This window comes from Bradyrhizobium sp. cf659 (assembly GCF_900113725.1).
Lineage (GTDB): Bacteria > Pseudomonadota > Alphaproteobacteria > Rhizobiales > Xanthobacteraceae > Bradyrhizobium.
The window spans coordinates 57,672-173,014 of record NZ_FOQJ01000014.1 but is presented as its reverse complement, the minus strand read 5'-3'; the positions used below and the strand labels follow the sequence as shown (position 1 = coordinate 173,014).

General features: G+C 64.0%; 97 protein-coding genes, 1 tRNA gene and 1 pseudogene (2 of these 99 cut by a window edge). 52 read left to right on the top strand and 47 right to left on the bottom strand.

Annotation, left to right across the window (positions count from 1 at the left end; all coding sequences use genetic code 11):
* Together BM118_RS36085 and BM118_RS36080 are read right to left on the bottom strand one after the other, a co-directional pair.
* A protein-coding gene (locus BM118_RS36085) for an amidase (protein WP_092192228.1) crosses the window boundary here: on the bottom strand, positions 1-1,497 show its 5' portion. 18 nt of this gene lie to the left of the window's left edge; 1,497 of the gene's 1,515 nt are visible here — the first part of the coding sequence; its start codon is at positions 1,495-1,497; the stop codon falls past the left edge of the window.
* Between the two features lie 164 nt (positions 1,498-1,661).
* Positions 1,662-2,846, bottom strand: a complete 1,185-nt coding sequence (locus tag BM118_RS36080; protein ID WP_177235003.1) for a substrate-binding domain-containing protein — start codon at positions 2,844-2,846, stop codon at positions 1,662-1,664.
* 179 nt (positions 2,847-3,025) lie between these two features.
* On the opposite strand from BM118_RS36080, the gene BM118_RS36075 reads away from it, so the two are divergent.
* Complete coding sequence (locus BM118_RS36075) at positions 3,026-3,469, top strand: MarR family winged helix-turn-helix transcriptional regulator (protein ID WP_025576502.1); 444 nt, start codon at positions 3,026-3,028, stop codon at positions 3,467-3,469.
* 558 nt (positions 3,470-4,027) lie between these two features.
* On the opposite strand, the gene secA is transcribed toward BM118_RS36075, so the two are convergent.
* Positions 4,028-6,868 carry a preprotein translocase subunit SecA gene (gene secA, locus BM118_RS36070; RefSeq protein ID WP_092192224.1) on the bottom strand — a complete coding sequence of 947 codons (2,841 nt, stop codon included), beginning with the start codon at positions 6,866-6,868 and terminating at the stop codon, positions 4,028-4,030.
* A gap of 354 nt (positions 6,869-7,222) precedes the next feature.
* Between secA and BM118_RS36065 the strand changes: the two genes are divergently transcribed.
* From BM118_RS36065 to BM118_RS36055, 3 genes are all read left to right on the top strand, one after another.
* Entirely contained in the window at positions 7,223-8,122 is a 900-nt protein-coding gene (locus BM118_RS36065) for a peptidylprolyl isomerase (RefSeq protein WP_092192222.1), read from the top strand.
* Between the two features lie 102 nt (positions 8,123-8,224).
* The gene (gene argJ / locus BM118_RS36060) at positions 8,225-9,466 is read left to right on the top strand and encodes a bifunctional glutamate N-acetyltransferase/amino-acid acetyltransferase ArgJ (protein WP_092192309.1); all 1,242 of its coding nucleotides are present in this window, start codon (positions 8,225-8,227) and stop codon (positions 9,464-9,466) included.
* 5 nt (positions 9,467-9,471) lie between these two features.
* Positions 9,472-9,882: a (deoxy)nucleoside triphosphate pyrophosphohydrolase gene (locus tag BM118_RS36055; RefSeq protein WP_092192220.1), complete on the top strand. Its 411-nt coding sequence runs from the start codon at positions 9,472-9,474 to the stop codon at positions 9,880-9,882.
* Between the two features lie 212 nt (positions 9,883-10,094).
* Here the strand turns inward: BM118_RS36055 and BM118_RS36050 are convergent, their stop codons facing one another.
* The gene (locus BM118_RS36050; RefSeq protein ID WP_092192218.1) at positions 10,095-10,973 is read right to left on the bottom strand and encodes a methyltransferase domain-containing protein; all 879 of its coding nucleotides are present in this window, start codon (positions 10,971-10,973) and stop codon (positions 10,095-10,097) included.
* A 202-nt stretch (positions 10,974-11,175) separates the two neighbouring features.
* Between BM118_RS36050 and BM118_RS36045 the strand changes: the two genes are divergently transcribed.
* The 4 genes from BM118_RS36045 to BM118_RS36030 are packed head-to-tail and all read left to right on the top strand — an operon-like array spanning position 11,176 to position 13,653.
* Entirely contained in the window at positions 11,176-11,973 is a 798-nt protein-coding gene (locus BM118_RS36045; RefSeq protein ID WP_092192216.1) for a ComF family protein, read from the top strand.
* A gap of 47 nt (positions 11,974-12,020) precedes the next feature.
* Entirely contained in the window at positions 12,021-12,296 is a 276-nt protein-coding gene (grxC, locus tag BM118_RS36040) for a glutaredoxin 3 (protein ID WP_092192214.1), read from the top strand.
* Entirely contained in the window at positions 12,293-13,171 is an 879-nt protein-coding gene (locus BM118_RS36035; RefSeq protein WP_092192212.1) for a carbon-nitrogen hydrolase family protein, read from the top strand. The genes grxC and BM118_RS36035 overlap by 4 nt, the downstream gene beginning before the upstream one ends.
* Positions 13,168-13,653 carry a DUF1178 family protein gene (locus BM118_RS36030; protein WP_092192210.1) on the top strand — a complete coding sequence of 162 codons (486 nt, stop codon included), beginning with the start codon at positions 13,168-13,170 and terminating at the stop codon, positions 13,651-13,653. The genes BM118_RS36035 and BM118_RS36030 overlap by 4 nt, the downstream gene beginning before the upstream one ends.
* A gap of 105 nt (positions 13,654-13,758) precedes the next feature.
* Here the strand turns inward: BM118_RS36030 and BM118_RS36025 are convergent, their stop codons facing one another.
* The 4 genes from BM118_RS36025 to BM118_RS36010 all read right to left on the bottom strand — a co-directional run bounded on the left by BM118_RS36025 (position 13,759) and on the right by BM118_RS36010 (position 16,572).
* Positions 13,759-14,658: an EamA family transporter gene (locus tag BM118_RS36025; protein ID WP_092192208.1), complete on the bottom strand. Its 900-nt coding sequence runs from the start codon at positions 14,656-14,658 to the stop codon at positions 13,759-13,761.
* Positions 14,659-14,921: 263 nt separating this feature from the next.
* On the bottom strand, positions 14,922-15,203 hold the full coding sequence (locus BM118_RS36020; protein WP_092192206.1) for a GIY-YIG nuclease family protein: 282 nt from the start codon (positions 15,201-15,203) through the stop codon (positions 14,922-14,924).
* A gap of 113 nt (positions 15,204-15,316) precedes the next feature.
* Entirely contained in the window at positions 15,317-16,090 is a 774-nt protein-coding gene (ubiG, locus tag BM118_RS36015) for a bifunctional 2-polyprenyl-6-hydroxyphenol methylase/3-demethylubiquinol 3-O-methyltransferase UbiG (protein ID WP_177235002.1), read from the bottom strand.
* A 14-nt stretch (positions 16,091-16,104) separates the two neighbouring features.
* Positions 16,105-16,572, bottom strand: coding sequence for a PH domain-containing protein (locus tag BM118_RS36010; protein WP_092192204.1), 468 nt, complete (start codon positions 16,570-16,572; stop codon positions 16,105-16,107).
* Positions 16,573-16,735: 163 nt separating this feature from the next.
* Here BM118_RS36010 and BM118_RS36005 point away from each other — a divergent pair, with 163 nt between their 5' ends.
* The 5 genes from BM118_RS36005 (at position 16,736) to BM118_RS35985 (ending at position 23,829) form a co-directional block, all read left to right on the top strand.
* Positions 16,736-17,992 (top strand): aspartate kinase, encoded by a 1,257-nt coding sequence (locus BM118_RS36005; RefSeq protein WP_092192202.1) that lies wholly within the window; start codon positions 16,736-16,738, stop codon positions 17,990-17,992.
* Between the two features lie 289 nt (positions 17,993-18,281).
* Positions 18,282-20,549, top strand: coding sequence for a phosphoenolpyruvate--protein phosphotransferase (gene ptsP / locus BM118_RS36000; protein ID WP_092192200.1), 2,268 nt, complete (start codon positions 18,282-18,284; stop codon positions 20,547-20,549).
* Between the two features lie 58 nt (positions 20,550-20,607).
* Positions 20,608-21,693 (top strand): peptide chain release factor 1, encoded by a 1,086-nt coding sequence (gene prfA, locus BM118_RS35995; protein ID WP_092192198.1) that lies wholly within the window; start codon positions 20,608-20,610, stop codon positions 21,691-21,693.
* Positions 21,690-22,583, top strand: coding sequence for a peptide chain release factor N(5)-glutamine methyltransferase (prmC, locus tag BM118_RS35990; RefSeq protein WP_092192196.1), 894 nt, complete (start codon positions 21,690-21,692; stop codon positions 22,581-22,583). The genes prfA and prmC overlap by 4 nt, the downstream gene beginning before the upstream one ends.
* Before the next feature lie 463 nt (positions 22,584-23,046).
* Positions 23,047-23,829 carry a DUF4167 domain-containing protein gene (locus BM118_RS35985; protein ID WP_092192194.1) on the top strand — a complete coding sequence of 261 codons (783 nt, stop codon included), beginning with the start codon at positions 23,047-23,049 and terminating at the stop codon, positions 23,827-23,829.
* Positions 23,830-23,886: 57 nt separating this feature from the next.
* Here BM118_RS35985 and BM118_RS35980 read toward each other — a convergent pair whose 3' ends face one another.
* Positions 23,887-24,627, bottom strand: a complete 741-nt coding sequence (locus tag BM118_RS35980) for a methyltransferase domain-containing protein (RefSeq protein WP_011083053.1) — start codon at positions 24,625-24,627, stop codon at positions 23,887-23,889.
* Between the two features lie 108 nt (positions 24,628-24,735).
* On the opposite strand from BM118_RS35980, the gene gloB reads away from it, so the two are divergent.
* Positions 24,736-25,503 carry a hydroxyacylglutathione hydrolase gene (gloB, locus tag BM118_RS35975; RefSeq protein ID WP_092192192.1) on the top strand — a complete coding sequence of 256 codons (768 nt, stop codon included), beginning with the start codon at positions 24,736-24,738 and terminating at the stop codon, positions 25,501-25,503.
* Between the two features lie 37 nt (positions 25,504-25,540).
* Positions 25,541-25,963: a cupin domain-containing protein gene (locus tag BM118_RS35970; RefSeq protein ID WP_011083055.1), complete on the top strand. Its 423-nt coding sequence runs from the start codon at positions 25,541-25,543 to the stop codon at positions 25,961-25,963.
* Positions 25,964-26,078: 115 nt separating this feature from the next.
* Here BM118_RS35970 and yddG read toward each other — a convergent pair whose 3' ends face one another.
* From yddG to BM118_RS35955, 3 genes are all read right to left on the bottom strand, one after another.
* Positions 26,079-26,948, bottom strand: coding sequence for an aromatic amino acid exporter YddG (yddG, locus tag BM118_RS35965; protein ID WP_092192190.1), 870 nt, complete (start codon positions 26,946-26,948; stop codon positions 26,079-26,081).
* 173 nt (positions 26,949-27,121) lie between these two features.
* Positions 27,122-27,847: an acetoacetyl-CoA reductase gene (gene phbB / locus BM118_RS35960; RefSeq protein WP_091893769.1), complete on the bottom strand. Its 726-nt coding sequence runs from the start codon at positions 27,845-27,847 to the stop codon at positions 27,122-27,124.
* 250 nt (positions 27,848-28,097) lie between these two features.
* Positions 28,098-29,276 carry an acetyl-CoA C-acetyltransferase gene (locus BM118_RS35955; RefSeq protein WP_092192188.1) on the bottom strand — a complete coding sequence of 393 codons (1,179 nt, stop codon included), beginning with the start codon at positions 29,274-29,276 and terminating at the stop codon, positions 28,098-28,100.
* A 305-nt stretch (positions 29,277-29,581) separates the two neighbouring features.
* Between BM118_RS35955 and phaR the strand changes: the two genes are divergently transcribed.
* Complete coding sequence (phaR, locus tag BM118_RS35950) at positions 29,582-30,178, top strand: polyhydroxyalkanoate synthesis repressor PhaR (protein WP_092192186.1); 597 nt, start codon at positions 29,582-29,584, stop codon at positions 30,176-30,178.
* A 176-nt stretch (positions 30,179-30,354) separates the two neighbouring features.
* On the opposite strand, the gene BM118_RS35945 is transcribed toward phaR, so the two are convergent.
* The gene (locus BM118_RS35945) at positions 30,355-31,242 is read right to left on the bottom strand and encodes a branched-chain amino acid aminotransferase (protein ID WP_092192184.1); all 888 of its coding nucleotides are present in this window, start codon (positions 31,240-31,242) and stop codon (positions 30,355-30,357) included.
* 160 nt (positions 31,243-31,402) lie between these two features.
* On the opposite strand from BM118_RS35945, the gene BM118_RS35940 reads away from it, so the two are divergent.
* Entirely contained in the window at positions 31,403-32,338 is a 936-nt protein-coding gene (locus tag BM118_RS35940) for an alpha/beta hydrolase (protein WP_092192182.1), read from the top strand.
* A gap of 179 nt (positions 32,339-32,517) precedes the next feature.
* Here BM118_RS35940 and BM118_RS35935 read toward each other — a convergent pair whose 3' ends face one another.
* From BM118_RS35935 to BM118_RS35920, 4 genes are all read right to left on the bottom strand, one after another.
* The gene (locus tag BM118_RS35935) at positions 32,518-32,766 is read right to left on the bottom strand and encodes a hypothetical protein (protein WP_092192305.1); all 249 of its coding nucleotides are present in this window, start codon (positions 32,764-32,766) and stop codon (positions 32,518-32,520) included.
* A gap of 111 nt (positions 32,767-32,877) precedes the next feature.
* Positions 32,878-33,438 carry a carboxymuconolactone decarboxylase family protein gene (locus BM118_RS35930; protein ID WP_092192180.1) on the bottom strand — a complete coding sequence of 187 codons (561 nt, stop codon included), beginning with the start codon at positions 33,436-33,438 and terminating at the stop codon, positions 32,878-32,880.
* A gap of 109 nt (positions 33,439-33,547) precedes the next feature.
* Complete coding sequence (locus BM118_RS35925; protein ID WP_092192178.1) at positions 33,548-34,711, bottom strand: PLP-dependent cysteine synthase family protein; 1,164 nt, start codon at positions 34,709-34,711, stop codon at positions 33,548-33,550.
* A 45-nt stretch (positions 34,712-34,756) separates the two neighbouring features.
* Positions 34,757-35,221: an Lrp/AsnC family transcriptional regulator gene (locus tag BM118_RS35920; protein ID WP_092192175.1), complete on the bottom strand. Its 465-nt coding sequence runs from the start codon at positions 35,219-35,221 to the stop codon at positions 34,757-34,759.
* Positions 35,222-35,384: 163 nt separating this feature from the next.
* Here BM118_RS35920 and BM118_RS35915 point away from each other — a divergent pair, with 163 nt between their 5' ends.
* Positions 35,385-36,398: a 1-aminocyclopropane-1-carboxylate deaminase gene (locus BM118_RS35915; protein WP_092192173.1), complete on the top strand. Its 1,014-nt coding sequence runs from the start codon at positions 35,385-35,387 to the stop codon at positions 36,396-36,398.
* Between the two features lie 189 nt (positions 36,399-36,587).
* Here BM118_RS35915 and recQ read toward each other — a convergent pair whose 3' ends face one another.
* The 5 genes from recQ to BM118_RS35890 form a co-directional block, all read right to left on the bottom strand.
* Positions 36,588-38,453, bottom strand: coding sequence for a DNA helicase RecQ (gene recQ / locus BM118_RS35910; RefSeq protein ID WP_092192171.1), 1,866 nt, complete (start codon positions 38,451-38,453; stop codon positions 36,588-36,590).
* A gap of 247 nt (positions 38,454-38,700) precedes the next feature.
* A complete protein-coding gene (locus BM118_RS35905; protein ID WP_092192169.1) occupies positions 38,701-39,444 on the bottom strand; it encodes a polysaccharide deacetylase family protein in 744 nt (247 codons plus the stop codon).
* A gap of 105 nt (positions 39,445-39,549) precedes the next feature.
* A complete protein-coding gene (gene metA, locus BM118_RS35900) occupies positions 39,550-40,551 on the bottom strand; it encodes a homoserine O-succinyltransferase MetA (RefSeq protein WP_092192167.1) in 1,002 nt (333 codons plus the stop codon).
* A 12-nt stretch (positions 40,552-40,563) separates the two neighbouring features.
* A complete protein-coding gene (locus BM118_RS35895) occupies positions 40,564-41,865 on the bottom strand; it encodes an O-acetylhomoserine aminocarboxypropyltransferase/cysteine synthase family protein (protein WP_092192165.1) in 1,302 nt (433 codons plus the stop codon).
* Positions 41,866-42,189: 324 nt separating this feature from the next.
* Entirely contained in the window at positions 42,190-43,764 is a 1,575-nt protein-coding gene (locus BM118_RS35890; protein WP_092192163.1) for an amidase family protein, read from the bottom strand.
* Positions 43,765-44,016: 252 nt separating this feature from the next.
* Between BM118_RS35890 and BM118_RS35885 the strand changes: the two genes are divergently transcribed.
* Positions 44,017-44,835 carry a uracil-DNA glycosylase family protein gene (locus BM118_RS35885; RefSeq protein ID WP_092192161.1) on the top strand — a complete coding sequence of 273 codons (819 nt, stop codon included), beginning with the start codon at positions 44,017-44,019 and terminating at the stop codon, positions 44,833-44,835.
* Positions 44,832-46,442: an amidohydrolase family protein gene (locus BM118_RS35880; protein ID WP_092192159.1), complete on the top strand. Its 1,611-nt coding sequence runs from the start codon at positions 44,832-44,834 to the stop codon at positions 46,440-46,442. The genes BM118_RS35885 and BM118_RS35880 overlap by 4 nt, the downstream gene beginning before the upstream one ends.
* A 7-nt stretch (positions 46,443-46,449) precedes the next feature.
* Here the strand turns inward: BM118_RS35880 and BM118_RS35875 are convergent, their stop codons facing one another.
* A complete protein-coding gene (locus BM118_RS35875; RefSeq protein WP_092192157.1) occupies positions 46,450-47,484 on the bottom strand; it encodes an aldo/keto reductase in 1,035 nt (344 codons plus the stop codon).
* An 11-nt stretch (positions 47,485-47,495) separates the two neighbouring features.
* Positions 47,496-48,677, bottom strand: coding sequence for an MFS transporter (locus BM118_RS35870; RefSeq protein ID WP_177235001.1), 1,182 nt, complete (start codon positions 48,675-48,677; stop codon positions 47,496-47,498).
* Positions 48,678-48,775: 98 nt separating this feature from the next.
* Between BM118_RS35870 and BM118_RS35865 the strand changes: the two genes are divergently transcribed.
* The gene (locus BM118_RS35865) at positions 48,776-49,729 is read left to right on the top strand and encodes a LysR family transcriptional regulator (protein WP_092192153.1); all 954 of its coding nucleotides are present in this window, start codon (positions 48,776-48,778) and stop codon (positions 49,727-49,729) included.
* Positions 49,730-49,849: 120 nt separating this feature from the next.
* Here BM118_RS35865 and BM118_RS35860 read toward each other — a convergent pair whose 3' ends face one another.
* Positions 49,850-50,854, bottom strand: coding sequence for a ferritin family protein (locus BM118_RS35860; protein WP_349529817.1), 1,005 nt, complete (start codon positions 50,852-50,854; stop codon positions 49,850-49,852).
* Positions 50,855-50,921: 67 nt separating this feature from the next.
* Between BM118_RS35860 and BM118_RS35855 the strand changes: the two genes are divergently transcribed.
* The 10 genes from BM118_RS35855 (at position 50,922) to BM118_RS35810 (ending at position 64,110) form a co-directional block, all read left to right on the top strand.
* Positions 50,922-53,219, top strand: a complete 2,298-nt coding sequence (locus tag BM118_RS35855; protein WP_092192151.1) for a NosR/NirI family protein — start codon at positions 50,922-50,924, stop codon at positions 53,217-53,219.
* Between the two features lie 24 nt (positions 53,220-53,243).
* Complete coding sequence (nosZ, locus tag BM118_RS35850; protein ID WP_092192149.1) at positions 53,244-55,196, top strand: TAT-dependent nitrous-oxide reductase; 1,953 nt, start codon at positions 53,244-53,246, stop codon at positions 55,194-55,196.
* Positions 55,197-55,210: 14 nt separating this feature from the next.
* Positions 55,211-56,572, top strand: coding sequence for a nitrous oxide reductase family maturation protein NosD (locus BM118_RS35845; protein ID WP_092192147.1), 1,362 nt, complete (start codon positions 55,211-55,213; stop codon positions 56,570-56,572).
* Positions 56,569-57,477: an ABC transporter ATP-binding protein gene (locus BM118_RS35840; RefSeq protein ID WP_092192145.1), complete on the top strand. Its 909-nt coding sequence runs from the start codon at positions 56,569-56,571 to the stop codon at positions 57,475-57,477. Before BM118_RS35845 ends, BM118_RS35840 begins: the two co-directional genes overlap by 4 nt.
* Entirely contained in the window at positions 57,474-58,301 is an 828-nt protein-coding gene (locus BM118_RS35835) for an ABC transporter permease subunit (protein ID WP_092192143.1), read from the top strand. The genes BM118_RS35840 and BM118_RS35835 overlap by 4 nt, the downstream gene beginning before the upstream one ends.
* Positions 58,298-58,846: a nitrous oxide reductase accessory protein NosL gene (locus BM118_RS35830; protein ID WP_092192141.1), complete on the top strand. Its 549-nt coding sequence runs from the start codon at positions 58,298-58,300 to the stop codon at positions 58,844-58,846. Before BM118_RS35835 ends, BM118_RS35830 begins: the two co-directional genes overlap by 4 nt.
* Positions 58,847-58,857: 11 nt before the next feature.
* Positions 58,858-59,856: an FAD:protein FMN transferase gene (locus BM118_RS35825; protein ID WP_092192139.1), complete on the top strand. Its 999-nt coding sequence runs from the start codon at positions 58,858-58,860 to the stop codon at positions 59,854-59,856.
* A 517-nt stretch (positions 59,857-60,373) separates the two neighbouring features.
* Complete coding sequence (locus BM118_RS35820; protein ID WP_092192137.1) at positions 60,374-62,125, top strand: hypothetical protein; 1,752 nt, start codon at positions 60,374-60,376, stop codon at positions 62,123-62,125.
* 206 nt (positions 62,126-62,331) lie between these two features.
* Positions 62,332-63,189 (top strand): hypothetical protein, encoded by an 858-nt coding sequence (locus BM118_RS35815; RefSeq protein WP_143099577.1) that lies wholly within the window; start codon positions 62,332-62,334, stop codon positions 63,187-63,189.
* A 66-nt stretch (positions 63,190-63,255) separates the two neighbouring features.
* The gene (locus BM118_RS35810; protein WP_092192133.1) at positions 63,256-64,110 is read left to right on the top strand and encodes a CHAP domain-containing protein; all 855 of its coding nucleotides are present in this window, start codon (positions 63,256-63,258) and stop codon (positions 64,108-64,110) included.
* Between the two features lie 39 nt (positions 64,111-64,149).
* On the opposite strand, the gene BM118_RS35805 is transcribed toward BM118_RS35810, so the two are convergent.
* Positions 64,150-65,151, bottom strand: coding sequence for a hypothetical protein (locus BM118_RS35805; protein WP_143099576.1), 1,002 nt, complete (start codon positions 65,149-65,151; stop codon positions 64,150-64,152).
* Positions 65,152-65,294: 143 nt separating this feature from the next.
* On the opposite strand from BM118_RS35805, the gene BM118_RS35800 reads away from it, so the two are divergent.
* The 4 genes from BM118_RS35800 to BM118_RS35790 all read left to right on the top strand — a co-directional run bounded on the left by BM118_RS35800 (position 65,295) and on the right by BM118_RS35790 (position 73,030).
* A complete protein-coding gene (locus BM118_RS35800; protein ID WP_092192129.1) occupies positions 65,295-66,275 on the top strand; it encodes a trypsin-like serine peptidase in 981 nt (326 codons plus the stop codon).
* A 633-nt stretch (positions 66,276-66,908) separates the two neighbouring features.
* The gene (locus BM118_RS40920; RefSeq protein ID WP_143099575.1) at positions 66,909-67,247 is read left to right on the top strand and encodes a hypothetical protein; all 339 of its coding nucleotides are present in this window, start codon (positions 66,909-66,911) and stop codon (positions 67,245-67,247) included.
* Positions 67,248-67,621: 374 nt separating this feature from the next.
* Entirely contained in the window at positions 67,622-71,041 is a 3,420-nt protein-coding gene (locus tag BM118_RS35795) for a caspase family protein (protein ID WP_092192127.1), read from the top strand.
* A gap of 9 nt (positions 71,042-71,050) precedes the next feature.
* Positions 71,051-73,030, top strand: coding sequence for a caspase family protein (locus BM118_RS35790; protein WP_092192125.1), 1,980 nt, complete (start codon positions 71,051-71,053; stop codon positions 73,028-73,030).
* Positions 73,031-73,194: 164 nt separating this feature from the next.
* On the opposite strand, the gene BM118_RS35785 is transcribed toward BM118_RS35790, so the two are convergent.
* Positions 73,195-73,284: transfer RNA gene (locus BM118_RS35785), tRNA-Ser, on the bottom strand.
* A 196-nt stretch (positions 73,285-73,480) separates the two neighbouring features.
* Between BM118_RS35785 and BM118_RS35780 the strand changes: the two genes are divergently transcribed.
* On the top strand, positions 73,481-73,822 hold the full coding sequence (locus BM118_RS35780) for a hypothetical protein (RefSeq protein ID WP_177235000.1): 342 nt from the start codon (positions 73,481-73,483) through the stop codon (positions 73,820-73,822).
* 209 nt (positions 73,823-74,031) lie between these two features.
* On the opposite strand, the gene BM118_RS35775 is transcribed toward BM118_RS35780, so the two are convergent.
* The 3 genes from BM118_RS35775 to BM118_RS35765 form a co-directional block, all read right to left on the bottom strand.
* The gene (locus BM118_RS35775; protein ID WP_177234999.1) at positions 74,032-75,495 is read right to left on the bottom strand and encodes a trehalose-6-phosphate synthase; all 1,464 of its coding nucleotides are present in this window, start codon (positions 75,493-75,495) and stop codon (positions 74,032-74,034) included.
* Positions 75,496-75,728: 233 nt separating this feature from the next.
* Positions 75,729-76,550 carry a trehalose-phosphatase gene (otsB, locus tag BM118_RS35770; RefSeq protein WP_092192119.1) on the bottom strand — a complete coding sequence of 274 codons (822 nt, stop codon included), beginning with the start codon at positions 76,548-76,550 and terminating at the stop codon, positions 75,729-75,731.
* 3 nt (positions 76,551-76,553) lie between these two features.
* Positions 76,554-78,038 (bottom strand): MFS transporter, encoded by a 1,485-nt coding sequence (locus BM118_RS35765; protein WP_092192117.1) that lies wholly within the window; start codon positions 78,036-78,038, stop codon positions 76,554-76,556.
* A gap of 181 nt (positions 78,039-78,219) precedes the next feature.
* Here BM118_RS35765 and BM118_RS35760 point away from each other — a divergent pair, with 181 nt between their 5' ends.
* The gene (locus BM118_RS35760) at positions 78,220-78,576 is read left to right on the top strand and encodes a DUF3175 domain-containing protein (RefSeq protein ID WP_092192115.1); all 357 of its coding nucleotides are present in this window, start codon (positions 78,220-78,222) and stop codon (positions 78,574-78,576) included.
* Positions 78,577-78,949: 373 nt separating this feature from the next.
* On the opposite strand, the gene BM118_RS35755 is transcribed toward BM118_RS35760, so the two are convergent.
* Positions 78,950-80,983 (bottom strand): methyl-accepting chemotaxis protein, encoded by a 2,034-nt coding sequence (locus tag BM118_RS35755; RefSeq protein ID WP_177234998.1) that lies wholly within the window; start codon positions 80,981-80,983, stop codon positions 78,950-78,952.
* 496 nt (positions 80,984-81,479) lie between these two features.
* Positions 81,480-83,519 (bottom strand): methyl-accepting chemotaxis protein, encoded by a 2,040-nt coding sequence (locus BM118_RS35750; protein ID WP_092192111.1) that lies wholly within the window; start codon positions 83,517-83,519, stop codon positions 81,480-81,482.
* Between the two features lie 281 nt (positions 83,520-83,800).
* On the opposite strand from BM118_RS35750, the gene BM118_RS35745 reads away from it, so the two are divergent.
* Positions 83,801-84,967, top strand: coding sequence for an FIST N-terminal domain-containing protein (locus BM118_RS35745; protein WP_092192109.1), 1,167 nt, complete (start codon positions 83,801-83,803; stop codon positions 84,965-84,967).
* Positions 84,968-84,972: 5 nt separating this feature from the next.
* Positions 84,973-86,322, top strand: a complete 1,350-nt coding sequence (locus BM118_RS35740; protein ID WP_177235009.1) for a hybrid sensor histidine kinase/response regulator — start codon at positions 84,973-84,975, stop codon at positions 86,320-86,322.
* Between the two features lie 185 nt (positions 86,323-86,507).
* Here BM118_RS35740 and BM118_RS35735 read toward each other — a convergent pair whose 3' ends face one another.
* The 6 genes from BM118_RS35735 to BM118_RS35715 all read right to left on the bottom strand — a co-directional run bounded on the left by BM118_RS35735 (position 86,508) and on the right by BM118_RS35715 (position 91,936).
* Positions 86,508-87,203 (bottom strand): response regulator, encoded by a 696-nt coding sequence (locus BM118_RS35735; RefSeq protein WP_177234997.1) that lies wholly within the window; start codon positions 87,201-87,203, stop codon positions 86,508-86,510.
* Positions 87,203-87,355 (bottom strand): hypothetical protein, encoded by a 153-nt coding sequence (locus BM118_RS41945; protein ID WP_177234996.1) that lies wholly within the window; start codon positions 87,353-87,355, stop codon positions 87,203-87,205. Before BM118_RS41945 ends, BM118_RS35735 begins: the two co-directional genes overlap by 1 nt.
* Complete coding sequence (locus BM118_RS35730; protein WP_092192103.1) at positions 87,352-88,038, bottom strand: response regulator transcription factor; 687 nt, start codon at positions 88,036-88,038, stop codon at positions 87,352-87,354. The genes BM118_RS41945 and BM118_RS35730 overlap by 4 nt, the downstream gene beginning before the upstream one ends.
* Positions 88,039-88,170: 132 nt before the next feature.
* A complete protein-coding gene (locus BM118_RS35725) occupies positions 88,171-89,349 on the bottom strand; it encodes a c-type cytochrome (RefSeq protein WP_177234995.1) in 1,179 nt (392 codons plus the stop codon).
* A gap of 138 nt (positions 89,350-89,487) precedes the next feature.
* The gene (locus BM118_RS35720) at positions 89,488-91,203 is read right to left on the bottom strand and encodes a PQQ-dependent methanol/ethanol family dehydrogenase (protein WP_244550313.1); all 1,716 of its coding nucleotides are present in this window, start codon (positions 91,201-91,203) and stop codon (positions 89,488-89,490) included.
* 283 nt (positions 91,204-91,486) lie between these two features.
* The gene (locus BM118_RS35715) at positions 91,487-91,936 is read right to left on the bottom strand and encodes an SRPBCC family protein (protein WP_092192099.1); all 450 of its coding nucleotides are present in this window, start codon (positions 91,934-91,936) and stop codon (positions 91,487-91,489) included.
* Positions 91,937-92,576: 640 nt separating this feature from the next.
* Here BM118_RS35715 and BM118_RS35710 point away from each other — a divergent pair.
* The 4 genes from BM118_RS35710 to BM118_RS35695 all read left to right on the top strand — a co-directional run bounded on the left by BM118_RS35710 (position 92,577) and on the right by BM118_RS35695 (position 97,730).
* Positions 92,577-93,062, top strand: coding sequence for a (2Fe-2S)-binding protein (locus tag BM118_RS35710; RefSeq protein WP_092192097.1), 486 nt, complete (start codon positions 92,577-92,579; stop codon positions 93,060-93,062).
* Positions 93,063-93,145: 83 nt separating this feature from the next.
* Positions 93,146-95,488 carry a xanthine dehydrogenase family protein molybdopterin-binding subunit gene (locus tag BM118_RS35705; RefSeq protein WP_092192095.1) on the top strand — a complete coding sequence of 781 codons (2,343 nt, stop codon included), beginning with the start codon at positions 93,146-93,148 and terminating at the stop codon, positions 95,486-95,488.
* A 134-nt stretch (positions 95,489-95,622) separates the two neighbouring features.
* Positions 95,623-96,423, top strand: coding sequence for an FAD binding domain-containing protein (locus tag BM118_RS35700; protein WP_092192093.1), 801 nt, complete (start codon positions 95,623-95,625; stop codon positions 96,421-96,423).
* 197 nt (positions 96,424-96,620) lie between these two features.
* Complete coding sequence (locus tag BM118_RS35695) at positions 96,621-97,730, top strand: CaiB/BaiF CoA transferase family protein (RefSeq protein WP_092192091.1); 1,110 nt, start codon at positions 96,621-96,623, stop codon at positions 97,728-97,730.
* Positions 97,731-97,927: 197 nt separating this feature from the next.
* On the opposite strand, the gene hppD is transcribed toward BM118_RS35695, so the two are convergent.
* Positions 97,928-99,046, bottom strand: coding sequence for a 4-hydroxyphenylpyruvate dioxygenase (gene hppD, locus BM118_RS35690; protein ID WP_092192089.1), 1,119 nt, complete (start codon positions 99,044-99,046; stop codon positions 97,928-97,930).
* 121 nt (positions 99,047-99,167) lie between these two features.
* On the opposite strand from hppD, the gene BM118_RS35685 reads away from it, so the two are divergent.
* Both BM118_RS35685 and BM118_RS35680 read left to right on the top strand, forming a co-directional pair.
* Complete coding sequence (locus BM118_RS35685) at positions 99,168-99,647, top strand: Lrp/AsnC family transcriptional regulator (protein ID WP_177234994.1); 480 nt, start codon at positions 99,168-99,170, stop codon at positions 99,645-99,647.
* A gap of 71 nt (positions 99,648-99,718) precedes the next feature.
* The gene (locus BM118_RS35680; RefSeq protein ID WP_027546752.1) at positions 99,719-100,030 is read left to right on the top strand and encodes a DUF1272 domain-containing protein; all 312 of its coding nucleotides are present in this window, start codon (positions 99,719-99,721) and stop codon (positions 100,028-100,030) included.
* 120 nt (positions 100,031-100,150) lie between these two features.
* On the opposite strand, the gene fahA is transcribed toward BM118_RS35680, so the two are convergent.
* From fahA to BM118_RS35655, 5 genes are all read right to left on the bottom strand, one after another.
* The gene (gene fahA / locus BM118_RS35675) at positions 100,151-101,425 is read right to left on the bottom strand and encodes a fumarylacetoacetase (RefSeq protein WP_092192085.1); all 1,275 of its coding nucleotides are present in this window, start codon (positions 101,423-101,425) and stop codon (positions 100,151-100,153) included.
* A 229-nt stretch (positions 101,426-101,654) separates the two neighbouring features.
* Positions 101,655-103,001 carry a homogentisate 1,2-dioxygenase gene (gene hmgA, locus BM118_RS35670; RefSeq protein ID WP_177234993.1) on the bottom strand — a complete coding sequence of 449 codons (1,347 nt, stop codon included), beginning with the start codon at positions 102,999-103,001 and terminating at the stop codon, positions 101,655-101,657.
* Between the two features lie 2 nt (positions 103,002-103,003).
* Positions 103,004-103,960 carry an MBL fold metallo-hydrolase gene (locus BM118_RS35665; RefSeq protein WP_092192081.1) on the bottom strand — a complete coding sequence of 319 codons (957 nt, stop codon included), beginning with the start codon at positions 103,958-103,960 and terminating at the stop codon, positions 103,004-103,006.
* Positions 103,961-103,983: 23 nt separating this feature from the next.
* Positions 103,984-104,208 carry a DUF2783 domain-containing protein gene (locus BM118_RS35660; RefSeq protein WP_092192079.1) on the bottom strand — a complete coding sequence of 75 codons (225 nt, stop codon included), beginning with the start codon at positions 104,206-104,208 and terminating at the stop codon, positions 103,984-103,986.
* Between the two features lie 21 nt (positions 104,209-104,229).
* Positions 104,230-105,888, bottom strand: a complete 1,659-nt coding sequence (locus BM118_RS35655) for an FAD-dependent oxidoreductase (RefSeq protein ID WP_092192077.1) — start codon at positions 105,886-105,888, stop codon at positions 104,230-104,232.
* A 110-nt stretch (positions 105,889-105,998) separates the two neighbouring features.
* On the opposite strand from BM118_RS35655, the gene BM118_RS35650 reads away from it, so the two are divergent.
* Positions 105,999-106,541 (top strand): MarR family winged helix-turn-helix transcriptional regulator, encoded by a 543-nt coding sequence (locus BM118_RS35650; protein WP_027546758.1) that lies wholly within the window; start codon positions 105,999-106,001, stop codon positions 106,539-106,541.
* A gap of 52 nt (positions 106,542-106,593) precedes the next feature.
* Here BM118_RS35650 and BM118_RS42800 read toward each other — a convergent pair.
* Positions 106,594-106,680: pseudogene (locus tag BM118_RS42800) on the bottom strand (N-acyl homoserine lactonase family protein); the annotation flags it as partial.
* A 206-nt stretch (positions 106,681-106,886) separates the two neighbouring features.
* Positions 106,887-107,186, bottom strand: coding sequence for a hypothetical protein (locus BM118_RS35645; protein ID WP_092192076.1), 300 nt, complete (start codon positions 107,184-107,186; stop codon positions 106,887-106,889).
* 647 nt (positions 107,187-107,833) lie between these two features.
* Here BM118_RS35645 and BM118_RS35640 point away from each other — a divergent pair.
* Positions 107,834-108,190 carry a hypothetical protein gene (locus tag BM118_RS35640; RefSeq protein ID WP_244550312.1) on the top strand — a complete coding sequence of 119 codons (357 nt, stop codon included), beginning with the start codon at positions 107,834-107,836 and terminating at the stop codon, positions 108,188-108,190.
* Positions 108,191-108,219: 29 nt separating this feature from the next.
* Complete coding sequence (locus tag BM118_RS35635; RefSeq protein ID WP_092192072.1) at positions 108,220-108,681, top strand: MaoC/PaaZ C-terminal domain-containing protein; 462 nt, start codon at positions 108,220-108,222, stop codon at positions 108,679-108,681.
* A 377-nt stretch (positions 108,682-109,058) separates the two neighbouring features.
* On the opposite strand, the gene BM118_RS35630 is transcribed toward BM118_RS35635, so the two are convergent.
* On the bottom strand, positions 109,059-109,865 hold the full coding sequence (locus BM118_RS35630; RefSeq protein WP_177234992.1) for an N-acyl homoserine lactonase family protein: 807 nt from the start codon (positions 109,863-109,865) through the stop codon (positions 109,059-109,061).
* 423 nt (positions 109,866-110,288) lie between these two features.
* Between BM118_RS35630 and BM118_RS35625 the strand changes: the two genes are divergently transcribed.
* The 4 genes from BM118_RS35625 to BM118_RS35610 form a co-directional block, all read left to right on the top strand.
* Positions 110,289-111,824, top strand: coding sequence for a caspase family protein (locus tag BM118_RS35625; RefSeq protein WP_092192068.1), 1,536 nt, complete (start codon positions 110,289-110,291; stop codon positions 111,822-111,824).
* 146 nt (positions 111,825-111,970) lie between these two features.
* Positions 111,971-112,642, top strand: a complete 672-nt coding sequence (locus BM118_RS35620) for an OmpA family protein (RefSeq protein WP_092192066.1) — start codon at positions 111,971-111,973, stop codon at positions 112,640-112,642.
* A gap of 158 nt (positions 112,643-112,800) precedes the next feature.
* Positions 112,801-113,730 carry an efflux RND transporter periplasmic adaptor subunit gene (locus BM118_RS35615; RefSeq protein WP_092192064.1) on the top strand — a complete coding sequence of 310 codons (930 nt, stop codon included), beginning with the start codon at positions 112,801-112,803 and terminating at the stop codon, positions 113,728-113,730.
* Positions 113,730-115,343, top strand: the 5' portion of a protein-coding gene (locus tag BM118_RS35610) for an efflux RND transporter permease subunit (RefSeq protein WP_092192062.1). Its footprint extends 1,530 nt past the window's final position; the window shows 1,614 of its 3,144 coding nt (coding positions 1-1,614); the start codon lies at positions 113,730-113,732; the stop codon falls past the right edge of the window. The genes BM118_RS35615 and BM118_RS35610 overlap by 1 nt, the downstream gene beginning before the upstream one ends.

Genomic DNA, 115,343 nt, shown 5'->3' with positions numbered 1-115,343 from the left:
GCCGATCTGCTCGTAAGCGTGCGCGGCGCGATAAATCGTGGATTCCTCGAACATGCGGCCGACCAGCATCAGGCCGACGGGCAGGCCGTCGACCATGCCGCAGGGCAGCGACATCGCGGGATGATGGGTGATGTCGAACGGCGCGGTGTTGCCGATCATCTCCAGCGCACGGGCGACGTAATCCTCGCGGCTGGCGGTGGGCTCCGGCAGCTTGGTCGCCTTCATCGGCGTGGTCGGCAGCAGCAGGAGATCGTAATCCCTGAGAGCCTTGTCGTAGGCTGCGGTGAGGCGACGCGAGATGTTCAGCGCCTTGCCGTAATAGCGCGGACCGAAATTGTTGTTGATGTAGGTCCCGAGCAGCAGGAACAGCTTTGTCGTCTCCGACAGCGAGTCCGCCTGCCGGCGCCAGCCGCGATGGAAATCCATCAGCGAGGTCGAATAGAGGTCGCCGCGGCTGAGCCCATAGCCGTCGCCATACATCATGGTCTGGGTCATGCCCTCGGTGCCGATCGGCGTCCAGATCGCGGGGCCGACGAGGTGCATCGGGATCGAGACGGTCTCGACGGTGGCGCCGAGATCCTTGAAACGCTTGGCCGCCTCGCGCACGCTTTCGTTCACCGCGGCTTCCGCGGTCGGCTGCTCAAAGCCTTCCTTGAGGATGCCGATCTTCATGCCTTTCACACCCTGGCCGAGCGCCTTGGTGTAGTCCTCGACCTTGGGCGCCTTGATGCGCGGGTCGTAGCCGTCGTCGCCGGCGAGCACCTCGAGCAGCAGCGCGTTGTCGGCCACGGTCGCCGTCATCGGGCCGGTGTGATCGACAAAAATCTCGATCGGCATGATGCCGGTGTAGGGCACGAGGCCCCAGGTCGGCTTCATGCCGTAGGTGCCGCAGAACGAGGACGGCATGCGGATCGAGCCGCCCTGGTCACCGCCCATCGCCATGTCGGCCTCGCCGAGCGCGACGACGACGCCGCTGCCCGAGGACGAGCCCCCGGCCGAATAGCCCATCTTGTAGGGATTATGCACCGGCCCCACCGCCCCGGTGTGGCTGCCGCCGGACATGCAGAAGGATTCACAGTGTGTCTTGCCGAGGATTTCCCCGCCGGCATCCAGTATGCGCGTGACGACGGTGGCATCGAAATCGGGGACGTAGCCTTCCAGCGTCGCCGAGCCGTTCATCATGGGAACGCCGGCGAGCATGATGTTGTCTTTCAGCGCGACCGTCTTGCCCTTGAGCTTGCCGCTGGCGGCGCCCTTCACCGTCGACTTGCGATACCAGGCGTTGCGCGGGTTCTCCTCGGGGGAAGGCCGATAGCCCGGCGTGCGCGGATATTTCACCTCCGGCACCTCGTCCGGCATCGCGCCGACCAGATTGTAGGCTTCGATCGAGCCCTGCATCAGGCCGCGGAACGAGGCGACATCGTCATCGGTCAGCGCGAGGCCGCACTGCTCGGCGACGCTGCGAAGTTGGGCGGGCGTTGGAAGGACAACTGTCACGGCGCTCTCCTTGAGGCTTCTTGATCCCTGGCTTTGGATGGAGGCCGCTCGCTCGCGCTTGCACAGCGCGGGCCAATCGGCTTCGCCTCGATATTACAGACGGAAATATTTTCCTTTTCAAGTATTATTTCGAAGATCCGCCGCGACAGATGAGCGGCCGGATCTCAGAGCGTCTTGATGAGCTTGAAGTCGAGACCGTCCGCTTCGGCGAGATACATCGGCATCTCGGCGCGGCCATCGCGGATGGTGACGGGGCCGCGGCCCGCCGAATAGACGGTGTTGCGCGCCGCCTTCAGCAGCGGATGCAAGGCCAGGGAGCCGGCACGGTTGGCCACGGACTCCAGGAACCGCAGCCCCTCGTAATTCGACTGGCCGACGGAACCGACAGGCGGCGCGTGCGGGCCGAACATGGCCTGATAGCCACCGAGGAACTCGTCATTGGCGCGCGAGGCCATGCAGTTGAAATAGCCGGAGGCGCAGAACAAATTCTCGGTGTTGTCGGCACCGATGCCGAGAAGCACGGTCTCGTCCATCGCACCCGCCAGCCGCAGCGTCGAGGTGGCGAGGCCAGCCTCGGCGAAGGCGCGGTTGAAGGTGATGCTGTCGGTGCCGATCAGCGAGATCAGCACCACGTCAGGCTTGGCGGCGCGGATGCGCGCCAGATGCGGCTCGTGATTGTCCTCGCCGACGGGAACGAATTCCTCGCCGACGACCTGGCCGCCGGCTTCCTTGATGTAGCGCTTGACCGCGCGATGCGACTGCCAGGGCCAGACGTAATCGCTGCCGATCAGGTACCAGCTCGTCGCCTTCTTGACGTCAGCCAGCCAGTGGATCGACGGCCGGCTCTGCCAGCGCGGTGTCTCGCCGATTGCCATCACGCCCGGCGTGCGCTCGCCGCCCTCGTAGACCGGGGTGTAGATGTAGGGGATGCGATTACCGGTGACCTTGCGCAGCGCGACGCGGACGGCGCTGATATGCGAGCCCATGATCAGGTCGACCTCGTCGAAGGCGATCGCCTGCTCGGCGCGCCGCACCACCTCGTCGATCGGGCCGCCGGAATCGTAGATCGACAGCTCCAGCTCGCGGCCCAAAATGCCGCCGCGCTTGTTGATCTCGGCGACCGCCAGCATCGCGCTGTTGGTGGAGGTCGGGCCCCAGATCCCGGGCGAGCCGGTGAAGGTGAGGAAGTTGCCGATGCGCAGCTTGTTGCGCGCGCCGCGGCGCTTCATGAAATGCGCGTCAACCGGAGACAGGTCGAAGTCGGCCGCCGATGACGACAGATTCCTGAACAGCAAAGACGGCGGCAACGCCGGGCCGCCGTGAGCCGGGAAGTTTACCGTCGCGCGCACGCTAACTCCTGTCTGGCACCAGACCTGAAAGCACATTGAGCAGGCGGCCGCGGCTTCCGCCCTTTTGTTGGGCAATGATCCTATTTTGAAAATATTGAATATTCAAGAATTGAAGTGCATATAGATGCAGCATTGATTGCAAGACATTCACTCATTTGGGTCAAGACGAAGTCTTAGCCGTGGCAAAACCGTCGAAAGAAAACTCCCCGATCACCGAACACCTCGCCTATCTGCTCGCGCAAGCCAACCGGGAGATCAACCGGCAGCTGGAACTGCGGTTGAGCAAGGAAGGTGTTCCCGTCGAGCAATGGCGCATCCTGAAGGTCCTGTCGGACGGCAACGGCCATTCGATGGGCGAGCTTGCGGACGCCGTGCTGCTCAACCATCCGACGCTGACCAAGATGATCGACCGCATGGTCTCCGACACACTGGTCTATCGCGTGCAGGACCCGAACGACCGCCGCAAGGTCCTGATGTTCATCTCCGATCGCGGCAAGGTGCTGTGCAAGAAGCTCAACTCGCTCGCGGTCGACCAGGAGGAGCACATCCTGGAGAGCTACGGCGACAAGTCGACGAGCGAATTGAAGCGGCTCTTGGAGAGCTTGATCGACAGCTCGAATTGAGTCGGCGCGCAATTCAACTCCATCGTCGTCCTGGACAAGCGCAGCTCCCGACAACGCGCAGCGTTGTCTTGAGCGGAGCGCTGATCCAGGACCCATTACCCGAGGATTGAGTTTGACGAAGACTCGTGGTTGCCAGCTCTGCGCGGCAACTTCTCTCTGGGGTAATGGGTCCCGGCCTTCGCCAGGACGACGACGGAGTGAGTTGGAATGCAATCGACCCAACAAACACTGTCGTCCCGGCGAAGGCCGGGACCCATAACCACAAAATTGGGTTTGGTGAAGACTGCTAATTGCTCTTCGCGTGGGACTAAGACCGCACGCTATGGATAGATTCCGCGGTATGGGTCCCGGCCTTCGCCGGGACGACGATGCGGAGAGATGCGCGCCACGCACTCAACCGTCATCGCCCGCGCAGGCGGGCGATCCAGTATTCCAGAGAAGGCTTTGATTGAACCGAGAAGCTGCGGCGCACTTGGTCGCCCGGTCAAGCCGGGCGACGACAGTGGAGAATGAGGCGGGAATGTCGCGCCTCACGCGCGCATGACAGCGAGCTAGCGGTTACGCGTACCGCCCGTGGCAGTGCTTGTACTTCTTGCCGCTACCGCACGGGCAGTCCTCGTTGCGGCCGATCTTGCCCCAGGAGGCTGGGTTCTTCGGATCGCGCTGGGCGGCGTCGGAGGCCGGCGCACCGAGCGTGACGCTGGCGAGCGCCATCTCGTCCTCGCCGGTGTTGGGGTCGAACTTGTGCGCCTCCATCGGCGGCAGCACAGGCGCTTCCTGCTCCGGCGGGACGATCTCGACCCGCATCAGCTGCGCCGTGACGGCCTCGCGCAGGTGCGCGCTCATCTCCTGGAAGAGATTGAAGGCCTCGGTCTTGTACTCCTGGAGCGGATCGCGCTGGCCGTAGCCGCGCAGGCCGATGACCTGGCGCAGATGGTCGAGCATGATCAGATGCTCGCGCCAGAGATGGTCGAGCGTCTGGAGCAAGATGGTCTTCTCGACGTAACGCATCACGTCGGGGCCCCATTGCGCGACCTTGGCGGCCATGTGCTCGTCGGCGCGGGTCTCGATGCGGTTGAGCAGCTCCTCGTCGGCGATGCCCTCTTCCCTGGCCCATTCGTCGACCGGCAGGTCGAGATCGAGCACGCGCTTCAGCTCTTCCTTCAGGCCGGCAACGTCCCACTGCTCGGCATAGGCATGCTCGGGCACGTGCTTGGCGACGAGGTCGTCGATGAAGGCATGGCGCATGTCGGTAATGGTCTCGGCGACGCTGTCGTCCTTCATCAGGTCGACGCGCTGGTCGAAGATCACCTTGCGCTGGTCGTTCTGGACGTTGTCGAACTTGAGCAGGTTTTTGCGGATGTCGAAGTTGCGGGCCTCGACCTTCTGCTGCGCCTTCTCCAGGGCCTTGTTGATCCAGGGATGGATGATGGCCTCGCCCTCTTGCAGGCCGAGACGCTGGAGCATGCTGTCGAGGCGATCCGAGCCGAAGATGCGCATCAGATCGTCTTCCAGCGACAGGAAGAACTTCGAGCGGCCGGGGTCGCCCTGACGGCCGGAACGGCCGCGCAGCTGGTTGTCGATGCGGCGGGATTCGTGACGCTCGGAGCCCATGATGTAGAGGCCACCCGGCTTCTTCACGGTCTTGGCGGGCTTGTTGCCCTTTGCCGGCTCGATCTCGACGGTCTCCTCGGCCTTCAGCACGATCTCGCGGAAGCGCTCGACGTCGGCCTTGATCTGCTCGATCTTCCTGGCCTTCTCGGCCTCGTCCTCGATGCCCGCGGTCTCCTTCGGGATGCGCATATCGAGCGAGCCGCCGAGCTTGATGTCGGTGCCGCGGCCGGCCATGTTGGTCGCGATCGTGATCGCGCCGGGAACGCCGGCTTCGGCGACGATATAGGCTTCCTGCTCGTGGAAGCGCGCGTTCAGCACCGCGAACAGCTTTGCCGGCTTGCCCGCGCGGGCCGCTGCGTAAAGCTTGTCGAGCGCGTTCTCCTTGCCGAAATCGATCTGCTTGTAGCCGTTCTTCTTGAGGAACTCGGCGAGCACTTCCGACTTCTCGATCGACGCCGTGCCGACCAGCACCGGCTGCAGCCGCGAATTGGCGCGCTCGATCTCGGCGAGGATGGCCGAATATTTTTCCTGGTGGGTGCGATAGACCTCGTCGTCCTCATCCAGGCGGCCGACCGGCACGTTGGTCGGGATCTCGACGACTTCGAGCTTGTAGATGTCGAAGAGTTCGTCGGCTTCGGTCAACGCCGTACCGGTCATGCCCGCAAGCTTCTCGTACATGCGGAAGTAATTCTGGAACGTGATCGAGGCCAGCGTCTGGTTCTCGGGCTGAACCTGGACGTGCTCCTTGGCTTCCAGCGCCTGATGCAGGCCTTCCGAATAGCGCCGGCCGGCCATCATGCGGCCGGTGAACTCGTCGATGATGATGACCTCGTCGTCGCGGACGATGTAGTCCTTGTCGCGGGTGAACAGCGTGTGGGCGCGCAGCGCCTGGTTGATGTGATGCACGACGGAGACGTTCTCGACGTCGTAGAGCGACTCGCCCTTGAGCTGGCCGGCGTCGCGCAGCAGCGTCTCGATCTTCTCCATGCCGGCTTCGGTCAGCGTCACCGTGCGCTGCTTCTCGTCGACGTCGTAGTCGGTCTTGTCGAGCTTGGGCAGGAACCCATCGATGGTGTTGTAGAAGTCGGAGCGGTCGTCGAGCGGACCGGAGATGATCAGCGGCGTGCGCGCCTCGTCGATCAGGATGGAGTCGACCTCATCGACGATCGCGTAGAAGTGCGGTCGCTGGACCATGTCCTCGAGCCGGTACTTCATGTTGTCGCGCAGATAGTCGAAGCCGTATTCGTTGTTGGTGCCGTAGGTGATGTCGCAGGCATAGGCCGCCTTGCGCTCGGCATCGTCGAGGCCATGGACGATCACGCCGGTGGTCATGCCGAGGAAGCTGTAGATCTGGCCCATCCAGCCGGAGTCGCGGCGGGCGAGATAGTCGTTGACCGTGACGACGTGGATGCCCTTGCCGGCGAGCGCGTTGAGATAGACCGCCAGCGTCGCCACCAGCGTCTTGCCTTCACCGGTCTTCATCTCGGCGATGTCGCCCTCGTGCAGCACCATGCCGCCGATCAGCTGGACGTCGAAATGGCGCTGGCCGAGCGTGCGCTTGGCGGCCTCGCGCACGGTGGCGAAGGCGGGCACCAGCAGGTCGTCCAAGGTCTTGCCCTCGGCGAGCTGCTTTCTGAAGTCGGCGGTCCGGGCCTTGAGCTCCTCGTCGGAGAGTTTGATGAGCTCGGGCTCCAGCGCGTTGATCGCGTTGACGCGGGATTGATATCCCTTCACCCGCCGGTCGTTGGCGGAGCCGAAAAACTTGCGGGCGAGCGCGCCGATCATGCCTAGTTCCTGTGTTCGCGATTTAACCGCGTTGCAGCCAAGAAGTTGTCACCCGCCTGCCTATCAACTCACCGTGACGCCTGATGGCGCCAGAGCCCGGACTGCGGGGGGTCATCCGCCATATGGGTGGGAATTGGGCAAGTCTGGGTTCAACGGCCAAAAACGCAGCAAAATAAACGCCATCGCCATGGTCGCGACCGGGCAGAGATATGGCCCGGTCAGGGCCTTGTCAACGGCGGGCGCATTGCGGCTAATTCATCATTTTGACAGACTTTTCGCGTTGCCAAGCCCCCCTGAATTGGGCGAGTGTCCGCCCCGCTCGAGCAGCCCCCTGCTTCAACATAAGGATTTTCCATGACCACCTCGTTCCCGGTAATCAAAACCGGCCTGCGCTTCGGGCTCGCCACGGCCCTCGTGGGCTGCCTTGCACTGGCGCTGATCGCGGGTCCCGGCCGGGCTGCCGACGATCCGGTCCTGGCGAAGGTCAATGGCGCGGAAATCAAGAAGAGCGACGTGGCCATGGCCGAGGAGGAACTCGGGCCGAGCCTCGCCCAGATGGACCCGGCGACCAAGGACGAGAACGTCCTGTCCTTCCTGATCGACATGAAAATCGTCAGCAAGGCTGCCGAAGACAAGAAGGTCGCCGACAGCGAGGAGTTCAAGAAGCGCCTGGCGTTCGCCCGCAACCGCCTCCTGATGGACAGCCTGCTCGCCAACGAGGGCAAGGCCGCCACCACCCCCGACGCCATGAAGAAGGTCTATGAGGAGGCCTCCAAGCAGATCACCGGCGAGCAGGAGGTGCGCGCCCGCCACATCCTGGTCGAGACCGAGGACGAGGCCAAGGCGGTGAAGGCCGAGCTCGACAAGGGCGCCGATTTCGCCGAGCTCGCCAAGAAGAAGTCCAAGGATCCGGGCTCCGCCGACGGCGGCGACCTCGGCTTCTTCACCAAGGAGCAGATGGTGCCGGAATTCTCGACGGTGGCCTTCGCGCTGGAGCCGGGCAAGATCTCCGACCCCGTGAAGTCGCAGTTCGGCTGGCACATCATCAAGGTCGAGGAAAAGCGCAGCCGCAAGGCGCCGGACTTCGAGCAGGTCAAGGCCCAGATCGAGCAGTACGTCACCCGCAAGGCCCAGGCCGACTACGTCGCCAAGCTGCGCACGGAAGCCAAGGTCGAGCGGCTGGACCAGCCGGCGGCGCCGGCCGACGCGGCGAAGCCCTCCGACAGCAAGATGGCGCCCCCTGCGAAGAAGTAAGAATTCGCTGTCACTTCGCGGACGCCAATAGTATCTAACGTCGCAATGGCCGGGCAAATGCCCGGCCATCTGCATATCCAGACCTCACCAAGGCGCCCCGCGATGTCCTCCTCCGTCTCTCCCCTCGCCCCGAAACACGTTCCCGACATGCCCGTGATCGCGGGCGTCCGCCTTGCGACGGCCGAGGCCGGCATCCGCTACAAGAACCGCACCGACGTGCTGCTGGCGGTGATGGACAAGGGCACCGCGGTGGCCGGCGTCTTCACCAGGTCGAAATGCCCGTCCGCGCCGGTGGAATGGTGCCGCGCCAAGCTGAAGGGCGGCAAGGCGCGTGCCCTCGTGGTGAATTCCGGCAATGCCAACGCCTTCACCGGCAAGACCGGCCGCAGCTCCACCGCGCTGACCGCCAAGATCGCGGCCAAAGCCGTCGGATGCAGCGAGAGCGAGATCTTCCTGGCCTCGACCGGCGTGATCGGCGAGCCGCTGGACGCGACCAAGTTCGACGGCGTGCTGGGCCGGCTGGCCGAGACCGCCGAGCCCGGCGACTATCTCGCCGCGGCCAAGGCGATCATGACCACCGACACCTTCCCCAAGGTCGCGACCGCGACCGTCAAGCTCGGCAAGGCCAAGGTCACCATCAACGGCATGGCCAAGGGCGCCGGCATGATCGCGCCCGACATGGCGACGATGCTGTCGTTCGTCTTCACCGACGCGCCGATCGCGCCGGCCGCGCTGCAAGCGCTGCTCAAGAGCGGCGTCGAGGACACCTTCAACGCGGTGACGATCGACGGCGACACCTCGACCTCGGACACGCTGCTGGCGTTCGCGACGGGCGCCGCCGCCGAGCACGGTGCGCCCAAAATCAGCCGCGCCAGCGATCCCAGGCTGAAGGCCTTCGTCAAGGCCTTCAACCAGGTGCTCGCCAACCTCGCCGAGCAGGTCGCCCGCGACGGCGAAGGCGCGCGCAAGCTGGTCGAGATCACCGTCGAAGGCGCCAAGACCAAGGCGTCGGCGCGCAAGATCGCGATGTCGATCGCGAACTCGCCGCTGGTGAAGACCGCGATCGCCGGCGAGGACGCCAACTGGGGCCGCGTGGTGATGGCCGTCGGCAAGGCCGGCGAGCCGGCCGACCGCGACAAGCTCTCGATCTCCTTCAACGGCATCCGCGTCGCCAAGAGCGGCGCGCGCGATCCTGACTACGACGAAGCGCAGGTGTCGGAGGCGATGAAGGCGCCGGAGATCGCGATCAAGGTCTCGCTCGGCCTCGGCAAGGGCCGCGACCGCGTCATGACCTGCGACCTCACCAAGGAGTATGTCGCGATCAACGGGGATTACAGGTCATAGTCTCCATGACCACTCTCAAGCTCACACTGGTGGTGGCCTGCGCGCTTGTCGACGCCGACAAGCGCGTCCTGATCGCGCAGCGCCCCGAAGGCAAGGCGCTGGCCGGCCTCTGGGAATTTCCCGGCGGCAAACTCGAGCCCGGCGAGCGGCCAGAGCAGAGCCTGATCCGCGAGCTGCACGAAGAGCTCGGCATTACCGTCGCCGAGCCCTGCCTGGCGCCGCTGACCTTCGCGAGCTACGGCTACGAGACCTTCCACCTGTTGATGCCGCTCTATATCTGCCGGCGCTGGGAAGGGATCGTCACCGCACGCGAGGGCCAGACCCTCGCCTGGGTCCGTGCCAACAAGCTGCGTGACTACCCGATGCCGCCCGCGGACATTCCGCTGATCCCGCATTTGATTGATCTGCTGATGTGAAGCCAAGGCGCGCGGCGCGTCACTCCATCGTCGTCCCGGACAAGCGCGCCCAAAGCGCGCGCAGATCCGGGCCCCATAACCACAGGGTCATCCTGTAGAGGAAGTGGTCACTCCGAGTCGTGACAACAACCACTTCCTGTGGTTATGGGTCCCGGCCTTCGCCGGGACGACATCGAATTCTTGGGCGGCGATCTCGGCCATGACGGAGGAGCCTACGTCTCCCCCGCCTTCTTCACCGCCTCCGCAAGACTCGCTTTCGCCGACCCCGGCTTGAGCGGCTGCTGCTGGCTCGCATGCGGGGCCCAGCCGGAGAGCCAGATGATGTCGAACGTCGCGCGGATGCGGCCGTCGGCGTCGGCAAAGCGTTCGGCATAGATCTCGGCCATCCGCAGCAGCGTCGCGCGCCGGCTCGGCGTGCGGCGGCGTTCGATCAGCACATTGGCCGCGCCCATGCGCCTGATATCCTGCATCAGTGCAAAGGCATTGGCATAGCGCACTACGACACGGTCGACGTCGGTGACCGGCAGCGCAAAGCCCGCACGCTGCAACAGCGCGCCGATGTCGCGCAGATCGGCGAACGGCGCGACGCGCGGCGACACCCCGCCCTCGCATTCGGCTTCGGCGGCCGCAAAAGCCTGGCGCAGCTCGGTCAGGCTGTCGCCGCCGATCATCGCGGCCAGCAGCAAGCCATCCGGCTTCAGCGCGCGACGGACCTGCGCCAGCACGCCCGGCAGGTCGTTGACGAATTGCAGCGCCAGCGCCGAGACGACGAGATCGAGGCTTTCAGGCGTGAAGGGCAGCTTCTCCTCGCCGGTTTCGCCAAGTGCAATCCGTTGAAGTGACGGCAGCCGCGCGCGCAAGGCCGCGAGGCCCTCACCGGGCGTCCAGAGATCGGCCGGGGCGTGAAACTCCCGCATCACCGCGGCGAGCCGGTCGGACATGTCCTCGGCGACCCGATCGAGCAGGAAGCTCACGGCGCCTTGCGCCTGCGCACGGCGTTGCCGCGCGTGCAGCAAGGCACGATCGAACAAGGCGGGCGGGGTTTGCGGGGTCTGAGCCATGCCGCTGGTTACGCCGATCACGCGGGCCATTGCAATCTCCTCTCTCGTGTCCCGGACGCGCTGCAGCGCTCTTTGCGCTGCTGCGCAGGTCGGGACCCAGAAGACAACACCATGCGATGCGGTGAGATGGGCCCCGGCTCAGCAGCGCACTGCTTCGCGTTGCGCTGCGTCCGGGGCACGAGACCGAAGCTCGCGACTTGAGCCCACGCCGACGTGACGCTAGCCTTCCCCCATGGAAGCCGACGCCGCCCCCTCCCGCTCCATCGCCGCGCCGCTACGTGCCGCATGGACGGCCGGCCGCCACGCGCTGGCGCGCGCGGCAAGGCTCGCGCTCGACATCGCGCTGCCGACCTTGTGCGTGTCCTGCCGCGAGCCGGTCGATGGCGAGGGCGTGTGCGCGGCCTGCTGGGCGCGACTGTCGTTCATCGAGCGGCCCTATTGCCCGCGGCTCGGCATTCCCTTCGTCTACGACCCCGGCCCCGACATGCTGTCGATGGAGGCGATTGCGAGCCCGCCGGCCTACATGCGGGCGCGCGCGGCGGTGCGCTATGACGACGTCGCGCGCACGCTGGTGCACGCACTGAAATACCAGGATCGCACCGATCTGGCGCCCGCCATGGGCCGCTGGATGGCGCGCGCGGGCGGCGAGCTGCTCACAGGGGCCGACATGCTGATTCCCGTGCCCTTGCATTGGCGAAGGGCCTGGCGGCGACGCTACAACCAGTCCGGAGCGCTCGCGCGCAGCATCGAGCGGCAGAGCGGCGTCAAGGTACGCGGCGAGGTGCTGCGCCGGGTGCGCGCCACCGAGCAGCAGATCGGCCTGTCGCGGGCCCAGCGCGCCACTAATGTGCAGGGCGCATTCCAGGTATCTCCCGACCGTCAGGCCGAGGTGCAGGGCCGCCGTATCATCCTGATCGACGACGTCCTGACGTCGGGGGCGACGCTGGATGCCTGCGCCCGTGCCTTGCTGCGCGCCAAAGCGGCCCAGGTCGACGTGCTGGTCTTTGCCCGGGTTGTGGAGACCCGGTGAAGTCCCATATAATTCAATGAATTCATGACATGAGAGCGCCAGACGACATGACCGCTGCTGTCGAGATCTACACCAGGCCGGGCTGCGGCTATTGTTCCGCGGCCAAATCGTTGCTGACCCGCAAGAAGGCGACCTTCACGGAGTTCGACGTCGCCAAGAACCCGTCCTGGCGCGACGAGATGTACGGTCGCGCCGGCGAGGGCTCGACCTTCCCGCAGATCTGGATCGGCGGCAGCCATGTCGGCGGTTGCGACGACCTCTACGCGCTCGATCGCGAGGGCAAGCTCGAGGGCATGCTCGAAAGTGTGAAGGCTGAATCATGAGCGACAACAGGACCTTCACCGCCGCGATGGTGCAGATGCGCACCGGCCTGATGCCCGAGCCCAGCCTCGCGCAGGCCACCAGGCTGATCCGGCAGGCCGCGGCCAACGGCGCCGACTACGTGCAGACGCCCGAAGTCAGCAACATGATGCAGCTCAACCGCAAGGCGCTGTTCGAGCAGCTCCAGAGCGAAGAGAACGACGCCTCGCTGAAGGCTTACCGCGCGCTCGCGGCTGAACTGAAGATCCACATCCATGTCGGCTCGCTGGCATTGCGTTTCTCCGACGAAAAAGCGGTCAACCGCTCGTTCCTGATCGGGCCCGAGGGCGATGTGCTCGCGAGCTACGACAAGATCCACATGTTCGACATCAAGCTGCCGGACGGCGAGAGCTATCGCGAATCCGCCAATTACCAGCCGGGCGAGACCGCCGTGATCTCCGACCTGCCCTGGGGCCGGGTCGGGCTGACGATCTGCTACGACGTGCGCTTCCCCGCGCTCTACCGCGCGCTGGCCGAAAGCGGCGCGTACTTCATCACCGTGCCCTCGGCCTTCACCCGCAAGACCGGCGAGGCGCATTGGCACGTGCTGCTGCGTTCGCGCGCGATCGAGACCGGCTGCTTCATCTTCGCCGCCGCACAGGCCGGCCTGCACGAGAACAAGCGCGAGACCTATGGCCACTCGCTGATCATCGACCCCTGGGGCGAGATCCTCGCCGAGGGCGATGTCGAACCCGGTATCATCATGGCAAAAATCGATCCGGCCAAGGTCGAGACCGCCCGCCGGGCGATCCCGTCGCTCCAGCACGGCCGCCGCTTCGGCGTCGCCGATCCCAAGGCCGGGCCGGATCATCTGCATCTGGTACGGGGATCGGCATGATCCGCTACGCGCTTCACTGCGACCGCAACCACGCATTCGAAAGCTGGTTCCAGAGTTCGTCGGCCTACGATTCGCAGGTGAAGCGCAAGCTCGTGACCTGCCCGATCTGCGGCTCGGCCAAGGTCGAGAAGGCGATCATGGCCCCGCGCATCGTCGGCAAGAAAGGCCGCGGGCCCGCCACGCCGCCGCCGGAGCCCACCGCCGCAACCACCGCGCCCGAGGCTGCACCGTCAGGACCGACCTCGCTGCTGATGGCGCAGGAGCGCGAGCTGCGCGCCAAGCTCAAGGAGCTGCGCGATCACATCGTCAAGAACGCCGACAATGTCGGCGAGCGCTTCCCCAACGAAGCCCGCGCGATGCATTACGGCGACAAGGAGCACCGCCCGATCTACGGCGAGGCCTCGCCCGAAGAGGCGAAGTCGCTGATCGACGAAGGTATCGAGGTCTCCCCGCTGCCGACGCTGCCGGAAGACCGGAATTAGGCCCGTCGTTCCGGGGCGCGCAAAGCGCGAACCCGGAACCTCGAGATTCTCAGGTGCGCAATTGCGCACCATAGTTCGATGCTGCGCATCGCCCCGGAATGACGACTACACCCCCACCAACACCGCCACGCCCACAACGATCAGCGCGATGCCGAAAATCTCGCGCGGCGCGATCGGCTGCTTGAACGAGTAGTAGGCGACACCTTGCGCGAACAGCACCTCGATCAGCGCGAGCGTGCGGACATTGGCGGCGGCCGTCAGCGCGAACGCCAGAAACCAGAATTGCGAGGCGAAGGCGCCCATGAAGCCGGCGAGCAGCGACGGCTTCCATAGCCCCAGGATCGACTGAAGCACCTTTGGCGCGCGCCAGAGCAGATAGATCGTCAGGATCAGGGTCTGCACGAACAGGCCGAGCACCAGCGTGAACGACGCTGCCGTCACGAACGACACGCCCGGCACGTTGATGATCGCGCCGCGGAAACCGACCGCGGAGAGTGCGAACGCCGCGGCCGCGACGAGGCCGGTGATGGTCGGCTTCAGCTCGGCAAAGCTCTTCTCGCCACCCGGCCGCAGCGCCGTGACGACGACACCGACGGTCGCGATCACGATCGCCAGCACTTTCAGCCAGGTCAGGTGATCGCCGAGGAAGACGAAGCCGAAGATCGCGGTCTGGATCGCTTCGGTCTTGAGGTAAGCCGTCGTCACCACGAAGGAGCGGTCGTTCATGGCGAGCAGCATCAGGCCGGTCGCGACGATCTGGCTGAGCGCCCCGAGCAGCAGCCAGGGCCAGAACACCGACGGCGGCATGCCGAGATGATCGCCGGTCGCGGCCAGCACCACGCCGAGAAACAGCAGCGAGAACGGGAAGCCGAACAGGAAGCGGATATTGGTCGCGCCCCACGTCCCCAGCGGCTTCGTCAGCGAGCGCTGCATCGCATTGCGCGCGACCTGCCCGAGCGCGGCAATGACGGTGAAGGGAATCCAGAGGCTGGCGATGGTGAGCATGGGGGGGCGGATTGGTTGGAAAGGTAGGGTGATTAGCGTGACGGGAACAGACTCACTGGTCAACCACATGGGCGTCATGGGTGCGATGCTCGCGCAACAAGCACACTGTCGTCCCTGCGAACGCAGGGACCCATAACCCCAGGGAGCAGTTTTACGAAAGCTGCCAGCCCGCACATCCACCACCGTCCGCCGCCGATAGATTCCGCGGTATGGGTCCCTGCGTTCGCAGGGACGACAGGTGGGGGTTTGGCGCGGCCGGCGTGTTAAACTAACAGATCGCTCAGATCACGCCACTCCGGATTCTCCCGCTCGATCAGCTCGATCTTCCAGTCGCGCTTCCAGCGCTTCAGTTGCTTTTCACGGGCGATCGCGTCTTCCGCTCGCTCGAAGGCCTCGGTGTAAACGAGCCGATACACTCCGTATCGCTTGACGAACTCCGAGCCCTTGCCGTTCCGATGCTCTTCCAGCCGTTTCTGGAGTGAGTTGGTGATGCCGATGTAGAGCGTTCCGTGATGGCGGCTGGCGAGGATGTAGACGTAGTACATGCTCGGAGCGCCTGTCTCGGCTAACGACTGTCGCCTGGGGTTATGGGTCCCTGCGTTCGCAGGGACGACGCCTTTGGTGGTGAAGCAGCGGAGCCCTACAAGCTGTGCCCCCCTCACACCATCCCTTCCGCCACCACCATGTAATTCACGTCCATGTCGGAGGAGAGGGTCCATTTGTCGGCGAAGGGGCTGTAGACGACGCCGGTCTGCTCGGTGATGACGAGGCGGTTGTCGAGGAGGTATTTCGTCAGCTCGTCGGGCGTGACGAACTTGTTCCATTCGTGGGTGCCGCGCGGCAGCCAGCGCAGGACGTATTCGGCGCCGACGATGGCGAGCGCGAAGCTCTTCCAGTTCCGGTTCAGCGTCGAGACCACCATCAGCCCGTTCGGCTTCAGCATCGCGGCGCAGCGCTTGAGGAAAACGCCGACATCGACGACGTGCTCGACCACCTCCATCGCCAGCACAATGTCGAAGCGCTCGCGCGGGTCGATCTCCTCCACCGTGGTGCAGCGGTAGTCGATCGCAAGATGGCTCTTGTCGGCGTGCAGTTTTGCGGCCGCAATATTGCTCTGCGAGGGATCGACGCCGATGACCTGGGCCCCTAGCCGTGACAGCGGCTCACAGAGCAGGCCGGCGCCGCAGCCGATGTCGAGCACGCGCAGGCCGCCGAGGCAATTGAGGCTGCGCACGTTGCGCTCGAACTTGCGGCAGGCGGCGTCGCGGATGTAGCCGAGCCGCAGCGGGTTGATCCGGTGCAGCGGCGCCATCTTGCCGTTGGGGTCCCACCACTCCGCGGAGAGTTTTGAGAATTTCGCGATCTCGGCGGCGTCGACGGTCGAGCCCGGCTGGGCCGTTGCGGATGCGGAAGTATTTTGCTGCATGCTCATGGTTACGCGCGGTCCTACCGCGTGGTGATCGAACTACGGAAGGCGAGCGGCGAAGCGATGGTCCTGATCGTCTCGATCCCCTCGCCGACACCGCGAATGGTCACGTCGCCGTAGTTGAGAATACGTCCAAGAATCGTCTGATCGACGTCGACGCTCTCGACCTTGTCCAGCGCCATCTCGAAGGTGCGGCGCTTGATGAACCCGGTCTTGTGCACAACCCTGAGGTTGGTGACGTCGGTCTCGGTGGTGAAGCGATGGAACCAGCCCTTCACGGTCCAGTACAGGGCGGCCAGCGCCACCAGGCCGGAGCCGAACAGGGACAGGATCATCACACTGTAGATGCCGCTCTGCCGGGACAGGGCGAACAGGGCCAGGGCGACGATCCAGGCCACGATCGCCGGGAAATAGAAGATCCAGTGCGCATTGGTCGAATACAGCACCCGCTCGCCCGGTTGCAGGATCTCGTCGATGTAACGCGCCATGATCTCGGTTAACCTATTGCCCCCAAGCCAGACCTCGAGCCTGCCCCCGCAGGAACCCGCTTGCCCCCGGCCCCGCCGCTATGTATACGCGCGGTCGGTGTCCGCGAGGCCCGTCCAGTGCGGGCCACCATACTGATCCTTATGAGGGAATGCACGCGTCGTCATGAGCCGCCTCGTGATGAAATTCGGCGGCACATCCGTCGCCAACATCGAACGCATCCGCAACGTCGCACGCCATGTGAAGCGTGAGGTCGACGCCGGCCACGAAGTGGCCGTGGTCGTCTCGGCGATGTCGGGCAAAACCAACGAGCTGGTGGCCTGGTGCACCGAGGCCTCGCCGATGCACGATGCGCGCGAATACGACGCCGTCGTCGCCTCCGGCGAACAGGTGACGTCCGGCCTTCTTGCCATCGTGCTCCAGAGCATGGGCATCCAGGCCCGCTCCTGGCAGGGCTGGCAGATCCCGATCAAGACCAGCGACGCCCATGCCTCGGCCCGGATCGAGGACATCGACGGCAGCGAGATCATCAAGCGCTTTAGGGATCGCAAGGAAGTCGCGGTCATCGCCGGCTTCCAGGGCATCAACCCCGAGACGAACCGGATCACCACGCTCGGCCGTGGCGGCTCCGACACCTCGGCCGTGGCGATCGCCGCCGCCGTCAAGGCCGACCGCTGCGACATCTACACCGACGTCGACGGCGTCTACACCACCGACCCGCGAATCGTGCCGAAGGCCAAGAGGCTCGACAAGATCGCGTTCGAAGACATGCTGGAACTGGCCTCGCAGGGCGCTAAAGTGCTCCAGGTCCGCTCGGTGGAACTCGGCATGGTCCACAACATGCCGATCTTCGTCCGCTCGAGCTTCGACAAGCCCGAGGATATCGACCCGCATGCCAACCAGCCGCCCGGCACGCTGATCTGCAGCGAGGAGGAGATCATGGAAAGCCACGTCGTCACCGGCATCGCCTTTTCGAAGGACGAAGCCCAGATTTCGGTGCGCCAGATCGAGGACAAGCCGGGCGTCGCCGCGTCGATCTTCGGCCCGCTGGCGGATGCCAACATCAACGTCGACATGATCGTGCAGGGCGTCTCCGAGGACGGCAAGACCACCGACCTCACCTTCACCGTGCCGGCCGCCGACTACACCCGCGCCAAGGACACGATTACCGCCGCCAAGGGCAAGATCGGCTACGCCCGGCTCGATACCGCCACCGACGTCGCCAAGATATCGGTAATCGGCAGCGGCATGCGCAGCCATGCCGGCGTCGCCGCCCAGGCATTCTCGGCCCTCGCCGGACGGAATATCAACATCCGGGCCATTACAACCTCCGAGATCAAATTCTCGGTATTGATCGACACCGCCTATACCGAGCTTGCGGTGCGGACCCTGCACACGCTCTACGGCCTCGATCAGGCTTAGGCTAATTTTCTCTTAGCGGTCGCAGCAAACGCGAAGGTGTACACACCTTCGCGTCTGGCAGGCGTTTTGCTTGGCAAAACAAGCCCCAATTCGCTATACGGCGAACAGGGTGGGCTGCCACATACTGTGCCCCAGTTGAGGCGGTGCTGATTCGGCTCAGGCGCCAAGTCTGAAGAAGATTTGGGCCCGGGCCGGCGCCGGATGAGCAAATTCGTTGTTTTTCTGGATTTTCGGGCGAGCCGCCGGAGCCCCCCTTTCGGGCCCGGCTGACGGAGGAGACTGAGGCTACATGCGGAGCGCGTCGGGAGGTCCCCGCGTCTTGTTGAGACGGCTCCGCGAAACCATGGCGGAGCAGGTCTCGGCCCAGGAGCGGCTGGACAAGATCGTGGTGCTGATCGCCGCCAACATGGTGGCCGAGGTGTGCTCGGTCTATGTGCTGCGCGTCGACAACACACTCGAGCTCTACGCCACCGAAGGTCTCAACCGCGAGGCAGTGCACCACACCGTGCTCAGTGCCCATGAGGGCCTGGTCGGCCTCGTCGCCAGCGAGGCGACGCCGCTCAATCTGAACGACGCGCAGAGCCATCCGGCCTTCTCGTTCCGCCCGGAGACCGGCGAAGAAATCTACCACTCCTTCCTCGGCGTGCCGATCCTGCGCGCCGGCAACACGCTCGGCGTGCTGGTGGTGCAGAACCGCGCCAAGCGCACTTATGTCGAGGAGGAGCTCGAGGCGCTGCAGACCACCGCGATGGTGCTGGCCGAGCTGATCGCCTCCGGCGAATTGTCGGCGCTGGCCCAGCCGGGCCTCGAGCCGGCCGCGCGCCACTCCATGCAGAAGGTCGGCGCGATCCTGTCGGAAGGCATCGCTCTCGGCCATGTCGTGCTGCACGAGCCGCGCGTCGTCATCAAGGACTACATCGCCGAGGACCTGCCGAAGGAAATCAAGCGGCTCGACACCGCGCTCACCAAGCTGCGCGCCGATCTCGACCGCATGCTGGAGCGCGGCGACGTCGCCGAGGGCGGCGAGCACCGCGATGTGCTGGAAGCCTACCGCATGTTCGCCAACGACCAGGGCTGGTCGCACAAGCTGCACGAGGCGGTCGCGACCGGCCTCACGGCGGAAGCCGCCGTCGAGCGCGTGCAGTCCGACACCCGCGCGCGCATGCTGCGCTCGACCGATCCCTATTTGCGCGACCGGCTGCATGACCTCGAGGATCTCGGCTACCGCCTGATGCGGCAGCTGGTCGGCCAGGACCACGCGCCGTCACGCGAACAATTGCCCGACAATGCCATCGTCATCGCCCGCGCGATGGGCCCGGCGGCGCTGCTCGACTACGACCGCAAGCGCCTGCGCGGCATCGTGCTGGAGGAAGGCACCGCCAACTCGCACGTCTCGATCGTGGCGCGCGCGCTCGGAATCCCTGCGGTCGGCGAGGTGCCGAACGCGCCTGGAATCGCCGACCCCGGCGATGCCATCATCGTCGACGGCACGTCGGGCTCGATCTATGTGCGCCCGTCGCAGGAGATCGAGGCGGCCTTCGCCGAGCGCGTGCGCTTCCGCGCCCGCCGCCAGGCGCAGTACCTCGCGTTGCGCGACCGGCCCTGCGTCACCAAGGACGGCCAGAAGGTCGAGCTGATGATCAACGCAGGTCTCGCCATCGACCTGCCGCATATCGAGGACACCGGCAGCGCCGGCATCGGCCTGTTCCGCACCGAGCTGCAATTCATGGTCGGCCAGAGCCTGCCGCGCACCAGCGACCAGCTCGCGCTCTACCGCACCGTGCTGGATGCGGCGGGCACCAAGCCCGTCACCTTCCGCACCCTCGACATCGGCGGCGACAAGGCGCTGCCCTATATGGAAGCGGTGATCGAGGAAAATCCGGCGCTCGGCTGGCGCGCGATCCGGCTCGGGCTCGATCGTCCCGGCCTGCTGCGCGGCCAGATCCGCGCGCTGCTGCGCGCCGGCGGCGGCCGCGCGCTGCGCATCATGTTCCCGATGATCTCGGAGGTCGCCGAATTCGATTCGGCGAAGGCGCTGGTCGAGCGCGAGCTCACCTATCTGCGCCAGCATGGCCACACGCTGCCCGAGCGCATCGACATCGGCACCATGGTCGAGGTGCCGGCGCTGCTGTATCAGCTCGACGAGCTGCTGAAGAAGGTCGATTTCATCTCGGTCGGCTCCAACGATCTGTTCCAGTTCCTGTTCGCGGTCGACCGCGGCAATGCCAAGGTCTCCGAGCGCTTCGACACCATGTCGGCGCCGATCCTGCGCGCGCTGCGCGACATTGCCCGCAAATCCAATGCGGCGAAGAAGTCGCTGTCGCTCTGCGGCGAGATGGCCTCCAAGCCGATCGGCGCGCTGGCGCTGATCGCGATGGGCTATCGCTCGCTGTCGCTGTCGGCGACCGCGCTCGGCCCGGTCAAGGCGATGGTGATCGATCTCGATGCCAAGAAAGCCGAGGCGATGCTCGGCCCGTTGCTGGATGCGCCAAGCGGCAGCGTCTCGATCCGGCAGAAGCTGACGGAATTTGCCGAGGCCGAAGGCCTGGCCTTGTAGCGGGCCTGTCGCCCGCGTCCCGCCGCCTCGCCGCCTTCCGCCATTTGAGACTTACCCGATGTCGTCACTCCCTGAAGCCAAACTGGACGTCCTGCTCGCGCATCACGCTTCGCTCGAGGCCGAATCGCTCGGACAGCTCGCCTCCGAGCGCTACGTGCAGATCACGCGCGAGCTCGCCGAGATCACGCCGCTGATCGAGGCGGTGAAGGCCTATCGTGCCGCGGTCAAGGAGCTCGCCGACACCGAGGCGCTGATCGCCGATCCCGCGACGGATGCGGAGATGCGCGGCATGGCGGAAGCCGAGCGCGACGAGCTGGCTCCAAGGATCGAGGATCTCGTCCAGAAGATCCGCGTCGCGCTGCTGCCCAAGGACGCCATGGACGACCGCAACGTGGTGCTGGAAATCCGCGCCGGCACCGGCGGCGACGAGGCCTCGCTGTTCGCCGGCGACCTGTTCCGGATGTACGAGCGCTTCGCGAGCCTGCAGGGCTGGAAGGTCGAGGTGATCTCGGCGAGCGAAGGCACCGTCGGCGGCTACAAGGAAATCATCGCGGAGGTGCAGGGCCGCGGCGCATTCTCGAAGCTGAAGTTCGAATCCGGCGTGCACCGCGTGCAGCGCGTGCCCGACACCGAGACGCAAGGGCGCATCCACACCTCGGCCGCCACCGTCGCGGTGCTGCCCGAGGTCGAGGACGTCGACGTCGACGTCAAGAACGACGATCTGCGCATCGAGACCATGCGCGCGCAGGGCGCCGGCGGCCAGCACGTCAACAAGACGGAATCGGCGATCCGCATCACCCACATCCCGACCGGCATCGTGGTGATGATGCAGGACAGCCGCTCGCAGCACAAGAACCGCGCCTCGGCCATGAACATCCTGCGCTCGCGCATCTACGACGCCGAGCGGCAACGCGTCGATGCGGCGCGCTCGGCCGAGCGCAAGGAAAAGGTCGGCTCCGGCGACCGCAGCGAGCGCATCCGCACCTATAATTTCCCGCAGGGGCGCGTCACCGACCACCGCATCAACCTGACGCTCTACAAGCTGCCGCAGGTGATCGCGGGCGAAGCGCTGGGCGAATTGATCGACGCACTGACCACCGAGCACCAGGCCGCACAGCTCGCCGCGCAAGGCGCGGCGGCGTGACGCCCCGCGTGAGCGATCCCTTCACCGGACAATCGATCGAGAGCGCACGGCGCGCACTGTCAGCGCAACTGCGGTCGGCGCAGCTCGACGAAGCCGAGCTCGACGCCCGCATCCTGCTTGGTGCTGCGCTCGGCCTCGATCTCACCGGCCTGATCGCGCAGGGCGCCCGGCTCCTCACGGAAGCGGAGGCCTCGCGGCTCGCGCAGCATGCGCAACGCCGGATCGCGGGCGAGCCGGTGGCGCGCATTCTCGGCACGCGCGAATTCTGGGGCCTGCCGTTCCGCCTGTCGGAAGCAACCCTGGTCCCACGTCCCGACACCGAAACGGTGGTCGAGCGTGCGCTCGAGCTTTTCCGCGAGCAGAAGGCAATCCACCCGCCGCGCATCGCCGACATCGGCACCGGGTCCGGCGCGATCCTGCTGGCGCTGTTGCACGATATTCCCGGCGCCTACGGCGTCGGCACCGATCTCAGCCTGAACGCGCTCGAGACCGCCAGGGGCAATGCCGCAGCCCTCGGCCTTGCCGACCGCTCCGCCTTCGTCGCCTGCTCCTATCTGGCGGCGCTCAGTGGCCCGTTCGATCTCATCGTGTCGAATCCGCCCTATATCCCCTCCGCCGAAATTCCGAAATTGAGCATCGAGGTGCGCGCGCACGATCCGCATGTGGCGCTCGACGGCGGCAATGACGGATATGACGCCTACCGCGCCCTGATCCCGCAGGCGGCTGAGCGTCTCGCTCCGGGCGGAGCGCTGATCGTCGAGGCCGGACAGGGCCAGGCCCGAAATATTGAAACCCTAATGACGGCTGCGGCGTTAGTGGTGGACAGGCCGGCCAAGGCCGATTTGGCGGGTATCCCGCGGGCCGTTTCGGCCCGAAAAATGCCCCCATAAAAGCCGGATTGGCCTGCAAAAACCTCTTGGAATATCCCTTGGGAACGACTACCTTCTGCTCAACACATCGGTGTCGGCCCCGTAGACTTACGGGCGAAAGCCGGGCTCTTGAGCGAGAGCTTCACTGATTTTAGGTTCCAAGCCGCAGGTCCTGTTAAGCGCGATGGCCCATTGAGGTGCGCTGCTTTCCGACCGCAAAGTGAACGAAAGCCTGATATTGCGCGCGAAGACTAACGCAAGAAACCAGGGCTTGTTTTGGCAGGCAAAATGAATGGGTTCGCTGGCGATGAATGCTGGCGGGTGGGGAACGCGTCTTTGTTGAACGCGACGGTCGACGAACATTGGCAGGGTTCAAGCCGCTTCTCGTGTGCGGTGCGCGCGAGCGATGTGAACCGCTGTCATCAGGTCACTCTCAGCAATCAGTAATGCGTGCAACCTTTAGGGCTGGAATTAAAGGCAGGACATGAGAAACGGTCAGAACAAGCAGCGGATGCGCAACCGCAACAACAACAATAACAACAACCGGCGCGGCCAGAACCCGATGACCCGGGTCTACGAGTCCAACGGACCCGATATCAAGATCCGCGGCACGGCTTCGCATATTGCTGAAAAATATCTCCAGCTCGCGCGCGACGCGCGCTCCTCGGGCGATCCCGTTGCAGCGGAGAACTACTACCAGCACGCCGAGCATTATTTCCGCCTGATCGCGGCCGCCCAGGAGCAGTTTCGCCAGAACCAGCAGCCGCGCGGCGACGAGCCCATCAGCAGCAATAGCGACGACGGCGAAGACGACGGCGAGAATTTCTCTAATTTCGGCCAGGAGCCGGGCTTCGTCCCGCAGCCGCCGCAGCAGCAGCCCTTCATGCGCGACCGCGACGGCCAGCGCGATCATCATCAGCGTGATCACCAGCAGCGCGACAACCAGCCGTCGTACCAGCGCGACAACCAGCAGCCGCGCGAGCACCGCGAACGCGACCATCGTCAGCAGCCGCCGCAATATCAGCCGCAGCCAATGCCGCCGAACCAGCCGCAGCCCGTCATCGCCGATGCCGGCAGCGTCGATCGCCTGCCCTCCTTCATCACCGGCGCGCAGCCGCAAGTGAATGTTGGCGGTCAGGCCGGCTTCGAGGGTGGTGGTGGTGGCGGCGAGCGCTTTCCGCGCCGGCGGCGCCGGCCGCATGGCCCGCGCCCCGAGCGCGAAGCCGCTCCGGCCGCGTCCAGCGACGATCTGGCGCCCGGCGAATAAGCTTCTTCTGATTTTCTGATCTGCATCGTCCCGGCCTCGCGCCGGGACGATTTGTTTTCAGCTGCGCGTCACCGTCGAGGACGGCACCAGCACCGGCTTCAACGAAGGAATCAGCCGCGCCCGCTCGCGCTTGGCGGGGATCGCGCGATAGACCTGCTTGGTGGCCTCGACGATATGCACGCCGGCAAACGGCAGCGACAGCGCCGCGCCGGCACGCTCCCACATCTGCGCCGATTTCAGCACCCAGCCACCGGCATAGGGCGGCATGAACAGCGCCTCGCCCCAGGCCGTCGGCGTGAACCAGGTCTGGCGCAACAGATCGGTGATCTGCGAGCGCGAATAGGGTCGGCCGTGGCCGAACGGCGTATTATCGCTGCGCGTCCATACGCCGCGCCGGTTCGGGATCACCGCAATGACGCGGCCGGACGGCGACAGCACGCGCCACACCTCGCGCAGCAGCGCAGCCGGATCGTCCGACATCTCCAGCGCGTGGACCAGCAGGATGCGGTCGACCGCGGAATCGGGCAGCGGCAGCGAGAATTCATCCACCAGCGAGGCCAGCGCCGGCCGCCCCGTAGGCCATTTCAGGACGCCCTGGGCCGCCGGCATGAAGGCGAGGCAGCGCTCGGCGTCCTCGCGGAACAGCCCGAGATAGGGCGTGGGATAGCCGATGCCGAGCACGCGCTGGCCCTCGGCGCGCGGCCAGCGCTCCCTGATGCCGCGATTGATCATTTGCCGCGCCACAATCCCGAGGCGACGGGAATAGAACTCGCGGAGGTCGACGACGTCGATGCTCATGACGGCAATGTAACATGCGCCAGGCCGCGGCTGCGCGCTGAATATTGCATTGCCTGCGCAACGTTAACGCCATATTTGTCTGCCGGGGCTGAGCCCGAAGGAGACGTCATGGCTGCCGAAATTCGTACTTTCAGCTGTTTAAACGACAATTTCGGTTACCTGATCCACGATGTGGAAACCAAGGCGACGGCATCGATCGACGCGCCGGAGGCCGGCCCCATCCTGAAGGCGCTGGAGCGCGAGGGCTGGCAGCTCACCGACATCCTGATCACCCATCATCACGGCGATCATGTCGGCGGGGTCGCCGAACTCAAGCAGAAATATAACTGCCGCGTCGTCGCGCCGCACGACAAGACGACAAAAATCGCCAACGTCGACCTGCGCGTCGCCAATGCCGACGTGGTCAAGATCGGCAACCTGCTGGCGCGCGTCGTGGAGACGCCCGGCCACACGCTCGACCACATCTCCTACGTGTTCGACAACGAGAAGACCGTGTTCGCCGCCGACACGCTGTTTTCGATCGGCTGCGGCCGCGTCTTCGAGGGTACCTACCCGATGATGTGGGATTCGCTGTTGAAGCTGCGGGCCCTGCCCGACGATTTCAAGCTCTATTGCGGCCACGAATACACCGCCTCCAACGTCAAGTTCGCGCTCACCGTCGATCCCGACAATGCGGCGCTTCAGGCGCGCGCGGCGGAGGTGGCCAGGCTCCGCGCCGAGAACAAGCCCACGATCCCCTCACTGCTTGGTGACGAGAAGCGAGCAAACGTGTTTCTGCGCGCCGATGACCCCGCGGTCGCAGCCAGGCTACACATGAAGGGTGCGGATGCCGCCACGGTGTTCGGCGAGCTGCGCGAGCGCAAAAACAAATCTTGAAGAACATGTCCTGAAGAGCAAACCCTGACGGGGATCGATGCCGACCGCAGCCGAGATCATCGCGCGCCTTGAACTCCGACCGCATCCCGAAGGCGGGCACTATCGCGAGACGTTTCGCGACCAGACCACGGACGCCAACGGGCGTTCGCGCTCGACCCTCATTTACTTCCTGCTCGCGCGCGGCGAACGCTCGCACTGGCACCGCATCGATGCGGTCGAGATCTGGCATTACTATGCCGGCAGTCCGCTGATGTTGCGCATCGCGCATGAGGGCTGCTCCCAGCACGAGGTCCGCCTCGGCACGGATCTCGTGAGCGGCGAACGACCGCAGGCGATCGTGCCGGCCGATGCATGGCAGATGGCCGAGACAACCGGTGAATGGACACTGGTCGGCTGCACCGTCGCGCCGGCCTTCGAGTTCGCGAAGTTCGAGCTCGCGCCGAAGGGCTGGGAGCCGTAGCTCCACAGCGTCATTCCGGGGCGCCTCGCAAGCGGCGAACCCGGAATCTATCTCGCCACCATTGACGCGGATAAATGGATTCCGGGTTCGCACTTCGTGCGCCCCGGAATGACAATCACCGCTTCCTGAGCACCATGTCCTTCGCCGCGATCAGGCCGCCGCCGGCGATCAGGACTGCGGCGATGGCGATGTTGGCACTGGCCTTGGCGAAGCCGGCGGCGATGAGGAAGCCGGTCGAGAGCAGCGGCGTCGCGTAGGATGCGGCGCCGAGCACGCGGATGTCGCCGCGCTTCATGCCGATGTCCCAGGCGTAGAACGCAGCACCGACGGGGCCGATGCCGAGCGCGATGACCGAGAGCCATTGCAGCGTGGTCTCCGGCCACACGGTGGTTTCGAGCGCACCGTGCATCAGTGCGGCGAGCACCGATGTGGCGAGGCAGAAGCCCGCGACCGCGTCGGTCGGCACCGCCTTCAATCGGCGCGACAGCACCGAATAGGTTGCCCACACGAAGGCGGCGATGAAGGCCGCGATCAATCCCGGCACCGCCCCCGGCGCGAAGCCGGAGGTGTTGCCGGCGAACAGCAGCACGGTGCCGACGAGGCCGAGCACGGCGCCGACGATGTGATGCACGGCCAGCCGCTCGCCCGGCAGGAACGACGAGAACAGCACGATCAGCAGCGGCCAGAGATAGTTGAGCAGACCGGCTTCAGCCGGCGGCGCGAAGCGCAGCGCGAGGAAATACAGCGCGTGATAGCCGAACAGGCCGCCGACGCCGACCACCCACACGGCCAATGGCTGGCGCAGGCTTTTCGCCGCCTCGCCGCGGCCGATCCAGGTGAGGAGGCCGACGAGGCCGCCGATCGCGAAGGTCATCGCGGCGAGCTGGAACGCCGGGATCTTTCCGGTCGCCACCGTCATCACTGACAGCAGCGACCACATCAGGATCGCGGTCAATCCGATCAGCGTCGCGGTGCGGGGAGTCATTTAATAAATCGCCTCGTCATTCCGGGGCGGCTCGAAGAGCCGAACCCGGAATCTCGAGATTCCGGGTTCGCCGCTATCGCGGCGCCCCGGAATGACAGTGCATGGACAAATGCCCGGGACAAGCCCGGGCATGACGAGACGATGGCTTTACGATCGCACGTGATGCGATCGCATCACACCATGTACTGGCCGCCGTTGACCGTCAGCGTCGAGCCGGTGATGGCGCCGGCCTCGTCGGCGGCGAGGAACACGACCGCGCGCGCGATCTCCTCGGGCTCGCCAAGGCGGCCGATCGGGATCAGCGGCAGGATGGCCTTTTCCAGTACGTCCTTCGGCACGGCCTGCACCATTTCGGTGTTGATGTAGCCGGGGCAGATCGCGTTCACGGTGACGCCGCCCTTGGCGTTCTCCAGCGCCAAGGCCTTGGTGAAGCCGATCTCGCCGGCCTTCGCCGCGGAATAGTTCACCTGGCCGAACTGGCCCTTCTGGCCGTTGATCGAGGAGATGTTGATGATGCGGCCGAACTTGCGGCCGCGCATGCCTTCGATCACCTGGCGCGACATGTTGAACAGCGAGCCGAGATTGGTGCCGATCACGGCGTTCCATTGCTCGAGACTCATCTTGTGGAAGGCGCCGTCCTTGGTGATGCCGGCATTGTTGACGAGCACGTCGATCGGGCCGACCTCGGCCTCGACCTTCTTCACGCCCTCGGCGCAGGCGTCGAAACTGCTGACGTCCCATTTGTAGACTGCGATGCCGGTCTCGGCCTTGAACTTCTCCGCCGCCGCATCGTTGCCGGCATAGCTCGCCGCGACCTTGTAGCCAGCCGCCTTCAGCGCCTTGCTGATCGCAGCTCCGATGCCCCGCGTACCACCCGTCACCAATGCAACACGTGCCATATCGTATTCCTTCCCTTGGACTCTTCGGACGTTTCTGAGTGATCGTTTTTAGATGCGGATTATGCGGGACGTTTGACGGACATCAAGAACAAAACGCCCGGCGTGAGCCGGGCGTTTCTATTTAGTCGAGGCAGATGCGGCTGCGAAGAATATTTGATTTGCAATCGCTGCCTTTTTAGTCGCGTGCAACGCACTCACTTATGTGTGCAGCGCACGCGCAAGATCCATGTAAGCGGCGCGGCAGCTATCCTCAGTCGCGCGCCAGACACATCGCGATACCCATGCCGCCGCCGATGCACAGCGTGGCAAGGCCCTTCTTGGAATCGCGCTTCTGCATCTCGTGCAGCAGCGTCACCAGCACGCGCGCGCCGGAGGCGCCGACCGGATGGCCGATCGCGATCGCGCCGCCGTTGACGTTGACCTTGGAGGTGTCCCAGCCGAGGTCCTTGTTGACGGCGCAGGCCTGCGCCGCGAAGGCCTCGTTGGCCTCGATCAGGTCGAGGTCGCCGACGTTCCAGCCGGCCTTCTTCAGCGCGGCGCGCGAGGCCGGGATCGGGCCCGAGCCCATGATCTTCGGATCGACACCGGCCTGAGCCCAGGACACGATGCGCGCGAGCGGCTTCTTGCCTTCCTTGGCCGCCTGCTTGGCGGTCATCAGCACCACGGCGGCGGCGCCGTCATTGATGCCCGAGGCCGAGCCTGCGGTGACTGTGCCGTCCTTCTCGAAGGCCGGGCGAAGCTTCGCCATCGCGTCGATGGTTGCGCCATGACGCGGATATTCATCGGCGCTGACGACGACGTCGCCCTTGCGGGTCTTGATGGTGACGGGAACGATCTCGTCGTTGAACTTGCCGGCCTTCTGCGCGGCCTCGGCCTTCTGCTGCGAGGCGACCGCGAATTCGTCCTGCTGGGCGCGGGTGATCTGCCACTGCCGCGCGACGTTCTCGGCGGTGTTGCCCATGTGGTAGCCGTTGAAGGCGTCCCACAGACCGTCCTTGATCATGGTGTCGATGAACTCGACCGCGCCCATCTTGACGCCGCCGCGCAGGTACTGGGCGTGCGGGGCCATGCTCATGGATTCCTGGCCGCCGGCAACCACGATCTCGGAATCGCCGTTGAGCAGCGCCTGGTAGCCGAGCGCGACCGTGCGCAGGCCCGAACCGCAAAGCTGGTTCACGCCCCAAGCGGGGCTCTCGACCGGAATGCCGGCGGCGATCGACGCCTGGCGGGCCGGGTTCTGGCCCTGAGCGGCGGTCAGGATCTGGCCCATGATGACTTCCGAAACCCGGCCGGGCTCGATGCCACCACGCTCCAGCGCGGCCTTGATAGCGATAGCGCCGAGATCGTGGGCGGGAAGGGTCGCGAACGCTCCGTTGAAGCTTCCGACCGGGGTGCGGGCGGCGCTGACGATGACGACATCGTCTGACATGGGCATCTCCTGGGGTTGAATGGGGGCAGACGGGGCTGGGGAAACGGCTCGCCAGTCTCGGACGGCATCCTGTTAACGTCATTGCGGCATGTCAATCGGCGGGTGGCCGAATTCATGCCGCAACGCATTCAAAATAGCGTTCTTGGCGCTTTCGCAAGCACGTTTTTGCTGCCCGATTAACCGTGGCGCACAAAACGGTAGCGTGACCCCTTTGAAAATGCTTATTTTGTTGCGTTGCGTACTCTTCCCGCCCTGCGGCATTGGCCGCCGGGTTCCCGTTCTCAGCGTCTTGCAAGTGAGAGCCCATGGCGAAATCAGACCAACCCACCACCATCAAGAAATACGCGAACCGCCGGCTCTATAACACCGGAACGAGCACCTATGTGACGCTGGAAGACCTCGCCGCCATGGTCAAGGATGGCGAAGATTTCCTGGTCTACGACGCCAAGTCCGGCGACGACATCACCCGCTCCGTGCTGGCCCAGATCATCTTCGAGCAGGAGAACAAGGCCGGCCAGAACCTGCTGCCGACCACCTTCCTGCGCCAGCTCATTCGCTTCTACGGCGACAGCATGCAGATGGTGGTGCCGAAATATCTGGAACAGTCGATCGCGACGCTGACCCAGGAGCAGGAGAAGTTCCGCAAGCAGATCGCCAACACGCTGTCCGGCACGCCCTTCGCGCCCCTGGAGGAACAGGTCCGCCGCAACATGGAGCTGTTCCAGCAGACCTTCTCGATGTTCAAGCCGTTCGCGCCTGGCGCGGTCCGCCCGGCGTCTGCGCCAGAGCCTGAGCCCGATGCGAGCGCCGAGCCGACCAAGGACAGCAACATCGACGATCTGCGCCAGCAGATGAAGGAAATGCAGGAACGCCTCGAGCGGATGTCGAAGAAGGAAGAGTAGGGCTTTTCGGCGCGCCAAAGCGCGCTTCCTGCTCCGACCAAGTCGTCCTGGCGAAAGCCAGGACCCATACCGCGTGATCTATCGGTCGCGTTCGAGAGCAGTCCCGGACGAGGAGTCTTCGCCAAACTACCCCTTGGGGTAATGGGTCCTGGCTTTCGCCAGGACGACGTTTGGCCCTACGCCGCCAGCTTCACCGCATGCGCAAAGTCCCAATAGAGCTTGCGCGCCTTGGTGTAGAGCGGGCCCGGCTTCAGCTCGCGCTCGTCGATCCGAATCACGGGCGCGACCTTGGCGAAATTGCCGGTTGAAAAGATCTCGTCGGCGGCGAGGAAGTCGGCATAGCGCAGCGTCTTCTCGACTACGGTGACGCCGTCGGCGCGAAGCAGGCCGATGACGCGCTGGCGCGTGATACCGTTGAGGAAGGTGCCGTTCGGCACCGGCGTGAACACCACGCCATCCCTGGCCATGAACACGTTGGAATTGCCGAACTCGGCGACATTGCCGAGCATGTCGAGCATCAACGCGTTCTGGAAGCCGCGCGCAGCGGCCTCCGCCAGCGCGCGCGAATTGTTGGGATAGAGGCAAGCTGCCTTGGCCTCGACCGGCGCGCACTCGGCCGTCGGCCTGCGGAACGGCGACAGCGTGATGGCGTTGCCGACGGGTTTGGGCATCGGCGCCTCGTAGATGCACAGGCACCAGTTGGTGGTCTCGGGGTCGAACAGCACGCCGCCGCCCGCCCCGTTCTGCGCCCAATACATCGGACGAATGTAAAGCTCGGCATTCGCCGCGAAACGCGCGATGCCTTCGTTTGCGAGCGTGAGCCAGGTGCCGGCATCGACCACCGGCTTCAGGCCAAAGTTGACCGCGGATTGATTGGCACGGGCGACGTGACGGTCGAGATCGGGTGCGACGCCTTCGAACGCGCGCGCGCCGTCGAACACGACCGAGCCGAGCCAGGCCGCATGCGTGCGCGGGCCCATGATCGGCACATTGCCGTCGTGCCATTTGCCCTCGAAGAAGGTCCAGCTCGGCGAATATTCGATGGGTTTCTTGATCTCGGCCATGACCGGCCTCCCTTGAAAATATCCGGGCACTATTATCCCAATTTCTAAATGATTCCCTGCGGGAAATGACCACCCTCCCCCTCCTCGGGGGTAAGCATCGAGGCGAAATAACATTGAGGAGCAAACCGGATATAATGCCGGCCACGTTACGGAGTCCTCCATGCCGCTCGATCCGCTCGCGAAGCGTTTGTTGACCATGATGGCTGCGGCGGGGCCGCAGGCGCGAAGCCGGCCGAGCGTCGAGGCGCGGCGGCAGTCGCTGGCCAAGCTGATGCAGTTTGCGCGCGCCGACGCGCCTGACGTGACTGCGTCCGACGGCACGCTGCCCGGCCCCGGCGGAGAGCTTCCCTATCGGCTGTATTCGCCCGCAAGCGCCAGCGAGCGCGCGCCGGGCTTCGTGTTCTTTCACGGCGGCGGCCTGGTCGCCGGCAGCATCGCCACGCACGACCGCATCGCGGCCGCGCTTGCGCATGCCACCGGCTGCCGCCTGGTCTCGGTCGACTACCGCCTTGCGCCGGAGCACAAATTCCCCGCCGCGGTGGACGACGCGATCGGCGCCACCGAATGGGTCGCGCGCGAAGCGTCGTCCCTTGGCATCGACGCCGAACGCCTCGTGGTCGGCGGCGATTCCGCCGGCGCTACGCTTGCCGCGATCGTGTGCCAGGAGGCGCTGCAGAACGCCGGCCTCTCCATCGTCGCGCAATGCCTGATCTGCCCGGTGCTGGATTTCGAGGAGACCTCGCCTTCGCGCGAGGCGTTCGCCGAGGGCCATCTGATCGATCGCATCACGATCGAAGCCGATCTCGCCGACTATCTGCCCGGCGACATCGATGCCGCCGATCCCCGCATCTCACCGCTGCGCGCGACCCGCCTTGCGGGGCTGCCGACCGCGATCATCCATACCGCCGAGTTCGACCCGATGCGCGACGAAGGCAATGCCTATGCGCGCAAGCTGCTCGCCGCAGGCGTCACCGTCGAGCACGTCTGCCATGACGGCATGGTCCACAATTTCCACGCCATGGGTGCGATCCTGCCGCAGGCACAACTCGTGCTGTCGCAGATCGGCGAACAGGTGCGGCGGGCGGTGGAGAAGTGAGGCGCTTAGCGGCGAGACGGGTGAGGGGTCTCTCGCCGCGCGAATCTCTCGCGTCTGAATTCTCGGATAGAACCCCTCAACCGGCGCCATGGCCGAAGCCTCGCTTCGGCGTTCTCTGGGAGCGGCGGCCGTAGGCCGCCTATGCCACCTTCTCCCACGAGGAGAGAAGGAAGCAAGGGTCACGCCCGTGCGTCGAGCACAGCGCGTGCCGCCACGACGTATTCCGGCCAATGCGCGTCCGCGTAACGTTCGGCCTGGCGCGCGCAAGTGACATCGGGCGCGTGCGCTGCTGCGATCATCCGCGCGAAGCGCTCCTCGGCCACCGTCGTGTCGTCGGTCACGGGCGTCGGCGCCGCCGTGGCCATTGCGTTCGGAACGACGGCGAGCCCTGCGATTCCAGCGAGCAAGATGCGACGTGACGTCTTCATGGCTTTCATTCCCTATTATCTTGCACTTCGATCGTGAACGACGAATGCGTCGCCATGGCGGCAGGGTAGCCTCGCGGGCCCGTCCGGTCCAGAACCGGCGGATACGTCCGGCTATTCCGGCACCGGCACGTCGAAGGTGTTAAGGGTGACCGAGACCATGCAATAGACGCCGACGAGATAGGACAGCTCGGCCGCGCCATGCTCGCCGAATTCCTTGACCGCGGCGCGCCAGGTCAGTTCCGGCAGCACGCCGCCGCCGACCAGCGCCGATGCGACGTCGTAGGCGACCGCCTCCTGCCTAGTGAGATCCACCGGCCGCTGCCCGGCGACGATGGTCGCGAGCTTCTCGTCGGAGAGGCCGCGCTGCTCGGCCACCAGCACATGGGCATAGAGCTCGTAGCCGGAACGGAAATGCGAGCCGGTGACGAGGATCGCGACCTCGCGCACCGGCGCCGGCAGCAGCGGGTTCGACGCGATCACCTTGACCAGCTCCCATACCGGCTTGCCGAAGCGCGGCTCGCGGATCCAGGGATTCCAGGGCCCGAGCAGCGCGCCGTCGTCGCGCATGTTCACAAAGCCTTTAAAATGGTCCTTGATGCCGGCCCGCATGTCATCATAGAGCGGCTTCTGTTCGTCGGTCAGATCTTTCGGATCGAGAATGGGAAGGCGCACGGCAGGATCTCCTCGTTGAGAAGCGGTGACGGTCGCCCGCGTGCGCAGGCATGGCAAGTGAAGTTGCCGTGACGACCGTGCAATTTTGCAAATGCCAGGGAGACGCCGGTTATGAGGCCTCGGAGCTTCGTGCGCCCTGCGGATTGACGACGTCGTCGACCGCGAGTGCCAATGGCTGCCCGGTGTCGAGGAACGACGACAGGGCTGCCTCGAACGGCGCCGGATCGAGGCCGCGCGCCTTCAGCCATGCGGGCTCATAATAGGTCTGCCGGTAGCGCTCACCGGAATCGCAGATCAGCGTCACCAGCGACCCTGTTACGTTCGCGTTGCGCATTTCCGAGGCGAGCCGGCACAGCGCCAGGAAATTGGTGCCGGTGGAGCCGCCGACCGCGCGGCGCAGCCGGCGCGACAGCACGTTCATCGCCGCGATCGTTGCCGCATCCGGGATCTTCATCATGCGATCGACCACGCCCGGCACGAAGGACGGCTCGCAGCGCGGCCGGCCGACGCCCTCGATCAGTGACGGGCGGTCGCAAACATGGGAACGGTCCTGCGTGCGGAAGCAATCGAAGAAGGCTGAATGCTCGACGTCGGCGACGCACAGCCGTGTCGGATACTGGCGGTAGCGCAAGTATCGTCCGATGGTGGCCGAGGTGCCGCCGGTGCCCGCCCCCATCACGATCCAGTCCGGCAGCGGTCGCGGCTCGCCCTGCAATTGCGTGAAGATCGATTCGGCGATGTTGTTGTTGCCGCGCCAATCGGTGGCCCGCTCGGCGAAGGTGAACTGGTCCATGTAGTGGCCGTTCAGGCGGGTGGCAAGCGCGGCGGCCTGCGCATACAGCGCGCGGCCGTCGTCGATCAGATGGCAGTTGCCGCCATAATGCTCGATCGCGGCGATCTTCTCCGCCGAGGTCGTGCGCGGCATCACGGCGTAGAAGGGCACGCCGATCATCTGCGCGAAATAGGCTTCCGACACCGCGGTCGACCCCGACGAGGCCTCGACGACGGGCGTGCCTTCGCGGATGTGGCCGTTGCAGAGCGCGTAGAGGAACAGCGAGCGCGCCAGCCGGTGTTTCAGGCTGCCGGTCGGGTGCGTGGATTCATCCTTCAGATAGATGTCGATGCCTGATAGCGCCGGCACGATCAGCCGGATCAGATGCGTGTCGGCGGTGCGGCACTGGTCGGCCTCGATCGCGGCCACGGCTTCGTCCACCCAGCCGCGCCGATAGGCCGGTGCGACAGGATTTTGCTGACGGAAGGGAGGTGATTGCATCGAAGGAATCTCTCATGATGCGCAGCGCGCATCAATAGCTCCCGCTCAAAACTCCAGCGGCGCGTTGTCGACGACTTCCTTCATCACGAAGAAGGTGCGGGTCTGGCGCACGCCGGGCAGCGCGATGAGCTGCTCGCCATGGATGCGGTTGAAGTCCTCCATGTCGCCGACGCGGATCTTGAGGAAATAGTCGAAGTCGCCGGCGACGAGGTGGCAGTCGAGCACGAATTTCAGCTTTGCGATCGCCTGCTCGAAGATGGCAAAGCTTTCCGGCGTCGAGCGGTCCAGCACGACGCCGACCATGACCAGGGTCCCCTTTGCCACCTTCTTGGGGGCAACCATGGCGCGGACGGCGGCGATGAAGCCGTCCTCGAACAGGCGCTGGGTGCGGCGATGGCAGGTGGCGGGGCTGATCGCGACGGCTTCGGCCAGCTCGGCATTGCTGAACCGGCCGTTATTTTGCAGCAATCTCAAGATCTTAAGGTCAACGCGATCTAGCCGGGACGACATGGAAGAAGCTTCCAATCTTTGATAAGTTTTCGGAAGAAATGATAGCAAAAGCTCCAATATTCGCAAGAAAACATGCGATATTGGCGCAGCATTCGAGAGCACATTCCTTACCGCCTATGCTAGTCGCTGCGGCCAGCTCAACACCCACGGGGATGACCTGACCATGCTGGAAAAATTCGCGCGCTATCCGCTGACCTTCGGCCCGACGCCCATCGAGAAGCTGGAGCGACTGTCGAAGCATCTCGGCGGCAATGTCGAGATCTATGCCAAGCGCGAGGACTGCAATTCCGGCCTCGCCTATGGCGGCAACAAGCTGCGCAAGCTCGAATACATCATCCCGGACGCGATCGCCTCGAACGCAGACACGCTGGTCTCGATCGGCGGCGTGCAGTCCAACCACACCCGCATGATCGCAGCCGTCGCCGCCAAGATCGGCATGAAGTGCCGCCTGGTGCAGGAAGCCTGGGTGCCGCACGAGGACGCCGTCTATGACCGCGTCGGCAACATCATGCTCTCGCGCATCATGGGCGCCGACGTGCGCCTGGTCGACGACGGCTTCGACATCGGCATCCGCAAGAGCTGGGAGCAGGCGATCGAGGAGGTGAAGGCCGCGGGCGGCAAGCCTTACGCGATTCCCGCCGGCGCCTCCGTGCACAAATATGGCGGGCTCGGCTACGTCGGCTTCGCCGAGGAAGTGCGCAAGCAGGAAGCCGAGCTCGGCTTCAAGTTCGACTACATCGTGGTCTGCACCGTCACCGGCTCCACCCATGCCGGCATGCTGGTCGGCTTCGCCGCCGACGGCCGCGCGCGAAAGGTGATCGGCATCGACGCCTCGTTCACGCCGGCGCAGACCAAGGCGCAAGTGCTTTCGATCGCGCAGAACACGGCCAAGCTCGTCGAGCTTGGCAAGGACGTCGTTGCAGACGACGTCGTGCTGATCGAGGACTACGCCTATCCCGCCTATGGCGTGCCGTCGGAAGAGACCAAGGAAGCGATCCGCCTCACCGCGCGTCTCGAAGCCATGATCACCGACCCCGTCTACGAGGGCAAGTCGATGCAGGGTCTGATCGACATGACGCAGAAGGGCTATTTCGAGAAGGGCGCGAAGATCCTCTACGCCCATCTCGGCGGCGCGCCCGCGCTCAACGGCTACGGCTACGCGTTCAGGAACGGCTGAGGTTGCCCGCCTCGCGCCTCATTTACCGCTGTCGTCCCGGCGAAGGCCGGGACCCATAACCCCAGGGAGCAGTTTGGCGAAGAACGTCGTCGCGCCTGCCCCAAGACAAATCACGCGGTATGGATCCCGGATCTGCGCCCCGCTTCGCTGCGCTTGTCCGGGATGACGACGTGGAGGGATGGTCGCGCCCTACCGCGCCCTGATCAGCCGCAGCAGCTCGTCGCCGTAATGCTCGAGCTTCTTGTCGCCGATGCCGGGCACGTTGCGGAGCTCGTCCAGCGTAGTCGGCCAGGCCCGCACGATGCCGTCGATGGTGGCATCGTGCAGCACGACATAGGCCGGCACGCCGCGTTCACGCGCAACATCCGAGCGCCAGGAGCGCAGCCGCGCGCGCAGCTCGGGATCGACGTCGCCTTGCGGGGCGCTTGCGGCAGGCGCGAGATCGCCGCGGCGGGATTTGGCGCGGCTGGAACGGATGCGGGTGCCGGGCGCCTCCTCGCGCAGCCACACCTCGGTCTCGCCGCGTAGCACGCCGCGTGCGGAGTCCGTCAGCTTCAGCGCGCCATAGGCTTCACTGTCGCTCTGCAAATGGCCCATCGCCACGAGCTGCCGCAGCACCGTGCGCCACTGCTTTTCGTTGAGCTCGCACCCGATGCCGAATACCGACAGCTTGTCGTGGCCGAACTGCGTGACCTTCTCGGTCAGGCGGCCGATCAGCACGTCGATCAGGTGCATTGCGCCGAAACGCTGGCCGGTGCGATAGACGCAGGAGAGCAGTTTTTGCGCCAGCACCTTGCCGTCGCGCATCTTCGGCGGCGTCAGGCAATTGTCGCAATTGCCGCAGGTTTCGCCGTGAACGATCTCGCCGAAATAGGCGAGCAGCCGCCTGCGCCGGCACTGGGCGGTCTCGGCGAGCCCGACCAGCGCGTCGAGCTTGCCGATCGACACGCGCTTGAAATCGTCGGAGCCACTGGACTCGTCGATCATGCGGCGCTGCTGCACGATGTCGGAGAGGCCATAGGCCATCCATGCCGCGGACGGCTTGCCATCGCGGCCGGCACGTCCCGTCTCCTGGTAATAGGCCTCGATGCTCTTGGGCAGATCGAGATGCGCGACGAAGCGCACGTCGGGCTTGTCGATGCCCATGCCGAAGGCGATGGTCGCCACGATGACGATGCCGTCCTCGTTGAGGAAGCGGTCCTGGTTGCGCGAGCGCACGCTGCTGTCGAGCCCGGCGTGATAGGGCAGCGCGGCAATGCCGGCATCGTCGAGCGCGGCGGCGACCTCCTCGACCCGGTTGCGCGACAGGCAGTAGACCACGCCGGCGTCGCCCGCATGGCGCTCCCGGATGAACTCCTTGAGCTGCGACACCGCATTGCGCTTGTCGACGATCTCGTAGCGGATGTTGGGGCGGTCGAAGCTGGAGACGAATTGCGGACTGCCCCCAAGCTGGAGCCGTTCGACAATCTCCTTCCGCGTCAGCTCGTCTGCGGTTGCGGTCAGCGCGATGCGCGGCACCTCGGGGAACCGCTCGGCGATGATGGAGAGGCCGACATATTCGGGCCGGAAGTCGTGGCCCCATTGCGAGACGCAGTGTGCCTCGTCGATGGCGAACAGCGCGACCTTGGCCTGCGCCAGCATCGACAGGCAGCGCGGCGTCACCAGCCGTTCCGGCGCGACATAGAGCAGGTCGAGATCGCCTGCGATCAGGCGCCGCTCGATGTCGGAGGCCTCCTGCGGCGTCAGCGACGAGTTGAGCGCGGCGGCGTTGACCCCGGCCTCGAGCAGGCCGGCGACCTGGTCGCGCATCAGCGCAATCAAGGGCGAGACCACGATGCCGCAGCCTTCGCGCAGCAACGACGGCAGCTGGTAGCACAGCGACTTGCCGCCGCCGGTCGGCATCAGCACCAGGCAATTGCCGCCATCGGTGACGTGCCGGATGATCTCGCCCTGCGCGCCGCGGAACCCTGGCAGGCCGAACACCGAATGCAGCACCGACAGCGCGTCGCGGCCGTTGGCCGGCGCGGGCAGCGGAGCGGTGGAAGGGACGTTCATGGGTGTGTCGGAGGCCGTGGGATTCGTCACAAGGCCAGTCGCATGCTGGCGCGGGCGTGGCAAGACTGTTTGCGCGGCAAGGCCGAGTCTTCCCCTCTCCCCCTGTGGGAGAGGGTGGCTCGCCGCGTAGCGGCGAGACGGGTGAGGGGTTCTCTCCACGGATTCGATAGAGGTTGATTCGCTGAAACAGACCCCTCATCCGGCGCTTTGCGCCACCTTCTCCCACAAGGGGAGAAGGAAGAAAGAGCTACGCCCCGATCCTTCGCAGCGCCTCCGCGACGGTCACGATCGGCATGCCGCGCTTGCCGGCCGCGTCCAACGCGTGGCGCATCAGGCGCGGCGTGCAGCCATAGGGACTCGGCGCGTTCGCGACGTCATGGCCGTAGAAGATGAGCCATCCGCCGCTCTCGACCGCCTCGTCGAAATAACGATCGACGCCCGCCGTATCGATCTCGCAATCGACCAGCGGCGAGGCCCGCAGGAACTGGAGGTCGATGACGTCGCGATTGACGCCGGGCAGAATGCCGCGTGCCGAGCGGAAGGCTCTTGCGAGCTGCGGCTTGCGCCAGATCGAGGCGAGGCCGTACGGATAGGCGAAATTCTCCAGCGTGATCGAGGAATCGATGGCGCGGAGATGGCTGCGGTTCCGTTCGATCTCGCGGGTCATGGCGGCCTCGTCGAGATTGACCGCGCACTGGTGCGAAAAGGTGTGGCAGGCGATCTCGTGGCCGGCACGGTGAAGCCGCACGATCGCGTCGTTCGACAGCCCATGCCAGTGATCCGACGGCCGATCGATCAGGCTGCCGGCGATGTAGTAGGTGCCGCGGCCGCCATGCGCTTCGAGGAGCGAGGCGCCCTCGCCGGCGGCACTATCGGGGGCATCGTCGAAGGTGAAGCTCACCATCGGCGCATGGGCGGGCAGCCGGTGCGGCGCGGCACGGAAGTGCCGGGCGAGCCGATTGCTCACGCGTCCCTGGAGTGCCGACCACACGACTGCGTTTCCTGTGATTCTGTATTTCTCTACTGAAACATTCGCGCGCCGGTTGAGGCAAGCTTAACGCTTGGGTAATCCTAACGCGGAACCAACGCCCTTGGGCTAGCGCGCAAGGACCGCGGCCTCGGCTTCCGCACCGAGATATTGCAGCCAATTGCGGAATAGTGCCGCCGCCGCGCTGCCTGCGGCGATATCAGCGCGCAAGTTCAGCGCCGGCAGGTCGTTGGTCAGCGCCGGATGGCGCTGGTGTCTCGCCAGCTTCTCGAAGCGCACCAGCTTCTCTTCCGTCGCTGCGTCAAAATAGCTCACGGGCAAATGCGGATAATTCTCGCGCTCACGCGCGAGGTAACGGCCGATGTCGCGCAGATATTCGCGCTGAAGCGACAATGCGTCATATTCGGGGTGGCCCTGGAAGAACACGAAGCGGCTGGCATATTGGCGGACAAAGACGTCGACGCCGGCCAGCGCCGACCGTGTCAGCACCCGATAACCGGCCTGATCGAGGTCGCTCTCGACAATCTCGTTCAGGCGCGAATGCGAAACCTTGAGCGGCGCAGGCACGGCATGCGTCAGCGGATCGCTCGTGACGGCCTCGCAGTCGAAGATGCCGTGACACTTGGCCGGCAACCGTCGCCGCGCGATGCCGTCGAGGTGCAGGACCGCGGCATGCGCGGCAAGGCATGACCAGATCGTCGAGCGCGTGTTGGTCTTGGCCCAGTCGACCAGATCGGTGAGGTCGCGCCAGTACGGCTCCTGGTCGAGCTCGGGCGCGACCGGCTCGGCGCCGGTCACGATCAGCCCGTCGAATCGCTGACGCTTGAGATCCGCGAGATCGGAATATTCGCTCTCGACGTGCCACTTCGCTTCGGGCGAGCGCCTGACCGAGGGCAGCGAGAAGCAGTGGAAGCGGATGCGGCGCGGGCCCGCGGCTGCCTGGAGCAGCTTCATGAACTGCCGCTCGGTCGCCTTCAGCGCCGGATCAGGCATGTTGTTGATCAGCCCGATGGTGAGCTCGGCGCCGGCATGATCGCGCGCCGGATCGCCCTCGGCCGGCACCAGCGCCGGGCTCGATATACCATGATCCCTGTCGATCAGGATCGTCATCGGGGCCGTCGCCTACTCCGCGGCCTGGAGGCGCGACGACGGACAGGCTTTTTCCAACGCCTGGTCGATGTCCTCGATGATATCGGCGGCATGCTCGATGCCGATGGACAGGCGGATCGTCTCCGGCAGCACGCCGGCGACGCGCTGCTGCTCCGCCGACATCTGCCGGTGCGTGGTCGAGGCCGGATGGCAGGCCAGCGACTTGGCGTCGCCGATATTGACGAGGCGCGTGATCAGCTTCAGCGCATCGTAGAAGGCCTTGCCGGCTTCCATGCCGCCCTTGATGCCGAAGGTGAACAGCGAGGAGGCGTTGCCGTCGAGATATTTCTGGACCAGCGGATAATAGGGGCTATCCGGGAAGCCCGTGTAGTTGACCCAGGCGACGCGCGGGTCGGTGCGGAGGAATTCGGCGACCTTGCGCGCATTCTCGACGTGGCGCTCCATGCGCAGCGCCACGGTCTCGATGCCCTGGAGCAGCAGGAAGGCGTTGAAGGGCGAGAGCACCGAGCCCATGGTGCGCTGATAGACGCTGCGCGCGCGCTCGATATAGGCGGTCCTGCCGAAGCGCTCGGCATAGACGAGGCCGTGATAGGAAGCGTCCGGCTTGTTATAGGCGGGGAAGCGGTCGGCGTGTTTCGCCCAGGGGAAGTTTCCGGAATCGACGATGGCGCCCCCGAGCGTGGTGCCATGGCCGCCCAGGAACTTGGTCAGCGAATGCACGGCGATGTCGGCGCCGTAGTCGAACGGCTTGAGCAGGATCGGCGTTGCGACCGTGTTGTCGACGATCAGCGGCACGCCGTGGGCGTGCGCGATCTTCGCCAATGCCTCGATGTCGCAGACATTGCCGGCGGGATTGCCGATGGTCTCGGCGAACACCGCACGGGTGTTCTCGTCGATCAGTTTTTCGATTGCATCCGGCTTGTCGCTCTCGGCGAAGCGGCCTGTGATGCCCTGGCGCGGCAGAATGTGCGAGAGCAGCGTATGCGTGGTGCCGTAGAGCTGCGGCACGGACACGATGTTGCCGCCGTGATCGGCGACGTTGACGAAGGCGAAATGCAGCGCCGCCTGGCCGGTCGCGACCGCGAGCGCACCGACGCCGCCTTCGAGCTGGCTGATGCGCTTCTCCAGCACCGCGCTGGTCGGATTGGCGATGCGGCTGTAACGGAAACCCTCGGCTTCGAGATTGAAGAGCGCCGCGCCGTGATCGGCGCTGTCGAATGCGTAGGCCGCGGTCTGGTAGATCGGCACCGCAACCGCATGCGTGGTGGCTTCGGGCTCATAGCCGGCGTGAATAGCGATCGTCTCGTTGCGCATCGTGCCACCTCCGCGTGGAGCGGGCCGCACTTATTGGCCTGTATGAGGCAGGTGCGTTGTCCGCCGTCCTCGTGTTAGAGGCGGGTGGTAAAGCGGGCAATAATTCGCCTAGAGATCGAGGAAGTAACCCTAACGGTTATTGGTGAATTGGCTAAAATTCGCATCAAATTGGATTAACGAATTTGATGCGCGCCTTGCTGCGCCTCGTACGGTGCTTACCCTTCTCCCCTTGTGGGAGAAGGTGGCGCGAAGCGCCGGATGAGGGGTTGCATCCACGAATTCCAATGCACGAGATCGCTCGAGGAGAGAGGGTGAGACTAACCCCTACTCCATCGTCTCCCAGAGGCGATGGACGAGCGTGCCCGCGCGCTTCTCGATCGCCGCCGCGGCATCGAGCGCGAGGTCCTCGCGATAGCGCCCGGTGATGAGCTGCACGCCGATCGGCTTGCCCTCGTGCAGCGCCACCGGCACCACCGCGCCCGGCAGGCCCAGCACGTTGATCGCGGAGATGAAGCGTATCCCGCCCCAGAACACCTGCTGCACGCGCTCGGCGCTGACCGTGTCGTCGCGCGGGCCCGGCGTCGGACTGACCGTGGTCGGCGCCAGCACGACCGGATAGTCCTCGAAGAACAGCTGCCAGGCGCGGATGTGGCCGTTGCGTGCGGCCGTCGCCTGCATCCAGGCCTTGAGATCGAGCACGTTGGCCTTGGTCTTCATGCCGTTCCACGCCCTGTGGAAATCCTCGGTCGTGACCTTCAGCATCGCGGCCTCTTGCATCACCATCGTCTCGTTGATGATGATGTCGCACCAGGTCTGCCAGACGCCGTTGATGTCGGGGACCTCGACCTCGCTGACGCGATAACCGGAACGCTCGAGGTGATCGGCGGCTTGGCGCAACGCCGCCGCGACGGACGGATCGACGTCCATGTCGCCAGGGATCTTCGCCAGCGCGACCTTGATCGGTCCCTTCGGCTTCGGTCCGACCAGTGGCGCCGGCACCCACCAGGGATCACGCGGATCGCGCTGGCTCATCACCTCCAGCGCAAGGCGGACGTCGGCGACGTGGCGGGCGAGCGGCCCCTGCGCCGACATCAGATGCGCCAGCATCGGCCGCTCGGCCGTCGCGCTTCCGTTGAAGGCGGGGATGCGGCCCTGCGTCGGCTTGATGGTGGCAACGCCGTTGCAATGCGCCGGCCAGCGCAGCGAGCCGCCGATGTCGTTGCCGTGGGCGATGGTGCCGATGCCGGCGGCCACCGCCGAACCCGCGCCGCCCGAGGAGCCGCCACAGGTGATATCAGGGTCCCAGGGGTTCAGCGTCAGCCCATGCAGGGGATTGTCGGTGAAGCCGCGGAAGGAGAATTCCGGCGTGTTGGTGAGACCGATGACGATCGCGCCGGCCTTCTTCAGGTTGCGGACAACAGGCGCATCCGACGGCGCGATGAGGCCCTTGTTGGCGGGCACGCCGTTGAAGTTCGGGCGGCCTTGGTAATCGACGTTTTCCTTGATGGTGATGGGCACGCCGTGCAGGAGGCCGAGCTCGCCGCCCTTGGCGCGCTGCTTGTCGGCCGCATGCGCAGCCTTCAGCGCTTCCTTGCTGAGATCGACAACGACCGCGTTCAGCCTGGGATTGACCGCGCGCATCCGATCCAGATGCGCCTCGACAGTCTCGACCGCGGAGATTGCGCCGTTGCGGATCGCGGCCGCGGTGTCGACCGCAGACCATTGCCAGACCGGTCCCTTGGGACGGCGCGCCGTGGCCGATTTGCGCGGACCAGCCTTCTTGACTGTCTTCTTCGCAGGTTTTGCGACGGCGCCCTTGCGGGTGGTGGCCTTCTTGCTCGAGGTCTTCGTTACTTTCCTTGAAACACTTTTATTCTTGCTCGCCGTCGTCTTCGCCACGTCGCATCTCCTGAAATTGCGCCGCGGAGGTTATGGAGGTCACGCAACCGTGTACAGGCGCGTTTCTGCATGGCGCGTTGTCGCGACGCTCTGTCACGGCCCCTGAGCGAGAGACGCTCGTGAACCTTTGCGCCCCCTGTCTTGACCCATATAGAGGTTGAATGGCGTAACAAACGACCGCCAAGATTGCGGCATCACGACCAGGCTTTTTTGACGCAGCTATTTCGACATCGGCAGATTGGAGCATTTTCCATGCTCACAGAATTCGACGGCGGATACGGCGAACAACCCTTTCGCGATCTGTGCGCCAACTACCCCGGCGCTGAAGCCTACGATCCCCACGATTTCCGGATTGAATGGGGACCGATCTTTCACCGCGGCCGGCTCGACGGATCGGCGCGCGTCCTCATCGTCGGCCAGGATCCCGCCCAGCACGAGACCATCGTGCGCCGGATCCTGGTCGGCACCGCGGGCCGCCGGACCCAGGGCTTTCTAGCCAAGCTCGGCATCACGCAGAGCTACGTGATGGTGAACACCTTCCTGTACAGCGTTTACGGCCAGAGCGGCGGCTCCAAGCACAAGAACGAGCCCGGCATCGTCGAATATCGCAACAAATGGTTCAAGGCCGTGCTGGGCCCCGGCAACATCGAGGCCGTCGTCTCGCTCGGCGGCCTCGCGGACGAGGCCTGGAAAGCCTGGCTCAAGAGCTCCGACGGCGCGGCCTACAAGACCCTCGCGTATCAGCACATCACGCATCCGACCTGGCCGGAAAGCTCTGCGCATGATTCGGCGACGCAGGCCGCGAATACCAAGATCATGCTGACCAAATGGAATGCCGCCCTCGCCGCGCTGGCGCCTGAGGTCAAGCATCCCGACGTGCCGACGATACTCGTGCCGTATGGCGACGCCTTCAAGCCGTCCGAACTCGTCGACATCATTGCAAAAGATCTTCCGGCGGGACTGCCGGCCTGGATGCGTGGAGATACGCCGTGGGCCCTGCGCCAAGGCGCTGACGCTGCAACCAAGCGGCGCACGATCACGATCACCATTCCCGATGGGGTGATTCCATGAGCCCGGCCGCAACCCCGAAGCGATGGGCGCTGACCGGCCGGATCGTGACGATGGCCACCGAGGGCGACGTCATCAAGAACGGGACGATCTTCATCGAGGATAATCGGATCGCCGCGATCCTGCCCAAGGGACAGCCGGCCCCAACGGGCTTCGAGGCCGTCGCCGCGATGGCCACCGGCGGCACCATCTATCCCGGCCTGATCGAGCTGCACAATCACCTCAGCTACAACATCCTGCCGCTCTGGCGCGTGCCGCAACTGTTTGGCAATCGCGACCAGTGGCAGAACGCCAAATCGTACAAGACGTCCGTGACCGGCCCCATGAGCGCGATCGCCCTTGCCGACGACGGCTCGCTGTTGCCGGCTCTGGTTCGCTATGTCGAAGCCAAATGCCTGGTCGCGGGAACGACGACGAGCCAGGGGATCACGCTGTCGAACTGGAGCGGCACGATCCACAAATACTACAAGGGGGCGCTACGCGCGGCCGAGATCGGAAGCCCGCCCGATCTTCCGCGGGCACACTCCAAGATTCCCGACATCGATGCCGAGGATTGGGCGAAGTTCGACCACGAGCTCAAATCGTCGGCGTGCTTCCTGCTCCATCTCAGCGAAGGCATCGACACCAAGGCGCACAGCCACTTCCTCGCCTTGCGCAATTCCGCGGGAGACTGGGCGATCGAACCCTCGCTGGCCGGCATTCATTGCACGGCACTCGATGCGACCGACTTCGGAACGATGGCCGAAAACCATGCCAAGGTCGTGTGGTCGCCCCTGAGCAATCTGCTGCTCTATGGCAAGACAACCGACGTCGTCGCCGCGTGCACGGCAGGCCTCACCATCGCGCTGGGCTCGGACTGGTCGCCCTCCGGCAGCAAGAACCTGCTGGGCGAGCTGAAGGCGGCGAAGGTCGTATCCGCACATTTCAATCTCGGCTTCAGCGACTACGACGTCGTCGCGATGGCGACGCGCAATCCGGCCACGATCCTGAAATGGGATGGAAAGTTAGGGACGATCGCCGAGGGCAAGTTCGCCGATCTCCTGGTGGTGAAGGGAGTGACCGGCGACCCCTACGACCACCTGATCAAATCGCGCGAGCAGGATATCGTCCTGGTCACGATCGGCGGACGGCCGCGCTACGGGACGAAGAAGGCCATGCAGCAAGCCGGCGCAAGCGGCGAGCCCCTCAAGATCGGCAAGAGCGCGCGGACGATCGATTTCACCTCGCCCGACCAGGATCCGGGGATCGAGAAGGTCACGCTGGCGGAGGCGACGAGCCGCCTGGGCGCCGCGCTCGGCAATCTCGGCACGCTGCAACCGCATAGCCTTGCCATGAGCGCGGCGATCGCCAGCGGAACGGTGTCGCGAACCGGATGGCGCCTCGCGCTGGACGAGCAGTTCGGCAACAATGTCCAATTGCGCCCGCGGCTCGCCTATAACGGCGTCCGGACCGGTCCCGATCTGGCGGCGGTCGCAGCGATCGCCGAGCCGCTGCATCCGATCAAGCTCGATGGTCTCACGGTGGCGGGCGATCCTGTCTTCCTGGACACGCTGAAGAGCGAGCCCAACCTTCCGCAAGGACTAGGCGCGGCGATTGCCGCCTTCTATTAGCGGCCCGTCACACCAGTGGCGGATTGAGCCGCGCAAAGCCCTCCTGGATGCGATAGGGATAATAGGGATAGGGTGGCATCACCGCGCTCGCCTCGTCGAGACGCTTGATCTGATCCGCGCTCAGCGACCAGCCGACCGCGCCGAGATTGTCGCGCAGCTGCGCCTCGTCGCGGGCACCGATGATCACGGAGGAGACGGTGGGGCGCGACAACAACCAGGCGATCGCGATTTGCGGCACGGTGCGGCCGGTGTCCGCGACGATCGTATCCAGCACGTCGACAATGGCATAGAGCCGCTCTTCGTCCACGGGTGGCCCGAATTGCGCAGTCGCGTGCAAGCGGCTGCTCGCAGGAAGCGGTTCTCCGCGCCGGATCTTTCCGGTCAGCCGGCCCCAGCCGAGCGGGCTCCAGACCAGCGCACCGACGCCCTGGTCGTGCGCGAGCGGCATCAACTCCCACTCATAGTCGCGGCCGAGCAGCGAGTAATAGACCTGGTGCGCGACATAACGCGGCCAGCCGTGGCGGTCCGCCATAGCGAGCGACTTCATCACCTGCCAGCCCGCGAAATTGGAGACGCCGACATAGCGCAGCTTGCCGGAACGCACGAGCGTATCGAGGGTCGACAGCACCTCCTCGATCGGCGTGAACGCGTCGAACGCATGGAGCTGAAGCAGGTCGATCGTGTCGGTGCCGAGCCGTCGCAGCGCTGCGTCGACCGAAGTCAGCAGTCGCTGCCGCGACGAGCCGGCATCGAACGGGCCATCGCCGATCGGCAGGCTCATCTTGGTCGAGATCAGCACCTTGTCTCGGCGCCCCTTGATCGCAGCGCCGAGGATCTCCTCGGAGGCACCATTCGAATAGACGTCGGCACTATCGAACAAATTGACGCCGGCATCGAGGCAGATGTCGACCAGCCTGCGCGCCTCCTCCGTGCCGCTGCGGCCCCAGGCAGAGAATAGAGGGCCCTGGCCACCGAACGTACCGGTGCCGAAGCTGAGGACGGGGACCCTGAGCCCTGACGCGCCGAGATTGCGGTATTCCATGATCGCTCTCCCTATTCCGCCGGGCACGCCGCGACGACGGCCGTGGTGCGGTCGAGCCGGAGGCTCCACAGCGCCAGCACGAGGCCGACCGCGGTGATGCCGGCCGCCACCAGCGGCAGCGCGGCGAGGCCGAGCCCGCGGTCGATGGTGACGCCACCGGCCCAGGCGCCCAGCGCGTTGCCGAGATTGAACGCGGCGATGTTGAGGCTCGAGGCGAGCGTGCGGCCGCTGGACCCGGCCGCTTCCAGCACGCGAAGCTGGAGCGGCGCGACGGTTGCGAAGGCGGCGATGCCGAGCAGCAGGATCAGCACGATGGCCGCGATCTTGACCGACAGCACCGCGGCAAGGCCAAGCAGCACGATGGCGAGCGCGGCGAGGGTGCCGATCAGGGCCCGCGCCAGACCGCGGTCGGCGAGCTTGCCGCCGGCGACATTGCCGATCGCAAGACCCGCGCCGAACACCAGCAGGATCGGCGAGACCGCAGCATCCGAAAAGCCGGTGAAGCGCGTCAGGATCGGCTGGATATAGGTGAAGACGACGAACAGGCCGGCGAAGCCGAACACGGTCATGGCGAGGCCGAGCAGCACCTGCGGACGGCCGAGCACCGCGATCTCCTCGGCAAGCGAGATCGGCTTGTCGCCGTTGCCGACATGGCCGGGCACGAACGCGGCCACCACCGCGAAGGCGATCACGCCGATCACCGTCACCGCCCAGAACGCCGCGCGCCAGCCGAGCATCAGGCCGAACCAGGCGCCGAAGGGCACGCCCAGAAGCGTCGCGACCGTGAGGCCGATGAACATGGTCGCGATCGCCGAGGCGCGCTTGTCCTCGGCGACGAGGCTGGTGGCCACCACCGAGCCGACGCCGAAGAAAGTGCCGTGGGCCAGCGAGGTCAGCACGCGTGCCGCCATCAGCAATTCGTAGTTCGGCGCCAGCGCGCAGGCGGCATTGCCGAGCGTGAAGATCGCCATCAGCGCCAGCAATACGGTTTTGCGCGGCATCCGCCGCGTCGCCAGCGTCAAGACCGGCGCGCCGACGAACACGCCGAGCGCATAACCGGAGATGAGCAGGCCCGCGACCGGCACGGAGACGTGCATGTCGGCTGCGACCTGAAGCAAGAGGCCCATGATGATGAATTCGGTGGTGCCGATGCCGAAGGCACCGGCGGTGAGCGCGAGAACGGCGGGAGGCATGCGGGACTCCGATGGATGAGACGAGCCACGCAGATAGCCGTGCCGCGGCAAAACCATTAGAATGTCCGCAATCCAATCATTTGTGACGTGAATTCAACATGGCCCGTTTCGACACCAACCGCTCCGCCGAGATGGAGGTCTTTGTCCGCGTCGTCGACCTGGGCGGGTTCACCCAGGCCGCGCGCAAACTGCGGCTGACGCCGTCGGGCGTCAGCAAGCTGATCTCGCGGCTGGAGGCACGGCTCGGCTCGCGGCTGATCAACCGCACCACGCGCAAGCTCACGCTGACGGAGGAAGGCCAGGCCTTCTACCAGCGCGCCGTGCGTATCCTCGCCGAGATGGAGGAGGCCGAACGCGAGGCGGCTTCGGGCGCGGCACCGCGCGGCCGGCTCACCGTCAACAGCAACATCCCCTTCGGCATGCTGCACGTGATGCCGCTGATCCCGCGCTTCCTGGAAAGCCATCCCGACGTCACGCTCGATCTGGTGCTGACCGACACGCTGATCGACCTGATGCAGGAGCGCGCCGATGTCGCCATCCGCGTCGGCCCGCTGCGCGCGTCGCGTCTCGTCGCGCGAAAGCTCGGCACCAGCCGCATGGTCGTGGTCGGCGCGCCGAATTATCTCGCCCGCTTCGGCGCGCCGAAGATTCCGGCGGATCTCGCCGATCATCGCGGCATCGGCTGGACCTTTCCACGCTCGATCCGCGGCTGGCAATTCAAGCGCGGCGACCGCACCGAGGAAGCGGTGCCGCCGCCGGCCGCCCGCGCCAGCGACGGCGAAGCCGCCCGCCGCCTCGCCCTCGGCGGCGTGGGCCTTGCCCGCCTCGCCCTCTTCCACATCGGCCCCGACATCGAATCGGGCCGCCTCGTCCCGGTCTTGCAGCACTACAATCCCGGCGACCGCGAAGACATCCACGCCGTCTATGTCGGCCACACCGCCCCGCTCCCCGCGCGCGTGCGCGCGTTCATCGATTTTCTCGCCGAGCATGTGCGGGTGAGCGACCCGGCGCTGAAGCGCGCGGGCGATGGGAAATGGAAACTGGTGGGATGAGGCTGATGGCGGAGAGAGTGTCAGTCAAGCCCCATTGACAACCGTCAAGCGGCCAGAAGATGCACTTCGCGAACCGGAGCACTTAATGCTGCTCGGGAACGAAGACGAATGACGTCGCATTCAACTTTCAGCCGTCGTCAACGAGCGCAACCAGGCCAAACGAGCGATGGCCCTTTCCGCCAATTCTTGCAGCAGCGCGACCTGGGATTGATCGCCGGCGCTTTCGACGCTCTCCAGGTAGGCGTCGGCCAGCACTTCCGAGATTGTCTCCGCATCGCGCTGCTCGAGTGCAACCGGGAACTTCCCGATGCCTTCGACTTTCTCGGACATCTGCATCGTCTCTTCACGAAGTTCCCGAGTGCGGGCCGCCGCTGCACCGTCGAGATCGCGTTCCAGGTCCGCAAGCTGTGCAGCGAGACGGATCTCCAGTGCGCGCGCATCGATCTGCATCGCTGCCGCATCGCCGGGTCCGCGCCGTTCGGTTGCATCATGCTCCTTGTGATAGGCGCGACGCCGCTCCTTCCTCAGTATTGAAACATGTCCGAGCTCCTCGCGCGCCATGGCTTCGGCGGCCTGCTTGATCTCCGCATCCTGAGAATAGGCCGCAACGTAGGACCAGAATGCGAAAGCTCGCTCCTCGTTACGAACCGCCATGGCCAACGCGCGGTAGGGAGTCGTCAGCCGTGAGGCTCCGATCTCCCTTACCGTCTCGGCATCGAAGGTTTCGGGAGCCTCCCAGCGAACCAGTGCCGGGTCCGGCGCCTTGCCGCGGCGCGACTGCGACCATCGTGTGACGCTATCCACATGCTCGCGCTCGGCGGCGGCGAGCTGCGCGAAGACCTCGGCCAGAGCACTCTTGTTCTGCCGCCGCATGTCCTCGGCAAGCGCCGTGTACCTGTTCGCGGCCTCCTCCTCCATCGCGTTGGCGAGAGCGAACAGCTCATCGAGGGATTCCAGTGTGCCGGCCGGCTCGCTCATCAGCAGCGAAGTTCGTAGCAACGGCATGGCACGGTCCTCCCGGGCACAAAAGTAGGGAACTTGATCCAGCGCAAATTGATCCAGCGCAAACGGAATACACGTTCCGATCGACAGGGCAGCATTTGTCCGATCATGTTTCTGAGTCAACGGCGACCTTCAGAAGAAACAGGGAATGCACGACCCAGTCGGTCGCGGCGTTACGTTTGAGGTCCCCATGACTCAAAGAACGCATGGCGTTCCGGATTTTCCAACTTGGGCGGCGCGGGTATTTTTCGCGTTGTCGTTGCTTTGCGTGCTCTCGTCCTTCGACACCGCCTCCGCCGCCGACCTGAACGGTTACCTGTCCAAGGTAGCTCCTTTCGATTTCTTTCCGGGTGCCGACCGATTTGGTCCGTCGCAGGGCGACCCGCCCATCGTACCGGCCTATCGCGGCGATCAACTGCAGGGCTTCGTGTACCTGAATTCCGATTTCGCCAATGCGGTCGGATATTCCGGGAAGCCGATTCAGGTCGTCGTTGGGATCGATCCGAAAGGCGTACTGACCGGCCTCAAGCTGGTCGAGCACAAGGAGCCCATCGTGCTGGTGGGCATTCCGGAGAAGCGCATTCTGGAGGCCGTCAACAAGCTGATCGGCGCCGATTTGGGAAGCGTGGCCCGCGGGGTCGCGCCGGCGCCGCAAGTCGACATCGTCAGCGGCGCAACGGTGACTGTTCTGGTGATCGGCGACAGCATCGTTCGATCCGCCACCAAGCTGATCCGGAGCGGACGCCTCGGCGGGCAGGCAAGCCAGGTGCCGGCCGCAGCGCCGCTGGCCGCGAAGTCCATCGACACAGCGAAGAGCGAAATTCGGGACTGGCAGACCCTTGTCGGCGACGGCTCGGTCCGGCGGTTGACCCTGTCCGTCGCCGACGTCAACCGAGCCTTCGAAAAATCGGGCAATGCCGCCGCCGCGGGGCGTCCGGAGGAAGGCGCTCCGGACGAAACCTTCATCGATCTCTATGTCGCCGACGTCGCGGTGCCGAGCATCGGCCGCAGCCTGCTCGGCGACGACGGCTACAATCGGCTGGCCGGCAGGCTGAAGCCAGGTCAGCAGGCGCTCGTCGTCGCCGGTTCCGGCCGCTATTCCTTCAAGGGGGCTGCCTACGTGCGAGGCGGCATCTTCGATCGGATCGAATTGATCCAGGAAATGAACAGCATCCGTTTCCGCGATCGGGACCACACCCGGCTGGGCAGCCTGGCGGCCGAAGGCGCGCCTGATTTTCCCGAGATCGCGCTGTTTGTGGTGCCGGCCGACTTCGCCTTCGATCCGACCGAGCCGTGGGCGCTGCAGCTCCTGGTGCAGCGCGTCGTCGGTGCCCGGGACAAGGCCTGGGTCACCTTCGACCTCGGATACACGCTTCCCGAAACCTATCTCAAGCGCGAAGCGCCGGTCCGGCCCGCCGCGGCGCTGACCGCCAAGTCGTCGCCGGCGGCTGCCCCCGCAGCCGGCGTGCCGACGACCGACGAGGATCCGTTGTGGATGCGGATATGGCGCGCGGACGTCGCCAAGATCGTCACAGCGATGGTGGCACTCGGCGCGCTGACGCTGATCTTCTTCTTCCAGAATTTTCTGGTCCGTCGTCCGGCGGTGTACACGTGGGTCCGCCGCGGTTATCTGCTGTTCATTCTCGTCTGGCTGGGATGGTACGCGAATGCTCAGCTTTCGGTGGTCAACGTCCTGACCTTCACGAACTCCCTGCTGACCGGATTCAGTTGGGAGTATTTCCTTTCCGCGCCGCTGATTTTCCTTCTCTGGGCCTCGATCGCGGCGGGGCTGCTGTTCTGGGGCCGCGGACCGTTCTGCGGTTGGCTCTGCCCGTTCGGCGCCCTGCAGGAATTGCTCAACAACGCCGCCAAGGCACTCAAGGTCCCGCAATACCGCGTTCCCTGGGGCCTTCACGAACGGCTGTGGCCGATCAAGTACATCATCTTCCTCGGCCTGTTCGGCATGTCGCTCTACTCGACGGCGTTTGCCGAGCAACTTGCCGAGGTCGAACCTTTCAAGACTTCGATCGTCCTGAAGTTCGCGCGCGAATGGCCGTTCGTCGTGTACGCCCTGACCCTGCTCGCGGCGGGCTTGTTCGTCGAGCGCTTCTTCTGCCGCTACATGTGCCCGCTCGGCGCGGCGCTGGCGATCCCCGGCCGCATCCGGATGTTCGAATGGCTGCGACGCTGGCCGGAATGCGGCTCGCCCTGTCAGCGCTGCGCCAACGAATGTCCCGTTCAGGCCATCCATCCGGAAGGACATATCAACGTCAACGAGTGCATCTACTGCATGCACTGCCAAGAGCTCTACTTCGACGACCACCGCTGCCCGCACATGATCCAGGTGCGGCTGAAGCGGGAGAAACGTCAGGCGCTGTCGTCGTCTTCGATGCGCCCGGGCGGCAAAGGCCCGAACACCGTCATCACCGCCGGGGGAAAGCCCATCGGCGTGTCACGTGTCGATTCCATCACGCCATCTGCAACCTGAAACTGAAAGCCGAGGAGGTCAATCATGAGCGACAACGGACATGGAGAGGGCGTCAGCCGCCGAACGCTGCTGGGAACAACCGCCGCGGCAGCGGGTGTCGGACTTGCCGGCGGAGCTGTGGTGACGAAGGACGGTGCTGGCTTCGTCTCGACCGCCGACGCGCAGACCAAAGCTGCCGCGCCCAAGGCGCCGCCCGCGCGTCCGGCGGTGCAGAAGACCGAAGTCGCGCCCGGCGAGCTCGACGAATACTACGTCTTCTTCTCGAGCGGCCAGTCCGGCGAGATGCGGATCATCGGACTCCCCTCGATGCGCGAACTGATGCGCGTCCCCGTCTTCAACCGCTGCAGCGCCACCGGTTGGGGCCAGACCAACGAAAGCCTGAAGGTTTTGACCGAAGGGATGCAGCCGACGACCCGCGAATTCCTCAAGAATCGTGGCGGCACGTTCATGAACGGCGACCTCCACCATCCACACATCTCGTTCACCGACGGCACCTATGACGGCCGCTACGCGTTCATGAACGACAAGGCCAACAGCCGCGTGGCGCGGGTGCGGCTCGACGTCATGAAGTGCGACAAGATCATCGAGCTGCCGAACCAGCACACCGTCCACGGCCTTCGGCTGCAGAAATATCCACGCACCGGTTATGTGTTCTGCAACGGCGAAGACGGCGTGCCGCTGCCGAACGATGGCAAGATTCTCGACAATCCGAAAGAGTACCACTCCATCTTCACGGCACTCGACGGCGATACCATGAAAGTGGCCTGGCAGGTGATGGTCAGCGGCAACCTCGACAACGTCGATGCCGACTATCAGGGCAAGTATGCCTTCTCGACCTGCTACAACGCCGAAGAAGGCGTCACCCTGGCCGAGATGACCGCCAACGAGCAGGACTGGGTGGTCATCTTCAACCTCAAGCGGATCGAGGAGGCGGTGAAGAAGGGCGACTTCAAGGAAATGAACGGCGTGCCCGTGATCGACGGCCGCAAGGGGTCGGCCTACACGCGCTACGTTCCGGTCTCGAACAATCCGCACGGCATGAACACCGCGCCCGACGGCATCCACATCGTCGCAGCAGGCAAGCTGTCGCCCACGGTGACGGTCATGGACGTGCGGCTGTTCGACCGGTTGTTCGACGACAAGATCAAGCCGCGCGACGTCGTGGTCGCCGAGCCCGAACTTGGCCTCGGGCCTCTGCATACGGCCTATGACGGCAAGGGCAACGCCTACACGACCCTGTTCCTCGACAGCCAGGTCTGCAAGTGGAACATCGAGCTCGCCAAACGGGCGTTCAAGGGCGAGAAAGTCGATCCCATCATCCAGAAGCTCGACGTCCACTATCAGCCAGGTCACAACCACTCCTCGATGGGTCAGACCAAGGAGGCGGACGGAAAATGGCTGATCTCACTGAACAAGTTCTCGAAGGATCGCTTCCTCAACGTCGGCCCGCTGAAGCCTGAGAACGATCAGTTGATCGACATCTCGGGCGACCAGATGAAGCTGGTCCACGACGGTCCGAGCTTCGCAGAGCCCCATGACGCCACCATCGTGCACCGTTCCAAGATCAATCCGATCTCGATCTGGGACCGCGCCGATCCAATGTTTGCGGATGCGGTCAAGCAGGCCAAGGCCGACGGGATTAACCTCGAGGCCGATTCCAAGGTCATCCGCGACGGCAACAAGGTGCGGGTCTACATGACTTCGACGGCTCCGGCGTTCGGGCTCGAGCAGTTCCAGGTCAGGCAAGGCGATCAGGTCACCGTCTACATCACCAATATCGACGCGGTCGAGGATCTGACTCACGGCTTCTGCATCGTGAACTACGGTATCCAGATGGAGGTCGCGCCGATGGCGACGGCGTCGGTGTCGTTCGCAGCCGACAAGCCGGGCGTCTACTGGTACTACTGCTCCTGGTTCTGTCACGCCATGCACATGGAGATGAAGGGCCGCATGTTCGTCGAGCCGAAATCGGTCTGATCGGGAGCGGCGGCGTGCGTCTCCCGTTACACATACTTCCGGCGGCGCTCGTCGCCGCCGGATTGACCGGCTTCGCCAGTGCGGAGACGTTGACGGCTGTGCCGGGCCCGCCGTTGCAGGCGCTGCTGGATCGCGCACGCGACGGCGACGTCATTGAACTTGCTCCGGGCGAATACAACGGTGCAATCCGGATCGATCGATCTCTGATCCTGACGGGACGGCCTGGCGCCGTGCTGGACGGCGACGGCGACGGCAACGTCATCACGGTGACTGCGCCCGATGTGACCGTCCGCGGCGTGACAGTCCGGGGATCGGGCCGCGACCTGCAGGCGATGAATTCCGGAATCTTTCTCCAGAAGACCGCCCAGCGCGCGACGATCGAGAACAACCGGCTGGTCGGAAACCTGTTCGGCGTCTACGTGCATGGCGCCGCGGGATCGCGGGTCGCCGGCAACGTGATCGAAGGGCTCCGCGGCGGCCGGCTCAGCGAGGCCGGCAACGGTGTCTCACTGTGGAATGCGCCCGATGTCACCATTGCGGACAACAGCTTTCGCTACGGCCGCGACGGCATCTTCACAATTTCCAGCCGCAAGGACCGCTTCGTCGGCAACCGCTTCGAACAGCTCCGCTTCGCGGTCCACTACATGTACACCAACGACAGCGAAGTCAGCGGCAATGTCTCGATCGGAAACCATGTCGGCTACGCCATCATGTACTCGAACCGCCTGGTGATCCGCGACAATATATCGGATCGCGATCGCGATCACGGCATCCTGTTCAACTACGCCAACTACGCCGAGATCGACGGAAACCGCGTCACTGGTGGCCTCCTGGACACTGTTGCGGACCGCGGCGACGAGCGCCCCGACGACGAGCGAGGGATGATCCCGGAGACGAAGCGCGAGCAGAGCTTGCGGAGCGGCCCGGAAAAGTGCGTGTTCATCTACAACACCAACCACAACCGGTTCCGGAACAACTGGTTCGAGCGCTGCGCCATCGGCGTTCACTTCACGGCCGGCTCCGAAGGCAACGAAATCACCGGCAACGCCTTCGTAGGCAATCGAAACCAGGTCAAATACGTCGGTACCCGAGATCTTGATTGGTCCAAGGGCGGTCGCGGCAACTACTGGAGCGACAATCCCGCGTTCGATCTCGACGGCGATGGCCTGGCCGACACCGCGTACCGGCCCAACGATCTCGTCGACCGGGTGTTGTGGACCGCGCCCGCCGCCAAGGTGCTGATCAACAGCCCCGCGGTCCAGGTGCTGCGGTGGGCCCAGGCCCAGTTCCCGGCGCTCTACCCGGGTGGCGTCATCGACAGCCACCCTCTGATCGCGCCGCCGCCGCGGCCGTCGGGCAAGGAGGGCGGGAGATGAGCGTTACCGTGTCCGTGACCGGCGTCGTGAAGAACTACCGCGCGGTGCGCGCGCTGCGCGACGTCTCGTTCGACCTCGCCCCGGGGCGATTGAGCGCGCTGGTCGGCCACAACGGCGCCGGAAAGACCACACTGATCAAGCTGATGCTGGGATTGATCCGTCCGGATCAGGGCTCCATCCGCGTGCTCGACGAGGATCCGGCTGCCGGTGAATTTTCGGCGCGACGGCAGCTTGGATATCTTCCGGAGAACGTCGCCTTTAACGCGGCCCTCACCGGACGGGAAACGCTTTCATTCTATGCACGACTGAAGCGCATCAAGCCGTCGAAGGCATGGGTCATTCTCGATCGCGTCGGACTGACCGATGCGGCCGATCGCCGGGTCGGAACCTATTCGAAGGGCATGCGTCAGCGCCTCGGATTGGCGCAGGCGCTGCTCGGCCGGCCGCGGGTGCTCCTGCTTGACGAGCCGACGACGGGGCTGGATCCGGCGCTGCGGCAGACCTTCTACGAGATCCTGAACGAACTCCGCGACGACGGCGCCACCGTGCTGATCTCATCGCACGCGCTGAACGAACTCGAGGATCGTGCCGAGCATGTCCTCATCATGAATCGCGGACGCCTGGTCGCGCAGGGCACCCTTTCGGAACTGCGCTCGATCTCGCAACTGCCGATCCGGGTTTCGCTGGATTTTGCGCCTGGCGCCCGCATTCCCGCAGCGTGGATGAACGGCACAAGTGTCGCGACCCCGCGCGGACGCATCCTGCTGGTGCCCGATGAGGCGCGCAAAATGGACGTGCTACGCGTTGCGGCCAGTGATCCCAACGTCGTCAACATCGAGATCGCGGCCCCGACCCTCGACGAGCTCTATGCGCATTTCCTCAACTCGCAGGAGAGCGCTGCATGAGGACGATCGTCATCATAGCGATCAAGGAGATCCAGGAAGGGTTGCGGAACCGATGGGTTCTGGCAACGACGCTTCTGTTGGCCGCCCTGGCCTTATCGCTGACGTTCCTGGGAAGCGCTCCCACCGGCAATGTCGGCGCGGGGGCGCTTGACGTCGTCGTCGTCAGCCTGTCGAGCCTGACGATCTTCCTGCTTCCGCTGATCGCACTGCTGATCTCGCACGACGCCGTGGTCGGCGAGATGGAACGCGGCACCATGACGCTCCTGCTGAGTTATCCGGTGGGCCGGGGCCAGGTGATCCTCGGCAAATTCTGCGGCCACGTCCTGATCCTTGCCTTCGCGACCGTCATCGGCTACGGCGCTGCGGCCGCCGCCCTCGCGATAACCGGCGCGTCGGTGCTCGCCGCGAGTTGGTACGCCTTCGCGTCGATGCTCGGAACCTCGATCATGCTCGGTGCGGTCTTCGTCGCAGTCGGATATCTGATCAGCAGCCTGGTTCGGGACCGGGGGACCGCCGCCGGCATCTCGGTGGGAGTATGGCTGCTGATGGTGCTGGTGTTCGATATGGCACTGCTCGGGGTGCTGGTCGTCGATCAGGGAAACATCGTCTCCGCGCCCGTTCTCGAAGCGCTGCTGTTCCTCAATCCGACCGACCTGTACCGGATGGCGAACTTGACCGGGTTCAACGTCAGCCAGTTTTCCGGCATGACGGGGCTTGCCGGCACCGCGACGACCAGCGTCGGCGCGTTGTTGACGGGACTGACCGCTTGGGTCGTCGCACCGCTCGGGCTTGCGGCCGCGTTCTTCGCTCGGAGGGAGCTATGACGCTGCGGATCTTGTGCATGATCGTCGTGCTCGTGCTGGCCGGCTGCAATCGGGACGGAAGCGATACCGACATGCCGCCGCCCGCGACCCTCAACAGCGAGGCAATGGGAGTCTTCTGCGGCATGAACGTGCTCGAACACCCCGGCCCCAAGGGGCAGATCATTACCAAGAGCCGCATCGACCCGTACTGGTTCACATCGGCGCGTGACGCCGTGGCCTTCACCCTGATGCCGGATCAGCCCCGCGATATCCGCGCGATCTACGTGTCCGACATGGCGCGCGCCCCCAGCTGGGAGGAGCCGGGAGCGACCAACTGGATCGCCGCCAAGACGGCGTTCTTCGTCATCGAGAGCCGCAAGCAGAGCGGAATGGGCGCCGCCGAGGCTGTGCCGTTCGGCAATCGCGCCGCTGCGGACGCCTTCGTCGCCGCCAACGGCGGCAAAGTCGTCACGTTCGCGGAGATTCCGAGCGCCTATGTGCTCGGCAGCGACGGTGCGGCCGGCGATCAAACCGGACACGAACGCCCCGGCGTCCGAATCAACTGACGAGGCTTCCGATGGCACCAGCAAATCTCACGCGCCGACGCATGATCGCCATCGCAGCAGCAACCTTTGGCTCGGCGTTTCTTTCCGGCGGACAACGCGTCCGGGCGGGTGAAGCGGCGCGATGGCGAGGATCGGCGCTCGGCGCGCAGGTGTCGATCGACATCTTCCATCCCGATCGGGAGGAGGCTGAGAGGATCGTCCAGGTCTGCCTGGCGGAGGTAAGACGACTAGAAGGGCTGTTCAGCCTGTACCGGGCGGATTCCGCCATCTGCGCCCTGAACAGAAGCGGCATTCTGGTCGCTCCGGAGCCCGACATGGTCGCGCTGCTCAAGGCCTCGCTGCAATTCTCCGACCTCACCGGCGGCGCGTTCGATCCCACGGTGCAACCCCTCTGGCAACTCTACGCCGAACACTTCTCGTCGGAGAAGCCGGATCCCGACGGTCCGCTGGCCGAGAGGTTGACCGAGGCGCTCGCGAAGGTGGGTCGCAGCGGCCTGCGCGTGAGCGACGATCGTGTGGCGCTCCTCAGGCATGGCGCCGCGATCACCCTGAACGGCATCGCTCAGGGATACGCCACCGACCGTGTCGTGGATGTCTTGCGCGCCCGCGGGTTGTCGACGACCCTCGTCAACATGGGAGAGATACGCGCGCTCGGAGCGCGCGCGGACGGGACCCCGTGGCGCGTCGGCCTTGCCGATCCGGACGAACCCGGTGCGCTGACCGAAACCGTCGACCTGGTCGATCGCGCGGTGGCCACTACGGCGGGCGCTGGCTTCCGCTTCGATCCGGCAGGCCGGTTCACACATCTATTCGATCCCCGGACGGGACGGAGCCCTGCGCTCTATCGGACCGTCAGCGTCATTGCACCGACCGCCACCGAGGCGGATGCGCTTTCGACCGCCTTTAGCCTGATGCCTGCGTCGCAGATCGGCGACATCGCGGCCACGCGGCGGGGTGTGCAGGTTCGGCTGATCACCAAGGATGGAGACCTGCGCCTCTACGGCGTCTGAGAGGACGAGCCGTCATTTGGGGATCAATCGTGGAGAAATGAAATTCAAGAAGTGGCGGAGAGAGTCTCAGTCAATCCCCGCTGAAAGATAAAGGATTTTCGGGGTTGCTGGGCCGAAACCCACCAGTTGAGCTACGGCCGGAATAGGCATCGGCTAGCGCCTTTGCCCTCCATAGGCAAAGGTCACTCGTTTGAGCCTTGTCGGTTGCGCTACGCGCCACCAACAATTGCGAACCTCTGAGCTGCATCTTTCTAGCTGTCAATGCGCTCCGCAATCCGAGGCAAGTCTCTCTTGCGCGATCCGGCTGGCAATCGCCCCCATTCCACCCAGCTTCCCATGCTTACCAGGCAACTGATCTGGAATTGCACGCCGGACCGAATGCTGGTCGCACAACATTGACTCTAGACCAGGCCAGAATTACAAACAATTTTTAGTTGCATGCGACGACATCTTTCTTGAGCTATTTTTAGCGCGGGGTTGTTCAACGTAACCGCCCCCGAAGTTGTTGGGGGACGGCATGTTTTTCAGAATCCTCTTATCCATTGCTGCCTTCGGTCTGCTTCTGACGCACTCCACGCCCAGCGCGGCCGAGTGCACCTTCGCTGCGCTTTGTCTGGACAAGACCGCGAAGAAAGACACCAATATGCAGGAGATCATCGCCAACCGTAAGGCCGTTGCATACAAGCAGGATGAGATAGCGAATTTCAATTATGCCGATATCAAGATCCAATGCAGCTCGTCCGGACTCGAAAGCTTCGCGCGACAGTTCGTTGATCGTGCCTGGAATATTGGACTCATAACGGCCGGCCGCGAATTTGCGCTGACCGTAGACATCGAGCAGATCAGCAAAAATACAGCGGCCCCTCCCAAGCCCATCACATACCTGATCGCACAGGTGAAACGTGATGCCGCAGGCAACACCACCGTTACCGGCTGTGACGACTATCTCGCGACCAACATAGCATTCAATTCTGCGTTGCGCCTGAAGTTCAAGTTGCTTCAGTCAAAGACGACGACCGTAAATGCCTCGACTTACAGCGCCATCAGAATCGTATCAAAGGTCCTTGGTTTTATTTTTGCTGGCCCGGGCGGGGCGGCGGTCGTTTCGAGCGCGACAGACATCAGCGGAGCAATCGTCGCCAACAAAAGCGACATTGACGAAATCGTCAAAGCGTTTGACGAGGTGGATACTCAGAAGCCTCAGGCGACGTTTGATACAAACGAAAAGACCGTGACGCTTTCGCTTTCTGACGGTTCAAAATTCACGATTGCCCGAGTCGGGAAACGCTCGGCTTTCCTGACCTTCGACGGCAACAAACTCAACGCCCCCGGCGCCCCCCTTCAGGGCCCGATAGCGGATAACACCGGGATCGACCTTTCGAGCTACCTGACGGCGAAGGCTGGCAATTGGGACACGATGATAGCAAGCAGCGACCCGAACACCGCGAAAGCCGGATGCACCAAGATACGAGAGGCCCTTGGATATATTTTCACGAAAGAAGAGATGATCGTCATTCTGGCAAAACAGTTCGATGCGTTTTCGGATGGCACTATCAAGGATTTGAAAGACCCCTGCTTGAAAGCAATTGAACTGCAGGCGCTCAAGGCAATGGGGATTCCCGACCCGCTAGGAGCGAGATCGGCGCAACCCGTGTCAACGGATACTCCGCGGGATTCGGCCAAGGACGCCCAGGATCCGATTCGCTGGAGTTCGATCAAGGACCTTCTGAACCAGTTTGGTCGCGCGTTGAGTGTCATTTCGACGAGCCCGGATCTTTCGAAAGACGCAAAAGTCAAACGACTGGCTGTTTATTTTGATACCCGTGTTGCGACCGAGTCCTTCGATGCGCCGGAGTTGCTGCCCGCCAGCGCCGGTGTGCTGAAGGATAGTATCGCCGAAAAGATCTCCTCCTGGCCGCTGGGCAAAGCGATCCGGTATGGATGTTTTCTGGTCCCTGACAAAACGCTTTCGACGAAATATTCCGCTCAAATGCTGCTTCTGTTAGATTCAGGCGGCAGCAGTCAGCGACTTGTAAATCTGATTTTCGGCTTCAGTGACCCCAAAGCTGTGGATGTGGATAGCCTAATCATTGGCAACCTGCTCGTCGAAAACCCCACTGCGGCAAGTCTGGCGACCTTTGGCAATTCCTATAAGTCGGGCTGCGGTGACCGCTCGGACCCATGGAAACCATGGGAGTCCCAGAAAATAAGTTCAGTTCAGGCCAAGACTTATTTGGCGGCTGGACCAGTTTTTGTTGACCTCCGTTAGGTTGGCAAGATCATCGATTGGATAAATAGGCCGATAGCCCTCATTGAACGGACAGCCGCTCTTTACGGAAGACCAATTCTGCAAACGAACCGAGTGAGAGGCAGACCGTCACAAGTCGGCTTTGCATTCTTGCAAAGTTATCTCAAATCCGCCTACACTCAGAACGGGAAAACTTGTTTTAATGCGCTTTTTGGAAGGGTGACATTTTGACACGGATTCTGGCGGTAGCGTTTGCGTTCATAGCTGCGCTGTTGGCCGCATCCTTGTCGACCAACAAGGTGGATGCGGACGTTCTGCTGAAAAGCAAGGGAGCGTCGTCCTCCTCGGTCACCAGGGCAACCGGCGGATCAAGTCTAAAGATCGCGGTGGCGCTCTCCTTCGAAAAGATCAGTTCGATCATCAATCAATTTGAAGTCCGGCTTGACGCAAGGGGAGTCAAGAAGAACACCTTTCTCGGCGACATTCCCTATGATGGAGCTGGACGGCTGGGAAATGTCGTCTTGAGGGCATCGGGCTCGGACAAATTTCCGATTGAGGTCACTGCACCGTTTAAATGGAAAGGGAAGATCAAGGGCTTCGATGTCGTTGCCAATGGCAACGTGACGATCGATTTCGGAATTCGTGCAGACGGCGACTGGTGCAAGCTTCTGGAGTTCGACGAGCCGAAGGTTGAGCTTGTCCAGTCCAAGGCCATTGATCTCGCTTATGTCCCGTTCGCCTCAGAGGGCATCAAGGCAGCAATTGCTGGTGCTCTTGGCGATCTGTGTGGGCAAGTGAACAATGCGGCGTCTGCTGCTTGGCACAATCTGGTGTTTCCTCTGGAATTTCAGGGCAAGACGCTTTTCCTCAACGTCGATCCGAAGGCCGTCTCGATCGTCAGTGCGACCATTCAAGACAACACCATAAGACTGGGCATGAGCTTGGCGTTCGACAGCACGCTTTCAAGCAAGCGTCCTCCTAACAACAAGCCAAAACTGCCACCGCCCAATGGTGCAGTGGTCAGTAATCCCAACAGCGAACTGGAAGCCGTGGGCTCGATCAATTTGGGGCTTGCGTTTCAATAGCAGGAACAAAAGTGCATTGCGGCTGCGGGCAGGTGAGCAAAGCTCGAGCCGGAAAGGGAGGCAACCATGACTGTGAGCAGGCGCACATTTGTGACGGGGTCCTTGGCCTTGGTCGGTTCGGATCTGGCTCTGAAGGATGCGATGGCCGCACAACGCAAGCCGGCAGAGATCGGGACCGATATTGGTGTCGTTCCCGAATTGCCTGCCGAACTGAAGCAGTACAGCAACAGGGACGACCTTAACGAAACAATCCTCAAGGACTTCGACGTGGAGACCAAGGGGCTGCAGCCAGCCCTTCTCGCCGAGCGGCAGACGGCGCTCGCGATCGTACAGAAGGTGCCCTCGTGGTCGGATCAGAAGGTGATCACGCCGTATGACGTCGCCAGCTTCTTTCTGGGCGTAGCGCAAGACAAAGGCGGCAAATACGACACGACCTGGCCGGGCTACATGCGGGCTTGGCCGGTCCGCGCCAATCCGCTGATTGTCGAATTCTTTTCACAGACGACTACCAAACCGGCGGGCGATACCACTGCCTGGTGCTCGGCCTTCGTCAATTGGTGTTTTGTCCGCTCACATGCAGGACGGAACGACGCAGGCAAGTCTCGCGCACCGACCCGCGATGCCGCCTCAGCAAGCTGGCGGAATTGGGGAACGGGTATGGTGTTCGACAAGGGCAAATCGACCCCTCGGAACGGGACGCCCAAGGTAGGCGACCTCGTTGTTTTCGTCGATAAGGGTGACTCCGCGCACGGCCACGTGGCCTTCTATGTCGATCACAACGACACGCACTTGAAGGTTCTTGGAGGCAATCAGCTCGAAGGCCAACCGGTGCGCCACTGCGTCAGCGAGAAGCTGATCCCGCTCTGGGGCAACGTCCTTCAGATTCACTCCATTCGTACCGATCCGGCGCTGCACACATAGCAAGTCGGTCGAAAACAGCGAGTGGCTCGCGATCGCACGTCAGACCGAAATCAGGCCCTGATTAGCAAGCAACTTCATCAGGACGGCCGCGCCGCACTGGGACGAAAGATAATTCGGTTTCCAATGCCCGTCGGAATCGTAGCCGCCCCGGACAGGAAATTTGCTGAAATTCCATAAGTAGTTGGGAATGGCACCATGGTTTCGTGTACCGAAACCGTTGTACGCCTCGAGCCGGTATAGCGTGAGTTCGAGGCCCCAATCGACTTGATTGGCCAAGCCATCGTAAGCGAAAGCGTCGATACCGCTGGCTTGCCAGGCTGTGACGGGATTCCATGGTGACGGTGGTGGATTCCACGGGTCGGGACGGCCCGGCGGCACATTGACGGTCTTCTTCGCGATCGGATCGCCGTTGTGCAGATGTCCCATGAAGTTGGCGCTGCATTCGCGGTAGTGAATAACCGCGATGACATGCCACGGGACTTTCGTCGCCGCCTCCAGGTCGCCGTAACGCTTGCGGCTTGACGGGCTGCTCAGCTTTGTAACCCACGCCCGAAGTTCGCTGAGATGTTTGGGATCCGGCTCACAGGTATCGAACATCTTCCGATATTCGCCTTTAAGCTGTGCAAATTTCTTGGCTTTTCCCTTTGCCTCGCCCTCGCGCCGGGGCGGACGGACGGTACGATTGAGCTTGCTCAGGACCTCCCCGGCATCCGCTGCAAGCTTTTCCGCCTCATCAGCCGGTCCGCTCGATTTCGCGAGCGCTGAATCGACGAGATCCGCAAGCGTTCGCAATTCCAGGTGCCCGGTTCCGGTGAGCGACTTGGTTATATTCGGAGCTTGAACCTCGATGCCGAGAGCCGAGGCTCGTTCCTGCAGCGACAGGACATCCTTGTTGGCGATCGTGGCTGTTTGCGCCAAGCTTGGCGACAGGCCTGCATGCCACGCGACCATGGAAGCGCCCGCCACGATGCCGTTGCGCAGAAGCTCGCGGCGGCCGACCTCCTGCACGTGCGTCATGTCTCGCTTGGATGTGGAAGCCATAATCATTTTCCCTGTATTGCGAGCCCGTAAATCAACGGCCGCTCGGTGATGCTTGCCAATCAACAAAATATCGTGCACGCTCTGATTGCATCATTGCGCTGCCCCATATTTCCGTCAAGAACGATTGCCGGCAGGAGAATGGCGTGCCCAAGAATTTTGCCTGGGTCTGGATTTTCGTGATTGCATCGTCAACTTCGGCCGCGACGCAAACTGCGCCGCCTTCCGATGCCGCGGGCTGCGTGATACCGGATCTGGAGTTGGCTCAGCAATTTGCTGCGGCACTTCAATCGTCAACGCAGGCAAAGCCGATTTATGGATGCGACGATCGCAAGGATCTGTTCGATCCCCGCTTGACTGAGCCGCAGAAGCGGGCAGCTCGAGCGACAGCGCTTGTGGTCGGCAAGAAGGAAGATCGCATCGAATTGTGCTCGCCTGAGCAGGCCGCAAAAGCGCAGGCTGCCGAGCCGGAGCGTTTTTGGGATCAGCCGCAGCTCGGCGGCTGCTCGAGCTTCAAGGTCGGACCAAAGGTCATGGCGACGGCGGGCCATTGCGTCCAATCGCTACGAGAATGCCGTAAGACCCGCTTCATATTCGGCTACCACATGCTTGATCGTAATTCGCGGCCCGATCAGGCGATTCCCAAAACCAACGTTTATCAATGCGTTGCCCTGATCGGAGGCTCATTCTCGGAGGAAGACCCGACAGTGAGCGATTGGCGGCTTGTAGAAGTCGATCGCATCATCGACGCGCCGACTGTCGCCATACGAACGGCTGCGACCAAGCCGCCGTTAACTTCCGATACCGCGGTTACGGTGATCGGCTATCCGTTGGGGCTGCCGGTGAAGATCGCAGACGAGGCAACCGTGCGTTCGATCGAGAAGAAGAAGTTTGTTGCCAACCTGGATACGTATGGCGGTAATTCCGGATCCGTGGTTCTCAATTCCGAGTTGCTGGCGCGCAATGAATTGCTAGCGGAAGGCATATTGGTCGGCGGAGCGAATGATTTTCAATTGACGGGCCAAAAGTGCGTTCTATCAGCGCACTGTCCTGACAAGGGGTGTAGTGGCGAGAAGGTCACGGCAATATCCGAGATCGCGGACGCCCTCAAGAAAGCGAATAGATAGCAGTATTGCTGCAACGAATTGGTCGATCATGCGTGTCCGGTAGACGTTTGGCTACCAGGTAAGGTCAGTCTTCTCAGGCAAAGCGATATCACGTTGCAATCATTGATTGGGAGGATCAAATGAGGCGATTGTTCGGGATCGCGGTTGTTTTTTTCTTGCCCTGTCTGGCGTGGTCGCAGACGAGCAACAGGACGCCGCCTGACGCGGGGTCCATGCCTCCCGCGGCTGTTTCGCCTGTTATCGTTCCGTTACCCGACACTTCGAGGCGGCCCACCGAGGGGCAGCCCGAGGTTCCGGCTCGGCCACAGATGGGAACCGCAATTGACGAATGGATTCCGTTAAAGCCGAATGATGAGTCGACCGACGCCGGCGGGACCCCCGTTATTACACCCGTAAATCCGCCACCACCGCGTCCGCCGCTAGGTGCCCCCGAACGTCCGATAGGAGCCGCCGACTCCTCCGTCCCTGAACGTTTAAATCCGCGGCGGCCTCCCCTTGGATCATTCGAACGGCCGCCGATGGGTGTCCACGGAGGACCGTCGATCGGTCACCCTGAACGACCGCCGATGTCCACGCTTAAATAGAGATGGACGGTATATGCGAAGGCGACGCCGGGCACGAAAGCTGATCACCATGGTGAGCGTCGTCCTGTGGTCAGGAACGCTTGGCGTTTCGTCTGTGTACTTCGTACGGGAGTTTCCTCTTGTGCTCAGTGCGCTGGCGGAAGAGCAATCGCAAGGTGGTACCCGAACCGGCGACCAAGAAAATCATGGCGGCGGTGACCAAAGCGACCGGCAGGATCGAGTGCCCGCACGACGTCCACCATTTGGCACGTTTGTAACTCAGGACGATCCCGAGGTGATGCAGGCCTGGCTGTGGACCTCCGCGTACTACGGCCTGATCAGCCTGCTGTCGGTGTTGGTGGCCGGAGTTGCGGGATTTGTTTTCGTGCGCAGACGCCGTGACGAATAGAGCATGGATACAGCATCGTGTGGTTTGCGAACGCTGGCAAATAGGTTGATCCAACGAGCGAAGGGGATTGCAGATGATACGCTTGATTGCGGGCCTGTCGGCAATGGCTGTGCTTTCGACATCGACGGCGATCCAGGCCCAGAACGCTCCGACCCGGCCGCCCTTTGGCACGCCTCAATTCCCGACCACCGCTGCCTCGACGCCGCTTCGGCCAAACATGGGAGGCGGAGATAGTTCGAGCCCTTCCCCCGGCGATAATTCGGGTTCGCCTTCTCGAAACACCGCGGCGACAAAGCCGCCATCCCCCGGACTTCAGAAGTAGACATTGCCGACGGACCGGCACAGCAGAATGCGAAGACGAAACGGAGCACCGTATGGTACGCGTGGTAGCGACAATTGTCGGCCTGCTGGGCTTTCTGGCAATCGGAGCCGCCTCGGCGGATGACACGACCGAGCGCGGTGAAATTCGCCTCACCTCGCCGCTCTCGGCGATCGCCTGGCAACTCGCGGTCGGACCAAAGGACCGTTTCGTCGCCGTTTCCGATCGCGACGGTAGCGTCTCGCTGTTCGACATAAACGACGAGCTTGGCGAACGAAGCGTGTTCTATTCGCCTATCCGGGACGAGGAGCCGGATAAACAACGACCGATCGCACTATCTCCGTCGGGCGACCTGATCGCACTCGGTGCACCGCTCGTGCGCGGCAAGCCCAATTCCGCTGTGATCTATTTCTTTCGCAAATCCGATACCAGCAGCGTGATCTTCACCATTGATGGATTGCCGTCCCGGCCGATGACACTGCGACTGAGCAACGATCTCGGAGGTAAGCGGCTGCTGCTTGCGGCGGTTTTAGCCGACGGTCAGCGCCCCATGATTTGGGATGTCACGTCGGTTGCCAAAGCTGCCGTTGATCCCGCCGTGGAGGCGAGCGCACTCGGAAGCGTCCTCGACGAGCCCACAGCCAATTTCTTCGGGGATTGCGGCCGATCCGAATGTCACAGCTGGAACGTCGCGTTTCCGCCCGCCAGCTCCGATGTTGGACTGATCGTCACAGCTGACAGCGGATTGGTGTTGTACGACCAAGACTTCAAGTTGGCCGGCTACGCCGGTTGGCGCGAACGTCCGGAGATCCGGCGCGCGGCGGGCATCAGCTTCTCTCCGGACGGCACCAAATTTGCGCTCGGCAAATTGGCCCTGAGCAAACGAGAGCTTCAACAGGGCGACAACCACGCGTGCGCCGTCGATATCTATGCGTTCGGCAAGATCAGCGATCTCGTCGACGCGGATCGCAAGTTCAAGCGCGAGCGCATCGGCAGACTCGTGCCGACGAAACCTCGCTATGAAACCGCGGGCTGCTACCTGGGGCGTGTGGCCTGGGCAGGAAATTCAATCTTCGCAGCCGGCATGCACATTCGAGAGTTTGCTGACAATTATTGCAAGACATTCAAGGATCTCGCGGACGAATTTGGGAAGGCTCAGGACGGATCGGACACCGCGGAAGCCAACGCGATGCTGCGATGGAAGTCGCTCGATGACAATGCCCCCGACATGATCTGTATCGGCACGAACACGGCGATGGATGTTCAGGCCACCGCCGCGGGAGGTGTCGCGATCGTGACGCAGGATCCACGGCTTGCCGTATACGACGCCGGGGCCAAGCTTTCATATTTTGCAGGACATGCGCGGCACGAGCGCGCTTTCGACGGCCTGCTTTTAGACCTGAGAGACAATGTCGGCGCGGAAATGTCGCTCGACCAGAATGGCGGTCTGGTCGTGCTGCGGCCATTGCGGACACCGCGGGCCTATGTGGCCTTCGATTTCAACGACGCGGGAAAGCGGGATCCACTGATCAGAGTGTTGAATGACGATCTCGCGTCTGCGAGGAAGGAACTAATGCAGGAGATCGCGCAGCGTCGCGGCGGCGAGGCAACACTTGACGGACGAAATCCTTCGCCTTCGCAGTGCATGGGTGTCGACTTCACGCAGCCGAAGAGCCCGTTGGAGCTGAGCCAGATAAACGACCTCCGCACATTACTCAAGCTGCGCGCTCCGGAAGAAATTCGGGATATTGAATTCGTTCCGCCACAGGCAAAAGAGGCGGCCTGGACCGCCGTGATCGGAACCAGCCACAGCCTCATGTACCTTGATTGCCAGGGGAATGATCTGTGGAACGGCGGAAAGCCGATTGCGGCTGTCGGGCGAGGCGGGTTGCCGCTACGCGACGAGGCCTTTCGGGTTCGTGTCACAGCTGATCGTCAATCTGTCGTCGCTGCGCACGGCGACGGGACGATCAGATGGTACCGACTGATCACTGGTGAACTCACACGCAGTCTTTTCATTCATCCCGATCTGAGAAACTGGGTCGCCTGGACGCCTCAAGGCTATTTCGACAGCTCACTGAGCGCCGGCAATCGTCTAACAGGTTGGCTGCAATCGACGCCCAAAGCCAAGGGAAGTTGGTCTGTCCTGATAGAGCCTTTGGTAAATTACGAGAAGCGCTGGCGAGATCCAACCAAGGTGCGAGACGCGATTTTACTCACCAATCCAGATGCTCCATCAAAGGCGCCAAATCAGGCTCAGCCGAAGCTCAGTCTTGAGATTGACAACTCCGATGCGGTTGACGCGACGACGTTTCGCTTTCGAATCCGCATCGAAAACGCCGGCGACCGGTCGGCCTCCACGCTGCCCAGATTCAAACTGTTTGCCGAAACCATGGGACAGGCAGCAGCGAAGTTCGGCACGGCGACCAAGCGCAATCAGGACTGGATCATTCCCGGTGAATTCGAGTTGAACGGTTGTCTGACTTCGCCTGGACGGCGGTCGAGGATCTGGGCGCAATTCAGCGATCCGGAATTGATCGACAGCACGCCCTCATCGCGATTCATCACGTACACTGGAGAGAGCGCAGGCACCTGTCCAAAGCCAAAGGTATGGGGCATCTTCATCGGGATCAGCAAATACCAACCTGGCTTCCCTGACCTCCGTTTTGCCGATCAGGATGCCAAGCGCATGTTCGAGTTCTGGAACAGACAATCCTACTACGATCGTGGAGAGCTGGTCCTACTGGAGGCGCCAGCGGGCGGTGCTGCAAAGAAAACGGTGGTAACCCCAGCGGGCGTTGCAACGACGGAAGCCAGCGACTCGTCGCTGAGTTCTATCCGGGAACTCATACGCAAAAAGCTGTTCGACTTCGGCGATGAAAACGGCATTGGCCCATCCGATGTTCTCGTCGTCTATCTCGCTGGCCACGGTGTTTCGCGCTGGGACCCGTCCATAGAGCATTGGTACTTTCTTCCGACCGGCGTCAAAGGCGAGGTGCCCCTGAGCCAGACGATCACGGTTGACGACCTCAAACGCTACCTTGCCGCCGTGGGGCGGCAAGCGCCATCGACGCTCATCTTCATTGACGCTTGCCGAAATTTTGCAACTTCCTACCCCGATGCCGACACGAAGGGTTTCAATCCGAAGGTAGAAGCTTTCCAACTTTCGTCCGAGTACAAGGCCGCCGTCTTCCAAGGAGCCGGGCGTAACCAGTTTGCTTATGAGCTCCCCGATACAGATCTCGCAAAGCCGGACCCCAAGACCTGCAAGGTCACCGACCTGAAAGCTACGTCTGGAGGGGGCGCGTTTACGCACGCGTTGCTCAAACAGTTGCGCATAGCTGAAGCGCAAGGAGCGCGATTGGGACGCTTTGCAGAGGATCTGAACAATGGCCTCGCCCTGATATGCGAACGCCAGGAGCTACAATACTCGCTGCCGTCGTCCGGGTTCGATCGTCTTTTCCCGCCAGACTGAGGTTTTGCAATGCGCCTCGCCGGTTGTGTGCACACCGTCATCCTGTTGCTCCTATGCATTGGCTGCAGCACTGCCATCGGCCGCGAGCGAGCGGCGGTCGTTGTCGGCGTCGGCACCTATCATCCGAAAACCGTGAACGGAAAAAACCTGGACGGCGCAGGCAACGATCTTGCGCTGATGCAGGAAGTCCTCGCCCAATACGGCTTCAGCCGCGACGACGAGACCGTTCTGATCGACGAGCAAGCGTCTCGTGAAGCGATTGTCGCCGCGATCAACCAGAAGCTGCTCACCCTCGACCGAGGATCGATTGCTGTTTTCTACTTCAGCGGTCACGGATCGACGGTAAAGGGGAACGACAAGGTCGGTGCCTGGGAGAATGAGACGATCGTCCCATATGATGGCCGGGTTGCCGGCGAACCAATCCGCGATATCCGCGACGTTGAGATCTATGGCTGGCTGAAGCAGCTCGATGCGCGCGGCGTACGCGCCGTCTTCATTTTCGACAGCTGCTATTCGGGCGGTGCCGCGCGAGCTGGAACCGCACTCAAGATGATGCCGAGCGCTGCCGAGAACACGCGGCCGCCGGACACCGACTCCGGGCATATCCTGCGTTCTGATCAGATCACCGGCGCGACAGCGTTGACCGTGCTCACCGCGAGTTCGGCGATCGAACCGGCTGTGGTGACGAAGTCCGCCTCGTCCGGGCAGTGGCGCAGCGAATTCACGGCCAGGCTCCATGATGTTCTGGTCTCGTCATCCTCCAGACCGCCGGCTACCTGGAGCCCGGTGATCGATCGCGTAAGAGAGCAGCTGAAAGCCGGCGGCGACGTCGCGATCCAAAAGCCGCAGCTGTTCGGCGCGGGAAATGCTCCTGTATTCGGCACCAATCCCTTCTCCAATTCGATCGACGCCAAGCGCACCTCCGCGACCAGTGCTGTCCTGGTGGGCGCGGGACTCGATCTTGGCGTGACAGTCGGCTCCATCTACAAGTTGTTCGGGACAGGCCAGGTTCCGTGGCTGGCCGCTGAAGACTTTGAAGCCAAAGCGAAGGTGACCAGCGCCGATCATCTGACGGCGGTTCTCACTGCCATGGATGGGCGGGAGCTGACGAGCCCTGTCTTGAAGGCGGTCGAGTTTGATTATGCAATGCCGAAATTCAGATTCAAGTTTGACCGCTCCGGCGTGTCGGGACTTGGCCCACTCGATCAAAAGGCCATATCGGAGGCGCTGAAGGCGTTCGACGGGTCTGCGCGATCGGACGATCCCGAACTAACTGTAGCCGTGTCGGTGGTATCCGGCCATCTCCAGCTTGCCACATCCGATGGTCGGCCGGTGGGGACGCCCATCGAACTGACGAACGGTACAGCCGTTCGCGATGCCTTGAAGCAACGATTGGCCAACTATGCGCGATGGCTGCGGCTGTTCGCATGGAAACGATCCTCCAGGCCTCCTGCGATATTTACCTACCAACTGGCCTACGGAAACGGTCAGGACGAGAAGATCATTGAAGGTACCGCATTCAGAGCTTCGGATGTGCCGACAGGAGCGACGGTGCGGCTTTCGGTGACGAACGAGAATGTTCGCACAGTCAATGTCGATGCAATCCTGCTGCGGCCCGATTTCGGAATCGAGTTCTGCCCCCTGGGTTTGATCCAACGTAATAAACGCCTGCCTACGGAGCAAACATCGGTAGGATCTCGTCCGGGCGTGGGGGCCTGGAAACTTATTATTTCGGATCCTTCATCTCAAAGACTCGACTTTGCCTTCCTAGGAACCGACCGGAACGCCCGCACGGCGCGTGGTTCACTGGAGACCGAACTCGGCGATGTATGGGACGATGTTTCATCGATTTCATCTCGCGGGATTTCGGCAACCGGCGAGTGGAGCATCGTTGATGTCCCTTTCAAGGTTGCGGAGAGTGCGGCGATCGCTGATCCCGGCCCTGCTGGACACTGCCTCAACTTGGCCGGGACCGGAGCTTCGCCATGACGGATCCACGCGCCGGATGTTGATGGCCGGCGGGCGGCGATCTTCACATTCCGCCACGAAAAGTTTCATGAGGTTTCTGTTGTTGCCGGCCATCGGCGTGCATTCGGCAAAACTAAGGAACTCAAGCGCAGGAAATCGTAGTTTGGCGTGGGAAATCGGCCAAATGGCGGAGAGAGTGGGATTCGAACCCACGGTACGGTTTCCCGCACACACGCTTTCCAAGCGTGCGCCTTAAGCCACTCGGCCATCTCTCCGGAGCGCCCTCTCTTGAAGGGGCGCCGGCGATTTTGCAAGAGATCGCGGGGAAATCGGGTGAATTTTCCGTAAGATGTTGTATTTGAAAGACAATATCTGGCATCGGCGGCCGTTTCGGAACCGCCTGCTGGCTGAACCCGTGACGGGTTTGGCGCGACGATTCACTTGAGAATGCCAAACTCGACCGGGGACGCCATGACCATCCGCAAGACCATCGCCGCACTCGGCCTGATTTCGGCCCTTGGCTCCGCCTTTGCCGGGCCGGCCCTGGCGCAAGTCTGCACCCGGCAAGGGGTCGACGTCAGCTGCGACGACGGGCGGCGCGGGGTGCTTTCGGGCGATGCCATCATCTGGCCGGACGGGACGCGCTCGAGCGCCTCGCCGCATCCGAGCGTGATCATCGGCAACAAGAGCTCGGTGCATGTCGGGCCCGGCGTGTTCGTCGGCCAGGGCAAGGGCATGGTGCCGCTGGACGATCCCAACGCGCCGAACAAGCGGCAATGCGCGATTCTGGAGGGCGTGTCGTACTGCTATTGAGCGCGATGCTCGAGGTTCGCCGTCATGCCCGGGCTCGTCCCGGGCATCCACGTTCTTGGGAGCCCGCAGCAAGACGTGGATGGCCGGGTCAAGCCCGGCCATGACGCGTGGATCGAGTGTACGAGGCGTCGCAGAGATCGAGAGTTGAGCGCACGAAAGCGGCCCCTCACCCTACCCTCTCCCCGCAAGAACGGGGCGCGAGAGAAGGACTAGATCAACCGCACGCCCGAGATCGCCGACTTCAACCAGCGCAGCGCTTGTGGCGGCTGGGCTGCGAGCGGGGCGACGGCGGCCTTCTCGACGCGGCACTTCTCCAGCTCGGCGACGAAATCGGCGGACCATTGCTGAATGGTGTGGCCGCGCAGCTTCTTCATCATCGCGTCCCAGCGCATCTTGCGCTCGGTGAGCGGCATCGCCGCGGCGGTCGCGATCGCACGCGCCATCGCGTCGATGTCGTGCGGATTGACCAGCAGCGCCGTGTCGAGCTCATTCGCTGCGCCGGCGAATTTCGACAGCACCAGCACGCCGGGATCGGCCGGGTTCTGCGCGGCAACATACTCCTTGGCGACGAGGTTCATGCCGTCATGCAGCGGCGTCACCACACCGACCTGCGCGGTGCGATAGAGGCCCGCGAGCACGGCCTGGCTGAAGCCTTTGTTCAAATAGCGGATCGGCGTCCAGTCCACCTCGCCATGGCGGCCGTTGACGTCGGTGACGAGGCGCGCGACCTCGTTCTGGAGATTGCCATAGGCCTCGATCGCACCGCGCGAAGGGTTGGCGATCTGGAGCAGCGAGATGCTGCGCAAGAATTGCGGCTGCTCGGTCCAGAGCCGGTCGAACGCGCTGATGCGGTTGACGAGGCCCTTGGAATAATCGAGCCGGTCGACGCCGATCGCAAGCCGCTCGCCGTTGAGGCTGCGGCGCAGCCGCGACACGTCCGGATGCGAGGCGGACTTGGCGGCATATTGCGCGAATTTTTCGGCATCGATGCCGATGGGGAAGACTTCAAAGCGGGTGCGGCCGTACTGCGACAGCACAACACCGTCATCGATGGCAAGGCCAAGCTCGCCTCCGACATAACCGAGGAAATTCTGGCGATCCTCCTCGGTCTGGAAGCCAAGGAGATCGAAGGCGAGCATCGCCGTGATCAGTTCGCGATGATTGGGCACGCCCTGCATCACCGCGGCCACCGGCCACGGCGTGTGCAGGAAGAAGCCGATCGGATCGGCGACGCCGAGATCGCGCAGCTCCGCGCCGAGTGCGAGGAAATGATAATCCTGCACCCAGAACGCGGTCCGGGGTTTACGGAAGCGCATCAAGGCGCGCGCCATGAAGGCGTTGACCTCGCGATAGCTGACATAGTCCTCGCGCGAGACGCGGATCAGGTCGCTGCGCGAATGCAGCGCCGGCCACAGCGCCGAATTGGCAAAGCCTTCGTAATAGCCGCCGTAATGCGCCGCCGGCAGATCCAGCGTCGCAATCGCGCCCGAACCGAGCGCCTCGATCTCGGCAAACGGTTCCTTCTGATGACCGTCACGCACACGGCCTGAGGACCCCACCCAGATGGCACCCGAATGTTCCACAACGGGAAGCAATGCCGCAGCCAAGCCGCCCGTCATGGGCTCATTGGGCTTGCCGCGCGCGACGCGATTCGAAACGACGACTAAGTTCACAGGTCGTCCCCTCCTGTTCATTCCACCCTGTTTAACTGATGTTCATCAATATGGTTCCTGATCATCGTTTCAACCAATTGAAACCAAAATCGGGCGCGCGCGTTGAAGCTGGTTTCCCTCCTGGAACCCACTGCAAAGACAGCTCTTCCGGTTGGATTGCACAGCATGCATTGCGGCGCGCGAGAGCGCTGCGCCGACGGCCTTTATGTCTGCGGCGTGGCGCTGCCTTTGTTTCACCTCGGATCGAGCAGGCGCGCGAGGAACGCGCGCACATCGCTCGGCGCATCGAAGTGACCATTCACGCCCATGGCGCGGCGGCCGACCGAGAAAGCGAGCCCGTTCATGTCGGGCATGATCGCGAACACGGTCTCATCTGTGACGTCGTCGCCGATGAACAGCGGACGTCGTCCCCTGAACGGTTCGTGCTGCATCAACTCGCGCACGCCGGTCGCCTTGGTGAAGCCGGAATGCTTGATCTCGCAGACGAACTTTCCGGGCAGCACCTCGATCGGCGCATTGGGCAGGTCGGCGCGGATCAGCGAGACGGCCTCGAAGATCGCTTTCTCCGCATGCGGCGCGAGGCGGTAATGCAGCGCCAGCGAATAGCCCTTGTCCTCGAGCAGAATGCCCGGGCTGAGCTTTGCGATCGCAGCGAGCCGCCGCTTCAACTCCTTGTCCAGCGGCGGCGCGTGCACGTCATCCGCTTCATTGTCCACCGACAGCCGCATCTCCGCGCCGTGGCCGGCAACGGCGCGATAGACGTCGGGCGCGAAGATCAGGTCGATGTCGTTGAGCGAACGGCCGCTGACCAGCGCCAGCGCCCCGGAAGTGCGTTCCACCAGTTGCTTGAGCGTCTCCGCCAGGCCCGGCGGCACCCACACTTCGCGCGGCGTCGGCATCAGGTCGAGCAGCGTGCCGTCGATGTCGAGCAGGATCGCGGTCTCGCCGAGATGCGGCACGAGCGCATGCGGCACCGGCACCGTTTCCGGCACATCGTCGTCGACGGGCATGGTGCGCTTGTGGTCCAATGCCATTTCCGCAAGTTCCGATTTCATAGTCTACTCCATAAAGGCCAGCGGCCGCGCGATTTGTTCGAGCGGTTTGCGTTCCGCGGAGATGGCATAGCGCCATGCCACGATCGCGGCCGCGATCATGAGGAATGCCCCCAGCAAATAGCCGGCGAACACGCTGGTGCGTGATCCCGTGTCGATCAGCGCGCCGAACAGCGCCGGGCCGATGACGCCGCCAATGCCGGTGCCGACCGCGTAAAACACCGCGATCGCCAGCGCGCGGACCTCCAAGGGAAACGTCTCGCTGACGGTGAGATAGGCCGCGCTCGCGGCGGGCGAGGCAAAGAAGAAGATCACCATCCAGGCGATGGTCTGTCCTTGCGCGCTGAGCGCCCCGATCGAGAACAGATAGCCCGACAGCGCCAGCAGCAGGCCGGAGGTGCCATAGGTGAACATGATCATGGCGCGCCGTCCGAGCGTATCGAACAAGCGGCCGAGCAGCAGCGGACCGAGGAAGTTGCCGGCGGCGAAGGGGAGCAGGTACCAGCCGACATGATCGGCGCTGATGCCGTAGAAATCGGTCAGCACGAGCGCGAAGGTGAAGAAGATGGCGTTGTAGAAGAAGGCCTGCGCGCTCATCAGCGCGAGGCCGACCAATGCGCGCTGGCGATAGACCGAGAACAGCGTGTGCACGACCTCACGAATCGGCGTGTGATTGCGCATCTTCAGCCGGATCTTGGTGAAGCGTTCGTCGCTCGTATCCTGGTCGTGACCGATCACCGAACGCTCGATCTCGTCGACGATCGCGCGAGCCTGATCGGGCCGCCCGTGGATCATCAGCCAGCGCGGACTTTCCGGGATCCACATCCGCATAAACAGCACGACGAGGCCGATGCTCGCGCCGATGAGATAAGCGAGGCGCCAGCCGAGATCGGGGCCGATCACGGCGGGGTCGAGCAGAACGATGGCCGCCACCGCGCCCATTGCCGCGCCGATCCAGAAACTGCCGTTGATGACGAGATCGGTCCAACCGCGATAGCGCGCCGGCACCAGCTCCTGGATGGTCGAATTGATCGCGGTATATTCGCCACCGATGCCGGCGCCGGTGAGAAAACGAAACAGCGCGTAGCTCGTGATATTCCACGACAGTGCGGTCGCAGCGGTCGCGGAGAGATAAACCGCGAGCGTGATGAAGAACAGCTTCTTGCGGCCGATACGGTCGGTCAGCCAGCCGAAGCCGAGCGCGCCGAGCACCGCGCCAGCGAGATAGGCGGAATTTGCAACGCCGAGGTCGAGATTAGAGAAGTGCAAGGAGGTACTTTGCTTCAGCGCGCCGGAAAGCGCACCAGCGAGCGTCACCTCGAGCCCGTCGAGGATCCAGGTGATGCCGAGCGCGAGCACGACGCGGGTGTGAAAGCCGCTCCACGGCAGCGCGTCGAGACGCGAGGGAATGCTGGTCTCGATGATGCGATCGGTCGCAACCGCCGAGACAGCAGGTCCATAATTCAGCGCTTGGCTTTGCTGCAATTCCATCGCGTTGTTGGGTCTGACCAATGGAAACGGCCCGGCTCACATGATGTGGCCGGGAACGAACCGATCATCGAGGTGCGGCATTCCGCCTGCCACCTGCGACAACGTCTGCGGCAAGGCCAGGTTCCCACAGGAACAGCCTTTGGCGCCGTCGGTTTCCGAAGGAGCGGCAGGGAGTTGATGCATGGCTCACGTCAGAAAGACGACACATTCTCGCAAAACAGCTGCGCGCAGGAAGACCAGCGTGCGTAAGCGCGCGCAAAGCGCGTCACCGAAGCGCTGGTCGCAACGTGTGACGAAGGAGAGCGACGCGCTCGATCTCAAGCGCGGCGTATTCACGCTCACGAGCCCGAAGAAGATCGCAGCCTCGCTGAAGCGCTCGGCCGAGCACAGTTCGCGCCGCAAGACCGGCGCCTATCGTTCAGCGCTGTCGATGCTGACGTTCTACATCAACCGTGCCGGCAAGACCCTGCCGAAGACCCAGCGCACGCGACTCGAACGCGCGAAGGTGGAGCTGAAGCGCGCGTTCGGGAGAGAGTGAGTCTCGCGCTCTTTCCCCCGCTGTCGTCCCGGACAAGCGAAGCGCAGATCCGGACCCATAGCCACAGGATTGGGTTTTGCGAAGACTCGGAGCTGCCGGATCACTCCACAACCACTGCCGGTGGTTATGGGTCCCGGCCTTCGCCGGGACGACGGTGGAGCGGAAGGCGCCAGCGTCAATCTCTTCTCGTCGTCCTGGACAAGCGAGCGGAGCGAGCGCCGATCCAGGACCCATTACCCCAGGATGTGGTTTGGCGAAGATTCGGGGTTACCGGCGCGCGCCACGACTTCTCCCTGGGTAATGGGTCCTGGCTTGCGCCAGGACGACGAAGGAGAGTGATGCGGCAGTGGAGCGCCCAACGGGCAGCGAATGCCTACGCCGCCCGGATATTCCCCATGAAGCGGTCGAGCTCGGCGCGGAGGCGGGTGCTTTCGGATGACAGCGTCTTGGCGGAGTTCAGCACCTCTTCCGAGGCAGAGCCGGTCTCGGCGGCGCCGCGGTTGACCTCGCCGATGTCGGTGGCGGCGGTCTGGGTGCCCTGGGCGACGGTCTGGACGCTGCGCGCGATCTCCTGCGTCGCGGCGCCCTGCTGCTCGACGGCGCTCGCGATCGACGTCGAGATCGACGAGATCTGGCCGATGGTGGCGCCGATCTCCTTGATCGCAGCAACCGACTCGGCCGTGGCGCCCTGCATGCCCGTGATATGGGAGGAAATCTCGTCGGTGGCCTTCGCCGTCTGGCTGGCCAGCGACTTCACTTCGCTCGCAACCACGGCAAAGCCGCGGCCGGCTTCACCGGCGCGTGCCGCCTCGATGGTGGCGTTGAGTGCCAGCAGGTTGGTCTGCTCGGCGATCGCGGTGATAAGCTTGACCACCTCGCCGATCTGCTGGGCGGCATGCGAAAGCTTGCCGATGCGGCCGTCGGTTTCCTTGGCCTGCACCACGGCGGCCTCGGCGATACGGCTGGAATCGCGCACCTGGCGGCCGATCTCCTCGACCGAGGCCGAGAGCTCTTCCGTCGCGGTGGCGACCGACTGCATGTTGCTGGAGGCCTGCTCGGAGACGCCGGCAACCTGGCTCGACAGGCTCTGCGTGGTCTCCGCGGTGCGCGTCAACGTGGACGCCGCCGATTCGAGCTGCACGGCCGAGGCCGAGACGTTGGACACGATGGCGCCGACCGCGCTCTCGAAGTCATCGGCAAAGCGGATCAGCTCGGAGCGGCGGCTGGCGGCCTGTTCCCGGCTCTGGGCTTCGCTGGCGGCGGCGTCGCGCTCGGCCTTGGCGACGGCCTGAACCTTGAACTCCTCGACCGCGCCGGCCATCTCGCCGATCTCGTCCTTGCGGCCGAGGCCCGGCAGCACGACGTCGAAATTGCCCGAGGCGAGCTCGCGCATCGCCTTGCACATCGCGATCATCGGACGCGAGATGCCGTTGCCGAGCATCAGGGCGAGCACGGCGCCGATGGCGAGGCCGCCGAGCGCCATCATCAGCATCAGCCGTTCGGTCTCCCCGATCGTTGCATTGGCGCTGGCTTCGATGCGCTGCTGATCGGCGGTCAGGTCCGATCGCAGCTCACCTGAAAGCTTGAGGATGGACGCGGCCGTCTTCGTCATCTCGCCGTTCGACTTGACGATGACCTTCACGTTCTCCGTGAGCTTGGAAAAGGAGGTGCGGTACTGCTTCAGCAGATTGCTGATCTCGGTGACGCGGTCGGTGATCTTCTGGTCGTTGGCATAAATCGAGACCAGCAGAGTCTCCAGGAACTTGATGCGGGCGATCACGCCGTCGGCGGTCTTCGGCTCGGGCTTGGCGACGTAGGCGCTGACCGAGGTGGAGACCGCGAGATATTGCGAGGTGACGTCCTTGGCCGTGGTCTGGACCGAGGAGAGCCCGGCGAGCGCCGCGGTATCGGCAAGGTCGTCGAACTTGAAGCGGATCTTGTTGCCGACGCTGTTGAGCTCATCGGCCGCGATCTTGTTGTTCTCGCGCGTCAGGGTGATGATCTCACCGAATACTTTCGTAAAGCGCTGGAACTCCGCCTCGAGCTTGCCGACCTGCTCGCGGCGCGCGGCGCCGGTCGTGGCGGACGTCGATTTGGCGATCGCCGCCTTCAGATTCTCTTCGCCCGCCTTGGCCGCGGTCTCGTCGTCTGTCGCGCCGGTCAGCGTATAGGCCCGCGCCAGCCCCTGGTAAGCGATCAGCTCGCGGTCGACGGTTCGCGCGAGATCCGCTTCCGCCACGCTGGTCCGGTAGGAGGCCACGGCGGCCTGGATCCGCTCGAAGCCGAAATAGGCGAAAGCCATGCTGACGGCGAGGATGGCTAGCACCGCCACGAAGCCGAGGATGATTTTTGCGCGAAAGCGCAAGGTTGGCAGTTTCGATGTGTTCGGCTTGGACTTGACGGACATTCCCCCACCCCATTCCATTCGCGGAAAACCAGGCGCAGCCCGGAAGCAGCCCGCTTCCCGACTCATGTGCACGGTAATTGGCAAAGGATAAGCGGCGGTAAATTTGCGGCGTCGCAACTTGCGGTTCGGTGACGCGGGCAGACCCTCTCCGCTCGTCGCCCCGGCCTAGTGCGCAATTGCGCACGGGGGCCGGGACCCATAACCACGGGATTGGGTTTGGCGATGACTCGGAGTGACCAGCCTCGGGCAGCAACTTCTCCTTGGGGGTATGGGTCCCGGCCTACGCCGGGACGACGGTGGAGCGGAAGGCGCCAGCGTCGATCTCTTGTCGTCGTCCTGGACAAGCGAGCGGAGCGAGCGCCGATCCAGGACCCATTACCCCAGGATGCGGTTTGACGACGACTCGGGGTTACCGGCGCGCGCTACGACTTCTCCCTGGGGTAATGGGTCCTGGCTTGCGCCAGGACGACGATGGAGGGTGGCGCAACAGCGGCGCTTACGCCGCCCGGATATTCGCCATGAAGCGGTCGAGCTCGGCGCGGAGGCGGGTGCTTTCGGATGACAGCGTCTTGGCCGAGTTCAGCACCTCTTCCGAGGCCGAGCCGGTCTCGGCGGCGCCGCGATTGACCTCGCCGATGTCGGTGGCGGCAGCATGGGTGCCCTGGGCGACGGTCTGAACGCTGCGCGCGATCTCCTGCGTCGCGGCGCCCTGCTGCTCGACGGCGCTCGCGATCGACGTCGAGATCGACGAGATCTGGCCGATGGTGGCGCCGATCTCCTTGATCGCGGCAACGGACTCGGCCGTGGCGCCCTGCATGCCCGTGATATGGGAGGAAATCTCGTCGGTGGCCTTCGCCGTCTGGCTGGCCAGCGACTTCACTTCGCTCGCAACCACCGCAAAGCCGCGGCCGGCTTCACCGGCGCGCGCCGCCTCGATGGTGGCGTTGAGCGCCAGCAGGTTGGTCTGCTCGGCAATCGCGGTGATGAGCTTGACCACTTCGCCGATCTGCTGGGCGGCGTGCGAGAGCTTGCCGATGCGGCCATCGGTTTCCTTGGCCTGCACCACGGCGGCCTCGGCAATGCGGCTGGAATCGCGCACCTGGCGACCGATCTCCTCGACCGAGGCCGAGAGCTCTTCGGTCGCGGTGGCGACCGACTGCATGTTGCTGGAGGCCTGCTCGGAGACACCGGCGACCTGGCTCGACAGGCTCTGCGTGGTCTCGGCGGTGCGGGTCAGCGTGGACGCCGCGGATTCAAGCTGCACGGCCGAGGCCGAGACGTTGGAGACGATGGCGCCGACGGCGCTCTCGAAATCGTCGGCAAAACGGATCAGCTCGGAGCGGCGGGCGGTGGCCAGCTCCTTGTTCTGGGCTTCGCTGGCGGCGGCGTCGCGCTCGGCCTTGGCAACCGCCTGAACCTTGAACTCTTCGACTGCGCCGGCCATCTCGCCGATCTCGTCCTTGCGTCCGAGGCCCGGCAGCACGACGTCGAAATTGCCCGAGGCGAGCTCGCGCATCGCCTTGCACATCGCGATCATCGGGCGCGAGATGCCGGTGCCGAGCAGGAAGGCGAGAACCGCACCGAGCAGCGTGCCGCCAACGGCGAGCATGAGGACCAGGTGCTCGGTCTGCCCGATGGTCGCCTCCGATTCGGAATCCAGCCGCTGCTGTTCGGCGACGAGGTCCGCCTTCATGGCGGTCGCTCCTTGCAGGATCGCACCGGCCGAGCCGCTCATTTCGGTGACGAGCTCATCGACCATCTTGGCGTTGGCGATCAGCTTCTCCAGCGCGTCGCGATAGGCCGCGAGCAGCGCCCTGGCATCCTTCAGGCCGGCGACGATCTTGTCGTCCATGGAATAGACCGCGCCCAGCGAGTTCTCGACGAACTTCAGTCGCGCCAGTGCGCTTGTCGCCACCGCCTGGTCGGAGTTGAGGATGAAATTGCTCGCGGCGGCACTCGCGGTCTGGAACTGGGCGTTGACCTGTTTGGTGCCGAACTCGATCGCCTGCGCTTCCGCGTCGGAGGCGTTGTTGCCGATGTCGTCAAGCTTGTACTTCAGGAGGTTGGCATTGCGCTGAAGCTGGTTCTGGACCAGGAGCGCGCTGTCGCGCTTGGCTTGCAGGATCTTTGCAAACGTCGCCGAGAAGTTGGAGAACTCCTTGGCGAGCTTGTCGAGACTCTGCTGCCGCGCCGGCCGCTTGGCGCCCTTGATCGCTTGGTCGATTGCGTTCTTGAGGCTGGCCTCGGCATCCAGCGCCGCCTTGGCATCATCCTCCTTGCCGGTGACGACGAAGTACCGGGCGGACGAACGATAGGCGAGCAGCTCGCGGTCGATGTTGCGGGCGAGGTCGGCCTCGGAAACGCTGGTGCGGTAGGACCCGACCCCGGACGACACCCGCTCGAAGCCGAAATAGGCGAAAGCCATGCTGCCGGCGGAGATCACCAGCACTGCGGCAAAGCCCAGGATGATTTTGGCGCGGAACCTGAGGGTCGGAAATATGGTGCGCTTAGACGGCGACGCGATACGCCCGGACATTCCCACCCCCACCCTATGTTCTTGCAACGATCACGCGGCCCGGAAGCAGCCCGTTCCGAACGCGTGCGGAAAATTAAGGCAGAAACGTCAAGGGGTGGTAAATCCGTCCGGCCTGCACCGCGGGTGGAGAGAGTCTCCGCCCTCCGGGGCGCGTCAAGCCTTGCCGGGCCGAGCGGCGCCGTGTTGCGGCTAGCCGGAAAACGCCTTACTCTTTGGAGACTTGTCAGGCACTTATCAGGCACTTGGCGTCAGACCAGGCTGGTCCTCGAGGGAGAAACGGAGTGGGGCAAACCGATTTTCGGTTTGGCGGTGCGTCTGGCGTTGCCGTTGCCAAATCGAAGGCTGCGAGCGTCGATGAAGCCGTGGCCGAGCTCGCCGCCCAGCTCCCATCCGACGAGCTGGCGCTGATCCTGGTCTTCCTTTCGCCCAGCTACGACCCCCATCACTTCATCGCCGAGATCACCCGGCAATTCGACGAGACCCAGGTCTGCGGCTGCACGACCGCGGGCGAGCTCGCTCCCGACGGCTGGGACGAGAACAGCGTCGTGGCACTGGCGTTCAGCCGTGCGGACTTCTCGGCTGCGGTGCGGCCCATTCTCAACCTCGACAGCTTCCGCGTCGAGGACGGCCGCAGGATCGGCGGCGAGCTCCGGCACGAGCTGTTGCGGGTCACCCCGCAAGTCGATCGCGGCAATCCCTTCGGCCTGGTGTTGATCGACGGCCTGTGCCGCCGCGAAGAGGCGGTGATGTCCGCGATCTATGCCTCGCTCGACGACATTCCTGTCGTCGGCGGGTCCGCCGGCGACGGGATGCGCTTCGAGAAGACCTGGGTGTTCTGCGACGGCAAGGCCCACACCAATGCCGCCCTCCTGATCCTGTTGAACACCTCGCTGCCGTTCCGGGTCTTCAAGTGCGACAATTTCGAGCCGAGCCCGCAGAAGATGGTGGTCACCGAAGCCGACATCGAAAATCGAACGGTCAGGGAGCTGAACGCGGAGCCTGCGGCCCAGGAATATTCGCGCATGGTCGGGATCCTGGACGCCAAGCTCGATCCGTTCTCCTTCGCGTCCCACCCCGTGCTGGTGCGCGTCGGCGGCGCCTATTACGCACGGTCGATCCAGCGCGTCGAACCGGACGGCTCGCTGCATTTCTTTTGCGCCATCGACGAGGGCATGGTGCTGACGGCGGCGACGTCGCGCAGCCTGGTCGGCTCGACCCGCGACACCTTCACCGAGATCCGCGACCAGATCGGAGAGGTCTCGCTCTATATCGGCTTCGAGTGCCTGCTCCGCCGGCTCGACGCCGAGCAGCATCAGCTCGCCCGCGACATGTCCGACCTGTACCGGCAGAACCGGGTCGTCGGCTTTCACACCTATGGCGAGCAGTTCGGCTCCATGCATGTGAATCAGACCTTCACGGGCGTCGCGATCGGAAGGCGCCCGTCGTGACGGACATGTGGCAGGGCCCTGATGCGATCGACCAGCTTCGGCGCGAGGCGGCGAAGCTGAAGAAGATCAATGCCGCGCTGATGTCGCGGGTCGAACGCTCGATGGACCAGCAGCTCAACGCCTTTTCATTGTTCGAAACCGCCATTGCGCTCGACCACAAGGTTCGCGACCGGACTCACCAGTTGCGCGAGGCGCTGCATTCGGTCGAGCGCGCCAATGAGGGGCTCTACCGCGCCAAGCAGCAGGCCGAAGCCGCGAGCTCGCTGAAATCATCGGTGCTGATCTCGGTCACCCACGACCTGTTGCAGCCGCTGAACGCGGCGCGCCTGACGCTGTCGGCGCTGACCGAGATGATGGAATCGCAGGAGGCGGGCCTGCTCATCGACCAGGCCGACCGCTCGCTGCTGATGCTGGAGGACCTGCTGCGGTCGTTGCTGGAGATCGCAAAGCTCGACGCCGGCGCGCTCAAGCCCGACGTGCGCGCGATTGCGCTGGCGCCCCTGTTCCAACAGCTCCGCAACGAATTCGAGCCGGTCGCGGCGCGGCAGGGTCTTTCCCTGCGCATCCGCACCACACCGCTCGCGGTGAGGTCGGATGCGATGATGCTGCGGCGGATCCTGCAGAACCTGCTTGCCAATGCCATCCGCTATACCCGCAGCGGCGGCGTCATCATGGGATGCCGGCTGAGGGGCGACCACATCTGCATCCAGGTCTCCGACACCGGGCCTGGAATTGCACAGGCGCAGCAGCAGGCAATCTTCCGCGAATTCCAGCGCGGCGAGGCGACCGCGACCGACCAGGCCGGCTTCGGGCTCGGCCTCTCCATCGTTCGCCGCTTCGCGACCGTGCTCGGGCACGAGGTGCGGCTGTCGTCGCAGGTCGGCAGGGGATCGACCTTCACCCTGGAGCTGGAGCCGGCCGACCTCGCCGAGGTCGGCGACGAGGTGCAGGAGGTCAAGCTCGCGGAGCGGCACTATAGCGGGCTCGAAGGCGCCAAGATCCTGCTGATCGAGAACGACCCGAACGGCTCGGAGGCGATGGCCTCGCTGCTGGAAGGATGGGGCTGCGACGTCGCGACCACGCGCTCGGCTGCGGATGCGCTGCTGCGCCTCAGCGAGCTCGGGGGCGCACCCGATGCCGTGATCGCCGATCTCCACCTCGATCACGGCGAGAGCGGCCTGTCGGCCATCGCCGACGTCCGCCAGCATCTGAAGCTCGACACACCGGCGATGATCATCACGGCCGACTACTCCGAGAAGGCCGCGAAGGAAGCGAGCCTCCACGGCCTCGAAGTGCTGAAGAAGCCGATCAAGCCCGCCGAGATGCGGGCGCTGCTGTCGTTCCTGCTGAGCTAACCCGCGCGGATGGTTCTTCGCCCCGCCAGCGACGGGGCGAGCGCGCATGGTTCTCAACTAAAATGGCAAAAACAACCCCATGCACAGTACCGGTAGTATATTACATTTCGTCAAGGCAATGAGTTACAATTGAAATTAGTAACAGAGCGCCCTCAATCTGGAGGACAAAACAGGAGAAGATCGCCTCACTGCTGGTCCGGCCGGGCCCGCTCGCGCCTGGCCGCGATGCCCTCGCCTGCCAGCGTCGCGAAATCGATTCTGGACATTTCGACGATCGCCTTGGTGCGGCTCAGCACGTTGAGCTTGCGCAGGATGTCGGAGACGTGGACCTTCACCGTGGTCTCCGAAATCTTCAGCTCATAGGCGATCTGCTTGTTTTGCAGGCCGCGCTTGAGCATTTCCAGCACGCGCAATTGCTGCGGCGTCAGATCGTGCAGGCGCCTGATGAGATCCTGCGCGGGGCCGGACGGGCGTTGCGGGCGGACCAGTCCGCGATAGGCGGGGGGAACACAGACCGAGCCGCGCAGCACCTCGCCGATCGACTGTGCCAGATCCTGCTTGGACGACGATTTGAGGATGTAGCCGGACACGCCGAGCGACAATGCGCCGGACATGATCTGCCGATCCTGATGCCCGGAGACGATGACGACGGGAATTTTGGGGAACGCCTTGCGGATGCGGATGATGCCGGAAAGACCCGTGGTGCCCGGCATCGACAGATCGAGCAGGATCAGGTCGAGCTCGGTGTTCGCCGCGACCTGCTCCAGCGCACCGTCGATCGACGTCGCCTGAACAATATCGGCCGCGGGCGCCACCATCCGGAGCGCGCTTTCGAGCGCCTCGCGAAACAACGGGTGGTCTTCGACGATCAGAAATCGCATCAGGTATGAGCCATTCTGAAGACCTTGCTAAAGACCTTGCTGAACACCTTGCCCAGGATGCCGCCGAGGCCGGCGTCGAACTGCACGCATTGAGAATGGCCCAGCAGGGTCACGCCGGCTTGATCCAGGTCAAGAAGGACACCGCGCGTCATTGCGACCTGCCGCGATCGACCCGCGCATGAGGCCGGCTGCGCGGATCGGGCAGCTCCATCTTGCCGATCTCGATGATCGCCTTGTTGCGGCTGAACAGGCCGAGCTTGCGCAGGATCTCGGTGATATGCGCCTTCACCGTGGATTCGGCGAGCTGAAGCTCCTGGGCGATCTGCCGGTTCGGATAGCCGCGACGCAGGAGGTCGAGCACGCGAAGCTGCTGCGGCGTGAGCTCGCGCAGCTTGACCTCGAGCCCGTTGCTGGCATCGGCCCGCCGCCGCTGCGGCGTCGCCACGAAATCCTTCGGCACCGACACCGATCCGCTCAGCACGCCCTCGATCGATCGCGCCAGCTCACGGCTCGACGTCGACTTGGGCAGATAGCCTGCGGCGCCCAGCGCCAGCGCCTCGCGGACGACGTGCTGGTCCTCCTCGCTCGACACGATGGCGACGGGAAGGCGCGGATAGGCCTCGCGCAAGCGCAGAAAGCCGGAGAAGCCGGTCGCATCCGGCAGCGAGAGGTCGAGCAGCGCGAGGTCGATGCCCTGCCCGGCCGACAGGATATGCAGGGCGTCCCCGATCGACATTGCTTCGAAGATCCGCGCCTCCGGCAAGGCCAGCCGCACCGCATTGCCGAGCGCCTCGCGAAACAGCGGATGATCGTCGATGATCAGGAAGCTGGTCATGGCGCCTTCCCAACACTGCACCGCATGCGCATCGACCGCGGCAGCGGCACATCCATGCGATAGCCGTCCGGCGCCGGGATGATGCCGGACGGACGCTACCACATCCTCCCGATCGCGTTCGGTCAAGATCGTTCAGTCGTTCGATTCGGACTGGACCGTCAGCAGGAAGGAAAAGATGTGGTCGAACTGGTCGTCGGTGAAGACCTCTTTCCAGGCCGGCATGCCCTTGGTCGGCCGTCCCTCATGCACGGTCGTCCAGAATTTCTCGCGCATCTCGTCGCCGTAGCGGTGACGCAGCAGCCGCAGGTCGATCTTCCGCTCGCTCTGGATCGCGTCGGGACCGTGGCAGTGCGCGCAGGTTCCGTTGAAGATCTCCTTGCCAGAGCCGACGGCCTCGGTGCCCGGCGCGGCCGCGTCCCCCTTGGTCTCGGTCGCCACCACACTGGCGGTCTGCGTCGCGCCGGGTCCGGTCCCGGTCGTCGTTCCCGCCGGCATCGCCTGGGTCGCACCGAAGCGCGCCGGCTGGCCGGTCGGCAGGCCATATTTCACCGCAAGCGCGCCGATGGTGCTCTGAAGCTGCGGCAGGACGGCATCGACGCGATCACGCAGCTCGGTGGACGTCTTGGCAAAGCCGATCGCCGCGTCCCATGACAGGCCATCGCCCTCGGTGAGCTGAATCTGATAGCGATCATTGTAGCTGGTCTTGTTCAGCCAGCCGGCGACAGGGCCCCAGATGAAGGCGACGTCGGCCTTGCCCTGATCGAGCGCCTGCATGCCTTCCTCCGGCGACAGCACCGTCACCTTCTGGATGTCGTCGCGGGTCGCGAGCAGGTTTTGCGGCGTGCTGGCGAACTGCACGGCAACGCGCTTACCCCTGAGGCCGTCGATGCCATCGAGCGCCTGCCCCTTGGCGGCCACGAGGGCATAGCCCTCCTTCGCGAACGCGTTGGAGAAGATCACGGCCGGCCCCATGAAATCCTCGGACCGCGGCAGCCCGATCATGGCGTCGCATTGCTTGCCGAGCAGCGTGACGCGCACGGTGCGCTTGCCGAAATAGGATTTGTACCAGTCGTAGGCGACCGGCCGGCCGAGCGCCTGCGCCAGGGCCTGCCCGATCTCGAGATAGAAGCCCGGTTGCGACGAACTATCGCTCGAGAACGGAAGATTGGTCGGATCGGCGCAGAGACGGAGCGGCTGCACCTCGTCTGCGGGCAGCGGCGAGGCCGGAACGATCAGCGCGGCGGCACATGCGAGCAGGCCTGCGATGGCGCGATTTCGGCTCGCACCGGTGCCAGAATGATTCGGACGCATCCTCGTCTCCCGTAGCGTTGTTGGGCCAGAGCTTTGTCGAGCCAGGCACTGCGGCACCGGCATCGGCCGCGGCTGCAATCTACCGTCTGGAAAAGGCGCGCGCGTATCCAGTCACCTCGAGGATACGCGCGCGAGTGGTCACTGGACGGAGAACACGAAGAGCGAACCGCCCTCGGGGGCTGCGGCCGTCATCTTCTTTCCTACCTCGCCCAGGAACGCAGGCAGCGCAGCCGTGCGGCCGACGACGATGGCGACATATTGCTTGCCGTCGACCTGGTAGGTCACGGGACCTGCGCCGATGCCGGAGCCGAGATTCTTGCTCCACAACACCTTGCCGGACTTCGCATCGATGGCGCGGAAATCGCCATGGATGTTGCCGGCAAACACGAGGCCACCGCCGGTGGTCAGCGTGCCGCCGTTGAACGGCAGGTCTTCCTTGATCGACCAGACCTTCTTCTGCGCGACCGGATCCCAGGCCACGAGCTCGCCGAGGAAGCCGCCGGGGCCTTCCTTGGTCGGGAATTCGGCGCCGAGATAGAACACACCGCGCTTGTAGGCGACATCGGAGACCGACCAGTCCATGCAGACATTGTTGGACGGGATGTAGACGAGGCCGGTCTGCGGGTTGAACGACATCGGCTGCCAGTTCTTGCCGCCGATCAGGTTCGGGCAGATGTCCTTGGCGGGATGGTTCGGCCCGGGACGCTTGTCGGGATCCTCGACCGCGCGCATCGTGGCGGTGTCCCACTTCTTGGCCCAGTTGGAGAACACGTATTTCTCCGCCGAAAGCACCTTGCCGGTCTCGCGATTGGCGACGAAGAAGTAGCCGTTGCGATCCGCCTTCATCAGCGCCGGAACGGTGCTGCCGCCGATCTTCAGATCCGCGAGCACGGCCTCGTTGACGCCGTCATAGTCCCAGGCATCGGCCGGCGTGGTCTGGATGTGCCACTTGATCTTGCCGGTGTTGGGATCGAACGCCACCGTCGAGGCGGTGTAGAGGTTGGTCAGCTTGCCGAAATTACCGTCGCCGGTCGAGCGCACCGCCGTGTTCCACGGGCCGGGATTGCTGGTGCCCCAATAGACCGTGTCGCTCTTCGGATCGTAGGAGCCGACCAGCCAGGCCGCGCCGCCGCCATGCTGGGCGGAGTCACCCTTCCAGGTGTCGCCGCCGGGCTCGTCCGGCGAGGGAACGGTGTAGGTCTGCCACAGCTGCTTGCCGGTGTTGATGTCGAAGGCCTGGAGCGAACCGCGCACGCCGTACTCGCCGCCGCCGAAGCCGGTGATGACCTTGTCGCGCACGACGAGCGGCGGCGAGGTGATGACCGAACCCTGCTTGTAATCGACCACCTTCGTCGTCCACAGCGCCTTGCCGGTCGCGGCATCGAGCGCCGTCAGCTTGCCGTCGAGGCGGCCGACGAAGATTTTGCCGTCGGCATAGGAGACGCCGCGATTGTTCACGTCGCAGCAGGCGTATTGCAGCACGTCCTCGGGAATATCGGGCTCGTAGGTCCACTTGCGCTTGCCGGTGGCGGCATCGAGCGCGTAGACGTATTTCGGGCCCCAGGAGCTCGAAACGTAGAGCGTGTTGCCGACGACGATCGGCGAGGACTCGTTCGAACGCAGCGACGCCAGCGAGAACGAATAGGCGAGCGTCAGCTTGCCGGCGTTCTCGGTGTTGATCTGCTTCAGCGGGCTGAAGCGCGTGTTGCCGTAGTCGTGGCCGGCAACGGCCCACTGGTTCGAATCGGATTGCGCCTTGAGCAGGGAGTCGTTGGCGCGAACGCCTGACGTAGTGGTGGCCAGCATCGCAACCATCGAGATGCCAGCCAAGAAGCCCTTCGTTCCAAAGGTCATGTATTCCCTCCGCGGTGTTGTTGTGCACGCCATGTTAGGCGCCTGAGCGCGCTGCGCTCGTGATGCGCAGTTCGTCTGCGAGCCATCGTTCGAAATTACAGCATCGCCTTTTCGCGCTTAGTATAGGCGGAAGGTAGTAGTGCAAATCATTGGCGGCTTTCGCCGCTCATCTCGTTGTCCGGGCTTGCGTCTTGCCCTTATTTTGCAGCTCGAAACGGGCCATCGGATTTGGGCAGCATCGCGCCGCAATCCGATGGCTCCCGTCCGGCTCAGTGCGCAGCGGTCACGATGATGGCGCTACCACCGCCGCGAAGTTTTCGAAGAAGTTCGCGGCCAGCTTGCGCGACGTCGAGTCGATCAGCCGCGCGCCGAGCTGTGCGAGCTTGCCGCCGATCTGCGCGTCGGCCTCGTAGTACAGGACGGTCACGTCAGGCGATTCCTCTTCCAGCCTGACCTTCGCGCCGCCCTTGGCAAAGCCTGCGACGCCGCCGGCGCCTTCGCCGACGATACGGTAGCCGTTGGGCGCATCGATATCGGTCAGCGTCACCTTGCCGCTGAACGTCGCCTTCACCGGGCCGACCTTCAGCACCACGGTCGCAATCATCTCCGTCGGCGATGCCATCTCGAGCGATTGGCAGCCGGGAATGCAGCGCCTGAGAACATCGGGATCGTTGAGCGCAGCCCACACCTTGGCTTTCGACGCCGGAATACGCTGATTGTCGTTCATCTGCATCGCTTCCACCCCTTTTGGCCGTTGCTTGTACGGCTCGACTAGGGCGGCGCCCGGCTGCAATCAATCGCCAGGAAGTACTAGTGCTGCTTTTTCTGGCGTCTCATTCACTCAATGTCATTCCGGGGCGCGACGAAGTCGCGAACCCGGAATCCATTCATCCACGTACTCTGCGGACCGATGGATTCCGGGCTCCCTCGCTCCGCTCGGGCCCCGGAATGACGAAATGGACTGTCCGGCGAGGAGCGCCAAAGTTATTATCAATAAAATCAATGAGTTAGCTTGCCGCCGTCTACTACCAAGATCGCGATTACAACGGCGTGAGCGCGTGCTCCTATTCGTGGCAACGAACAGGACATCAAAGGGAGAAACGACGCAGGGAGCGCCGACGTCCAGGGCCAGCGCTTCGCGCTGGCGGGTGAGCCTAGGCCGCCATCGACGAAGCGGAGGTCGTTTTCGAAAGCCTCCTGCAAGGTCGCGCCATGCACGGGCGGCGGCACGGATCATCGTGGCCGAATCGCGCACCTGCGACAATCGTCACGATGACCTTTCCATGACGCACGACCCCCAAAATCCCAGTTGCAAAGTTCCGTTCGCGCTGTCTCTAATTAGAATAACTACAAACATTCGGGAGGACTTCACCGTGTCTACAGTCAAACTGACAGTGAACGGCAAGGCCGTTGCTGTCGACGTCGAGGATCGCACGCTGCTGGTCCATCTCCTGCGCGATCACCTCAACCTCACCGGCACCCATGTCGGCTGCGACACCAGCCAGTGCGGCGCCTGCGTCGTGCACATGGACGGCCGCGCAGTGAAATCCTGCACCATGCTGGCGGGACAAGCCGACGGCGCCAGCATCACCACCATCGAAGGCATTGCCAAGGGCGACGAGCTGCACCCGATGCAGGCCGCCTTCCGCGACAATCACGGCCTGCAGTGCGGCTATTGCACGCCGGGCATGATCATGTCGGCGATCGACATCGTGCAACGCCACGGCGGCCAGCTCGACGAGGCCACCGTCCGCCAGGAGCTCGAAGGCAATATCTGCCGCTGCACTGGCTACCACAACATCGTCAAGGCCGTGCTGGATGCGGCCGGACGCATGAAGGTTGCGCAGGCGGCCGAGTAAGGCCGCCCGCTTCGAACGAAGACCACCACTGCTGCTTTCGATGGAAAGCGCAGTCAAAATAATTCCGGTCGGGAGGACCAGACATGGGTGTTGAAGGCATCGGCGCGCGAGTCGTGCGCAAGGAAGACAAGCGTTTCATTACCGGCAAGGGCCGCTACGTCGACGACATCAAATTGCAGGGCATGACCCATGCCCATTTCATCAGAAGTCCGCATGCGCACGCCAAGGTGAAGAAGATCGACTCGTCCGCCGCGCTGAAGATGCCGGGCGTGGTCGCGGTGCTCACGGGACAGCAGATCGTCGACGACAAGGTCGGCAACCTGATCTGCGGCTGGGCCATCACCTCCAAGGACGGCAGCCCGATGAAGATGGGTGCATGGCCGGCGATGGCGCCGGAGACGGTGCGCTTCGTCGGACAGGCCGTCGCGGTCGTGATCGCCGACAGCAAGAATCTGGCGCGCGACGCGGCGGAAGCTGTCGTCGTCGACTACGAGGAACTTCCCGCGGTCGCCGACGTCCACGCCGCGATCAAGGCCGGCGCGCCGCAGCTTCACCCTGAAGCGCCCGGCAACCAGGTCTATGACTGGGTGATCGGCGACGAGGGCGCCACGGATGCGGCTTTCGCCAAAGCCGCCAATGTCGTGAAGCTCGACGTCACCAACAACCGCCTCGCGCCGAACGCGATGGAGCCGCGCGCGGCGATCGCCGATTACGACGCCGCGGAAGAGCATTTCACGCTCTACACGACCTCGCAGAACCCGCATGTCGCCCGGCTCGTGCTGTCGGCGTTCTACAACATCGCCCCCGAGCACAAGCTGCGGGTGATCGCACCCGACGTCGGCGGCGGCTTCGGCTCCAAGATCTTCATCTATCCCGAGGAGATGGTGGCGCTGTGGGCGTCGAAGAAGGTCGGCCGTCCCGTGAAATGGACCGGCGACCGCACCGAGGCCTTCCTCACCGACGCGCATGGCCGCGACCATGTCACCCATGCCGAGATGGCGTTCGACGCCAGCAACAAGATCACCGGCCTCAAGGTGAAGACCTACGCCAATTTCGGCGCCTACATGTCGCTGTTCTCCTCTTCGGTGCCGACCTATCTCTACGCGACGCTGCTGTCGGGCCAGTACAACATCCCGGCGATCCATGCCGAGGTGATCGGCGTCTACACCAACACCACGCCGGTCGACGCCTATCGCGGCGCGGGCCGTCCCGAGGCGAGCTATCTGATCGAACGGCTGATGGAGACGGCCGCGCGGCAGCTGAATGTCGATCCGGCCGCGCTGCGCCGGACCAACTTCATCACCCAGTTCCCGCACCAGACGCCCGTGATCATGGCCTATGACACCGGTGACTTTAACGCCTCGCTCGACGCGGCAATGAAGGCGATCGACTATGCCGGCTTTGCCGCGCGCAAGGCCAAGGCCAAGGCCGACGGCAAACTCCGCGGCATCGGCGTCTCCTGCTACATCGAGGCCTGCGGCATCGCGCCGTCGAAGGCCGTCGGCAGCCTGGGCGCCGGCGTCGGTCTTTGGGAATCCGCCGAGGTCCGCGTCAACCCGGTCGGGACCATCGAGATCCTGACGGGCTCGCACAGCCACGGCCAGGGTCACGAGACGACGTTCTGCCAGCTCGTGGCGGATCGCCTGGGCGTTCCCATCAGCCAGGTCTCGATCGTCCATGGCGACACCGACAAGGTGCAGTTCGGCATGGGCACCTACGGCTCGCGCTCGGCGGCCGTCGGCCTCACCGCGATCCTGAAGGCGATGGAGAAGATGGAGTCCAAGGCCAAGAAGATCGCCGCGCATGCGCTGGAAGCGTCGGAAGCCGACATCGTCATCGAGAACGGCGAGTTCAAGGTGACCGGCACCGACAAGGCGATCGCCTTCCCGATGGTCGCGCTCGCGGCCTACACCGCGCACAACCTGCCTGACGGGATGGAGCCGGGCCTGAAGGAAAGCGCCTTCTACGACCCGACCAACTTCACCTTCCCGGCCGGCACGTATATCTGCGAGCTCGAGGTCGATGCCGGCACCGGCAAGACTTCCTTCGTCAACTTCGTCGCCGCCGACGATTTCGGCCGACTGATCAACCCGATGATCGTCGAGGGGCAGGTCCATGGCGGCCTCGCCCAGGGCATCGGGCAGGCGCTGCTCGAGCACGCGATCTACGATGCCAACGGCCAGCCGGTCACGGCCTCGTTCATGGACTACGCCATGCCGCGCGCCGACGACCTGCCCTCGTTCAATCTCTCCCACACCACGACGCTGTGCCCGGGCAATCCGCTCGGCATCAAGGGTTGCGGTGAGGCCGGCGCGATCGGCGCCTCTGCGGCCGTGATCAATGCGATCACGGATGCGATCGGCAAGAACAACCTGGAAATGCCCGCAACCCCTGACCGGGTGTGGCGCACGATCCACGCGGCTTGACCACCATCGTCATTCCGGGGCGACGCGAAGCGTCGAACCCGGAATCTGGAGCTACGAATTCAACCTCGAGATTCCGGGTCTGCGCCTACGGCGCATCCCGGAATGACAGAGAAAAGATTTCAGGAGCATCAAAGATGTACCAGACAACCTATCATCGCGCTTCCTCGGTCGACGAAGCCGCCAGCCTGTTCGGCAAGAGCAGCGAGGCAAAGTTCCTCGCCGGCGGCCAGACGCTGCTGCCGGTCATGAAGCAGCGCCTCGCCAGTCCCTCGGACGTCATCGACCTCGGCAAGATCAAGGACATGATCGGCGTCGAGGCCTCCGGCGACACGCTGACCATCAAGGCCGCCACGCCGCATTACGACGTCGCGACCAGCGACACCGTGAAGAAGGCGATTCCGGCGCTCGCCTATCTCGCGTCGCTGATCGGTGACCCCGCCGTGCGCTACCGCGGCACGATCGGCGGCTCGCTCGCCAACAACGACCCCGCCGCAGATTATCCGGCCGTGACGCTGGCGCTCGGCGCAACGATCAAGACCAATAAGCGTTCGATTGCGGCGGACGACTATTTCAAGGGCCTGTTCACGACGGCGCTTGAAGACGGCGAGATCATCACCGCCGTCTCGTTCCCGGTTCCTGCGAAAGCGGGCTACGCGAAATTCCCGCACCCGGCCTCGCGCTTTGCGCTGACCGGCGTGTTCGTCGCGCAGACGAAGTCGGGCGAGATCCGCGTCGCCGCCACCGGCGCCTCGCAGAGCGGCGTGGTGCGGGTGCCCGCGATCGAGGCCGCGCTGAAGGCAAACTGGTCGCCGTCAGCCATCGACAGCGTGAATATACCGGCGAGCAATCTGCTGTCGGATATTCACGGCACGTCGGAATACCGCGCCAACCTGATCAAGGTGATGGCACAACGCGCGGTGGCTGCCGCCGGCTGATAGCGCCTCAACACAAATCTTTCGCGGCGCGCAGAAATGCGCGCCGTTTTTATTATGCGCCTATGCATGAAAAGCGCTTGCCTCGTCCGAGGTAAGGCAGGAAAAGTTAATCGGTCAATTAACTCGCCCACAGAGGAACGTCCCTGGCGCTTGCCGACGATCGGCAATCCGCGCCTCGGATCCGAGGAAACAACAACGTGCTCGACAAATCAGCCCCCACCTCCTCCGTCCGCGCCTCCGGCCCGCTCTCCGGCTTCCGCATCGTCGAATTCGCCGGCATCGGGCCCGGCCCGTTCGCCTGCATGATGCTGGCCGACATGGGCGCCGAGGTCGTCACGCTCGACCGGGTCGGCGCCAAGAAGAGCATGAAGTCGGTGGCAGGACGCGGCCGCAAGGTGATCGAGCTCGACCTCAAGGACAAGGCGGCGATCGCAGAGGTGCTCGACCTGCTTGCGAGCGCCGATGCGCTGGTCGAAGGTTTTCGTCCCGGCGTGATGGAGCGGCTCGGGCTCGGCCCTGACATCGTGCTCGCGCGCAACCCGAAGCTCGTCTACGGCCGCATGACCGGCTGGGGCCAGGAAGGCCCGCTCGCCAATGCCGCCGGCCACGACATCAACTACATCTCCATCACCGGCGCGCTCGCCGCGATCGGCACGAAGGAAGCGCCGGTGCCGCCGCTCAACCTGGTCGGCGATTTCGGCGGCGGCGCGCTCTATCTCGTCGTCGGCGTGCTCGCGGCCCTCCTCGAAGCCTCGAGGTCCGGCAAGGGCCAGGTGGTCGACGCCGCGATGTGCGACGGCGCGGCGTCGCTGATGTCGTTCTTCTTCGACATGACCACGATCGGCCGCTGGACCGAAGGGCGCAACCAGAACTTCCTCGACGGCGGCGCGCATTTCTACGGCGTCTACGAATGCGCCTGCGGCCATTTCGTCTCGATCGGCTCGATCGAGCCGCAATTCTACGCGCTGCTGCGCCAGCATGCGGGCCTGACCGACGCCGATTTCGACGCGCAGATGGACCGCAAGGCCTGGCCGGCGCTGAAGGAAAAGCTGAAAGCCGTGTTCAAGAGCAAGACGCGCGAGGACTGGTGCAAGATCATGGAAGGCACCGACATCTGCTTCGCGCCGGTGCTGACCATGTCGGAGGCGACGCAGCATCCGCACATGGTCGCCCGACAGGTGTTCGTCGAACGCCACGGCGTGAAACAGCCCGCGCCCGCGCCGCGATTCTCACGCACGCCGTCGGCGGTGCGCGAGCCGGAAGGCGCGGAGATCGCCGCGGTGACGAAGGCGTGGGCGGGGCGCTAGGAGTGGCAAGACCTCCGTCGCCCTACCACACTCCGTCGTCGTCCTGGCGAAAGCCAGGACCCATAACCACCAAACGTGGTTTGGCGAAAACCCGGAGTTACCAGTTCGCCTGACGACCGCTCCCTGGGGTAATGGGTCCTGGCTTTCGCCAGGACGACGATTGTGTTTGATGCCACAGCGCACCCAACAACGACAGCCTACGCCGCATTCCCCACCTTCAGCACCCCGCGCCGGATCTGGTCCTCCTCGATCGATTCGAACAGGGCCTTGAAGTTACCCTCGCCGAAGCCGTCGTCGCCCTTGCGCTGGATGAACTCGAAGAAGATCGGGCCGATCGCGTTGGCCGAGAAGATCTGGAGCAGCACCTTGGTCTGGCCGCCGTCCACAACGCCTTCGCCGTCGATCAGGATGCCGTTGGTCCGGAGCCGCGCGATGTCCTCGCCATGCCCGGGCAGACGGGCGTCGATCCGCTCGAAATAGGTGTTTGGCGGCGACGGCATGAAGGGCAGGCCGGCTGCGCGCAGGCCTTCGATGGTGCGGTAGATGTCGCGGCAGCCGCAGGCGATGTGCTGGATGCCTTCGCCGCGGTAGGTCTGCAGATATTCCTCGATCTGGCCGGACTCGCCGGCGTCCTCGTTGATCGGAATCCGGATCTTGCCGTCGGGGCTGGTCAGTGCGCGCGAGAACAGGCCCGAGGCGCGTCCCTCGATGTCGAAGAAGCGGATCTGGCGGAAGTTGAACAGTTTTTCGTAGAAGCCGGACCAGACATCCATGCGGCCGCGATGGACGTTGTGGGTGAGGTGGTCGAGATAGAACAGGCCGGCACCAGCCGGCTTGGGGTCGCGCGCGCCAAGCCATTCGAACTCGGCATCGTAGGCCGAGCCCTTGGCGCCGTAGCGGTCGACGAAATAGAGCAGGCTGCCGCCGATGCCCTTGATCGCGGGCACGTCGAGCGTCTTCCGCGCCGGTGACACATCCGCCGGCTCCGCGCCGAGCGCGATCGCGCGGTCATAGGCCGCCTTCGCATCGACAACGCGAAACGCCATCGACGGGGCACAGGGACCATGCGCGGCGACGAAATCGTAGCCGTGGGTGCCGGGCTCCTCGTTGACGAGATAGTTGATGTCGCCCTGGCGATAGATCGTGATGGCCTTGGTCTTGTGGCGCGCGACGGGCGCATAGCCCATCAGCTTGAACAGCGCGTGCAGCTCGCCCGGCTTGGGATGCGCATATTCGACGAACTCGAACCCGTCAGTGCCCATCGGATTGTCGGCGCTGATCGTGGCCGGCGGCGCGTCGTGCGGAAACGGACCCATGCTGCTCTCCCAAATGGCTGCTGGGAGGAACTATCCTTCATGGGACGCGCAAAGGGCGTGCAAACGGCACGTCATTTGGCTATCATATGCACGATCCGTGCATCAAATGGACAAAACGCGCATGATTTCGGTGGACGCCTTCGACCTCAAGATCCTCGGCGCGCTTCAGGACGACGGCCGCCTCACCAATCAGGAGCTCGCTGATCTCGCGGGGCTCTCGGCCTCGCAATGCTCGCGCCGGCGGATGCGGCTGGAGGAGGAGAAGGTGATATCGGGCTATCACGCCGATCTCTCCAGCGAGGCGCTCGGCTTCGGCGTGATCGCCTTCATCCAGGTGGGGCTCGCGACGCACTCGCCGGACAATTCCAAGCGCTTCCGCGCGCTGGTTGGTCGCATCGACGAGATCCAGGAGGCCTACTCGCTGACGGGCGATGCCGATTACGTGCTGAAAGCCGTGCTGCGCGATTTGAAGGGCCTCTCCAACCTCGTCAACGACGTGTTGATGCCGCACCAGAGCGTGGCACATGTGCGCTCCTCGATCGTGCTCGACCGGCTGAAGGAAAGCACGCGGCTGCCGCTCAGGGAGCTGAAGCCTGGCTGAAATCGAGGGAACTACGGCATTCGCGCATCAGGCACCGTCTGCGATGATCCAGCCGATCCGGAGATTCGACCATGGCCCTCCAGCTTCGACCGAACTGCGAATATTGCGACCGCGACCTGCCGCCCGATGCAACGGATGCGCGGATCTGCTCCTATGAATGCACGTTCTGTGCGGACTGCGTCGAGACCAAGCTCTCCAACGTCTGCCCGAATTGCGGCGGCGGCTTTGCCCCGCGCCCGATCCGCCCGACGCAGGAATGGCGGCCGGGCGTATGCGTGACGAAGCACGTGCCGTCGGACAAGCGGGTGCACCTGAAATACAGCGCGGAGGACGTCGCGGCGCATTGCGCGCGGATTCGCGACGTGCCGCCGGAGAGGCGATAAGCTCTCTCCACGTCATTGCGAGGAGCCCTTCGCGACGAAGCAATCCAGAATCCCTCCGCGGAAAGACTCTGGATTGCTTCGCTGCGCTCGCAATGACGGAGTTTGTGGCGACGACGGAATTCACCCCGCCGCCAGGATCGTCCCCTCGACCTCGCCAAAGCCGACGCGATAGCCGGCGCCCTGGCACCAGCCGCGCATGACGAGGCTGTCGCCGTCCTCCAGGAACGAGCGCTTGACGCCGCCGGGCAATTCGACCGGCTCGGTGCCGTTCCAGCTGATCTCGAGCAGGCTGCCGCGCTGGTTCTTCTCTGGGCCGGAGATGGTGCCGCTGCCGAGGAGATCGCCGACATTCATGGCGCAGCCTGAGGAGGCGTGGTGCATCAATTGCTGCACCGAAGACCAGTACATGTACTTGAAATTGGTGCGGCTGATGCTCGTTGGCGCGCTCGCGCCGCCGGGCCGCAACGAGACATCGAGCTCGATGCTGTAATTCTGCGGCTTGGCCTGCTTGAGATAATCGAGCGGCACCGGCTCCTGCTCCGGCCCCTTCAGGCGGAATGGTTCCAGCGCTTCGCGCGTCACCACCCACGGGCTGATCGAGGTCGCAAACGCCTTGGCGAGGAACGGTCCCAGCGGCACGTACTCCCATTGCTGGATGTCGCGCGCGCTCCAGTCGTTGAGCAGCACGAAACCGAAGATCATCTCTTCGGCTTGTTGCTCGCTCAGCATGCCGCCCATCGGCGAGGGCAGGCCGACCACCACGCCCATCTCCAGCTCGAAATCGAGCCGCTTGCACGGCGCAAAGCTCGGCACATCGACATTCGGCGGCTTCAACTGCCCGCGCGGCCGCTTCACGCTGGTGCCGGAGACCACAACGGTGGACGCGCGGCCGTTATAGGCGATCGGCATATGCAGCCAGTTCGGCTGGAGCGCGTTGTCCTTGCCGCGGAACATCACCCCGACATTGGTGGCGTGCTCCCTGGACGAATAGAAGTCAGTGTAGCCGGAGACCTCGAACGGCAGATGCAGCTTTGCGTCGCGCATCGGCACCAGGGCCTGCTTGCGCAGCTCCTCATTGTCGCGCAGCTCCGGATGATCCGCGCGCAAGAGCTCGCTGATCCGCGCCCGCGTCTTCGCCCAGACCTTCGGCCCCAACGCCATGAACGCATTGAGCGAGGGCCCGGAGAACACGCCGAGCGCGCCGACATCGAGACGCGAGTCCTGCTCGAGCTCCCAGAGATCGAGCACGTAATTGCCGATCGCGACGCCGACGCGCGGCGTCGGGTTGGCCGCGGTCGAGAACACGCCGTAGGGCAGGTTCTGGATCGGGAAGTCGGAGGCGGGATCGACCTCGATGAAGGAGCGGAGGCTGGGGTCGTTGGGGTGGGTTGTCACTTTTCGCTCGGTCCTTTTTTCCTTCTCCCCTTGTGGGAGAAGGTGGCGCGAAGCGCCGGATGAGGGGTTCTATCCGCGAGTCCGAATGAGAGAGGTTCACTCGCGGAGAGAACCCCTCACCCGTCTCGCCGCTACGCCATAGCCGATGCAAAGCATCGGCGTTCTTAAGAGACGGCGGCCGGAGGCCGCCTATGCCACCCTCTCCCACAAGGGGAGAGGGGAAGACCACTCACGGCTTGTTCGGATCGAACCGCTTCTCCAGGCCCTTCCAGCAATCCGCGTAATCGTCCTGGAGCGTCGAGGCGTTCGCGGCATGTGCGGTGACGCGCTGCGGGAAGCGGGTCTCGAACATGAAGGCCATGGTGCCGGTCAGCTTCACCGGCTTCAATTCGCCATTGCTGGCGTGCTCGAACGCGTCGCGATCGGGGCCATGCGGCAGCATGCAATTGTGCAGGCTCATGCCGCCGGGGACGAAGCCTTGCGGCTTGGCGTCGTAGACGCCGTAGATCAGGCCCATGAACTCGCTCATGATGTTCATGTGGTACCAGGGCGGCCGGAAGGTGTTGTCGGCGACCATCCAGCGCTCCGGGAAGATCACGAAATCGATGTTCGCGGTACCCGCCGTCTCCGACGGTGAGGTCAGCACCGTGAAGATCGACGGATCGGGATGATCGAAGCCGATCGCGCCGACCGGAGAGAAGGTGCGTAGATCGTATTTGTACGGCGCGTAATTGCCGTGCCAGGCGACGACGTCGATTGGCGAATGCGGCAGCGTGGTCTTGAACAGCGAGCCGCCCCATTTCACGGTGAGCTCGGTCGGCGTGTCCTTGTCCTCGTAATACGCGACCGGGGTGAGGAAGTCGCGCGCATTGGCGAGGCAGTTGGCGCCGATCGGGCCGCGCTCCGGCAGCGTGAAGGCGCCGCCATAGTTCTCGCAGAGATAACCGCGCGCCGGCCCGTTCGGAATCTCGACGCGGAACTTGACGCCGCGCGGGATCACCACGATCTCGCCGGGCTCGGCGTCGATGCGGCCGAACTCGGTGACGAGGCGCAGATTGCCCTGCTGGAGCACGAACATCAGCTCGCCGTCGGCATTGTAGAAATGTTGGTCCACCATCGACTTGGTGATGAGATAGACATGCGCGGCCATGCCGGCCTGCGTGTTCACGTCGCCGGCGGTCGTCATCGTCTGCACGCCCTGGAGGAAGGTCATGTCCTCCTTCGGGATCGGCGCCGGGTCCCAGCGCAATTGCGCAATCGGCAAGTCGTTCTCAAGGCACGGCGCCGAACGCCATAGCCCGGGATCGACCTTCGCGAAACGCCCCGAATGTTTGACCGAGGGACGGATACGATAGAGCCAGGAGCGCTCATTGGTGCCGCGCGGCGCGGTGAAGGGCGAGCCCGAGAGCTGCTCGGCATAGAGCCCATAGGCGCAGCGCTGCGGCGAGTTGCGCCCCATAGGCAGCGCGCCCGGCAGCGCCTCGGTCTCAAAACTGTTGCCGAAGCCGGACATGTAGCCCGGCGTGACCTGGGCCGAGCTGCGGATGATCTGATCGGGCGAGGTATTGATGTTCATGACTATCCTCCTCCTTGCAAAGCGGCCCACATCTCCTGGTCGCGCTTGTCGGTCCAGATCACGGGATCGTCGATCCCCGACGCTTCGTCATAGGCGCGCGACACATTGAACGGCAGGCAGTGCTCGTAGATGGCGAAGCTCGAAAATTTCGGATCCATCACCTCGCGCGTCGCGGCCATCGATTCCTTCAGCGTGCGCCCCCTGGCGACCGAGATTTCGGCGGCGCCATAGAGCGAGGTGACGAAGTCGCGCGTCATCGCGATGGCTTCGCGCACCGTGGCTGTGCCCTTCAGTGCATCGCCGCGGCCCGGCGCGATCGCCTTGGGATTGAAGTTGCGGATCTCGTTCAGCGTCAGCGGCCATTCGCGCAAATGCGCGTCGCCGCAATAGCAGGCCGAGTGATATTCGATGAGGTCGCCGGAGAACATCACTTCCGCATCCGGCACCCAGGCGACGATGTCGCCCGAGGTATGGCCGGCGCCGAGCTGCATCAGGCGAACCTCGCGCTTGCCGAGATAGATCGACATCTCGCCCTCGAAGGTCAGCGTCGGCCAGGTCAGGCCGGGAATGCTCTGCGCATCCTGGAACAGGCGCGGGAAGCGGCCGTATTCGGAATCCCAATCCTGCTTGCCGCGTTCCTCGATCAGACGATAGGTCTCCTGCGAGGCGACGATGCCTTGCGCCTTGTAGGCGGAGGCCCCCAGCACGCGCACGGCGTGATAGTGCGACAGCACGACATATTTGATCGGCTTGTCGGTGACGGTGCGGACCCGCTCGATCACCTTGCCCGCCATCGCCGGCGTTGCCTGCGCGTCGAACACCAGACAGCTGTCGTCACCGACGATCACAGCCGTGTTCGGATCGCCCTCGGCGGTGAAGGCATAGAGATCGGGGCCGATCTCGGAGAAGGTGATCTTCTTCTCCGCGAGATCGCCGGTGGATGCGAAGTTCTTCGCCATCAATTCATCCTCAGGTCACAGGGTTATTGTTGTTGCTGTTGTTGCTGCTGGCCGTCGATCATGCGGCGCTTCGCGAGCCCGATCGCCTCCCGCAGCACGTCGATGTCGCCGATGTGGTTGGCGAGGATCAGCACCAGCGCAGCGTCGAAATCGGCGCTCTGCTCCTCGGTGAAGCCGCGATGCGCTTCGACGATGGCGCGGAAAGCATCGTCAGGCCGCGCGAAGTTGGAACTGGTGGAAAGCGGCATACCAAACCTCAATTCAGGCCTTCAATTCAAACCTTGGGCCCGCGACAACGCCGCCGCAATCGCCTCGCGCGTCGGATGGCGGAAGCGCGCGGCAACGTAGCCATCGGGCCTGAGCAGATAGGCCGCACCCGCCTCGGCGTCATAGCGCTTTGCGACGAGGCCCGAGGGATCGGCAAGTCCGCCCTCGCCGCCAATGCGGATCTCCTTCACGCCTTCGGGCACGCCGAGCTGCGCGTCATTGCTGAACGACAGCAAGGTGAAGTCCGTTCCACCCTCACGGAATGCGTCCGTCAGATAGGCCTGCTCGCCCGCACGCGACGCGACGGGCGCATCGAACATGGAACAACCCGGGGACGGTCCGCCGCGCCACGCATCCGCATCGGGCGACGACAGCGACGTATCATAGCTGCACGGCACCGACAGCCGGCCGCCATTGACCATGCGCTTGCCGAACTCGGTCTCCTTGGCGAGCGACAGCACCGCCTTGCGCAGCCGCGCTTCCTGGTGCGAGTTCGGCGCCATGAAATCGGTCGAACGGGTGGATTCGCGGATGTTCTCGTCCGCCGCCAGGCTGCGCTCGACGTGGTAGCTCTCCAGCAGGCTCGCGGGCGATTTACCGCGCAGCACGCGATCGAGCTTCCAGGACAGGTTTTCCGCGTCCTCGAGTCCCGAATTGGCGCCACGCGCACCGAAGGGCGAGACCTGATGCGCGGAGTCGCCGGCAAAGACCACGCGGCCATGGATGAAGCGGTCCATCCGCCGGCACTGGAATTTGTAGAGCGAGATCCATTCGAACTCGAACTTGTCGTGGCCCAGCATGCGCGCAATCCGCGGCCGCACGTTTTCCGGCTTCTTCTCGACAACGGGATCGGCGTAGCGATTGAGCTGGAGGTCGATACGCCAGACGTCGTCAGGCTGCCGGTGCAGCAGCGCCGAGCGGCCGGCATGAAACGGCGGATCGAACCAGAACCAGCGCTCGGTCGGGAATTCCGCCGTCATCTTGACGTCGGCGATCAGGAACTGGTCCTCGAAAACCTGGCCGGCGAACTCGGCGCCAACCATCTGCCGCAGCGACGACCGCGCGCCGTCGCAGGCGACGACATATTGCGCGTGCAGGCGGTAGGCGCCTTCCGGCGTCTCGATCGTCAACGCGACGGAATCGTTGCGCTGCTCGAGCGCCGTCACCTTGTTGCGCCAGCGCAGGTCGACCTCAGGGAGGTCGCTGATGCGATCGACCAGATAGGCCTCGGCGTAATATTGCTGGAGATTGATGAAGGCCGGCCGCTTGTGACCGTCTTCCGGCAGCAGGTTGAACTGGTAGAGCTGGGATTCGCCGTGGAAGATGCGGCCGACGCTCCACACCACGCCCTTCTCGACCATGCGATCGCCGACGCCGAGCCGGTCCCAATATTCCAGCGAGCGCTTCGAGAAGCAGATCGCGCGCGAGCCTTCGCCGATCCGGTCGGCATCATCCAGAAGGACGACGCTCTGGCCGCGCTGCGCGAGATCGATCGCGAGCGACAGCCCGACCGGGCCCGCGCCGACAATCACGACCGGATGCTCGGCCGGGCTTTGGCCGGGACGATCCTGATCGGGGTGGCGGCGATAGCCGAATTGGGTCTTCGCTTGAACGGTCTTGGCTTGAAAGGTCTTGGTCTGATGCGTATCGACCTGCGCCATGCGCTAACCTCGGCTCTGGTCAGGAGAGGGCTGATCTGCTAGATAGTTTCATGTGCAACTATTTTGGACCGGAGCCGGCCGGCCGTCAACTGGAATTCGGAGCGCAAGCCTTGGCGAGGACATCCAGCGATGCGGCGCTGAAGAGACAAGAGGCGGGCGAGGCGTCGCCGCGGCCAAAAACACGGCTCGACCTGTTCAAGTTCGTGCCGTTCCGCCTCAACCGGCTTGCGGCGGAGGTGAGTTCCGCGCTTGCGGTCGAATATCAGGAGCGTCACGGCCTCGACATTCCGGCCTGGCGCGTGATCGCGACGCTCGGCTTCCGCAACGATGCCTGTAGCGCGCAGTACATCTCGCAATGCACCCGCACGCACAAATCCACCATCAGCCGCGCCGTCACCATGCTGCTGCACGAGGGGCTGATCGAGCGGGTCGAGAACGAAGCCGACCGCCGCGAATTCCGCCTGCAACTGACGAAGAAGGGCCGCGCGCTCTACGAAGAGCTGTTCCCGCAATTGCTGCGGCGGGAGGACGAGATCCTCGCCTGCCTCTCCGCGCAGGAGCGCAAGCAGCTCTCGGCGCTGCTCGGCAAGATCGAACAGAGCCTCGACCTGATCCAGACCAGCGAAGAGGCCGACGCGAAGCAGGCTTATTAGCCTCTGTCATTCCGGGGCGCGCGTAGCGCGAACCGGAATGACGGCTTCGCCGTCATTTCGCAAACGACTTTGACGGCGGCAGGTGCAGCGCCCAGACGTCGACCTTGTCGCTCGCGCGCGGATAGATCTCCGTCACGACAGACGCTCCAGCATGTAGTTGCTGAGCCGTCTTTGTCGCGACTTTCCGCTCGGCCGACGGCGGCCCGATGCCGAAGCGACGACGCAATCAAGACAACTGCGCTTGGCGGCGCCGCCACATTGCGGCCGGTCAGGACCGCCGCGCGGCCGATGCGGCTCACAGAACCTCAATACTCTAACGCAACGCCCGCAACTCTCAGCGGAGCCTCAGAGATCGATGCCGACCGCGATGTTACGGCCCTTCAATTCGGCAAAGGTAGCTGTGTGCGCATACAGCTTTATGAATGCTTCATCCTTTGCCACTGCCTCCTGCACCTTTCCGTACACTTCCCAACTGGAATAGCGCGTAGAGATAAGAAACTCCCCAGCCCACATACCCGTGTGGAATCGGGAAAGTCGAAGAAATTCAGCACCGTGCTTTTCGAAGATTGCCTTCGCCTGCTTGGCGGTCTTGATCATTTCCTCAGGCTTGTCGCTCTTGAAGCGTGTAAATTGTACAATAGCCATGACCTAGTCCCTCCATTGGCCCTCCCATGAGTAAGTCCAGGAGTGGCCGCGGAGGTTCACAGGAAGTCCCTATGATGCGAGGTCCGGGTTAGGCAAAAACGCCGGTCGAGAGCCGAGCGGCCAAAGACCGGTCTAGGATACAGTGAACCCATGCGGCTTCCCGAACCGCTTCGCGTCGGGCCACAAGCGGTCGATGCGGGGTCAGTCGTTAGCTGTTTTCGCGTCAGGCGGAGCCTTCCCGGTCACTCGAGCATCCCGTAGGCAATCGTCCAAGCCCCTTCCATCCTTGTCGTCCGGCTCGATCTCGCACTTGGCAGGCCGAAGCAGGAGCTGTCTCCGCATTTCAGAAAGACGCGCACGACAAAATTCGCGGTGAAGAAAATCGATTATCGAGGGCATGGTCAAACCCCCTTGTTTATCTTCGCTATGCACGTCCCACTTGCACTAGCTCTTGGTGTGCAACAGGTGAACTAGAACACACGAGGCTACCAAACTTTGTCGGGTACTTCGCGACGTTCGGCCTCACCCCAATTTGTGAACCTCCCTTAGCCGAAAGATACCTACTCACAAGCGGTTACGGTTCGCCCGGAGGTACCATGGGGCGGCACTGCACAGCGTGGATCAAACGCGGGATTTCGCAAATCGCCATGAGCGCGGCTATCGCAATGGTGATGTCGCCGGCGCCGGGGCGCGATCTCGACGGACGCTACAGGAATTCACCACTTCTCGAATGGTTTGAGAGTTTGGCGAGCGGCAAAGGCCTCTGCTGTTCGCACGCCGACGGTCATGCCGTCGAAGACATAGACTGGGAAGCCAGAGACGGCCACTACCGTGTGCGACTGCCGAAAACCGCCGACTCCAAAGTGATGATCTGGGTCGACGTGCCTGACGATGCCATCATCACCGTACCGAACAAAGTCGGACGCACCATGGTCTGGCCGATCTACAACGACCTCTATCCGGAGATATCGATCCGGTGCTTTATGCCGGGGAGCATGACCTAGATTGGCGGGCGCTTGTAAAGGATTGACCGATGACCAGCGGCTATTTTGAAGACACCGAAATTGGCGATAGCCGCAAGGCCGGCCCCTATTTGGTCTCCAAGGACGAAATTATTCAGTTCGCCAAGCAGTATGACCCACGGCCCTTCCATATCGATGAGGAAGCTGCTGCGCGCTCAGTTTTTGCGGGACTGACGGCATCCGGTGCCCACACGTTCGCGATCTTCATCTCGCTAACGAGCAAACTACAGCCTCCGCTCCGTGTCCTTGCCGGGCTCGGCTGGGATGAGGTGAGGCTGCCGAACGCGGTACGCCCCGGAGACCACCTCGATCTTGAATCGATCGTTCTGGAGAAGCGCGAGTCGAGGTCGAACTCCGATAGGGGAATCCTTCGCAACCAAATCCACTTGCGCAACCAAAGACGCGAGACGGTGTTGCAGTGCATCGGCAATGTTCTCGTTGCGAGGCGACCGGATGCGAAAGCATCGATGTAAGCCATTCAATAAGCTGCCGTCGGTTGGTTTCGCTCTGATGTCTCTTGTGAGTCACAAGGCGACATTCCGGGTTCGGGGCTGGGTGTCCGCTTTACCCTCGAAAGCAAACATCCCGGATTTATGAAGTACACGCGCCCTTGCATTCCTGATGACGAGTTGACCCTCATGGTGAGGAGGCGCGCAAGCGCCGTCTCGCGGACGATGCTTCGCATCGCCGCGAGAACCATGAAGGCCTCCGCTGCTGCATCTTGGCCCGCATCCTTCGAGACGGCCGCTGCGGGGCTTGCTCAGAATGAGGGACTGAGAGCGGGGCCTCGCTCTCTCCCCTCGTCGTTTCGGTGCGCGACGAAGTCGCGAGCCCGGAATGACGTTGTGAGCTATTTCACGAACGACCGCGACGGCGGCAGGTGCAGCGCCCAGGCGTCGACCTTGTCGCTCGCGCGCGGATAGATCTCCGTCACGATCGGATCGTGGCCGGGAATGAACCTGTCGGGATGGCCGGCGAGACGCTCGATCGTCTCCCAGCCAACCGCCATGTCACCGACATTGTAGACGATCGGAAACGGGCTGCGGCGCTGGAGATTGGCGTAGTAATGCGCGGCGTCGGACGCCAGCACCACCGGCCCGCGCGCGGTCTCGACATTGACCACCTGCAAGCCGTCGGAATGACCGCCGACACGGTGAACGGTGACGCCGGGCGCGACCTCGCCGTCGCCCGAATAGAACGTGACACGCTCGCCATAGACATGGCGCACCATCTGCGTGACGTGCTCGACCGAGAACGGATGTCGCAGCAGGCCGTTGCACATGCAGCGGCCGGTCGCGTAAGCCATCTCGCGCTCCTGGAGATGGAAGCGCGCGTTCGGGAAGCGGTCGAGATTGCCGGCATGATCGTAATGCAGATGCGTCACGATGATGTCGCGAATCGCCGACGCCTTGACGCCAAAGCGCTCCAGCGCGTCAACCGGATTGAGCGTCAGCTTGCGCGCGCGCAGGCTCGCCTCCTCGGCGTTGAAGCCGGTATCGACCAGGATGTCGCGGCCGCCGCCGCGGATCAGCCAGACGAAGTAGTCGAGATCCTGCGCCGCACTGTCATGCGGATCCGGCGCCAGGAAGTTCATGTGAGGGGTACGCGGCGACATCGTCGCATAGCGCAGTGCGTAGATTTCGTAGGCGTTTCCCATGGTTTTTCTTTTGGTTTTGCTTTTTTCTGAGTGGACCTTCGGGGAGGTACGAGCGCACCAAGCCATTGTCCGCCGGAAAGGTCAAACGCCCCGCGTGATGCGTGGCGGCCCACTCCAATGTGAGACCAATCACATTTTCGGCGCCAAGACTCCCCTAAACATGACTCCCCTAACATGGGTCTCCTATCCTGGGTGTCCTGACATGGCCGCTGCAATGCCCAACCAGATCGCGTCGAGCCCAACCATGATGGCGCGTTTACTCCCCGCGCGGCGCGCCCACGCGTTGCGGTCAATCGTCGCGATAATGCCGAATCTCCAAGCGGTTGACGCCCCCTCTCCCCGGTTTGATAATGCACATTGCGTAAGTTAAGGTCGCCGCGGCGCAAGCTGGAACGGCGCCTTTTTGGCTGGACCGCGCTGATTATGAAAATTCGCTTCCTTTTCCTTCTTCCCTTGCTCGTTTCGCTCGTCCCGACCGCTCCGTCGCTTGCGGCCGGCGACCGTTATGCGCTGATCATCGGCAACGCCAAATATCCGGATGCGGACGCTCCGCTGAAGGAGCCGCTCAACGACGCTCGCGACATCGCCGACGAGCTCAAGCGCGACGGCTTTTCGGTCGAAATCGGCGAGAACCTGACCGGCGACGGCATGCGCCGCGCCTTCGACAAGCTCTACGGCAAGATCAAGCCGGGCTCGGTGGCGCTGGTATTCTTCAGCGGTTTCGGCATCCAGTCGGCGCGCCAGAGCTACCTGCTGCCGATCGACGCGCAAATCTGGACCGAATCCGACGTGCGCCGCGACGGTTTCAGCCTGGAAGCCGTCCTCGGCGAGCTCAACACCCGCGGCGCCGGCGTCAAGATCGCGCTGGTCGATGCCTCCAGGCGCAACCCGTTCGAGCGCCGGTTCCGCAGCTTCTCGGCCGGCCTGACCCCGGTCATCGCGCCGAACGGCACGCTGGTGATGTATTCGGCGGCGCTGGCCTCGGTGGTCTCCGATGCCGGCGGCGAGCACAGCCTGTTCGTCCAGGAACTGCTGAAGGAAATCCGCGTCCCCGACCTGATGGCCGAGGAGACGCTGAACCGCACCAAGATGGGCGTCACCCGCGCCTCGCGCGGCGAGCAGGTGCCGTGGATATCCTCTTCATTGGCCGAAGATTTCTCGTTCATTCCGGGAGCCGGCGGATCGCGGCCGACAACGCCGCCGCCCGCGCCTCCCGCTCCGCCCGCCGTCGTCGCCAATAACCCGCCGCCGGCACCACCCGCGCCGCCATCACCGCCTCCGCCGCCGAAGCCGGCCGACACGGCAGCCGCACCGGCTCCCGCTCCCGCGCCCGCGCCCGTACCGGCCCCATCGCCGAAGCCGCAGGTCGAGGCCGCCTTGCCTCCGCCGCCACCGCCGGTGAAACCGGCCGATCCCGCCCCCGCGCCGAACGCGGACGCCGGGCCTAGCGCGGCCGCGCTGGCGGAGGACCCCACCATCAAGGGCCTGACGGCCAAGATCGCGGCCAATCCTGATGACGTGAACGCGCTGTACCGGCGCGGCCAGGTCTATGCCAGCAAGGGCGCCTACAACCTCGCCATCAAGGATTTCGACGACACGCTCCGGATCAACTCGAAGGACGTCGAGGCCCTGAACAACCGCTGCTGGACCCGCACCGTGGTCGGCGATCTCCAGGCCGCGCTGAAGGATTGCAACGAAGCGCTGCGGCTGCGGCCGAACTTCGTCGATGCGCTGGACAGCCGGGGGCTGGTCAATCTGAAATCGGGAGCGGTGAAGAACGCCATCGCCGATTTCGATGCGGCCCTGAGGATCAATCCGCGCCTCACCTCCTCGCTGTACGGACGGGGCCTCGCCAAGCAGCGCAACGGCTCCGCCCAGGAAGGGGCGCTGGACATTGCCAATGCCAAGGCGATGGATCCGAACATCGTTCAGGAATTTGCAAGCTACGGAGTACGCTAGTATTTTTTTGAGTTGAGGCGGCGGACGCCTCGAACCCTCGGCCGCCCAAGACAGACTAAAGGACGGATGCCGCAGGCGGCCTTTCCGGGGGGCCTATTGCAGGAATTTTGGAACCACGCAGGTCAGCTGCGCAGGAGGGACTGGCAATGAGATCGGCTGCAAAAGGACTTACCGCAATCCTGTCCATCATGGCCATTGGCGCGGCGCTGTCGCTGCCGGCCTCACCCGCATTCGCCGGCGACGACGGCAACAGCAAGAACGTCACCGAGGACGAGATCGTCCGCGCACTGGCGCCGCCGCAGAAGAAGCCGCTGACCCGCGGCCTCTCGATCGCGCCGCAGGCTGACCCTGCGCCGAGCGCGTCGGAGACCAAGCTGATCCAGTCCGTGCGCGGCCGCTCGACGCGCTCGCTGTCGTCGACCGAGCGCGAGGAAATCGCATCCGTCGCCAAGGACAAGCCGAACATCGATCTCGAGATCACCTTCGACTACAACTCCGCCAATATCAGCACCAAGTCGCTGGCTTCGGTGCAGGCGCTCGGGCGCGCGCTGACCAGCCCCGACCTGAAGGGATCGACCTTCGTGGTCGCCGGCCACACCGACGCCGCCGGCGGCGAGGCCTACAACCAGGACCTGTCGGAGCGCCGCGCGGATTCGATCAAGCGCTACCTCGTCGAGAAGTACAGCATCTCCGCGACCGACCTCGTCACCGTCGGCTACGGCAAGAGCAAGCTGAAGGACCCGAGCCAGCCCATGGCCGAGGTCAACCGCCGCGTGCAGGTCGTCAACATGGAAAACAAGACCACCGCATCGAAGTAAGCACGACGCAATTCTTTGAAATGAACGTTCGTGATGTGGTGTAAAGTCTCGCTTCCAAAGCGCGTCCCGCAGCCTTGCGGGACGCCGCTTTGTTTCAGGGAAACGCTCTCAGCAGGCCTCGTGCGGATGGCCGTGAGCCAGGCCAGGACAATCCGGCGATGAACGTCTCCGACTATCTCAAGCCTGCCGGAACCGTGGCGTTCATCGTCGCGCTCGGCATCGGCTATTATCTGTTCGAGCATCGGCGTCGCCCCGAGGCCAAGGAAACGCCGGGCGAGGCGCTCGTCATCGTGACGAAGTCGACCAATGCCTGCTTCTCCGATCTGGTGCGGGTGACGGGCTTCTTCGTGCCGCGCCGCGAGGCCGTGGTCGTCGCCGACCAGGAAGGTTCCAGGGTCACCGACCTCTTCGTCACCGAAGGCACCATGGTCACCGACAACCAGGAGCTGGCGCGCCTGACGGCGCCGCCGCAGATCCCGGGCCAGCCGCAGCGGCCCGGCCCGCAAGGCCCGATCTCGCTGAAGGCGCCGGCGCCGGGCCTCGTCACGGAAGTTCGCACCATCGTCGGCGCACCCGCCTCGCCGCAGGCCGGCCCGATGTTCCGCATCGCCGTCAACAACGAGATCGAGCTCGACGCTCAGGTTCCGGCCGTGCACATGCCCAAGCTCAGCGCCGGCGCGACCGTGCGCATCAGCCGCGACGACGCGCCCGATTTGATCGGCCGGGTGCGGCTGGTTGCGCCCGAAATCGACCGCACCACCCAGCTCGGCCGCGTCCGCATCAGCGTCACCAACAATCCCTCGCTGAAGGTCGGCGTGTTCGCGCGCGCCTCGATCGACGCCAAGCGAAGCTGCGGCGTCGCGGTGCCCAAGACCGCGATCGACCATCTCACCGTGCAGGTCGTCAAGGGCAACACGATCGAGACGCGCAAGGTGCGGGTCGGGCTGTCGTCCGACACCGCGACGGAAATCCTGGACGGGCTCGACGTCGGCGAAATCGTCGTGGCCGACGCCGGCTCTTCACTGCATGACGGCGACCAGATCAAGACCATGTTCGCCGATGAACTCGATCGCACGCGGGTACGCTGATGGCTCTCAATATCTCGGCATGGTCGATCCGGAATCCGCTGCCGTCGGTCGTCTTTTCGATCATCCTCCTGATCCTCGGCTGGACCTCCTTCGCCAAGCTCGCGGTGACGCGGCTGCCCTCGGCCGACATTCCCGTGATCTCGGTCGCGGTGTCGCAGTTCGGTGCCGCGCCCGCCGAACTCGAATCCCAGGTCACCAAGACCATTGAAGACGCGGTCTCCGGCGTCGAGGGAGTGCGGCACATCACCTCCTCGATCACCGACGGCCTGTCGCTGACCACCATCCAGTTCGCGCTGGAGACCAACACCGACCGCGCGCTCAACGACGTCAAGGACGCGGTGACGCGCGTGCGCTCCAACCTGCCGCAGAACGTCACCGAGCCGCTGATCCAGCGCGTCGACGTGATCGGCCTGCCGATCGTCACCTATGCCGCGATCTCGCCCGGCAAGACGCCGGAGCAGCTGTCCTATTTCGTCGACGACGTGGTCAAGCGCGCGCTCCAGGGCGTGCGCGGCGTCGCCCAGGTCGAGCGCATCGGCGGTGTCGAGCGCGAGATCCTGGTCTCGCTCGATCCCGACCGCTTGCAGGCGATGGGCCTGACCGCCGTCAATGTCAGCCAGAGCCTGCGCGGCACCAATGTCGACGTCGCCGGCGGCCGCGCCGAGATCGGCAAGAACGACCAGGCGATCCGCACCCTGGCCGGCGCCAAGACGCTGAGCGACCTCGCCGGCACCATGGTCCCGCTGTTCGGCGGCGGCGAGGTCCGGCTCGACGATCTCGGCACCGTCACCGACACCATCGCCGACCGCCGCACCTTCGCCCGCTTCAACGGCGAGCCGGTGGTCGCGCTCGGCATCAAGCGCTCCAAGGGCGCCAGCGACGTGAAGGTCGCCGACGCCGTGCAGAAGCGCATCGACGCGCTCAAGGCCGCCTATCCCGACGTCGATCTCAAGCTGATCGACACCTCGGTCGAATACACCAACGGCAATTACGAAGCGGCGATCTCGACCCTGTTCGAGGGCGCCATCCTCGCCGTCGTCATCGTGCTGCTGTTCCTGCGCGATCTGCGCGCCACCATCATCGCCGCGATCTCGCTGCCGCTGTCGATCTTCCCGGCATTCTGGGCGATGGACCTCCTCGGCTTCTCGCTCAATCTCGTCAGCTTCCTCGCCATCACGCTGTCGACCGGTATTCTCGTCGACGACGCCATCGTCGAGATCGAGAACATCGTGCGGCACATGAACATGGGCAAATCGCCCTATCGCGCCGCGCTCGAGGCTGCCGACGAGATCGGCCTCGCCGTGATCGCGATCTCGCTCACCATCATCGCGATCTTCGCCCCCGCGAGCTTCATGTCGGGCATCGCCGGACAGTTCTTCAAGCAGTTCGGCATCACCGTCTCGGTGCAGGTGTTCTTCTCGCTGCTCGCGGCGCGCTTCGTCACGCCGGTGCTGGCCGCCTACTTCCTCAAACATGGCCATCACGAGGAGCCGCCGCCCGGGCGCGTGCTGCGGTCCTATCACCGGATCGTGGCCTGGTCGGTGAAGCACTATTTCATCACGGTGCTGATCGGCTTCGGCATCTTCGCCGCCTCGATCTGGAGCATCACGCTG

What these genes read in the sequence shown, in the direction of transcription:
- secA (WP_092192224.1), bottom strand. Translation starts at nt 6,868, where the DNA reads ATGATCGGCGCGCTCGCCCGCAAGTTTTTCGGCTCCGCCAACGACCGG.
- BM118_RS36065 (WP_092192222.1), top strand. Translation starts at nt 7,223, where the DNA reads ATGACCACCTCGTTCCCGGTAATCAAAACCGGCCTGCGCTTCGGGCTC.
- argJ (WP_092192309.1), top strand. Translation starts at nt 8,225, where the DNA reads ATGTCCTCCTCCGTCTCTCCCCTCGCCCCGAAACACGTTCCCGACATG.
- BM118_RS36055 (WP_092192220.1), top strand. Translation starts at nt 9,472, where the DNA reads ATGACCACTCTCAAGCTCACACTGGTGGTGGCCTGCGCGCTTGTCGAC.
- BM118_RS36050 (WP_092192218.1), bottom strand. Translation starts at nt 10,973, where the DNA reads ATGGCCCGCGTGATCGGCGTAACCAGCGGCATGGCTCAGACCCCGCAA.
- BM118_RS36045 (WP_092192216.1), top strand. Translation starts at nt 11,176, where the DNA reads ATGGAAGCCGACGCCGCCCCCTCCCGCTCCATCGCCGCGCCGCTACGT.
- grxC (WP_092192214.1), top strand. Translation starts at nt 12,021, where the DNA reads ATGACCGCTGCTGTCGAGATCTACACCAGGCCGGGCTGCGGCTATTGT.
- BM118_RS36035 (WP_092192212.1), top strand. Translation starts at nt 12,293, where the DNA reads ATGAGCGACAACAGGACCTTCACCGCCGCGATGGTGCAGATGCGCACC.
- BM118_RS36030 (WP_092192210.1), top strand. Translation starts at nt 13,168, where the DNA reads ATGATCCGCTACGCGCTTCACTGCGACCGCAACCACGCATTCGAAAGC.
- BM118_RS36025 (WP_092192208.1), bottom strand. Translation starts at nt 14,658, where the DNA reads ATGCTCACCATCGCCAGCCTCTGGATTCCCTTCACCGTCATTGCCGCG.
- BM118_RS36020 (WP_092192206.1), bottom strand. Translation starts at nt 15,203, where the DNA reads ATGTACTACGTCTACATCCTCGCCAGCCGCCATCACGGAACGCTCTAC.
- ubiG (WP_177235002.1), bottom strand. Translation starts at nt 16,090, where the DNA reads ATGAGCATGCAGCAAAATACTTCCGCATCCGCAACGGCCCAGCCGGGC.
- BM118_RS36010 (WP_092192204.1), bottom strand. Translation starts at nt 16,572, where the DNA reads ATGGCGCGTTACATCGACGAGATCCTGCAACCGGGCGAGCGGGTGCTG.
- BM118_RS36005 (WP_092192202.1), top strand. Translation starts at nt 16,736, where the DNA reads ATGAGCCGCCTCGTGATGAAATTCGGCGGCACATCCGTCGCCAACATC.
- ptsP (WP_092192200.1), top strand. Translation starts at nt 18,282, where the DNA reads ATGCGGAGCGCGTCGGGAGGTCCCCGCGTCTTGTTGAGACGGCTCCGC.
- prfA (WP_092192198.1), top strand. Translation starts at nt 20,608, where the DNA reads ATGTCGTCACTCCCTGAAGCCAAACTGGACGTCCTGCTCGCGCATCAC.
- BM118_RS35985 (WP_092192194.1), top strand. Translation starts at nt 23,047, where the DNA reads ATGAGAAACGGTCAGAACAAGCAGCGGATGCGCAACCGCAACAACAAC.
- BM118_RS35980 (WP_011083053.1), bottom strand. Translation starts at nt 24,627, where the DNA reads ATGAGCATCGACGTCGTCGACCTCCGCGAGTTCTATTCCCGTCGCCTC.
- gloB (WP_092192192.1), top strand. Translation starts at nt 24,736, where the DNA reads ATGGCTGCCGAAATTCGTACTTTCAGCTGTTTAAACGACAATTTCGGT.
- BM118_RS35970 (WP_011083055.1), top strand. Translation starts at nt 25,541, where the DNA reads ATGCCGACCGCAGCCGAGATCATCGCGCGCCTTGAACTCCGACCGCAT.
- yddG (WP_092192190.1), bottom strand. Translation starts at nt 26,948, where the DNA reads ATGACTCCCCGCACCGCGACGCTGATCGGATTGACCGCGATCCTGATG.
- phbB (WP_091893769.1), bottom strand. Translation starts at nt 27,847, where the DNA reads ATGGCACGTGTTGCATTGGTGACGGGTGGTACGCGGGGCATCGGAGCT.
- BM118_RS35955 (WP_092192188.1), bottom strand. Translation starts at nt 29,276, where the DNA reads ATGTCAGACGATGTCGTCATCGTCAGCGCCGCCCGCACCCCGGTCGGA.
- phaR (WP_092192186.1), top strand. Translation starts at nt 29,582, where the DNA reads ATGGCGAAATCAGACCAACCCACCACCATCAAGAAATACGCGAACCGC.
- BM118_RS35945 (WP_092192184.1), bottom strand. Translation starts at nt 31,242, where the DNA reads ATGGCCGAGATCAAGAAACCCATCGAATATTCGCCGAGCTGGACCTTC.
- BM118_RS35940 (WP_092192182.1), top strand. Translation starts at nt 31,403, where the DNA reads ATGCCGCTCGATCCGCTCGCGAAGCGTTTGTTGACCATGATGGCTGCG.
- BM118_RS35935 (WP_092192305.1), bottom strand. Translation starts at nt 32,766, where the DNA reads ATGAAGACGTCACGTCGCATCTTGCTCGCTGGAATCGCAGGGCTCGCC.
- BM118_RS35925 (WP_092192178.1), bottom strand. Translation starts at nt 34,711, where the DNA reads ATGCAATCACCTCCCTTCCGTCAGCAAAATCCTGTCGCACCGGCCTAT.
- BM118_RS35920 (WP_092192175.1), bottom strand. Translation starts at nt 35,221, where the DNA reads ATGTCGTCCCGGCTAGATCGCGTTGACCTTAAGATCTTGAGATTGCTG.
- BM118_RS35915 (WP_092192173.1), top strand. Translation starts at nt 35,385, where the DNA reads ATGCTGGAAAAATTCGCGCGCTATCCGCTGACCTTCGGCCCGACGCCC.
- recQ (WP_092192171.1), bottom strand. Translation starts at nt 38,453, where the DNA reads ATGAACGTCCCTTCCACCGCTCCGCTGCCCGCGCCGGCCAACGGCCGC.
- metA (WP_092192167.1), bottom strand. Translation starts at nt 40,551, where the DNA reads ATGACGATCCTGATCGACAGGGATCATGGTATATCGAGCCCGGCGCTG.
- BM118_RS35895 (WP_092192165.1), bottom strand. Translation starts at nt 41,865, where the DNA reads ATGCGCAACGAGACGATCGCTATTCACGCCGGCTATGAGCCCGAAGCC.
- BM118_RS35885 (WP_092192161.1), top strand. Translation starts at nt 44,017, where the DNA reads ATGCTCACAGAATTCGACGGCGGATACGGCGAACAACCCTTTCGCGAT.
- BM118_RS35880 (WP_092192159.1), top strand. Translation starts at nt 44,832, where the DNA reads ATGAGCCCGGCCGCAACCCCGAAGCGATGGGCGCTGACCGGCCGGATC.
- BM118_RS35875 (WP_092192157.1), bottom strand. Translation starts at nt 47,484, where the DNA reads ATGGAATACCGCAATCTCGGCGCGTCAGGGCTCAGGGTCCCCGTCCTC.
- BM118_RS35870 (WP_177235001.1), bottom strand. Translation starts at nt 48,677, where the DNA reads ATGCCTCCCGCCGTTCTCGCGCTCACCGCCGGTGCCTTCGGCATCGGC.
- BM118_RS35865 (WP_092192153.1), top strand. Translation starts at nt 48,776, where the DNA reads ATGGCCCGTTTCGACACCAACCGCTCCGCCGAGATGGAGGTCTTTGTC.
- BM118_RS35855 (WP_092192151.1), top strand. Translation starts at nt 50,922, where the DNA reads ATGACTCAAAGAACGCATGGCGTTCCGGATTTTCCAACTTGGGCGGCG.
- nosZ (WP_092192149.1), top strand. Translation starts at nt 53,244, where the DNA reads ATGAGCGACAACGGACATGGAGAGGGCGTCAGCCGCCGAACGCTGCTG.
- BM118_RS35840 (WP_092192145.1), top strand. Translation starts at nt 56,569, where the DNA reads ATGAGCGTTACCGTGTCCGTGACCGGCGTCGTGAAGAACTACCGCGCG.
- BM118_RS35835 (WP_092192143.1), top strand. Translation starts at nt 57,474, where the DNA reads ATGAGGACGATCGTCATCATAGCGATCAAGGAGATCCAGGAAGGGTTG.
- BM118_RS35830 (WP_092192141.1), top strand. Translation starts at nt 58,298, where the DNA reads ATGACGCTGCGGATCTTGTGCATGATCGTCGTGCTCGTGCTGGCCGGC.
- BM118_RS35825 (WP_092192139.1), top strand. Translation starts at nt 58,858, where the DNA reads ATGGCACCAGCAAATCTCACGCGCCGACGCATGATCGCCATCGCAGCA.
- BM118_RS35820 (WP_092192137.1), top strand. Translation starts at nt 60,374, where the DNA reads ATGTTTTTCAGAATCCTCTTATCCATTGCTGCCTTCGGTCTGCTTCTG.
- BM118_RS35810 (WP_092192133.1), top strand. Translation starts at nt 63,256, where the DNA reads ATGACTGTGAGCAGGCGCACATTTGTGACGGGGTCCTTGGCCTTGGTC.
- BM118_RS35805 (WP_143099576.1), bottom strand. Translation starts at nt 65,151, where the DNA reads ATGGCTTCCACATCCAAGCGAGACATGACGCACGTGCAGGAGGTCGGC.
- BM118_RS40920 (WP_143099575.1), top strand. Translation starts at nt 66,909, where the DNA reads ATGGTGAGCGTCGTCCTGTGGTCAGGAACGCTTGGCGTTTCGTCTGTG.
- BM118_RS35795 (WP_092192127.1), top strand. Translation starts at nt 67,622, where the DNA reads ATGGTACGCGTGGTAGCGACAATTGTCGGCCTGCTGGGCTTTCTGGCA.
- BM118_RS35790 (WP_092192125.1), top strand. Translation starts at nt 71,051, where the DNA reads ATGCGCCTCGCCGGTTGTGTGCACACCGTCATCCTGTTGCTCCTATGC.
- BM118_RS35780 (WP_177235000.1), top strand. Translation starts at nt 73,481, where the DNA reads ATGACCATCCGCAAGACCATCGCCGCACTCGGCCTGATTTCGGCCCTT.
- otsB (WP_092192119.1), bottom strand. Translation starts at nt 76,550, where the DNA reads ATGAAATCGGAACTTGCGGAAATGGCATTGGACCACAAGCGCACCATG.
- BM118_RS35765 (WP_092192117.1), bottom strand. Translation starts at nt 78,038, where the DNA reads ATGGAATTGCAGCAAAGCCAAGCGCTGAATTATGGACCTGCTGTCTCG.
- BM118_RS35760 (WP_092192115.1), top strand. Translation starts at nt 78,220, where the DNA reads ATGGCTCACGTCAGAAAGACGACACATTCTCGCAAAACAGCTGCGCGC.
- BM118_RS35755 (WP_177234998.1), bottom strand. Translation starts at nt 80,983, where the DNA reads ATGTCCGTCAAGTCCAAGCCGAACACATCGAAACTGCCAACCTTGCGC.
- BM118_RS35750 (WP_092192111.1), bottom strand. Translation starts at nt 83,519, where the DNA reads ATGTCCGGGCGTATCGCGTCGCCGTCTAAGCGCACCATATTTCCGACC.
- BM118_RS35740 (WP_177235009.1), top strand. Translation starts at nt 84,973, where the DNA reads ATGTGGCAGGGCCCTGATGCGATCGACCAGCTTCGGCGCGAGGCGGCG.
- BM118_RS35735 (WP_177234997.1), bottom strand. Translation starts at nt 87,203, where the DNA reads ATGCGATTTCTGATCGTCGAAGACCACCCGTTGTTTCGCGAGGCGCTC.
- BM118_RS41945 (WP_177234996.1), bottom strand. Translation starts at nt 87,355, where the DNA reads ATGACGCGCGGTGTCCTTCTTGACCTGGATCAAGCCGGCGTGACCCTG.
- BM118_RS35730 (WP_092192103.1), bottom strand. Translation starts at nt 88,038, where the DNA reads ATGACCAGCTTCCTGATCATCGACGATCATCCGCTGTTTCGCGAGGCG.
- BM118_RS35725 (WP_177234995.1), bottom strand. Translation starts at nt 89,349, where the DNA reads ATGCGTCCGAATCATTCTGGCACCGGTGCGAGCCGAAATCGCGCCATC.
- BM118_RS35720 (WP_244550313.1), bottom strand. Translation starts at nt 91,203, where the DNA reads ATGACCTTTGGAACGAAGGGCTTCTTGGCTGGCATCTCGATGGTTGCG.
- BM118_RS35715 (WP_092192099.1), bottom strand. Translation starts at nt 91,936, where the DNA reads ATGCAGATGAACGACAATCAGCGTATTCCGGCGTCGAAAGCCAAGGTG.
- BM118_RS35705 (WP_092192095.1), top strand. Translation starts at nt 93,146, where the DNA reads ATGGGTGTTGAAGGCATCGGCGCGCGAGTCGTGCGCAAGGAAGACAAG.
- BM118_RS35700 (WP_092192093.1), top strand. Translation starts at nt 95,623, where the DNA reads ATGTACCAGACAACCTATCATCGCGCTTCCTCGGTCGACGAAGCCGCC.
- hppD (WP_092192089.1), bottom strand. Translation starts at nt 99,046, where the DNA reads ATGGGTCCGTTTCCGCACGACGCGCCGCCGGCCACGATCAGCGCCGAC.
- BM118_RS35685 (WP_177234994.1), top strand. Translation starts at nt 99,168, where the DNA reads ATGATTTCGGTGGACGCCTTCGACCTCAAGATCCTCGGCGCGCTTCAG.
- BM118_RS35680 (WP_027546752.1), top strand. Translation starts at nt 99,719, where the DNA reads ATGGCCCTCCAGCTTCGACCGAACTGCGAATATTGCGACCGCGACCTG.
- hmgA (WP_177234993.1), bottom strand. Translation starts at nt 103,001, where the DNA reads ATGAACATCAATACCTCGCCCGATCAGATCATCCGCAGCTCGGCCCAG.
- BM118_RS35665 (WP_092192081.1), bottom strand. Translation starts at nt 103,960, where the DNA reads ATGGCGAAGAACTTCGCATCCACCGGCGATCTCGCGGAGAAGAAGATC.
- BM118_RS35660 (WP_092192079.1), bottom strand. Translation starts at nt 104,208, where the DNA reads ATGCCGCTTTCCACCAGTTCCAACTTCGCGCGGCCTGACGATGCTTTC.
- BM118_RS35655 (WP_092192077.1), bottom strand. Translation starts at nt 105,888, where the DNA reads ATGGCGCAGGTCGATACGCATCAGACCAAGACCTTTCAAGCCAAGACC.
- BM118_RS35645 (WP_092192076.1), bottom strand. Translation starts at nt 107,186, where the DNA reads ATGGCTATTGTACAATTTACACGCTTCAAGAGCGACAAGCCTGAGGAA.
- BM118_RS35640 (WP_244550312.1), top strand. Translation starts at nt 107,834, where the DNA reads ATGAGCGCGGCTATCGCAATGGTGATGTCGCCGGCGCCGGGGCGCGAT.
- BM118_RS35635 (WP_092192072.1), top strand. Translation starts at nt 108,220, where the DNA reads ATGACCAGCGGCTATTTTGAAGACACCGAAATTGGCGATAGCCGCAAG.
- BM118_RS35630 (WP_177234992.1), bottom strand. Translation starts at nt 109,865, where the DNA reads ATGGGAAACGCCTACGAAATCTACGCACTGCGCTATGCGACGATGTCG.
- BM118_RS35625 (WP_092192068.1), top strand. Translation starts at nt 110,289, where the DNA reads ATGAAAATTCGCTTCCTTTTCCTTCTTCCCTTGCTCGTTTCGCTCGTC.
- BM118_RS35620 (WP_092192066.1), top strand. Translation starts at nt 111,971, where the DNA reads ATGAGATCGGCTGCAAAAGGACTTACCGCAATCCTGTCCATCATGGCC.
- BM118_RS35615 (WP_092192064.1), top strand. Translation starts at nt 112,801, where the DNA reads ATGAACGTCTCCGACTATCTCAAGCCTGCCGGAACCGTGGCGTTCATC.